Here is a 115343-nt window from a genome sequence, read left to right as displayed (position 1 = left end):
AGCGCACGCGTGTGGTCGTAGGCCTCGAGCGCCTCGGTCGCCCGCTCGACGACCTCGGCCAGGCCCCCGAGCATGGCGCGGTCGAGCGGCTCGGTGACGGCGTCGGGGTCGAGCGCGGGCGCCGCGCCGTCCTCCGCCCCGAAGGAGAGCGCGAACTTGCTCGCGTTGAGCACCTTGATCGCCAGGCGGCGGCCGATCTTCATCTGGCCGACCTCGAAGGCCGCGTCGGTGCCCAGGCGGGCCGACGCGGCCCAGTACCGGACGGCGTCCGAGCCGTGCTCCTCGAGCAGCCCCATGGGCGTCACGACGTTGCCCTTGGACTTCGACATCTTCTTGCGGTCCGGGTCGAGGATCCAGCCGGAGATCGCCGCGTGCGCCCAGGGGAGCGAGCCGTGCTCGAGGTGGGAGCGCACGACCGTCGAGAACAGCCACGTGCGGATGATGTCCTGGCCCTGGGGGCGCAGGTCCATGGGGAAGACGCGCGCGAACAGGTCGTCGTCCCACTCCCAGCCGCCCGCGATCTGCGGCGTGAGCGACGACGTGGCCCACGTGTCCATGATGTCGGCGTCGCCGACGAAGCCGCCCGGCACGCCGCGCTGGTCCGCCGTGTAGCCCGGCGGCACGTCGCTGCTCGGGTCGATCGGCAGGCTCGCCTCGTCCGGGGCGATGGGGTGCTCGTGGTCGACCTCGCCGTCCGCGGTCACGGGGTACCACAGCGGGATCGCGACGCCGAAGAAGCGCTGGCGCGAGATGAGCCAGTCGCCGTTGAGGCCGCCGACCCAGTTCTCGTAGCGCACGCGCATGAAGTCGGGGTGGAACTCGAGCTCCTGGCCGCGTCCGAGCAGCTCGGTGCGCAGGTCGCGGCCGTCCCACTCACGGCCGCCGTTGCGGATGTACCACTGGCGCGAGGTGACGATCTCGAGCGGCTTGTCGCCCTTCTCGTAGAAGTTCGCCTTGCGCTGGGTCGCGACGGGCTCGCCGTCGAGGTCGCCGTGCGCGCGCAGCGCGTCGACGACGGCGGTCCGCGCCGAGAACGTCGTCTTCCCGGCGACGTCGGCCCACACCTCGCGGCCGGCGGCGTCGGTGATCCACTCGGGCGTCTCGCGCTGCAGCCGGCCGTCGCGCTGGACCACCGAGCGCGTGGGCAGCTGGAGCTCGCGCCACCACTGCACGTCGGTGAGGTCGCCGAAGGTGCAGCACATCGCGATGCCCGCGCCCTTGTCGGGCTCGGCCGCGGGGTGCGCGAGCACGGGGACCTCGACGCCGAACAGGGGCGAGCGCACCGTCGTGCCGAAGAGGTGCTGGTAGCGCTCGTCGTCCGGGTGGGCGATGAGCGCGACGACGGCGGGGATGAGCTCGGGCCGCGTGGTCTCGATGTGGACGGGCGTCCCGTCGTCGGTGCGGTGGAACGCGACGCGGTGGAAGTGCCCCGGGTAGTCGCGCGCCTCGAGCTCGGCCTGCGCGACGGCGGTCTGGAAGGTCACGTCCCACAGCCCGGGTGCCTCGGCCTGGTAGGCCTCGCCGCGCGCGAGGTTGCGCAGGAAGGCGCGCTGCGCGACGGCGCGCGAGCGCGCGTCGATGGTCTGGTAGCCGTGCGACCAGTCGACCGAGAGGCCCAGCCGGCGCCACAGGGCCTCGAACTGGCGCTCGTCCTCGACCGTGAGGCGCTCGCACAGCTCGACGAAGTTGCGGCGCGAGATCGGAACCTGGTCCGAGAGCTTCGGGCTCTTGCCCGCTGCGTCGTGGATGCCCTCGTGCGGGGGCTCGAAGCCGGCGTCGTAGGGCAGCGACGGGTCGCAGCGCACGCCGTAGTAGTTCTGCACCCGGCGTTCGGTGGGCAGGCCGTTGTCGTCCCAGCCCATGGGGTAGAAGACCTTCTTGCCGCGCATGCGCCGGAACCGCGCGACGACGTCGGTGTGGGTGTACGAGAACACGTGCCCGACGTGCAGCGAGCCCGAGACCGTGGGCGGCGGGGTGTCGATCGAGTAGACCTCGTCGCGCGTGGCCGTCCGGTCGAACGCGTACGTGCCCTGCTCGGTCCAGGCCGCGTCCCAGCGCTCCTCGAGACCGTCGAGGCTCACCTTGTCCGGTACGCGCGACGGCGCGGTGGCCGGCGTGGCGGGGGACGAGGTGGGGTAGGCGTCGCTCATGGTCGCGATTCTCCCAGAACCGGACGGGTGCCACGTGCGCCCATCGCCACCCACGCCTTCGCGACGAGGTCGCCGGTCCGCGCGGGCGGGACCGGCGACCTCGGCACCCGCGCGGCGCGGTGGACGGGTCGGCGGGGGTCAGGCGCGGGAGGCGGAGCCGGCGCCGACGAGGTGCGCGACGTCCGCGACCGCGCCCGGGCGGGTCGGGGCCCACCCGAGCGCGGCCCGGGTGCGCGGGGCGTCGACCGCCTGGCTCAGCCCGAGCGCCTCCGCGAACGGCGCGCCGACGACGTCGGCCGCGTCCGCCCAGGGCTCGGCGGCCGCCGGCAGGCCCGCGGCGACGGCGGCCGCGGCCGCCACGTCGCGCGCGGGCACGGCCGGCTCGGCGATCCCGTGGAGCAGCGCCCCGGCCTCGGCCCGCTCGACCGCCAGCACGTAGAGGTCGGCCAGGTCGTCGACGTGGACCATCGGCCACGTGACGTCGTCGGCGCCGACGTGGCGTCCGACGCGGTCCGCGCGGGCGCGCTCGACGAGCATCGCGGGGATGCCGCCGCCGCGCCCGTGCACGACTCCCGGGCGCACCACCACGGCGCGCACCTGCGGCGCGGTGGCGAGCACGTGCCGCTCGACGTCGGCGCGGTCGCGGACGAGGGCGATGGGCGCGGCGGGCGCGTCCTCGTCGACGGGCGCCGGGCCGGTCGCGCCGAGGACCCACACCCCGGTCGTCCACAGCAGCAGCCCGCGGCGGGGACGCAGCGCGTCGGCGAAGGCTGTCGCGGCGGCGCGGTCCGCCGCCCCGCCGCCCGACGGGGCGAGGTGCACCACGCCGTCGAGGGGACCGGCCTCGGCGAGCGCGGCGCGCAGGCCGACGGCGTCGGCGGCGTCACCCGTGACGACGCGGGTCCCGTGCGGGAGCCGCGACGCCGACGAGCCGGCGCGCACGAGCGCGAGCGGCTCGTGGCCCGCCTCGGCCAAACGCGCGACGACGACCGACCCGATGTACCCGGTGGCTCCGGTGACCAGCAGCTTCATGGACGTACCTCTCCTCGGTGGACGGCGAAACGGACTAGAGTCCGCCTCATGGACGAGGAACGTAGCGGACTAGAGTCCGCTTTCCAAGGGGCGATGGCGCGGCGTGAGACGGTCGTGCCGGTCGAGGCCGTCGTGGCGCCGCAGCCGCCGCGACGGGTCGACGCCGCACGCAACCGGCAGCGGGTGCTCGACGCGGCGGCCCGGCTCTACGCGGAGCGCGGGGTCGAGCAGGTGACGATGGACGACATCGCCGCGGCCGCCGGCGTCGGCAAGGGCACGCTCTACCGGGGCTTCGCGGACCGGTCGGGGCTCGCGATGGCGCTCCTCGACGACCGCGCGCGGGCGCTCCAGGAGGCGGTGATCGGGGGCGCGGCGCCCCTCGGGCCGGGTGCGCCGGCGCGGGACCGCCTCGCGGCCTTCGTCGCCGCCTACCTCGCGTTCCAGGTCGAGAACCTCGACCTGGTGCTCCTCTCCGAGTCGGGCCGCGGGCCGGGAGCGCGCCTGGTCAAGGGCTCGTACGCGCTCTGGCGCCAGCACCTCGCGTGGCTGCTCCAGGAGGGCGGCGCGCCGGACCCCCGGACCCGGGCCGAGGTCCTCCTGGGTGCGCTCGCCGCCGAGCAGGTGCGGCACTGGGTCGTCGTCGAGGGCTCGGCGCCGGCCGACGTGGAGCGGCGCCTCGTCGCCGTCGGGACCGCGCTGCTCGTCGCGTGACCGCGAGGCGTCCCGCACCGGGTTCTCAGGGTCCGCTCAGGGATCTCAGGGGAGGATGAGGGCGTTCACCCATCGATGCCTCGCGCGTCCAGCGTCATGATCGACACAACCACTCGGAGAACGGACGGACGCATGCGTGCACCAGCGGACGGGGCCATCGCCTCGGCCAGGGACCTGGTCAAGATCTACGGCAAGGGCGAGACGGCGGTGCGCGCGCTCGACGGCGTCGACGTCGACTTCTCCCGCGGCGAGCTCACCGCGATCATGGGGCCGTCGGGCTCGGGCAAGTCGACCCTCATGCACTGCATGGCCGGCCTCGACACGCCGACGTCCGGCACGGTGCTCGTCGACGGGGCCGACGTCGGCCGGATGAACCAGCGCAACCTCACGCGCCTGCGCCGCACGCGCCTGGGCTTCGTCTTCCAGGCCTTCAACCTCATCCCGACCCTCACCGCCGAGGAGAACATCACCCTCCCGCTGGACATCGCGCGCCAGCCGGTGGACCGGGCGTGGTTCGACACGGTCGTCGACGCGGTCGGCCTCCGGGACCGGCTCGACCACCGGCCGAGCGAGCTCTCGGGCGGGCAGCAGCAGCGCGTCGCGTGCGCGCGCGCCCTCGTCTCGCGGCCGGCGGTGGTGTTCGCGGACGAGCCGACGGGCAACCTCGACTCGCGGTCGTCGGGCGAGGTCCTCGGCTTCCTGCGCCGGTCCGTCGACGAGCTCGAGCAGGCCGTCGTCATGGTGACCCACGACCCGACCGCGGCCTCGTACGCGCACCGCGTGCTCTTCCTCGCGGACGGCCGCCTGGTCGGCGAGCTCGAGCAGCCCACCGCGGAGTCGGTGCTCGACGCCCTGCGCGAGCTCGGGGTCGGCCGCCGCACGGGCGCCCACACCGCGTCCGGCCCGGTCGACGCCGGCGCCCTGGCGCTCGACGGGCCGCACGACGGTCGGCACGACGGCGCCCTGGTGCGGGACCGGGCATGACCCGCGTCGCGCTGCGGGGGATCCGCAGCCACCTCGGTCGCTTCCTCCTGTCCATCCTCGCGGTCCTGCTCGGCGTCGCCTTCGTCGCCGGCACGTTCTCGCTCCGCACGATGATGTCCTCGACCTTCAACGACATCGTCGACTCGGGCGTCGCGGGCGACGTCTACGTGCGCGGCCTCGAGGTCGCGGAGGGTGCGGGCGGCCCCGACGGCTTCGCCACCCTCGGCCGCATCCCCCTGACGATCGCCGAGGACGTCGAGCGCGTCGACGGCGTCGCCGCCGTCGTGCCCGAGGTCACGGGCCCGATCGTCCTCGTCGGCGCGGACGGGACGGCCGTGATGACGTCCGGCCCGCCCAGCTTCGGCCTCGGCCTGCACGACGACGACCCGACCGCCGAGGTGGTCGACGGGCGGGAGCCCACGGGTGCGGGCGAGGTCGCGCTCGAGTCCTCGACCCTGGAGACGTCCGGCCTCGCCGTGGGGGACACGACGTCCGTCGTCCTCGGCGGCGAGGTCCTGCCCGTCGAGGTCGTCGGCGAGGTCGGCTTCGGTGCGCCCGTGGCCGGCGCGACCATCGTCTTCCTCGACATGGCGACGGCGACGGCGGTCTACGCGCCCGACGGCGCCGTCACGTCGATCGGCGCGTACGCGGAGGACGGCGCGACCCAGGAGGCGCTGCGCGACCGCGTCGCGGACGCCGTCGCGGGCCTGCCGGGCCTCGACGACGCCGAGGTCGTCACGGGCGAGGACGTGCGCGCGGACAGCCGTGAGCAGATCGAGTCGGCCCTCGGCTTCATCTCGACGTTCCTCCTGGTCTTCGCCGGGATCGCGCTGTTCGTCGGCGCGTTCATCATCGCCAACACGTTCCAGATGACGGTGCGCCAGCGGCAGCGCGAGTTCGCCATGCTGCGGGCGATCGGGGCCTCGCCCACGCAGGTGTTCGTGTCGATCCTCGTCCAGGCCGTCGTCGTCGGCGTGCTCGGCTCCGCCCTCGGCGTCGCGGCCGGGGTCGGGCTCGTCTCGGTCCTGCGCCAGGTGTTCGGACGCTTCGGCATGGAGATGTCGGGGTCCATCCCGCTCGACGGCTTCACCGTGCTCGTCTCGATCGTCACCGGCACCGTGGTCAGCGTGGTCGCCGCCGCCGTGCCGGCGCGGCGCGCCGCCCTCACGCCGCCCGTCGAGGCCATGCGCGACGACGTCGCGACGCACGACCGCGCGTCGCGCGTGCGTGCGGCGGTGGGCGCGGTGCTGCTCGCCGGGGGCCTCGCCGCCGTCGTGGCCGCGACCGCCGGCACGGTCGACGACCGGGGGACCGTGCTGGGCGTCGGGGCCGCGGCCGTCCTCGTCTCGGTGCTCGTCCTCGCGCCGTCCGTGGTGCCCGTGGCCCTCGGCGGGCTCGCGGCACCCGCCGTGGCGCTCCTGCGGCCGCTCGGCGGCCTCGCGCGCGGCAACGTCACGCGCAACCCGAGGCGCACCGCGAGCACCGCGGGCGCTCTCATGATCGGCATGGCGCTCGTCGGGGCCGCGGCCGTCATCGCGTCGTCGACGCAGGCGTCCACCCGCTCCGTGGTCGAGAACGAGTCCGTGGCCGACTACCTGCTCCAGTCCGCGACCCGCGACGTGCCCGCGGCGGTCGTCGACCAGGCCGCCGCCGTCGACGGCGTGGCCGTGGTGGACCCGCTGCGCGTCGCGGGCCTGCGGGCCGACGACGAGGACGAGATGGTCGTGGGCGTGCCGGCCGCGATGTTCGGGCGGTCGCTCGACGTGCTGGTGGTCGACGGGTCGCTCGCCTCCCTCGCGGACGGCGCCATCGCCGTCCAGCAGGAGGCCGCCGAGGACCGGGGCTGGGCCGTGGGCGACGTCGTCGCCCTGTCCTCGCCGCTGGGCGAGCGCGACGTGACCGTCGGCGCCGTCGTCGACTCGAGCGCGCTCGGCGTGCCCGTGGTGCTGCCCGAGGACGTCTTCGCGGAGCTGGTCCCGCCGACAGCCGCGACGCTCAACACGGTGTTCGTCGTCGCGGAGGAGGGCGCCGACCTCGAGGCGGTGCGCGACGGCCTGACCGACGTCGCGGCGCCCTACGTCGTCGTGTCCGTCATGGACAACGAGGAGTTCGCCGACCAGCTCGCGGGCCAGGTCAACCAGATCCTCGTCATCCTCTACGCGCTGCTCGGCCTCTCGGTCGTCATCGCCGTGCTGGGCATCGTCAACACGCTCGCGCTCTCGGTCGCCGAGCGCACGCGCGAGATCGGGCTGCTGCGCGCCGTCGGGCTCGGGCGGCTCCAGCTCGCGTCGGTCGTCACGATCGAGTCGGTCCTCACCGCGGTGTTCGGCACGGTCCTCGGGCTGGGGGTCGGTGCGGGGCTCGCCGCGACGCTGCCCACGGTGTTCGCCGACGAGGGGCTCAGCACCCTCGCGGTGCCGTGGGACCAGCTGGGCGTCGGGCTCGGCCTCGCCGTCGTCATCGGCGTGGTCGCCGCGGTGTGGCCGGCCGTCCGCGCCGCCCGCATGGACGTGCTCGACGCCGTCTCCTACGAGTGAGCCGTAGGGTCGTCCTGCGGGTGCGGACGTGCGCGCCGCGGGAGAGCGCAGGACGACGGAGGACGCATGGGTGACGGCCTGACCATCGGGTACGCGGCGATGCTGGAGCAGTTCCACCCGACCAAGGTGGTCGAGCTGTCGGTGCTGGCCGAGCAGCACGGCTTCTCGGGCGTCATGGCGGCGGACCACTTCCAGCCGTGGGTGCCGCAGCAGGGTCAGAGCGCCTTCGTGTGGAACGTGCTCGCCGCGCTCGGCGAGCGGACGCAGGGCGACATCGGGCCGGGCGTCACGGCGCCCACCTTCCGCTGGCACCCTGCGATGGTCGCCCAGGCCTCGGCGACCCTGGCGGCGATGTACCCGGGGCGCCACTGGCTCGGGCTCGGCTCGGGCGAGGCGCTCAACGAGCACATCATCGCGGGCTACTGGCCCGAGGCGCCCGAGCGGATCAACCGCATGTTCGAGGCGATCGACCTCATCTCCAAGCTCTTCACCGCGTCGCTGGCGGGCAAGGACGTCAAGCACTCGGGCACGTTCTACAAGATGGAGTCCACGCGCCTGTGGACGATGCCCGAGACGCCGCCCGAGATCCTCGTCGCCACCGCGGGTCCCGTGACGGCCAAGCGCGCCGGGCGGCACGCCGACGGCCTCATCACCGTCGGGGCGCCGCTCGAGAAGATCTCGGGCCTGTTCGCCAGGTTCGAGGACGGCGCGCGCGAGGCGGGCAAGGACCCGTCGACCATGCCGCGCGTCCTGCAGGTGCACCTGTCCTGGGCGGAGACCGACGAGGAGGCCATGGCGAACGCGCTGCGCGAGTGGCCGAACGGCGGCATGAAGTTCCCCAAGGGCGACATCCGCTCGCCGTTCGACTTCGAGCAGATGGCCAAGCTCGTGCGGCCCGAGGACTTCGAGGGGCGCATGGTCGTCTCGGCCGACCCGGACGTGCACCGGGCGGCGATCCAGAGGTACGTGGACCTGGGCTTCGACCGCGTCTACCTGCACAACGTCGGGCGCAACCAGCGCGAGTGGATCGAGGTCTTCGGCCGCGACGTCCTCCCGCAGCTGTCGCGCTGAGCGCCGCGTGAGCGAGCGTCCCCGCACGCCCGGTCCGGGCGCGCCGTCCGCGGCGGCGCTCCAGGCCCTCTCGCCCGACGGCGTGCCCGAGGTCCGGCCGGGCGACGACCTCGCGGCCCTGCTGCACGACGCCGTCGCCGGTGCGGTCTGGCCGGACGGCACCACCGGCCTGCGCGACGGCGACGTCGTGGTCGTGACGAGCAAGGTCGTGTCCAAGGCGGAGGGCCGGGTGGTCGCGGCGGACGACCGCGAGGACGCGATCACGGCCGAGACGGTGCGGGTCGTCGCGACGCGCGCGCACCCCGGCGGCGTGCTCCGGATCGTCGAGAACCGGCTCGGTCTGGTCATGGCCGCGGCCGGCGTCGACGCGAGCAACACGGCGCTCGGCACGGTGCTGCTGCTGCCCGAGGACCCGGACGCCTCGGCGCGTGCGCTCCGGGCGCGGCTGCAGGCGGCGACCGGCGCCCGGCTCGGCGTCGTCGTCACGGACACCGCGGGGCGCGCGTGGCGCCGCGGGCTCGTCGACCTCGCGATCGGCGCCGCGGGCGTCGCGGTGCTCGAGGACCTGCGCGGCCACGACGACCACCACGGCCGCCGGCTCGACGTGACCGTCACCGCCGTCGCCGACGAGATCGCGAGCGTCGCGGAGCTCCTCGCGGGCAAGACGTCGCAGCGGCCGGTGACCGTGGTGCGCGGGCTCGGGCGGCACGTGCTCGCGGCGGACGACGACGGCGACGGAGCGCACGAGCTCGTCCGCGGCGCGGCCGAGGACATGTTCCGCGAGGGCAGCGCGGAGGCCTACGCGCGCGGCTACGCCGCCGGGCGGGCTGCGGGCCCGGCGGACGGGTGAGCGCGCCTCAGGCCGTCGTCGTGCCGGCCTTGGCGGCGGCCTTCGCGGCCTTCTTGTAGGCGCGCACGCTCTGCAGCTCGTCGGGCCCGGTGACGTCGGCGACGGAGCGGTGGCCGGGCAGCGCGTAGTCGCCTGCCGTGGTCTCCCAGCCGTCGGGCCGCACGCCGCGCTGCTTCGCCAGGAGCGCGACGAAGATCTTCGCCTTCTGCTCGCCGAAGCCCGGGAGGGCCTTGACGCGGCGGAGCAGCTCGCCGCCCGACGCCGCCGTCGTCCACAGGCGCGACGCGTCGCCGTCGTACGTGTCGACGACGACGCGGGCGAGCTCCTGGACCCGGCCGGCCATCGCGCGCCCGTACCGGTGGATCGCCGGCGGGGTCGTGGCGAGCGCGACGAACTCCTCCGGGTCGGTGCCGGCGATCACGCCCGGGTCGAGGGTCCCGAGCCGCTGGGCGATCTTCCACGGACCGCGGAACGCGTGCTCCATCGGGTACTGCTGGTCGAGCAGCATGCCCACGAGCAGCGCGAACGGGTCGTCGGAGAGGAGCCGGTCCGCCTCGGGTTCGCCGGTGAGCCACAGGGTCGTCATGCCCCCATCGTGCCCCGCCCGCGAGATGGAGCGAAGGGGCCGCGACACGCGGACGTGTCGGGCCGCTTCGCTCCAGTCTGCGACGGGGCGTGGGGGCGGGCGGCGCCCGGCGCTCAGCGGGACGGGGCGAAGGTGAGGACCGGGCGCCCCGTCTCGGGGTGCGTGAGGACGACGCAGCGCACCCCGTAGACCGGCTCGAGCACCTCGGGGCGCAGGACGTCGGCGACGTCTCCCGCCGCGACGACGCGACCACGGGCGAGCAGCACGACGTGGTCGCAGGCCTGGGCGGCGAGGTTGAGGTCGTGCAGCGCGGCGACCACGGTCACCCCGCGCGCGGTGAGCCCGCGCACGACGTCGAGCGTGTCGAGCTGGGCGTGCACGTCGAGGTGGTTCGTCGGCTCGTCGAGCAGCAGCAGCGCAGGCTCCTGCGCCAGGGCGCGCGCCAGGTGGACGCGCTGGCGCTCGCCGCCCGAGAGCGTCGCGAGCAGCCGCGGCGCGAACGCCGCGACGCCGGCCTCGTGCAGCGCCCGGTCGGCCACCTCGTGGTCGCGCTCGGTGAGCCCGCCCCAGCGCGAGCCGTGCGGCGTGCGGCCCAGCAGGACGGCGTCGCGCACGGTGAGGGGTGCCGCGGCGACCGCGTCCTGCTCGACGAGCGCGACGCGCCGCGCGCGCTCGCGGCGCCCGAGAGCGAGGAGGTCGACGTCGTCGAGGCGCGCGGTGCCGGCATCGGGCGCGGTCACGCCCGCGACGAGGCGCAGCAGGCTCGACTTGCCCGCGCCGTTGGGGCCCAGCAGGCCCGTGAGCGCGCCGCGGGGCGGCGTGCAGTCGACCCCGTCGACGATGAGCGCGCCACCGACGGACCACGCGAGGCGGTCGAGCTCGAGGCTCATCCGAGCTCCTGCGCCGCGGAGCGCCGGCGCCACAGCAGCAGCGCGAAGACAGGGGCGCCGAGGAAGGCCGTGACGATGCCGACGGGCAGCTCGCGCGGCTCGAACAGGGCGCGCGCGGCGGTGTCCGCCCAGACGAGGAACGTCGCGCCGGCGAGCGCCGCGACCGGGAGGAGGCGCCGGTGCGCCGCGCCGACGAGCAGCCGCACGCCGTGGGGCAGGATCAGCCCGACGAAGCCGATCGACCCGCTCACCGCGACGAGCGCGCCCGTGAGCAGCGCGACGACGGTGAGCAGCGTCCAGCGCGTGCGCGCGACGTGGACGCCGAGCGCGGCCGCCGCCGTGTCGCCGAAGGCGAACGCGTCGAGGGTGCGGCCCGCGGCCACCAGCACCGCGCCGAGCACGAGCACGGCCACGCCCGCGATGGCGACCGACGACCAGCCCGCGCCCGCGAGCGACCCCAGGAGCCAGGCGAGGATCTCGCGGTAGGAGTCGCCCGTCGCGGACCAGAAGATGACGAAGGACGTCCCCGCGGAGCAGAGCTGCGCGACGGCGAGGCCGGCGAGCACCGTCCGTGCGGGCGTCAGGGTGCCGAGAGAGCCCGCGAGCCCGAGCGCCGCGGCGAGCGCGACGACGGCGCCGACGAAGGCCGCGACCGGGAGCAGGATGCCGACCCCCAGCACGAGGACCGCGACGGCGCCGAGCGAGGCGCCCGACGAGAGCCCGAGCAGGTAGGGGTCCGCGAGGGGGTTGCGGGTCAGGCTCTGCATGACCGCGCCCGCGATCGCGAGCCCTGCGCCGACGGCGGCCGACGTGAGGACGCGCGGCAGGCGCAGGTCCCACACGATCCCGTCGAGCAGCGCGCCGAGCGGGGGCTCCGTGGTGGTGCCCGTGAGCAGCGCGTCGACGTGGTGGGCGACGGACCCCCACACGTCGCCCGCGGCGATCCCCGCGGGCCCGACCGTCACCGCGGCCGTGACCGACGCGAGCAGCACGGCGAGAGCCACGAGCGTGACCACCGCCGTCGGGGCGGCGCCGCGCGCGTCGCGCGTCGCCCGGGTGGGGCGGCGCGCCGGCGTCGTCGTCCCGACCGGTGCCGGTCCGGTCATCCGACCTCGAGCGCCGCGAGCTGCTCGGCGAGCGACGCGGCGGCCTCGACGTTGCGCACGCCGGCCTCGGACGCGGCGAACGGCACGACGAGGTAGCGCTCCTCGCGGACCGCCGTGAGGTTCGCGGTCGCGGGGCTGGTCGCGAGCAGCTCGCGCTTCTTGTCGGCGCTGTTCCACGCCGAGTCGACCAGGACGATGACGTCGGGGTCGTCCTGGGCCACCTGCTCCCAGCTGAAGGACGCCCAGGTGTCCTCGACGCCCGCCGCGATGTTGGTGAGACCCACCGCGTCCAGCAGCATCTGCGGCGCGCCGATGCCGGCGCCGACGTAGGGGACGTCGGTCCCCGACGAGTACCAGAGCGCCGTGAGCCCGCGGTCGTCGGCCTCGACGTCGGCGAGCCGCGCCTCCTGCTCCGCGACGAGGTCGGCGCCGGCGTCCGGCACGCCCAGCAGCGCGGCCGCCTCGGTGATCTCGGCGAAGACGTCGTCGAACGTCAGGCGCGCGGGGCGGTACGCCGGGTCCTTGCACGCGGAGGGTGCGACGTACGTCGCGACGCCGAGGCCGGCGAGCGTCGCGCGGTCGCCCGCGCCCTCGGCCGTGAGGTTGGACTCCCAGCCCGCGTAGACGAGGTCGGGCTGCGCCTCGAGCACGACCTCGGCGGCGGGGACCTTGTCGGAGAGCAGCGGCAGGTCGGCCGCCGCGTCGGCGAGGTCGGCGGGCGGCGGGCCGTCGGGGAAGGCCGTGCCGACGAGCCGGTCACCCGCGCCCAGCGCGAGCACCGTCTCGGTCGCGCTCGACTTGATCGTCACGACGCGCTCGGGAGCGGCGTCGAGCGTGACCTCGACGCCGCAGTTGTCGAGGGTGAGGGGGAAGCCGGCGTCCGCGGACGACGTCGGTGCAGGGCTCGCGCTGGTCGCGACGGGCGCCGAGCCGGCGTCGGCGGACCCGGCGCAGCCCGCGAGCGCGAGCGCGGCGACGAGGGCGGGCGCGACGGCGGCGGCACGGCGACGGGCGGGGGGCACTGGGGTGAGGCGCACGGGTGCTCCAGGTCGGTGGAGAGGGGGCGGCCGACCATCTGCCGGCGGGGACCACGACCCAGTGCCAGGCCGGGGACGGGGCCAGATCGGGGGCCCCGGGTCCGCCTCCATCCTAGGCCGGGCGCGCTCCGTCCCGGACCGTCACGGCCTCGCGGACGGCGGCGGGGGTGCGAACGGCGGGGGTGCGAACTGCGGCGGCGCGTCCTGGAGCGGCTGGGCCGGCGTCGCGCCCCCCGCGGGCTGCGCGTAGGGCTGCGACGCCGCGGCGGCGAAGTGCGCCGACTGGTCGGTGGACCCCGGCTCGCCGGCCGGGATCGGCTCGACGACGACGGCCGTGCCGTACGCGCACACCTCGGTGAACGCCTGCCCGATCGAGCCGTTGTCGAACCGCATCGCGACGATGGCGTTCGCGCCGCGGCGTCGGCCCTCCTCGACCATGCGGTGCATGACCTCCTGGCGGCTCTGGTAGACGAGCTGGGTGTACTCGGTGATCTCGCCGCCACCCATCGCGCGGAAGCTCGCCGTGAAGTTGGCGCCCATGTTGGCGCTGCGCACGGTGAGGCCCATGACCTCGCCCAGCACCGCCTCGACGCGGTAGCCGGGGATGTCGTTCGTCGTCACCACGATCATGGGCGCGATGCTCCCACACGCCTAGGATCGGCGCGTCCGCCTGCACGGCGGCCCCGAGGAGGAGGCGCGATGCCCGAGCTGCCCCACGACCCCGACGCCGGGCGCCGCGCGCTCGAGCTCGACCGGGCCCACGTCTTCCGCTCCTGGTCCGCGCAGGGCGGGCCGGCACCGCTCGCGGTCGCGGGCGGCGCGGGCTGCGAGGTGTGGGACCACGAGGGCCGCCGCTACCTCGACTTCTCGAGCCAGCTCGTCAACACGAACGTCGGGCACTCGCACCCCGCCGTCGTCGCGGCGATCCAGGAGCAGGCCGCCGTGCTCGCGACGGTGTCCCCGGCGCACACGTCGCTCGTGCGCGGCGAGGCCGCGGCCGCCGTCGCGCGGCGTGCGCCGGACGGCATGTCCAAGGTGTTCTTCACCAACGGCGGCGCGGACGCGGTCGAGAACGCGCTGCGCATGGCGCGCCTGCACACGGGGCGCGACACGGTGGTCTCGACCTACCGCTCGTACCACGGCAACACGGGCGCGGCCGTGGTCGCGACGGGCGACTGGCGCCGCATCCCCAACCGGTACGCGCGCGGCCACGTGCACGTGTTCGGCCCGTACCTGTACCGCACCGAGTTCTGGGCGACCACCCCCGAGGAGGAGGCCGAGCGCGCGCTGCACCACCTCGAGCGCGTCATCCAGGCCGAGGGCCCGGAGACGGTCGCGGCGATCCTGCTCGAGACGGTCCCCGGCACCGCGGGCGTCCTGGTGCCGCCGCCCGGGTACCTCGCGGGGGTGCGCGCGGTGGCGGACCGGTACGGCATCGTCCTCGTGCTCGACGAGGTGATGGCGGGCTTCGGGCGCACGGGCCACTGGTTCGCCCTCGACGCGTTCGACGTCCGGCCCGACCTCATCGCCTTCGCCAAGGGCGTCAACTCCGGGTACGTGCCCGTGGGCGGGGTCGTCCTCTCGGACGACATCGCCGCGACGTTCGAGGACCGGGTGTTCCCCGGGGGCCTGACGTACTCGGGCCACCCGCTCGGCATGGCCTCGGTGGTCGCGACCCTCGACGCGATGGAGCGCGAGGGGATCGTGGCGAACGCCGCGCGCATCGGGTCGGACGTGCTCGGGCCGGGCCTGCGGGCGCTCGCCGCGGACCACCCCGTCGTCGGGGAGGTGCGCGGGCTCGGCGTCTTCTGGGCGCTCGAGCTGGTCGCCGACCACGTCTCGCGCGAGCCGGTCGCGGGCGCGGTCATGGGGCGGCTCAAGGCCGCCCTGCTCGAGCGCGGGCTGATGCCGTTCGTGGTCGACAACCGCGTCCACGTGGTGCCGCCGTGCGTCGTGACGGACGACGAGGTGGCCCGCGCGCTCGCGATCTACGACGAGGCGTTGACCGAGATCGAGGCGGAGGGGGTCCGATGAGCGCGCTGCGCGCAGTGGTCACGGGGGCGTCGTCGGGCATCGGGGCCGCCACGGTCCGGCGCCTGCGGGCCGAGGGCTGGGACGTGGTCGCGGTCGCCCGCCGGGCCGACCGGCTCGCCGCGCTCGCGGCCGAGACGGGCGCGGTCCCGCTCGCGTGCGACGTGACGTCCGACGCCGACGTCGAGACCCTGGTCGACGAGGTGACGTCCGCGGGGCCGGTGCACGCGCTGGTCAACAACGCGGGCGGCGCGCTCGGCGCCGACAGGGTCGAGGCCGGCGCCGTCGCCGACTGGCAGGCGATGTTCGACGTCAACGTGCTCGGGACGCTGCGCGTGACGCAGGGGCTGCTGCCCGCGCTGCGCGCGAGCGGGCGCGGCGACGTCGTCGTGCTCACGTCGACGGCGGCGCACGGCACCTACCCGGGTGGCGGCGGGTATGTCGCCGCCAAGCACGCCGAGCGGCAGATCGCGACGACGCTGCGGCTCGAGCTGGTGGGGGAGCCCGTGCGCGTCATCGAGGTCGCGCCCGGCATGGTGCGCACCGACGAGTTCTCGCTCACGCGCTTCCGCGGCGACCAGACCAAGGCCGACGCCGTCTACGCGGGGGTCGACGAGCCGCTCCTCGCCGAGGACGTCGCCGACGCGATCGTGTGGACGCTGACCCGCCCGCACCACGTCAACGTCGACACCCTCGTGATCCGCCCGCGCGCGCAGGTGTCGAACACGCAGGTCGCGCGGCGCTGAGCTCGCGCGCGCGGCGCGGCTCGGGGCATGTCGTCGGACGACTCGTCCGGATGACAAGACGCGGGTTCCACCCGTCGGTCACAACTGTCATCGTCGTCGCATGACCTCCGTCGGACTGCAGACCGTGCCGCGCGACCTCGCCGCTGCACGAATGTGCATGCCCGCGGGGCTCGTCGCCGGCTGCTGTCGCTGACCGCCGGCCCTCGCGCCCGGCCCGCCTGACCCTCCGGTCCCTCGGGACGCCCAGGCCCCGCCGCCGCCCCTGACCGCCCCTCGGCCGCCCCGCCGTCGAGCGCCCGGTCCTCGTCGCACGACTGCGCCCGCGCGGTCGTGCGACGCACCCTCACCGTCACGGTTGCCGCCGTGCCCGGCCGACGACGTCGTCGTCGGCGCCTCCCGCACCTCACGCCCCTGCCCGACGCGCCGCGTCGCCCGATCGAAGGACCTCCGATGGCCTCCATCCTCATCCTCACCGGCAGCCCGTCCGCCCGCTCCCGCACCTCCGCCCTCGCGCAGCACGTCGGGGACGAGCTCGCGCTCGACGGCCACGACGTCACGGTGCTGGCGCTGCGCGACCTGCCCGCCCAGGCCCTGCTCTCCGCCGACACGGCGGACCCGCAGATCGCGGCGGCCGTGCGCCAGGTGATCGCGGCCGACGCGCTCGTCGTCGCGACCCCCATCTACAAGGCCTCGTACTCGGGCCTGCTCAAGGTCTTCCTCGACCTCCTGCCGCAGTCCGCGCTGCAGGGCAAGGTCGTGCTCCCGCTCGCGACGGGCGGCACGGTCGCGCACCTGCTCGCGATCGACTACTCGCTGCGCCCCGTGCTCGTCTCGCTGGGCGCGCGCCACATCACGACCGGCCGGTTCGTGCTCGACACGCACATCGACCACGTGTCGGGCGGGCCCGTGGTCGTGGACGAGGCGACGCTCGAGTGCATCGCCAGGACCGCGGCCGGCTTCCGGCTCGCGCTCGGGGAGGCGCGCCTCACGCCCGCGCTCGCCTCCTGAGCGGCGTCGCCGCTCCCCGTCTCCCGCCGCGGTGATCGCGGGGCGGGGCCGCTCGCCCGGGGACCGCTCTCCCGGGCGGCGGGAACGGCGCCGGACGGACCTGCCAGTCCGTCCGGCGCCTACCCACCGGTTGCCGCCGGTGGGTACGCCGCACCCCGTCCGAGGACGAGGTGCTCTCCATCACGCAAGGAGAAGTATGTCCATCACCGCAAGCGAGGCGCTGCACGCCTCCCCGTGGGCCGGATCCGCCGACCCGACGACGCCCGAGGGCTGGGTCCGCCGGGCCGAGGAGGTCGCCGCGATCCTCGAGGTCGACGCCGTCGAGCGCGACCGCGCGCTGGCCACGCCGTACGACGAGGTGCGGCTGCTCAAGCAGGCCGGCCTGGTCACCCTGCTCGGCCCGACGGCGCAGGGGGGCGCCGGGCAGACGTGGGAGACCGCCTACCAGGTGATCCGCCGGGTCGCCGAGGGCGACGGGTCGATCGGCCAGCTGCTCGGCTACCACTACCTGTGGTCACAGCTGCCGGCGTTCTTCGGCACGCCGGGGCAGGCCGAGCAGATCATCGCCCAGGCGACGCGCGAACGCTGGTTCTTCGGCGGCGCGGTCAACCCCCGCGACGCGGACCTCGTCGCCGTCGACCTCGGCGGGGACCTGTCCTTCTCGGGGCACAAGACGTTCTCGACGGGTTCGAAGGTCTCGGACGTCACGTGGCTCGAGGCGGCGATCGACGGGCACGAGGAGCACATCTTCGCGCTCGCGCCGTCCGACCACGCCGGGATCACCTTCCACGACGGGTGGGACGCGCTGGGCCAGCGGCTCACCGAGTCCGGGAGCGTCACCGTGGCCGACGTCGTGCTGCCGTGGTCCGCGGCGCTCGGCTGGGTCGACAAGCGGTTCGTGGCCCGGACCTACAACACCCTCACCCTCGTCGCGATCCAGCTCGTCTTCACGAACTTCTACCTGGGGATCGCGCAGGGCGGGCTGCGCACGGCGCTCGGCTACACCCGGGAGCGGACGCGGCCGTGGCCGTACGGCGGCGACGACCGCGAGAGCGCGCTCGACGAGCCCTACATCCTCGACACCTACGGGGACCTGCAGTCCAAGCTCTGGGCCGCCCAGGCCCTGGGCGACCGGGCCGGCCGGGCGCTCCAGGCGCTGCACGCCGACCCCGACGGGCTCCAGCCGCGCACGCGCGGCGAGGTCGCGGTGCTGGTCGCGGCGGCCAAGCAGCGCGCGGTCGACGTCGGCCTCGAGATCGGCACGCGCGTGTACGAGGTCACGGGCGCGCGGGCGACGGCGAGCGCGGTCGGCCTCGACCGGTTCTGGCGCAACGTGCGGACGCACTCGCTGCACGACCCGATCGCCTACAAGCGGCGCGAGGTCGGCGTCTTCGCCCTGCGCGACGAGGTCCCGGAGCCCACCTGGTACACGTGACCCCAGCGCACCCCTGACGCCGAGGTCGCTGGTCTCGCCCGAGGTCGCGGGGTGCAACCCGCGGCCACCGCGCGAACCCCCGACCACCGCCGGGGCGCGCTGGGTGGGTGTTCTCGCCCGTGGCCTCTGGTTGCACCCTGCGACCTCGGCGCGAACCAGCGACCTCGGCGGTGGTGTCACGACCGCCACGGCGGTCAGAGGCGGGAGGCGTAGACCTTCAGGGCGTCGCGGACGAACGTCGCGCCCGAGGTGCCGCCGTAGCTCTTCGCGAACCGGTCGTCGGCGACGTACATCTCGCCGAGCCCGACGAGGTACTCCGGGTCCGGCCGGCCGGTGCCGTGCCCGGGCGTGCCCGGGATCCCGGCGAGCCAGTCGGCGTGGCGCTGCGCGAGCGCCTGCGCCTCGTCCGACGCCGGGTCGACGCCGCGCTCGGCCGCGTCGGCCCAGTCGGCGCCGAGCCGCGCGGCCCGCTCCTTCCAGACCCCCTGCTCCGCGGACGACATGCCCCGCCACCACCGGTCGCCCGACGCGTACGCGTCCTCGCCCCAGCGCTCGGTGACCTCGTCCTTGTACTGCGTGTGGTCGAAACCGTCGAACATCTCCTCGGCCACGAGCCGTCCTCCTTCTTCCAGCGTGGTGATCGTCCGCGCGACCGACGCCGCCTGGCGGGTCACGCGCTCCTGCTCGGTGCGGAGCCGGGAGAGGTGCTCGCGCAGGGCGGCGAGCGTGTCCTGCTCGTCGTCCAGCGCGCGCGCGATCGCGGGCAGCGGGAGCCCGAACCCGCGCAGCACGAGCACGCGCTGAAGGCGGACGAGCGTCTGCCCGTCGTACCAGCGGTACCCGTTGTCTCCCACGCGGCTCGGTCGCAGCAGCCCGATGGCGTGGTAGTGCCGCAGGGTGCGGCTCGTGACGCCCGTGAGCCGGGCGATCTCCTGGATCGACCACTCGCTGCGGGTCCTCGTCGGCATGGGCCCCTCTCCTTCGTACGACGACGACGCTAGGAGTTGACGTTACGTCAAGGTCAAGCGACGCCGACGGCGATCGCCGAGAAGTTGCCGACCGCTAGCGTGCTGACCATGGGATGCCGCGCGCGCATCGCCCTGCTCATCGACGCGGACAACGCCTCGCCGGGTCGGATCGACCTCATCCTCAACGAGCTGTCGGTGCTCGGGGAGACGAGCATCCGGCGCGCGTACGGCAACTGGGCGAAGCCGGCGCTCCGCGGGTGGGCGGACCTGCTCCTCGAGCACGCCATCCGACCGGTGCAGCAGTACGACTACAGCACCGGCAAGAACGCGAGCGACATGGCCCTCGTGGTCGACGCGCTGGCCCTGCACTACACCGACCGGCCGGATGCGGTCGCCATCGTGTCGTCCGACGGCGACTTCACCCCGCTGGTCATGCACCTGCGCGAGCGCGGTGCGGCGGTGTACGGCTTCGGCGACGACAAGACGCCCGTGGCCTTCCGGAGCGCGTGCTCCCGATTCCTCGTCCTCGACCGGCTCGAGGCGGACGACGGCGCCGGGGGGTCCGGGGCCGGGACCGTCGCGAAGCCGGGCGGACCCGCGCGGGTGCCGACCACCAAGCTCCGGCAGGACACCAAGCTCGTGGCGCTGCTGCGGCGCGCGGTGCAGGGCGCGGCCGACGAGAGCGGCTGGGCGCGCGTGTCGACCGTGGGTCAGCACATCGCGAACCAGTCGTCGATCGACGCGCGGAACTACGGCTACGCCAGGCTCTCGGCGCTCCTCGTCGCGACGGACCTGTTCCTCGTGCGCGACGAGGGGAAGCCGACGCTCGCTGTCCGCGACAAGCGTCCGACGCCCGCCACGCGGGCCAGCGGGTAGCATCGCCCCACAGGCGTCGACCCGGACATCACCGGCGAGCCTCCGGAAGAACAGGCGCCGGCCACCACCGGCCGCCCCAGTAGAACCGGACGGGTGGGCCCGTCACAGCCTCGACGAGCGGTCGCCGTCGCCCTGAGCGGGACGACGGCGGCAAGCGGGGTGGTACCGCGGTGACCGGCAGGTGCGCAGGGCGCGCCACCGGGAGTCGTCCTCGCACGAAGTGGCAGCACGACCAGCTCGACCTGCCAGCCGTGACGACGACCGCACCACCGACCAGCCTGGAGCACCGCGATGGCCTACCCCCTGCACCGCCCGGACGGCACGCCCGTCCCCGCGTCCCCGGACCTGCCGGCCCTCGAGAAGGACGTCCTGGCCCACTGGGCGCAGGACGGCACGTTCCAGGCGTCGATCGACCAGCGCGAGGCCGGCGAGCACGGCGCGAACGAGTTCGTCTTCTACGACGGCCCGCCCTTCGCCAACGGCCTGCCCCACTACGGCCACCTGCTCACGGGCTACGCCAAGGACATCGTCGGGCGCTACCAGACCCAGCGCGGGCACCGCGTCGAGCGCCGCTTCGGCTGGGACACCCACGGCCTGCCGGCCGAGCTCGAGGCCGAGCGCGTGCTCGGCATCACGGACAAGTCCCAGATCGACGACATGGGCATCGAGGCGTTCAACAAGGTCTGCCGCGAGTCGGTGCTGCGCTACACCGACGAGTGGCAGGACTACGTCACGCGCCAGGCCCGCTGGGTGGACTTCGAGAACGACTACAAGACCCTCGACACCTCCTACATGGAGTCGGTGATCTGGGCGTTCAAGCAGCTCCACGACAAGGGCCTCGCCTACGAGGGCTACCGCGTGCTGCCCTACTGCTGGCGCGACGAGACGCCCTTGTCCAACCACGAGCTGCGCATGGACGACGACGTCTACGCCTCGCGCCAGGACCCGGCGCTCACCGTCGGCGTGCGCCTCGAGACGGGCGACCTCGCGCTCCTGTGGACGACGACGCCGTGGACCCTGCCGTCCAACCTCGCGCTCGCCGTGGGCCCGGACATCGACTACGTCCGCGTGGCGCCGTCCGAGAACTCGCGCCTGCATGGAGAGGTTGTCGTGCTCGCGGCCAGCCGGTTGAGCGCTTATGAGCGCGAGCTCGGATTCGTCGCGGCGACGGCCGCCGATCCCAGGGACCAGGCGCGGCTTCTCGGTGACCTGAAGGGGGCCGAGCTCGTCGGGCGCCGCTACACGCCGCCCTTCGGCTACTTCACGCGGCACGCGAACGCCCACCAGGTGCTCGCGGGCGAGTTCGTCACGACCGAGGACGGCACGGGCATCGTCCACCTCGCCCCCGCGTTCGGCGAGGACGACATGCTGGTGTGCGACGCCGCCGGCATCGCGCCGGTCGTGCCCGTCGACAGCAAGGGCCGGTTCACGCCGGAGGTCCGCGACTACGCGGGCCTGCAGGTGTTCGACGCGAACCCGCAGATCATCGCGGACCTCAAGGCGGGCACCGGCCCGCTCGAGCACGTGGCCGAGGCCCAGCGCGCCGTCGTCGTGCGGCACGAGACGTACGACCACTCCTACCCGCACTGCTGGCGGTGCCGGAACCCGCTCATCTACAAGGCGGTGTCGAGCTGGTTCGTCCGCGTGACGCAGTTCCGGGACCGGATGGTCGAGCTCAACCAGGAGATCACCTGGGTCCCCGAGCACATCCGCGACGGGCAGTTCGGCAAGTGGCTCGCGGGTGCGCGGGACTGGTCGATCTCGCGCAACCGGTACTGGGGCACGCCCATCCCGGTGTGGGTGAGCGACGACCCCGCGTTCCCGCGCACGGACGTGTACGGCTCGATCGCCGAGCTCGAGGCCGACTTCGGCGTCGAGGTCCACGACCTCCACCGGCCGTTCATCGACGAGCTCACGCGCCCCAACCCGGACGACCCGTCGGGCCGCTCGACCATGCGCCGCATCCCCGACGTGCTCGACGTGTGGTTCGACTCGGGCTCGATGCCGTTCGCCCAGGTGCACTACCCGTTCGAGAACGCGGACTGGTTCGAGCACCACTACCCGGGCGACTTCATCACCGAGTACATCGGCCAGACGCGCGGCTGGTTCTACACGCTGCACGTGCTCGCGACCGCGCTCTTCGACCGGCCCGCGTTCCGCACGTCCGTCTCGCACGGCATCGTGCTGGGCTCCGACGGCCGCAAGATGAGCAAGTCGCTGCGCAACTACCCGGACGTCACCGAGGTCTTCGAGCGCGACGGCTCGGACGCGATGCGCTGGTTCCTCATGGCGTCGCCGATCCTGCGCGGCGGCAACCTCGTCGTCACCGAGGAGGGCATCCGCGAGGGCGTGCGTCAGGTCCTGCTGCCCCTGTGGAGCACCTGGTACTTCTTCACGCTCTACGCGGGCGCGGCCGACGGCGGCCGGGGCCTCGTCGCCCGGCCGCTCACGCCCGAGCGCGTCGCCGACCTGCCGGTCATGGACCGCTACGTCCTCGCGCGGACGCGCGCGCTCGTCGAGCAGGTCACCGCGCAGCTCGACGCCTACGACGTCCCGGGGGCGTGCGAGGCCGTGCGCGAGCACCTCGACCTCCTGACCAACTGGTACGTGCGGACGTCGCGCCAGCGGTTCTGGGACGAGGACCCGGCGGCGTTCTCCACGCTCGCGACGGCGCTCGAGGTGCTCACGCGCGTCATGGCGCCGCTCGCACCCCTGACCACCGAGGAGATCTGGCGCGGCCTCACGGGCGGGCGCAGCGTGCACCTCACCGACTGGCCCGTGCTCGACGACGCGTCGGGGGCGACGGACCTCGGCCGCGTCCTCGCCGCCGACGACGCGCTCGTCACCGCCATGGACCAGGTGCGCGAGATCGTGTCCGTGACGCTGGGCCTGCGCAAGGCCAACGGCCTGCGCGTGCGTCAGCCGCTGCGCGAGCTGGGGGTGGCGCTCACGGACCCGGCCGCGGTCGAGCCGTACGTCGCGCTGGTGCGCTCGGAGCTCAACGTCAAGCACGTGACGCTGGTCGACCTCGCGGAGGTGGGCCCGGCCGACCTCGGCGTCACGTCGCGGCTCGCGGTCAACGCGCGCGCCGCCGGCCCGCGCCTCGGGCGCGGCGTGCAGGACGTCATCAAGGCCGCGCGGGCGGGGGAGTGGGCGCAGGCCGACGGCACGGTCGTGGTCCGCACGCCGGCCGGCGACGTGCCGCTCGTCGCGGGTGAGTACGAGCTCACGACGGTCGTCGCGGAGGGGGCGGGCGAGGACCGCGTCGCCGCGGTGCTCGCCGACGGCGGCGTCGTGCTCCTGGACACCGCCCTCGACGGCGCCCTGCGCGCGGAGGGCTTCGCGCGCGACGTCGTGCGCGTGGTGCAGGACGAGCGCAAGGCACGGGACCTGCAGGTCACGGACCGGATCCGTCTCGTCCTCACGGTCGCCGACGAGCACCGTGCCGCGGTCGAGACCCACCGCGACATGATCGCGCGCGAGACGCTCGCGACCTCCCTCGAGGTCGAGGTCGGCAGCCCGCAGGGCCAGGTCGGCGTCGAGCTGGCCGTCGCGGGCGGTGCCGCGTGAGCGGGGCCGGCAGCGACGAGCTGCGCGAGGTCTACGCGGGCATCCTCGAGCGGACGCCCGAGCACGACTTCGAGTACACGCTCGACCGGATCGTCGAGGTGTGCGACCTCCTCGGGAGCCCGCAGCGCGCGTACCGGGTCGTGCACGTCACCGGGACCAACGGCAAGACGTCGACCAGCCGCATGGTCGAGCGCCTGCTGCGCGAGCACGGGCTCCGCACGGGCCGCTTCACGAGCCCGCACCTGACCACGGTCACCGAGCGCATCGCGATCGACGGCGAGCCCGTGAGCGACGAGCGCTTCGTCGAGCTCTGGCAGGACGTCGCGCCGTACGTGCACCTGGTCGACCAGCGCTCGCTCGAGCGCGGCGGGCCGCGCCTCAGCTTCTTCGAGGTGCTCACCGTCATGGCGTTCGCCGCGTTCGCGGACGCGCCGGTCGACGTCGCGGTCATCGAGGTCGGGCTCGGCGGGCGGACCGACGCGACCAACGTCGTCGAGGCCGACGTCGCGGTCATCACGCCGATCTCCTACGACCACGAGCGCTGGCTGGGGCACGAGCTCGTCGACATCGCGGGCGAGAAGGCCGGCATCGTCAAGGACGGCTCGACACTCGTGCTCGCGCAGCAGCGCGAGGACGCCGAGGGCGTCGTGCTCGCGGCCGCCGCCGAGCACGGCGTCCGCGTGCTGCGCGAGGGCGTCGAGCTCGAGGTCGTCGAGCGTCAGGTCGCCGTCGGGGGCCAGCTCGTGGTCCTCCGCACGCAGGGTGCCGTCTACGCGGACCTCTTCCTGCCGCTGCACGGCGCCCACCAGGCGCACAACGCGCTCCTGGCCCTCGCCGCGGTCGAGGTGCTGCTGCGCGACGGCGGCGCGCTCGCGGGCCCGACCGTCGAGGCGGCGTTCGCCGGGATGGACTCGCCGGGCCGGCTCGAGGTCGTCCGGCGGTCCCCGACCGTCCTCGTCGACGCCGCGCACAACCCCGCCGGCGTCGAGGCCCTCGCCCTCGCGCTCGAGGAGGCGTTCACCTTCGAGCGCCTCGTGGGGGTCGTGGGCATCCTGCAGGACAAGGACGCCGAGCAGATCCTGTCCGGGCTCGAGCCCCTGCTCGACGAGGTCGTGGTGACGCGGTCGAGCAGCGCGCGCGCGTACGAGGTCGAGGACCTCGCCGAGATCGCGCGCGACGTGTTCGGCGAGGACCGCGTGCACGTGGCCGAGCGGCTCGACGAGGCCGTGTCGCTCGCGGTCAACCTCTCCGAGGCCAGCACCGAGGGCTCGCTCACCGGCGCGGGCGTGCTCGTCACGGGCTCGGTGACCATGGCCGCCGAGGCCCGCATCCTCCTCGGCCGCCCCTGAAGCACCCCGCCCCGCCGAGGTCGCTGGTTCGAGCGACGCGAACCAGCGACCTCGGCGTCGTCGTGCACGGATGTGCACCGCTCGTGCACGGCTTCCCCTTGACCCTCGCTCCGCGACCGGCGAATGCTGACCATGGGCCCGAGCCCCCTCGGGAACGCGAGCACCGGTGACGCGCGGCAGGGTGGCCGCCGCGCCACCGGCCGGCTGATGGGAGCAGCGGTGAAGAAGCTGATCAACGACCCGGCACGCGTGGTCGACGAGTCCGTCGAGGGGTTCGGGCAGGCGCACGCGGACCTCGTCCGGGTGCACACCGACCCGCTGTACGTGGTCCGCGCGGACGCGCCGGTCCAGGGCAAGGTCGGCCTGGTCAGCGGCGGCGGGAGCGGGCACGAGCCCCTGCACGCGGGCTTCGTCGGGGCGGGCATGCTCGACGCAGCCGTCCCGGGCGCCATGTTCACCTCGCCGACGCCGGACGCGATCGCCCCCGCGACGGCCGCCGTGAACGGCGGCGCGGGCGTGCTCCACATCGTGAAGAACTACACGGGCGACGTGCTCAACTTCGAGACCGCGGCCGAGCTCGCGGACGCCGACGGCATCGAGGTGCGAGCCGTGGTCGTCAACGACGACGTCGCGGTCGAGGACTCGCTCTACACGGCCGGGCGCCGCGGCGTCGCCGGCACGCTCGCGGTCGAGAAGATCGCCGGGGCCGCGGCCGAGCGCGGCGACGACCTCGCGGGCGTGGCCGCGATCGCCGAGCGCGTCATCGGCTCCGTGCGCTCGATGGGCGTCGCCCTCGCCGCCGGAACGGTGCCGCACGCGGGCACCCCCAGCTTCGAGCTCACGGACCAGGAGATCGAGATCGGCATCGGCATCCACGGGGAGCCGGGTCGCCGCCGGATCCCGATGGCGGGCGCGGACGAGATCACCGAGCTGCTCACCACGCCGGTCATGGACGACCTGCAGATCACCGGCTCGGACCAGGTGCTCCTCCTCGTCAACGGCATGGGCGGCACGCCGCTGTCCGAGCTCTACGTCGTCTACCGCGCGGCGCGCCGGCTGCTCGAGGGCCGCGGCGCCCAGGTGACCCGGTCGCTCGTCGGCAACTACGTGACCTCGCTCGAGATGCAGGGCGCCTCGGTCACGGTGCTCCGCCTGGACGACGAGCTCACGGCGCTCTGGGACGCTCCCGTGCGCACGGCGGCGCTGCGCTGGTGAGTGGTCGGGGCCCGCGCGTGGCAGGCTGACGGCACGTCCGCGACCCCGGGTCGCAGACGAGGGGGCCGACGGATCGGGCCGCGGGCCGGTGGGCGCGGCGGACACGGAGGAGGAGCATGGGTCTGGACGTGGCCTGGGCGCAGGCGTGGGTGCGCCGCACGGCGGAGGTGGTCGCCGAGCACCGGCTCGAGCTCAGCGAGCTCGACCGCCAGATCGGCGACGGCGACCACGGCGAGAACCTCAACCGCGGCTTCACGGCCGTCGTCCAGCGGCTCGACGCGCTGGAGACCCCGCCCGCACAGGTCGGCGACGTGCTCAAGCTCGTGGCGACGACCCTGATGTCGACCGTGGGCGGCGCGGCCGGCCCGCTCTACGGCACCGCCTACCTGCGCGCGGCCAAGGTCACCGGGCTCGACGAGCTCGATGCGTCCGCGGTCGTGGCGATGGTCGAGGCGGGCCTCGAGGGCATCGTGGCGCGCGGCAAGGCGACCACCGGCGAGAAGACGATGGTCGACGCGTGGAGCCCGGCGGCCGCCGCGGCGCAGTCGGCGGCGGCGTCGGGTGCGGGGGCGGTCGAGGTGCTCGCCGCGGCCGCCGGTGCGGCGGAGGAGGGCGCCGTCGCGACCGACCCCATGGTCGCGACCAAGGGTCGCGCGAGCTACCTCGGCGAGCGCAGCGCGGGCCACCGCGACCCGGGTGCGGCGTCGTCGGCGCTCCTGCTGCGCGCCGCGGCGGAGACGGCCGGGGGCTCGGACCCGGCATGACGCGCGTCGCCCTCGTCCTCGTGTCGCACTCGGCGCTCGTCGCCCGGGGGACGGCCGAGCTCGCCGCGCAGATGGCGCCGGACGTGCGGCTCGTCCCCGCGGGCGGCCTGCCGGTCGGGGGCGGCGAGGAGATCGGCACGAGCCTCGACCGCGTGCTCGAGGCGGTCACGGGCGCGCTCGCCGACGGCGACGTCGTCGTGCTCACCGACCTCGGGTCGGCGGTCCTCACCTCGGAGACCGCGCTCGAGATGCTCGACGACGACGACGCCGCGCGCGTGCGCCTGCCGGACGCGCCGTTCGTCGAGGGCGCGGTGGCGGCCGCGGTCGCGGCGCAGCAGGGCGGTGACGCCGACGCCGTCGCGCGCGCCGCCGAGGGCGCAGCCGGCCGCGCGGCGGACGCGCCGCCGTCTCCGGCGTCCGCGCCCGGGGTGACCGCCCCTCCCGCGGCGGACGGGCCCGGCGACGCCGGGGGTCCGGCCGTGCGCCGGACCGCCGTCGTGCGCAACCCGCTCGGCCTGCACGCCCGCCCCGCCGCGCTCCTGGCCCGGCACGTGGCGGGCACGGGCGTGCCCGTCCGCGTGCAGGGCGTCGACGGCGCGAGCGTGCTCGCGCTCATGGCGCTCGGCTCGACGGCGGGCGACGAGCTGACGGTCGAGGCGAGCGGTCCGGACGCCGAGCAGGCCGTCGCGTCGGTGGTGGAGCTCATCGAGGGCGGGTTCGGCGAGGCCGGGTGATCCTCCGTCCCGGGAGGCGTCCTGCATTGACTGCAAGATTGCATCGAGCGTAACCTTGCACTCGTGCAGATCGACCTGGTGGCGCCCGAGGCGCCCGGTGCCCCCGGCCCCGCGGCCGACGTCGGCCAGGGGCTGCGCGAGCGCCAGAAGCGGGCCCGCCGCGAGGCCCTCATCGACGCGGCGCACGTGCTCGTGGAGGCCCACGGCCTCGACGGCGTGACCGTCGAGGGCATCTGCAGCCACGCGGGCGTCTCGCCGCGCACGTTCTTCAACTACTTCGAGTCGAAGGACGACGCCGTCCTGGCGTTCGAGCCCTTCGCGATCGACCCGGCGGTCGCGGCCGAGTTCGCCGCCGGCGGGCCCACCGGCGCGCTCCGGGCGGACCTCGAGCGGCTCGTCGTGGCGCTGGTCGACCGCCCGCACCCCAGCCGCGAGCGCATCGCGTGCGCGATGGAGCTCGCGCGCCGCGAGCCGCGCCTCGTCGCGCGCCAGGTGCTCGCCTTCGAGCGGCACCACGCCGAGATCGCCGGGCTCGTCGCGGCCCGCCTGGGCCTGGACGCCCGCGCGCCGCGCGTCGAGCTGGTGACCCTGCTCGTCATGGCCCTCACGCGCGCCACGTTCGCGACGTGGGAGGCGGACGGCCAGTCCGGACCCGTGCAGGACGCCGTCCCGCGCGTCGTGGGGGAGCTGCACGACCTCCTGCGCGACGTCCCGGGCTGACCCCGCCGCCACCCCGACCCGGGCCGTGCGCCCACGCCGCGCGACCCTCACGACCGACAGCGCCGTCGCCCCTCCCGCCCGCACCACCCCAGCACCGAGGACCTCCATGGCCAGCGCACCACCCGCCACCAGCGACGCCCCACTCGTCGTGCTCGACCGCCGGACGATCTGGCTGATCTTCGGCGCCCTCATGGCGAGCATGTTCCTGTCGTCGCTCGACCAGTCCATCTTCGGCACCGCGCTGCCGACGATCGTCGGCGAGCTCGACGGCGTCGAGCACCAGGGCTGGGTCATGACGGCCTACATCCTGGCGATCGCGGTCGTCATGCCGCTCTACGGCAAGTTCGGCGACCTGTGGGGCCGGCGCTGGCCGTTCCTCGTCGCGATCGGCCTGTTCACGCTCGCCTCGATCGGCGGCGCGCTGGCCTCGAACTTCGCCGAGCTCGTGACGTGGCGCGCCATCCAGGGCCTCGGCGGCGGCGGGCTGATGATCCTGTCGCAGGCGATCATCGCCGACGTCGTGCCGGCCAAGGAGCGCGGCAAGTACATGGGCCCCATGGGCGCCCTGTTCGGCATCGCGGCGGTGATCGGACCTCTCCTCGGCGGCTTCTTCACCGACCAGCTCACGTGGCGCTGGGCGTTCTGGCTCAACGTGCCCATCGGCATCGGGGCGTTCGTCGTGGCGTGGTTCGCCCTCAAGCTCCCGACGCACCGCGCCGGCCGCCGGATCGACGTCGCCGGCATCGTGCTCATGGTCGTCGGCACGTCCGGCATCGTGCTCCTGACCAGCTGGAACAGCTTCTCGGGCGACGCGGGCTACGACTGGGCGGACTGGCGCCTCCAGAGCCTGCTCGCCGTGACGCTCCTGGCGGTCGCCGCGTTCGTGTGGGTCGAGAGCCGGGCCGAGGAGCCGCTGCTCCCGCTGCACCTGTTCCGCAACCCGACGTTCGCGATCGCGACCTCGGTCGGCCTCATCATCGGCATGGGCATGTTCGCGGCCCTGACCTTCCTGCCGACGTTCCTGCAGATGGCGACCGGCGCGGGCGTGACCGAGTCCGGCTTCCTCATGCTGCCGATGATGGTGGGCGTCATGGCCACCGCGATCGGCTCGGGCGTCGCGATCACGCGGACCGGCCGCTACCGGATGTACCCGATCGCGGGCATGGCGATCTCGACCCTCGGCCTCATCTGGATGACGCGCCTCACGGGCGACATCTCGATGCTGCTCTTCGGCACGATGATCTTCGTGCTCGGCGCGGGCCTCGGCCTCGTCATGCAGACCATCGTCCTCGCGGTCCAGAACTCGGTGGACCCGCACGAGCTCGGCACGGCGACCAGCGCGAACAACTTCTTCCGCGAGATCGGTGCGGCCGTCGGCGTCGCCCTGTTCAGCACGGTCTTCACCGGGCGCCTCAGTGACCGCCTCGAGCCGCTCTTCGCGGGCGCTCCCGCGGGCGGTGCGGCCGGAGGCGACCCGGCCGCGTCGCTCACGCCAGCCGTGCTCGACGCGCTGCCCGAGCAGCTGCGGCAGGGCGTCGTCGACGCCTTCGCGGACGCGCTCGCGCCCGCGTTCTGGTACCTCGTCCCGATCCTCGCGCTGGGCTTCGTCCTCACGCTCTTCCTGCGCGAGGTGGCGCTGTCCGACGTCGCCGGCATGGTCGCGCGCGGCGAGGCCGTCGCGGGCGACGACGTGCGCGCGGGCCACGCCGCGGCGCCGGCCGACGTCGCTGGTGCCGCCACGGACGAGGTCGTGGTCGTCGAGGGCTCCGCCCCCGCCGACGAGCACGACCGCACCCACGCGTCGAGCGACGCCCGCGACTGAGCGCCACCCGGCGCGGCGCCCGACCAGGTCACGGGTGACGTCACGGGGGACGGCGGGGCCAGGTCGGGCCCACGGCGTCCGCGCAGGTAGCGTGGACGCCGTGCCCGACGACGACGCCTCCGACGCCGCCCCCGACGCCGGCCCCGACGCACCCGCGCCGAGGACCCGCTCCGCGCGCCGCCAGTTCGCGGCGACGATCCTCGTGCTCGAGGCGTTCCTCGTCGGCTTCGCGGCGCTCGTCGCCTTCGGGCTCCGCCTCGCGCCGCCGTCCGTCGTCTGGGGTGTCGCCGGGGCGCTGGCGCTCTCGCTCGTCCTGTCTGCCGGCCTCCTGCGCAGCACGGCCGGGTACGTCGCGGGATCGGTGCTCCAGGTCGCGGTCCTCGCCGCGGGCCTCGCCGTGCCGATGATGTTCGTCGTCGGGGGCATCTTCGTCGTGCTGTGGGTCGTCGCGCTGCGCCTCGGCGGGCGGATCGACCGCGAGCGCGCCGAGCGCGCCGCCGCCCCGCCGCCCGCGCCGGCCTGAGCGTCCGGGGCCCCGGAGCCCCGCTAGGGTTGCGGCCATGAGCCAGGCCGAGCGCACCCTCGTCATCGTCAAGCCGGACGGCGTCCGCCGTGGCCTCGTCGGCGAGGTCCTGCGCCGCGTCGAGGCCAAGGGCTACACGCTCGTCGCCGCCGAGCTGCGCACGGCCGACGCGGCGCTCCTCGGCGCCCACTACGCCGAGCACGAGGGCAAGCCGTTCTTCGGGCCGCTCGTCGACTTCATGGGCTCCGGCCCGGTGCTCGCCGCCGTGGTCGAGGGCCATCGCGTCATCGAGGGCTTCCGCGTGCTCGCGGGCACGACCGACCCGACGACCGCCGCACCCGGCACGATCCGCGGCGACCTGGGCCGCGACTGGGGCCTCCCGGTCACCGAGAACCTCGTGCACGGCTCGGACTCGCCCGAGTCCGCCGAGCGTGAGATCGGGCTGTGGTTCCCGTCCCTGTGACGCCGGACCGCACCGCCCGCCCGCCCCGCCTCGCCGAGCTCGCGCCGCCGCGCCCGTAGGCTCGCCCCGTGCACCTCAAGACCCTGACCCTGCGCGGGTTCAAGTCGTTCGCGTCCGCGACGACCCTGCGCTTCGAGCCGGGGGTCACGTGCGTCGTCGGGCCCAACGGCTCGGGCAAGTCGAACGTCGTCGACGCGCTCGCCTGGGTCATGGGGGAGCAGGGAGCCAAGTCCCTGCGCGGCGGCAAGATGGAGGACGTCATCTTCGCCGGGACCTCCGGCCGCCCCCCGCTCGGCCGGGCCGAGGTCAGCCTGACGATCGACAACGCCGACGGCGCCCTCCCGATCGACTACACCGAGGTGACGATCTCCCGCGCGCTGTTCCGCAGCGGCGGCTCGGAGTACGCGATCAACGGCTCGCCGTGCCGGCTCCTCGACATCCAGGACCTGCTGTCCGACTCCGGGCTCGGCCGCGAGATGCACGTCATCGTCGGCCAGGGGCAGCTCGACGCCGTCCTGCGCGCGACGCCCGAGGAGCGCCGCGGCTTCATCGAGGAGGCCGCGGGCGTCCTCAAGCACCGCAAGCGCAAGGAGAAGGCGCTCCGCAAGCTCGAGGCGATGCAGGCGAACCTCACGCGCCTGGGCGACCTCACGGCCGAGATCCGCCGACAGCTCGGCCCGCTGGGTCGCCAGGCCGAGGTCGCACGCCGCGCCCAGACGGTCCAGCAGGACCTGCGCGACGCTCGTGCCCGCCTGCTCGCCGACGACCTCGCCCAGCTCAGCGCGACGCTCGAGCAGGAGATCGCGGACGAGAGCGCGCTGCTCGCGCGCAAGGCCGAGGTCGAGGCCGGGCTCGCGCAGGCACGGTCCGCGCTGAGCGCGCTCGAGACGGCCGCGGCCGCCGCGGCGCCCGAGCTCTCGGAGGCGAGCGAGGTCTGGTACCGCCTCTCGTCCGTCCGGGAGCGGCTGCGCGGCACCCAGACGCTCGCGGCCGAGCGGCTGCGACTGCTCGGGAGCGCCGAGCGCGACGCCGAGCCCGGCGGCCGGGACCCGGACGACCTCGAGGCGCAGGCGCAGCGCGCCCGCGCCGCCGAGGCCGAGCTCGCGACCGAGGTCGAGCTGGCCCGCGTCGCGGTCGAGGCGGCGACCGCCCACCGCACCGAGGTCGAGACGCAGGCGCACGACGCCGAGCGGCAGGTGGCCACGCTGCAGCGCGCGGTCGCCGACCGTCGGGAAGGCCTCGCACGCCTCGCGGGCCAGGTCGCGGCGCGCCGGAGCAGGCTCGAGGCGACCGAGGCCGAGATCGGACGGCTGCGGGAGTCCCTCACGGCGGCCGAGCGGCGCGGCCAGGAGGCCACGGTCGAGTTCACCGCGCTCGAGTCCCAGGTCGCCGGTGTCGAGGAGGGCGAGGAGGGGCTCGACGCCGAGCACGAGGCCGCGGTGGAGGCGCTCGAGTCCGCCACCGAGGCCCTCGCCGCCCTCCGCGAGGCGGAGCAGACCGCGGAGCGGGAGCGCGCGACGTGGACCGCGCGCGTCGAGGCGCTGGAGATGAGCCTGGTCCGCAAGGACGGCGCGGGGGCGCTGCTCGCCGCGGACGACCTGCCCGGCACGCTCGGTTCGGTCGCCGCGCTCCTGGGCGTCGAGCCGGGGTACGAGGACGCGCTCACGGCCGCCCTCGGTGCCGCCGCCGACGCGGTCGCGGTCGAGTCGGTCGACGCCGCCGTCGACGCGCTGCGCCGGCTGCGGACCGACGACGCGGGTCGCGCGACGCTCGTCGTCGCGGGACCCGCCGGCGCCGGCGACCCGGCGCCCCCGACGGGCCTGCCCGAGGGCGCCACGGCCGCGCTCGACCTCGTCACGGCCCCGGCGCACGTCGCGGGCGCCGTCCGGACGCTCCTCGCCGACGTCGTCGTCGTCGAGGACCTGGCCCGTGCGCGCGCCGTCGTCGCGGCGCGGCCCGACCTCGTGGCCGTCACCCGCGCGGGCGACCTGCTCGGCGCCGTCCGGGCCGCGGGCGGCTCCGCGAGCGCGCCGAGCGCGCTCGAGCTGCAGGCCGCGCTCGACGACGCGCGCGACCGCGTGGCCGAGGCGGTCGCGCGCGGGGAGCGCACGCGGTTCGAGACCGTCACCGCGCAGCGCACCCTCGACGAGGCGCGCACGCGCCACGAGGCGACGCTCGAGCGCCTGCACGAGTCCGACGCGGCCCTGGCCGCGGTCGCCGAGCAGCTCGGCCACCTGGGCTCGGTCGCGCGGGCCGCGCGTGCGGAGGCCGAGCGTGCGCAGACGGCGCTCGCCGCGGCGGAGGTGCGGCTGGCCGAGGACCAGGCCGAGCTCACCGGCCTCGCCGAGCGCCTCGCGCACGCGGAGACGGACCCCGCCGAGTCCGACGACCAGATCGAGGCCGCGACGCGCGCCCGCGACGAGGCGGCGGCGCAGGCCACGGCGGCCCGGGCGCGCGAGACCGAGTCCCGCCTCACGCTGCGGACGAGCGAGGAGCGGGCGCGGGCGCTCGCCGGACGCGCCCAGTCGCTCGAGCGGGCCGCGGCGGCCGAGCGCGAGGCGCGCGCACGGGCCGCGCAGCGCGCCGCCCAGCGCGCGGCGCAGGCGCGTCGTGCCGACGCCGTCCGGGCGGGGGCCACCGCGGCGCTCGCCGAGCTGGAGCGCTCGCTGCGGCTCGCGACCGAGGCGCGCGAGGCCGCCGAGGCGGCGCGCGCCGAGCGGGACGCGCGCCTGGTCACCGTCCGCGCCGACGTCGACCGCTGGACGTCCGAGCTGCGCGAGCTGACCGACGTCGCCCACCGCGACGAGGTCGCGCGCGCGCAGCAGGCGCTGCGCATCGAGCAGCTCCAGACCCGCAGCGTCGAGGACCTGGGCCTCGACCCGCAGGTGCTCCTCGAGGAGTTCGGGCCGGACCGCCCCGTCCCCGTCGCGGGCGAGGACGGCGAGCCGACGTCGGTCCCGTACGTGCGCGCCGAGCAGGAGAAGCGGCTGCGTGCGGCCGAACGCGCGCTGTCGCTGCTCGGCCGCGTCAACCCGCTGGCCCTCGAGGAGTTCGCCGCGCTCGAGGAGCGCCACACCTTCCTGTCGACGCAGCTCGCCGACCTCAAGAAGAGCCGCGCGGACCTCCTGCAGATCGTCAAGGAGATCGACGAGCGCGTGGAGCAGGTCTTCACGGAGGCGTACCGGGACACCGAGGTGCAGTTCGAGCGCGTGTTCTCCCGGCTGTTCCCCGGCGGGGAGGGCCGGCTCGTGCTCACGGAGCCCGAGAACATGCTGACGACCGGCATCGACGTCGAGGCCCGCCCCGCGGGCAAGAAGGTCAAGCGGCTGTCGCTGCTCTCGGGCGGGGAGCGGTCGCTCACCGCGGTCGCGCTGCTCGTGGCCATCTTCAAGGCGCGGCCGAGCCCGTTCTACGTCATGGACGAGGTCGAGGCCGCGCTCGACGACGTCAACCTCGGCCGGCTGCTGGAGATCTTCACCGAGCTCCAGGAGGACAGCCAGCTCATCGTCGTCACCCACCAGAAGCGCACGATGGAGATCGCCGACGCCCTCTACGGCGTGACGATGCGCGGGGACGGCGTGACGACCGTGATCAGCCAGCGGATGCGCGAGGACGCCACCGCCTGAGGCGTGTGGAGATCTCGTGGCGATGCCGCCTGCGCCCGCCCGCGCTCCCGGCGGTCGTCCCATGTCCGGGTGATACTGGCCGCATGGCACCTGTCGTCGTCGGGATCCTCGTCGCCCTCCTCACCGCCCTCCTCGTGCTCGTCGTGGCGGCCCGCGTCTCGAGCACCCGGTCGGGCGGGACGCGGGAGTTCCTCGCCGACCTGCGGGGCGGCCTGCGTCGCGACCGGCGCCGCGGGATGCTCTCCGGCCTGCGGCAGGAGATGGCGGAGGTCGCGGAGGTCGAGAGCGGGTCGGTCGACGACCTCTTCGCCGTCGGTCGCCCCGACGACCGGGACTACGTCCAGGCCGACGAGCTGGTGCAGACGCTCGGCCGCGCGACGGGCAGGGCGCGGCGCGCGCCCGAGCTCACGCGGCGCTGAGCGGCGTCGGCCACGCCCGTCCCGGACGCCTGAGAGACTGACGACGTGAACGAGCTCTCCGACTACCTCCTCGTCGCCCTCCCCGTGCTCGCCGTGCTCGGCCTGGGCGCGGTCGGCCTCCGCCGGCGCGGCCGCGGCGGGGGCACCGGCCCGGCCGACACGCGGCCCGCCGGACCCTCCGCGACGACCCGTCCCGGGGCGCCGGCGGCGGGCTCGGGGACCGACGTCCTCGAGCGGCCCGCGCCCGAGGAGGCCGAGACCCTCGAGGTCCCCGAGGCCGTCCCGGCGCTCGAGCGGCCCGAGCCCGTCGCCGGCCGGCTCGTCCGGCTGCGCGAGCGCCTCGCCCGCTCCGGCTCGCCGCTCGGCACCCGACTGCTCGCGGTGCTCTCGCGCGACCACCTCACCGAGGACGACTGGGACGAGATCGAGGAGACCCTGCTCCTGGCCGACGTCGGCGCCGGGCCGACCGGCGAGCTCGTCGACCGGCTTCGCGAGCGCGTGCGCGTCCTGGGCGTCCGCGAGCCCGCCGCGGTGCGCGAGCTCCTGCGCGAGCAGCTGCTCGAGCTCGTCGACCCGGCCCTGGACCGCTCGCTCGACCTCACGGCGGTCGACCTGCCCGACGGCGACGGGCGCCACCCGGCCGTCGTCCTCGTCGTAGGCGTCAACGGCACGGGCAAGACGACGACCGTCGGCAAGCTCGCCCGCGTGCTCGTGGCCGAGGGCCGCTCGGTCGTCCTCGGCGCCGCCGACACGTTCCGCGCCGCGGCGGCCGACCAGCTCCAGACGTGGGGCGCGCGCGTGGGCGTCCCCACCGTCCGCTCGGACCGTGACGGCGGCGACCCGGCCGCGGTCGCGTTCGACGCGGTGCGCCGCGGGATCACCGACGGCGCCGACGTCGTGCTCGTCGACACCGCGGGCCGCCTGCAGAACAAGGCCGGCCTCATGGACGAGCTGGGCAAGATCTCGCGCGTGATCTCGCGCGGCGCGCCCGTGCGCGAGGTGCTCCTGGTCCTCGACGCCACCACCGGCCAGAACGGCCTCAACCAGGCGCGCGTGTTCGGGGAGGTCGCGGGCGTCACCGGCATCGTGCTCACCAAGCTCGACGGCACCGCGAAGGGCGGCATCGTCGTCGCCGTCCAGCGGGAGCTGGGCGTCCCGGTCAAGCTCGTCGGCCTGGGCGAGGGGCCCGACGACCTCGCGCCGTTCGAGCCCGAGGCCTTCGTCGACGGGCTGCTCCAGGGCTGAGACGGCACGCCGCCGCGGTCGGGGCCTGATCGGCGTCTGCACGATCGCGACGCGCCGGAAACACGACGTTCACACGCCCGCAGGTCTTGTCACCGCGCCGTAACGCGGGGCGTCGGAGGCAGAAACAGCGCTCCAGGACTCTGGTCCCGGACCAGCCGCCCGGCTGGCGAGGGAGAGGCGATCTGATGGAAGAGTTCGTTCTGGACTCAGGCAACACTGCCTGGATCATCACGGCGTCCGCGCTCGTGCTGCTCATGACGCCGGGCCTGGCGTTCTTCTACGGCGGCATGGTGCGCGGCAAGTCCGTGCTCAACATGATGATGATGAGCTTCGGGGCCCTCGGCCTCGTCAGCGTCATCTGGGTGCTCTACGGGTACTCGGCGACGTTCGGCTCCGACATCGGCGGCATCATCGGCAACCCGGCCGAGTACTTCGGCGTCAACGCGATCACGGACGAGCAGAGCCTCATGGCCGCCGCCGGCGTCCCGGCCCTCGTGGCCGTCGGCTTCCAGGCCACCTTCGCGATCATCACGGTCGCGCTCATCTCGGGTGCGGTCGCCGACCGCATGAAGTTCGGCGCGTGGATGGTGTTCGCGGGCCTGTGGGTCACGTTCGTGTACATCCCCGTCGCGCACATGGTCTGGGGCGGCGGCCTGCTGGGCGCCGACGGCATCACCGCCGGGCTCTCGGTCCCCATCGACTTCGCCGGCGGCACGGTCGTCCACATCAACGCCGGTGTCGCGGGCCTCGTGCTCGCGATCGTCCTCGGCAAGCGCCGCGGCTTCGGCAAGGAGCCCATGCGGCCCCACAACCTGCCGTTCGTCATGCTCGGCGCCGCGCTCCTGTGGTTCGGCTGGTTCGGCTTCAACGCGGGCTCGGAGTTCGCGGCCGACGGCACGGCGGGCCGCGCGTGGCTCAACACGCTCGTCGCCACGGGCCTCGCGATGCTCGGCTGGCTGGTCACGGAGAAGGTGCGCGACGGTCACGCGACGTCGCTCGGCGCCGCGTCCGGCGTCGTCGCGGGCCTCGTCGCGATCACCCCGGCCGCCGCGGCGGTCGACACCTTCGGCGCCCTCGCCATCGGCCTCGTGGCCGGCGTGCTCTGCGCCCTGGCCGTCGGCCTCAAGTACCGGTTCGGCTACGACGACTCGCTCGACGTCGTCGGCGTGCACCTCGTCGGCGGCCTCACGGGCACCGTGCTCATCGGCCTCTTCGCGAACGTCGGCGAGGGCGTCAACGGCACCTGGTACCCCGACGGCGCCCTCAACGGCCTCTTCTACGGGGGCGGCGTCACGCAGCTCGTCACGCAGGTCGTCGTCGCGCTCGCGGCGGTCGTGTTCTCCGCGGTCCTCACGGCGGTCATCGCGCTCGCGCTCAAGGCGACCATCGGGATCCGCGTGCCCGACGAGCAGGAGGTCGGTGGGCTCGACCTGGCCGTGCACGGCGAGGCGGCGTACGAGACCCTCGGCGGTGCCCGGATCGGCTCGGGCAGCGGCGAGTACACGACGGCGGCGGGCGCGGCCCGTCCCACGACGGAGGTGAACGCATGAAGCTCGTCACGGGAGTCATCCAGCCCCACCGGCTCGACGACGTGAAGTCGGCGCTCGAGGCGGCCGGGATCCGCGGGATGACGGTGAGCGAGGCCAGCGGCTACGGCCGGCAGCGGGGACACACCGAGGTCTACCGCGGCGCCGAGTACACCGTGGACCTCATCCCCAAGGTCCGGGTCGAGGTGCTCGTCGACGACGAGGACGCGACCGCCGTGACGAACGCGATCATCATGGCGGCCCAGACCGGCAAGATCGGCGACGGCAAGGTCTGGACCGTGCCCGTGGACGACGTGGCGCGGGTGCGCACCGGCGAGCACGGCGTGGACGCGCTGTAGCGCGATGAACGGACGACCGCCCGTCGACGAGACGGACGCCGCGGTCGGCAGCCCTTCCCTCGAGGTCCCGCATCCCCCCGCGGACCCGGCCGACCAGGCCGCGTCCGTGGGGGTGCGGGACCTCAAGGCCGACCGGCTGCGGCTCGCGGCACGGATGACCGGCCCCGGCGCCGACGGCGCCGTGCGGCGGGGCGCCCTCGCCCAGCTCGCCGTCGCGCGCCTGGCCGAGCTGTGGGACGAGGTCGTCGGCGACCTGGGCCCCGAGGGGATCGCGCTCGGCGCCGTCGGGAGCCTGGGCCGCGGGGACGCGAGCCCGGCGAGCGACCTCGACCTGCTCCTGGTGCACGACGGCCGGAGCCACGGCGCGGCGCAGGTCGCGGCGCTCGCGGAGCGCCTCTGGTACCCCGTGTGGGACGCGGGGCTCGACCTCGACCACTCGGTGCGCTCGCTCGCGCAGTGCCGCCAGGTCGCGTCCGCGGACCTGCCGGCCGCCGTCGGGCTGCTGGACCTGCGGCACGTCGCGGGGGACCGGACGGTCGTCGCGCGCGCCCGCACCGCCCTGCTCGAGGACTGGCGCTCGGCCGCGCGACGCCGCCTGCCCGAGCTGCTCGCGACGACGCGCACGCGCGCCGAGCGCTCGGGCGAGCTGGCCTACCTCGTCGAGCCCGACCTCAAGGAGGCGCGCGGGGGGATCCGCGACGCCGTCGTGGTGTTCGCGCTCGCGGCGACCTGGCTGACCGACCGCCCGCACGGCGCGGTGGACGACGCCTACGCCCACCTGCTCGACGTGCGCGACGCGCTGCACCTCGTGACGCGCCGAGCGACGAACCGTCTCGGACGGGCCGACCAGGACGAGGTCGCGGCGCTCCTCGGCGCGGACGACGCCGACGACCTGCTCGCGGGCCTCGCCGAGGCGGGCCGCACCGTCTCCCACGCGCTCGACACGACGGTCCGCCACGCCCGCCAGGCGCTCGCCAGGCCGTCGCTGCGCCGCCCGGTGCTCGTCCGCGGCCGCCGCGCCGCGCCGCGCCTGCGGTCGGTCGGGGACGGCCTCGTCGAGCACGACGGCGAGCTGGTCCTCGCGGCGGGCGTGCAGCCCGAGGAGGACGCGCTGCTCGGCCTGCGCGCCGCGGCGACGGCGGCGCGCACGGGGCTGCCCCTGTCGCCGGTCACGGTCGCGAGCATCGCCCGGACGCCGGCGCTGCCGGAGCCGTGGCCCGCGGTCGCGCGCGGGCACCTGCTCGCGCTCCTCGCGAGCGGGCCCGCGCAGGTCCCGGTGTGGGAGACGCTCGACCTCGCGGGCGTCGTCACGTCGTGGATCCCCGAGTGGGCGCAGGTGCGCAACCGCCCGCAGCGCTCGGCGATCCACCGCCACACCGTGGACCGCCACCTCGTGGAGACGGCCGTCCGGGCGGCCCGCAGCCGCCGCTCCGTGGCCGACGGCGACCTCCTGCTGGTCGCCGCGCTGCTCCACGACATCGGCAAGCGGCCCGGCGCCCAGGACCACAGCGTCGAGGGCGCGGCGCTGGTGCCCACGATCCTGGGCCGCATGGGGTTCGAGCCGGACCGCGGGACCGACGTCGCGCGGCTCGTGCGGCACCACCTCACGCTCGCGCAGCTCGCGACCCAGCGGGACCCGGACGACCCGGCGACCGTCGACGAGCTCCTCGCGGCCGTCGACGGGCGCGCGGACCTCCTCGAGGTCCTGCGGGCGCTGACCGAGGCGGACGCGTCCGCGGCCGGCCCCGCGACCTGGACCCCGTGGCGCGCCCGCCTCGTCGACGACCTCACGGGCCGTGCCCGGGCGCGCCTCGGCGCGGGGCCGGGCGGCGTGCTCCGGGTACCCTGAGGGTCCGCCGTCCGCGGGCCGCCGGCCCGCTCGTCACCAGCCCGCGAGGTCCCATCCCGTGTTCGCCACGCTGTCCGACCGCCTGACGTCGACCTTCAAGAACCTGCGCACCAAGGGCAGGCTGTCGGAGGCCGACATCGACGCGACCGTGCGGGAGATCCGCCGGGCCCTGCTCGACGCCGACGTCGCCGTGCCCGTCGTCCGGGCGTTCACCGGGCGGGTGCGCGAGCGCGCGCTGTCCGAGGAGGTCTCGGGCGCGCTCAACCCGGCGCAGCAGGTCGTCAAGATCGTCAACGACGAGCTCGTCGGCGTCCTCGGCGGCGAGCAGCGCCCGCTGCGGTTCGCGAAGAACCCGCCCACGGTCATCCTCCTCGCGGGCCTCCAGGGCGCGGGCAAGACGACGCTCGCGGGCAAGCTCGCGCTGCACCTGCGCGAGCAGGGGCACACGCCCGTCCTCGTCGCGGCGGACCTCCAGCGGCCCAACGCCGTCACCCAGCTCCAGGTCGTCGGCGAGCGCGCGGGCGTGCCCGTGCACGCGCCCCACCCGGGCGCGCAGGAGGGCCACGAGCTGCTCGCGCCCGCGGGCGACCCCGTCGCCGTCGCGCGCGAGGGCGTGGCGCTCGCCCGCAGCCGCCAGCACGACGTCGTGATCGTCGACACCGCGGGCCGCCTCGGCGTCGACGCCGACATGATGCAGCAGGCCGCGGACATCCGGGACGCGGTGCAGCCCGACGAGATCCTCTTCGTCATCGACGCGATGATCGGCCAGGACGCCGTGACGACGGCGCAGGCCTTCGCCGACGGCGTCGGGTTCACGGGCGTCGTCCTGTCCAAGCTCGACGGCGACGCGCGCGGCGGCGCCGCGCTGTCGGTCGCGAGCGTCACCGGCCGGCCCATCCTCTTCGCCTCGACCGGTGAGAAGCTCACCGACTTCGAGGTGTTCCACCCCGACCGCATGGCGTCGCGCATCCTCGACATGGGCGACGTCCTCAGCCTCATCGAGCAGGCCGAGCGCGCGTTCGACGCCGAGCAGGCCGAGGCGATGGCCGGCAAGCTCGCGAGCGGCGACGACTTCACGCTCGAGGACTTCCTCGTGCAGATGCAGGGCCTGCGCCAGATGGGCTCGATGAAGAAGATGCTCGGGATGCTCCCCGGCATGGGCCAGATGCGCGAGGCGATCGAGAACTTCGACGAGCGCGAGGTCGACCGGATCGAGGCGATCGTCCGCTCGATGACCCCGGCCGAGCGGCGCGCGCCGAAGATCATCAACGGCTCGCGCCGCGCCCGGATCGCGCGCGGCTCGGGCACGACGACGACCGACGTCAACCAGCTGCTCGAGCGCTTCGCCGGCGCGCAGAAGATGATGAAGCAGATGGCGCGCGGCGGCGGCATGCCCGTCCCGGGCATGGGCAACCTCCCGGGCATGGGCGGCAAGAAGGCCCGGGGCCGGACCGTCGCCCCCGCGCGCAAGGGCAAGGCGAAGTCGGGCAACCCGGCCAAGCGCGCGCAGCAGGAGCGCGAGGCCGCGGCACGCGCCGCGGGGCTCGCCCCGAAGGCGCCGTCGGGCTCGGCGTTCGGCCTGGGGCGGCAGGAGGCGCCGGCCGAGCCGGACCCGGCCTCGCTGCAGCTGCCGCCGGGCCTCGAGAAGTTCCTGGGCCGCTGAGGCCTGTGCCGGTGCTCCTCGACACCACCCTGCCGTCCGTGGCCGAGCGACCCGCCCGGGCGGCCTGACGTGCTGCACCTGCGTGGCCGCGTGCTGGTCGACGACGCGACCGAGCTCGACGAGGTCTGGGTCGTCGACGGCCGGCTGACCCTCGAGCGGCCGCGCGGCCGCCGCGTGGCCGACGCGACGACGACCCTCGAGGGCTGGGTCCTGCCGGGCCTCGTCGACGTGCACTGCCACGTCGGCCTGGGCGCGGACGGCGCCGTGAGCGCGGAGGTCGCCGAGGCGCAGGCGGTCGCCGATCGCGACGCCGGGACGCTGCTCATCCGCGACGCCGGCTCGCCCGCCGACACGCGCTGGGTCGACGCGCGCCCGGACCTGCCGCGGATCCTGCGCGCGGGCCACCACCTCGCGCGGCCCAAGCGGTACCTGCGGCACTACGGCCGCGAGCTCGCCGACGTCGCGGACCTGCCCGCCGCCGTGGCGGAGGAGGTCGCGCGGTCGGACGGGTGGGTCAAGCTCGTCGCCGACTGGATCGACCGCGACCTGGGCGCCGAGGGCGACCTCCGCCCGCTGTGGCCCGACGACGTCCTGGCCCGCGCGGTCGACGTCGCGCACGCCCGCGGTGCGCGGGTCACGGCGCACACGTTCTCCACCGAGGCGCTGCCCGGGCTCCTCGCGGCCGGGATCGACTGCATCGAGCACGGCACCGGGCTCACGCCCGAGCTCATCGACGAGGTCGCGCGGCGGGGCATCCCGGTCGTGCCGACGCTGCTGCAGGTGGGCCAGTTCGAGGCGATCGCCGCCCAGGCGGGGCGGTACCCGGTCTTCGCGGCGCGCATGCGCCGCATGCACGCGCGGCGGCACGAGCACGTGCGCGACCTGCACGACGCGGGAGTGCCCCTCCTGCTCGGCACCGACGCGGGCGGCACGCTCGAGCACGGCCGCCTCGCGGACGAGGCCGCCGAGCTCGTCCACGCGGGCGTCCCGGCCGCCGACGTCGTCGCGGCGGCGTCGTGGCGCACGCGCCGCTGGCTCGGCGCGCCGGGCATCGCCGAGGGTGCGCCGGCCGACGTCGTCGTCTACCCGCAGGACCCGCGCGAGGAGATCGCGGTGCTCGCCGCGCCGCGCGCCGTCGTCCTGCGCGGCGCCGTCGTCGCCGGCGGCTGACCCGCGGTGACGCAGGAGGGGTCCGCCGGGCCCGCGGCGGACCGGGCAGCGCAGGCGCGCGCAGCACGCCAGACTGCCCCCATGCAGGACGTCGCGACCCCCACCCGTCCGCAACGGCTCGACCGGCTGCCCTTCACGCGCCGCCACGGCAGGCTCGTGGTCGGCTCCGGGGTGGGCTGGGCGCTCGACGCGATGGACGTCGGGCTCATCTCGTTCGTCATCGCCGCGCTGCGGGTGCAGTGGGAGCTGAGCCCGACGCAGATGTCGTGGATCGCGTCGGTCGGCTTCGTGGGTATGGCGCTCGGCGCGAGCGTCGGCGGGCTGCTGGCCGACCGGATCGGCCGGCGCCAGGTCTTCGCGCTCACGCTGCTCGTCTACGGCCTGGCGACCGGGGCCTCGGCCCTCGCGTGGTCCGTCGCGTCGCTCATGGTGCTGCGCTTCCTCGTCGGGGTCGGGCTCGGGGCCGAGCTGCCCGTCGCGTCGACGCTGGTGAGCGAGTTCGCGCCCGCCCGGATCCGCGGACGCCTCGTCGTGCTGCTCGAGGCGTTCTGGGCCGTGGGGTGGATCCTCGCCGCCGTCATCGGCTGGACGGTCGTGCAGGCGTCCGACGACGGCTGGCGCTGGGGCCTGGTCATCGGCGCGGTGCCCGCGCTCTACGCGATCGTCGTGCGGCGCGGCCTGCCCGAGTCGGTCCGGTTCCTCGAGCGCGCGGGACGCACCGCCGAGGCCGAGGAGGTCGTGCGGACCTTCGAGGCGTCGCCGCCGCTGCGCCGGGGCGCGCGCCCGGCGGACGTGCCGGCACCCGGTCCCACGGCCGCCGCGGTCGACGACGCGGGGGCCGGGGCCGCACCGGACGCCGCGCCGGGGACGCCGGGCCCGTCGGGCCCCGGCGCGCTGTGGTCGCGCGCGATGCGGCGGCGCACCGCGGCCCTGTGGCTCGTGTGGTTCGGCGTGAACTTCGCCTACTACGGCGCGTTCATCTGGCTGCCGTCGATCCTCGTCGCGTCCGGCTACTCGCTCGTGCAGTCGTTCGGCTACACGCTCGTCATCACGCTCGCGCAGCTGCCCGGGTACGCCGTGGCCGCGGTGCTCATCGAGACGTGGGGACGCCGTGCGACGCTCGCCTCGTTCCTCGTCGGCTCGGCGGTCGCGGCCGGCCTCTTCGGCTGGGCGGGCAGCACCACGGCGGTCCTCGTCGCGGGCATGCTCCTGTCCTTCTTCAACCTCGGCGCGTGGGGGGCGCTCTACGCCGTCACGCCCGAGATCTACCCGACCGCGCTCCGCGGCACCGGCTCGGGCTGGGCGGCCGGCTTCGGGCGGATCGCCTCGATCATCGCCCCGCTGACCGTCCCGCCCCTGCTCGTGGCGGGCGGCACGGAGGTGACGTTCGCGGTCTTCGCGGCCGCGTTCGTGCTGGCCGCGGCCGGGGCGCTGGCGCTCCCCGAGCTGCGCGGCAGGGCCCTGCAGGAGCAGCTGCCCGCGGTCCCGGGGCGCTCCGCCTGACCGTCGCGCGCCGCGCGTGGGCGCCGCGCGCCGACGGCCCCGTGCGTCTGGCAGAATGGCCCGCTGTACCCGGCACGGACGGCCCCTCTACCCGCACGTCGCCGCGTCCCTCGGTCACCTCGCCCACCTACCCCACAGGCCCGGCGCGCGGAGACCACCCGCAGCAGAACCAGGAGAGACCACCACAGTGGCCGTCAAGATCCGTCTGAAGCGCCTCGGCAAGATCCGGGCGCCGTACTACCGCATCGTCGTCGCCGACTCCCGCGCCAAGCGCGACGGGGCCGTCATCGAGGAGATCGGCAAGTACCACCCCACCGAGGAGCCCTCGCTCATCGAGGTCACCTCGGAGCGTGCGCAGTACTGGCTCGGCGTCGGCGCGCAGCCGACCGAGCAGGTGCTCGCCATCCTCAAGATCACCGGTGACTGGCAGAAGTTCAAGGGCCTGCCGGGCACCGAGGGCACCCTGCGCGTCAAGGACAAGGCCGCGGGCTCCGACGCGAGCGCCGCGATCGCGGCCGCCGCCGACGCCGCCGAGAAGGCCAAGGCGCAGGCCGCCGAGAAGGAGGCGGCTGCGAAGGCCGCCGCCGCGTCGGCCCCGGCCGCCGACGAGGCCACGTCCGACGAGGCCGCCACCGAGGACCAGGCCTGATGCTCGCCGACTCCCTGGAGCACCTGGTCCGCGGCATCGTGGACCACCCGGACGACGTCCGGGTCACGGCGCGCTCGCTGCGCCGCGGTGAGCTCCTCGAGGTCCGGGTGCACCCCGAGGACCTCGGTCGCGTGATCGGGCGCAGCGGTCGCACCGCGCGCGCCCTGCGCACGGTGGTCAGCGCCCTCTCGGCGGACGGCTCCGTGCGGGTCGACGTCGTGGACGTCGACCGCCGCTGAACGACCCGGCCAGGCCCGGTCCCCTACCCTGGGGGCCGGGCCTGACCTGTGCCTGCGGCGACCGGCGAGGACCGGGCCCCGCCGCACCCGCACGCCGCCGGCCGCTCCACCGAGCTGCCGGTCACCCGCACGAAGGGACCCCCCATGCAGCTCACCGTCGCGACCGTCGGTCGCGCCCACGGCCTGCGCGGCGAGGTGGGTGTCGACGTGCGGACGGACGCGCCGCGGGACCGCTTCGCGGTCGGCACGGTGCTCACGACGGTGCCCGCGAGCGCGGGGCCGCTGACCGTGACCCGGACGCGCGAGCAGAACGGGCGGTGGTACCTCACGTTCGCCGAGGCGTCGGACCGGACCGCCGCCGAGGGGCTCCGCGGCGTCGAGCTGGTCGTCGACGTGACCGCGTCCGACGAGGACGACGCCTGGTACCCCTACGAGCTGCAGGGCCTGCGCGCCGAGCTCGCGGACGGCACGGTGGTGGGCGAGGTCGTCGGCCTCGAGCACCTGCCCGCCCAGGACGCCCTCGTGCTGCGCGAGCCCGACGGCGCGCGCACGCTCGTGCCGTTCGTGCGCGCGATCGTGCCCGTGGTCGACGTCGCGGGGGGCCGCGTGGTCCTCGACCCGCCCCGCGGGCTGCTCGCGTCGGACCCCGTCGACGAGGACGAGCCGGCCGGGGACGAGGGCTGACGTGCGGGTCGACGTCGTCACCATCTTCCCCGAGTACCTCGCCGCGCTGGACCTCTCGCTCGTGGGCAAGGCGCGCGCGTCCGGGCTGCTCGACCTGCGCGTGCACGACCTGCGCGCGTGGACGACCGACCGGCACCGCACCGTCGACGACTCGCCGCTCGGCGGCGGCGCCGGCATGGTCATGCGGCCCGACGTGTGGGGGCTGGCGGTCGACGAGGTCCTCGCGGGTGCCGCCGGCGCCGGCGCCGGCGCGGGGGACGTCGAGCTCGTCGTCCCCACACCGTCGGGCGAGGTCTTCACCCAGCGCACCGCCGAGCGGCTCGCGGGCGTGCCTCACGTCGTCGTCGCGTGCGGTCGCTACGAGGGCATCGACGCCCGCGTCGTCGAGCACTACCGCGCGTCCGGCGTCCGCGTGACCGAGCTGTCGCTGGGCGACTACGTGCTCAACGGCGGCGAGGTGGCCGCGCTGGTCGTCGTCGAGGCCGTCGCCCGCCTGCTCCCCGGGGTGGTGGGCAACCCGCACTCGCTCGTCGAGGAGTCGCACGGCGTGGCGGGGCTGCTCGAGTACCCGGTCTACACGCGCCCGCCGTCGTGGCGGGGCCACGACGTGCCCGACGTGCTGCTCTCGGGGCACCACGCGCGGATCGAGCGGTGGCGCCGGGACCGCGCGATCGAGCGGACCGCGGAGCGACGCCCCGACCTGCTGCGACGCCTCGCGCCCGAGGCGCTCGACCGCGCCGACCGGGCCGCGCTCGAGGCCGTCGGGTGGACGGTCGGCCCGGACGGCCCCGTCCCCGCGGACCCGCGCGGGTCGTGACCGCGCGGAGCCGTGTGGCAGACTTGGCCCGGTACGTCGGCTGCGCCTCTGCCACAGGGGAGGCGGCCACACAGCACCGCCGCGTCAGCGCGGCGTCGCAGACGTGCCCACCACCTGATCCGTCCAGGCAGCCCGGCTGCCCAGCATCACGCGCCTGACCTGTGGCAGCGCGGGGGAGTGACACCATGCACATTCTCGACTCGGTCGACGCAGCGTCGCTGCGCTCCGACATCCCGGACTTCCGCCCGGGTGACACGCTCAAGGTCAACGTCAAGGTCGTCGAGGGCAACCGCTCGCGCATCCAGGCGTTCCAGGGCGTCGTCATCGCCCGCCAGGGCGGCGGCGTCCGCGAGACGTTCACCGTCCGCAAGGTGAGCTTCGGCGTCGGCGTCGAGCGCACCTTCCCGGTGCACTCCCCGACGCTCGACTCCGTCGAGGTCGTGACGCGCGGTGACGTGCGCCGCGCGAAGCTGTACTACCTGCGCAAGCTGCGCGGCAAGAAGGCGAAGATCAAGGAGAAGCGCGAGACGCCGGCCCCGCGCTGAGCGATCCGACTCCCACGACGGGCGGTCACCCCACGGGTGGCCGCCCGTCGGCGTCCCCGGTGGCCGCCGGGCCCCGGCAGGCATGGCACCCTGGTGGGGTGACGTCGCCCGCCTCGCCCGCCCGCCGCTCCGGTCCCGCCGACGGCGACGCGACGACGACGCCCGTGGCGTCCGAGGCCACCCGGACGCGCGGGGCGGAGGCCGTGCGCGAGGCCGGGACGCCCGAGCCGGGCACGACGGAGGCGCCACGCCGCCGCGGCGGGGCGCTGGCCGCGTGGCTCAAGGAGACGGCGATCATCGTCGTCAGCGCGCTCGTCCTCTCGCTGGTCATCAAGACGTTCCTCGTCCAGGCGTTCTTCATCCCCTCGGGCTCGATGGAGCAGACGCTGCTCGTCGGCGACCGCGTCCTGGTCACCAAGCTCGCGCCCGGGCCGCTCGACGTGCACCGGGGCGACATCGTCGTGTTCAAGGACCCGGGCGGCTGGCTGCCGGCGCAGGAGCCCGGGCCCACGGGCTGGCGCGCGACCGTGGCGTCGGTCCTCACCTACGTCGGGCTCCTGCCGCAGGACTCGGGCGAGCACCTCATCAAGCGGGTCGTCGGGCTCCCCGGTGACACGGTCGAGTGCTGCGACGAGCAGGGCCGGGTCCTCGTCAACGGCGTGCCGGTCGACGAGCCGTACCTCGCCGCCGGCGCGTCGCCGAGCGAGATCGAGTTCAGCGTCGTCGTGCCGGACGACCGGCTGTGGGTCATGGGCGACAACCGGCAGAACTCGCAGGACTCGCGCTACAACCAGGGCTCGCCGGGCGGCGGCAGCATCCCCGCGGAGAACGTCGTGGGCGTCGCGTTCGTGACGGTCTGGCCCGTCGACCGCTGGGGCGCGCTTCGCAACCCCGGCGCCACGTTCGCGGACGTCCCGGCGGCGACGGCCGAGTGAGCCCCGTGGGCCGTCCGGACCTGCGCCAGGAGCGTCAGCTGCTGCGCGCGGGCCACCGCGTCGTCGTCGGCATGGACGAGGTCGGTCGCGGCGCGCTCGCCGGGCCCGTGAGCGTGGGCGCCGTCGCCGTCGACCTCTCGACGCGCGCGTGCCCCCAGGGCGTCACGGACTCCAAGCTCCTCACGCCCGCCGCGCGGCAGCGGCTCCTGCCCGCGCTCGGGCGCTGGGGCACGGCGCGCGCCGTCGGCCACGCGTCGCCCGAGGAGATCGACGCCTTCGGCATCATCGCGGCGCTGCGCCTCGCGGGCCGACGCGCGCTCGCGGCGCTCGCGCTCCCCGTCGACCTCGTCCTGCTCGACGGCAAGCACGACTGGCTCACGGCGCCGGCGGCGGCGCACGCGCAGCCCTCCCTGTTCGACGACGTGACGCCCGAGCCCCGGGTCGACGGCGAGCCGCCGACGCCCGTGGTGCGCACGCGCATCAAGGCGGACCGGACGTGCGCCTCCGTCGCGGCGGCGAGCGTGCTCGCCAAGTGCGCGCGCGACGCGATGATGGTCGAGCTCGCGCGCCGCCACCCCGAGTACGGCTGGGACGAGAACAAGGGCTACGGCTCGCCCGAGCACGTCCGGTCGCTGCGCCTGCTCGGCCCGACGCCCGCGCACCGCTGCAGCTGGCGCCTGCCCGAGACGCGCGAGCCGCTCGTCGTGCCCGTGGGTGCCGTCGCGCTCCTCGACGAGCCGGTCGCCGTGCCGACGGCGGCCGTGGCCGCCGGACCCGTCCTCGACGACGTCGTCGCCGGCGGCTCCGCGGGGGACGACCTCGGCACGCTGCTGCTCGACGACGCGCTCGAGGACGCGCTGGGTCCCGGCCGGGGGACGGGGGACCGCGCGCGATGGTCCATGATGGACGCGTGAGCGCGGAGGACCTGGAGAACTACGAGACCGACATGGAGCTCGCGCTCTACCGCGAGTACCGCGACGTCGTCGGCGTCTTCTCCTACGTGGTCGAGACCGAGCGGCGCTTCTACCTCGCGAACCAGGTGGACCTCCAGGTGCGGTCGGCCGCGGGCGAGGTCTACTTCGAGCTGACGCTCAACGACGCCTGGGTGTGGGACGTCTACCGCTCGGCGCGCTTCGTGAAGTCCGTGCGCGTCGTGACGTTCAAGGACGTCAACGTCGAGGAGCTCGCGAAGAACGAGCTCGAGCTGCCCGACGGCGGTCCCTTCCGCCGCTGAGGTCGTCCCCAGGCCGGCGCTCGTCCCCAGGCCCCGCGGTCCCTGCGACCGCGGCCCGCCCCCCGCTGCCAGCGTCTGGCGCCGGGAGGTGGTCGCCATGCGGGCGAAGGACGCGGTGGGCCGGTACGGGGAGAACGTGGCGGCGTCGTACCTGGCCGCCGCCGGGTGGCAGGTGGTCGACCGCAACTGGCGCGGCCGGGCCGGCGAGCTCGACATCGTCGCGCTGCAGGGCGACGAGCTCGTCGTCGTCGAGGTGAAGACGCGGTCGGGCGACGGCTACGGGCACCCGGCCGAGGCGGTCACGCACGCCAAGCTCGCGCGGCTGCGCCGGCTCGCCGCGGAGTGGCTCGCCGGGCACGACCTGCACCCGCGCAGCGTCCGGGTCGACGTCATCGCGGTCCGCACCGCGCGGCGCGGTCCCGCGACCGTCGAGCACCTCACGGGGGTGCTCTGATGGGCCTCGGACGCACGCGAGCCGTCTCGCTCGTCGGGCTCACGGGCCACGTCGTCGAGGTCGAGGCCCACCTCGCGGCGTCGGTGCCGGGCTTCGTGCTGGTCGGGCTGCCCGACGCGGCCCTGGCCGAGGCGCGGGACCGCGTCCGCGCGGCCGTGACGTCCTCGGGCCTCGGCTGGCCGCAGCGCCGCATCACGGTCAACCTCTCGCCCGCGTCGCTGCCCAAGGCGGGCGCGTCGTTCGACCTCGCGATCGCGGTCGCGACCCTCGCCGGGGCAGGGGTGTGCGACCCCGTCCGCGTCGCGGACTGGGTGCACGTCGGCGAGCTCGGGCTCGACGGGCGACTGCGGCCGGTGCGCGGCGTGCTGCCCGCCGTGGCCACGGCGGTGGCCGCCGGGCACCCGCGCGTCGTGGTGCCCGCGGCGAACGCCGACGAGGCACGGCTGGTCCCCGGTGCGGTCGTGCGCGCCGCGGCGAGCCTCGCCGAGGTGGCCGTCGAGCACGGCGCCGAGCTGGACGACGTGCCGGACGTCGAGGTCGCGCTCGCGGAGGAGGTGCCCGTGCCGCCGCGCCGCGCGCCGGACCTCACCGACGTCGTCGGGCAGCGCGCGGCGCGCTGGGCGCTGGAGGTCGCGGCCGCGGGCGGTCACCACGTGCTCATGGTCGGCCCGCCGGGCGCGGGCAAGACGATGCTGGCCGAGCGCCTGCCCGGCCTCCTGCCCGACCTCGACGAGGGCGAGGCCGTCGAGGTCACGGCCGTGCACTCGGTCGCGGGCACGTTCCGTCCGCAGGACGGCCTGCTGCGGCGCCCGCCGTTCGAGAACCCCCACCACACCGCCACGCCCGCGTCGGTGGTCGGTGGCGGCTCGGGGATGCCGCGGCCGGGTGCGGCGTCGCGCGCGCACCGCGGCGTGCTGTTCATGGACGAGGCCCCGGAGTTCTCGCCCCGCGTGCTGCAGACCCTCCGCCAGCCGCTCGAGGACGGCGAGCTGGTCATCCACCGCGCGGGCGGGAGCGCGCGCTTCCCCGCGCGGTTCCAGCTCGTTCTCGCCGCCAACCCCTGCCCGTGCGGGCGGGCCGTGGGCAAGGGCCTCGGCTGCGACTGCACCGCGCTCGCGCGGCGCCGGTACTTCTCGCGGCTCTCGGGGCCGCTGCTCGACCGGGTGGACCTCCAGCTCGAGGTGCTGCCGGTGACCCGCGCGGACCGCGCGGCGCGCGCGGCGCCCGAGGCGACCGCACCCGTCGCCGCCCGGGTCGCCGGTGCCCGTGCCGCCGCCCGCAGGCGCCTGGCGGGGACGCCGTGGCGCACCAACGGCGAGGTGCCCGGGGCGTGGCTCCGCTCGCACGGACCGGGTCCGGGGGCCCACCGGGACCTCGACCGCGCGCTCGACCGCGGGCTCCTGAGCCTGCGCGGCGCCGACCGGGTGCTGCGCGTCGCGTGGACGCTCGCGGACCTCGGCGGGCTCGAGCGGCCGGGCCCCGCCGAGGTCGGCCAGGCGCTCCTCCTGCGCACCCGCGGGCAGGGCGCGGCATGACGCCCGACGCGCTCGCGCGGGCCGCCTGGAGCCGGCTCACGGAGCCCGGGGACGTCGTCGCGGGGGCCCTCGTCGCCTCGCTCGGCGCGGACGAGGCCCTCGGCTGGCTGCGGGACGCGCGCGCGACGCTCGCGGCCGGGGGGACGGTCGCGCCGGAGGGCAGCGGGGACGCCGGCCGCCGGCTCGGCGCGGCGGCAGCTCGCTGGGTGACCCGGCTCGGGTCGTGCGACCCCCGGCGCGACCTCGACCACCTCGCGCGGCTCGGCGGCATCCTGCTCGTACCCGGCGACCCTGGGTGGCCCGCGGGCCTCGCCGACCTCGGCCCGGCCGCGCCGGCGTGCCTGTGGGTGCGCGGGACGGCAGGGCTCGGCGGGCTGACCGGCGGGGGCGTCGCGCTCATCGGCGCACGCGCCTGCACGCCGTACGGCGAGCACGTGACGGGCGAGCTCGCGAGCGGGCTCGCGGACGCGGGCCGGACCGTCGTCTCGGGCGGCGCCTACGGGATCGACGCCGTCGCCCACCGCGTCGCGCTCGCGAGCGGCGGACGGACGGTCGCGTTCCTCGCGGGCGGGGTGGACCGCCCCTACCCGGCGGGCAACGCCCGGCTCCTCGCGGCGATCGCCGACGGCGGTGGTGCCTGCGTGAGCGAGGTGCCGCCGGGCTCCGTGCCGAGCCGCACGCGGTTCCTCCAGCGCAACCGCCTCATCGCGGCCGCGGCGTGCGCCACCGTCGTCGTCGAGGCCGCGTGGCGCTCGGGCGCGCTGAGCACCGCGGGTCACGCCGCGGGCCTGCTCCGGCCGGTCGGCGCGGTCCCCGGCCCGGTGACGTCCGCGGCGTCCGCCGGGTGCCACCGGCTGCTCCGCGAGGGCGCCGCGGTCTGCGTCACCGACGTGGGCGAGGTGCTCGAGCTCGTGGACGCGCCGGGTGCGCCGGCCCCGACGGCCCCGGCGGGAAGAGCGCACCGGGACGCGGACGACCGGCCGGACCTCGGCGGGCTCGACGACGCGGCGCGGCGCACGTTCGACGCGCTGCCGGCGCGCGGCGCCACCACGGTCGACGCCCTGGTACGGGTGGCCGGGCTGCCCCTCGCCGAGGTCGCCGCCGCTCTCGGCGCCCTGGAGCTCGCGGGGCTCGCGGGTCACGGTTCGGGGCGTTGGCGCCGGATTCGTCCGGCTCCGGAACCGGGACCCACCCGGGCGAACCGGACACCGGCCGGCCCGGAAGCGCCCGGGAGCGGGTGAAGTCTGGCGGGTCCACCTTGTGAGCGCTCGCCCGACGGGCCACGGTAGGGCCATGCAGCCCGCCAGCGACGCGCTCGTCGCGCCGACCGACGACGCCGTCGTGGCCGAGTTCGGGCTGCACCTGTCGGCCGCGCGCGGGCTCTCGCCGCACACGGTGCGCGCGTACTGCGGCGACGTCCGGCACGTCGTCGGCTTCGCGCGTCGCCGCGGCGTCGCGTGGCGCGACGTCGACCTCCCGCTGCTGCGCGCCTGGCTCGCGTCGATGGTCACCGGACGGCTGGCCCGCGCGACGATCGCCCGCCGGGGAGCCGCGGTGCGCGCCTTCTACGCCTGGGCCGCGCACGAGGGCCTGGTCACGACCGACCCGGCCGTCCGCCTGGTCACGGCCCAGCCGGGGGACAGCCTGCCGACAGCGCTCGGCGTCGCGCCGGCGGCGCACCTGCTCGACGCGGCCCGCGAGGCGGCCGCCGAGGGCGCGCCGGTCGCGCTGCGCGACTGGGCGCTGCTCGAGCTGCTCTACGCCACCGGCGTGCGCGTCGGCGAGCTCGTCGGCGCGGACGTCGACGACGTCGACCTCGGGGGCCGGCTGCTGCGTGTCCTGGGCAAGGGCGCCAAGGAGCGCGTCGTGCCCTTCGGGTCGCCCGCCGGCCGTGCCGTGTCGGCCTGGCTCGACCGGGGCCGCCCGGCGCTCGCGACCTCGACCTCCGGCCCCGCGCTCCTCCTGGGCACCCGCGGGCAGCGGATGGACCAGCGGCAGGTCCGCACGGTCGTCCACCGCGCCGCGGCCGCCGCGGGCGTCGAGGACATCGCGCCGCACGCGCTGCGCCACACCGCGGCGACGCACCTGGTGCAGGGTGGCTCGGACCTGCGTAGCGTTCAGGAGATGCTGGGCCACGCGACGCTCGCCACCACGCAGCGCTACACGCACGTCAGCCCCGACCGCCTGCGGTCGTCCTACCTCCAAGCCCACCCACGAGCCTGAGAGGGACCGCGATGCCAGCACAGTCCCGCGCCCAGTCCGCCGAGAGCGCCACGCGCACCTCCGGCGAGGTCGTCCCGCGCCCCCACACCGAGGGGAGCGCCGAGGACGCGCTGCACGTCTCGTCCGTGTGGTCGGTGTTCAAGGAGACCGGCGACCGCGGTGCCCGCGAGCGGCTGATCCTGCACTACGCGCCGCTCGTCACCATGGTCGCGGGGCGCGTGGGCGCCGGTCTGCCGAGCACGGTCGAGCAGGCGGACCTCGTGTCCTACGGCATGTTCGGGCTCATCGACGCGATCGAGAAGTACGAGACCGACCGGGCCGTGAAGTTCGAGACCTACGCGAGCTCGCGCATCCGCGGCGCCATCATCGACGAGCTGCGCGCGATCGACTGGATCCCGCGCTCGGTGCGCACCAAGGCCCGTGCGGTCGACCGCGCGTTCGCCGAGCTCGAGGGCGAGCTGCGGCGCGCACCCTCCGAGCAGGAGGTCGCCGCGCGCCTGGAGATCGGCGTCACCGAGCTGCGCGCCGTGTTCACCCAGCTCTCCACCGTCAACGTGGCGGCCCTGGACGAGCTGCTGGGCGGCGGCTCGGAGCGTGGCGACTCCCTCTCGCTCCTCGACACGCTCGAGGACCCCGCCGCGACGGACCCCGCGGGCAACGTCGAGGCGCAGGAGATGAAGATCGTCCTCGCCCGCGCGATCGAGCGCCTCGGCGAGCGCGAGAAGCTCGTCCTGGTCCTCTACTACTACGAGGGCATGACCCTCGCGGAGATCGGCCGCATCCTCGGCGTCACCGAGTCGCGGATCTCCCAGATGCACACGGCCGCGATGCTCCGCCTGCGCACGACGCTGCAGGAGCACGACCGGGTCTGACGGCCCACCCGCGGCCCGCCCGCGGCCGGCGGCGCCTCCGGCGTCACCGCCCGTGCGACCCGGCGACCGGGAGCAGCACCACCGGTCCGGCGCCGGGCAGCAGCGCGAGCGGGTCGACGTAGCGTTCGCCCTCACGCACGCCCCAGTGCAGGCACCGCGGCGCGCAGTGGGTCGCGGCGGGGGGAGGCTCGACGGAGCCCACGACCGCGCCCGCCTCCACGCGCGCCCCCACCGCCACGGCCGCGACGACGGGCTCGAGGCTCGAGCGACGGCCGTCGTCGTGGAGCAGGGTGAGGACGTGCCGGTCCACGACCGGCCCGGCCACCACGACGGTCCCCGCCGCGGGGGCCACGACCGTGGTCCCCGCCGGCGCGTCGAGGTCGACCCCGCGGTGCCCGGCCGCCCAGCGCTGCGCGGGCGGGTCGAACCGTGACCGCACCGCGCCTCCCGGGACGGGCAGGCCGTAGCTGCCCGCGTCGTCGAGACCCGCGGCGCGGGCCACGGCCTCGAGCGCGCTGCGGGGCGCCGTCGGCGCGCCGGCGGCGGCACCAGCGGTGCCCGCCGCACGCGCCGGCCCCGGTGCCGCCGCGGTGGTCGCCGACCCGGGGCCCGGCAGCACCACCAGACCAGCGGCGAGCGCGACCGCGGCGACCGTGCCCCCGCGGGCACGGACACGCCCCAGGGCCGCGCCCCGCCCCGTCGCGGCAGGTCCCCGGACCGGACGACGGCGCGGCACCGGGCCGGGGCGCGGGGCGGGAGGACGGGTGCGTCGCGGGCTCATGCCGCCACGGTGGCGGGCCGTGGCGGGCCGCGGGCGCAGGGACCGCCGGGCCTGGGGACGAGCCGCGCGGCCGGTCCGGCGGGGGACGGGCGGACCCGGCCGGTCGGGTACGATGAGCGTCGCACCCGGTCCGCCGGGTGACATCGCGCGCCATCCTCCCCCGTCCCCGGACCCGTCCGGTGGGGGAACGTGTGCCGGCGACGGTCCGGGTCGGCCCTTCGGGGACGCCCGGCGTCGGCACCGTGTGGCGCCAGGGGCGTCCGGTCACCCGACCGCCGCCGACAACCGGATGCGGACCGCCCTCGTGGCGGGCCGCCTGCACTCGCGCGGCCCCGTCGGGCCGCGCCGGAAGGACGTGCCATGGCCGTCGTGACCATGCGCCAGATGCTCGAGAGCGGTGTCCACTTCGGGCACCAGACCCGTCGCTGGAACCCGAAGATGAAGCGGTTCATCCTCACGGAGCGCAACGGGATCTACATCGTCGACCTCCAGCAGTCGCTGTCGTACATCGACCGCGCCTACGAGTTCGTCAAGGAGACGGTCGCCCACGGCGGCACGATCCTCTTCGTCGGCACCAAGAAGCAGGCGCAGGAGCCCGTGGCCGAGCAGGCCGCGCGCGTGGGGATGCCCTACGTCAACCAGCGCTGGCTCGGTGGCATGCTCACCAACTTCACGACGGTCAACAAGCGTCTCCAGCGCCTCAAGGAGCTCGAGGAGATCGACTTCGACGACGTCGCCGGCAGTGCCTTCACGAAGAAGGAGCTGCTCATCATGCGCCGCGAGAAGGACAAGCTCTCGAAGACGCTCGGCGGCATCCGCGACATGGCGAAGGTCCCCTCCGCCGTGTGGATCGTCGACACGAACAAGGAGCACCTCGCGGTCGACGAGGCGCGCAAGCTCGGCATCCCGGTCGTCGCGATCCTCGACACCAACTGCGACCCGGACGTCGTCGACTACCAGATCCCGGGCAACGACGACGCGATCCGCGCCGTCACGCTGCTGACCCGCGTCATCGCGGACGCGGCCGCCGAGGGCCTCATCGCCCGCCACTCGAGCCGCACCGGGAGCACCGAGGGCGCGGCCGAGGTCGAGGCCGAGCCGCTCGCCGAGTGGGAGCGGGAGCTCCTCGCCGGTGCGGGTGACGCCGCCGTCCAGACGGAGCCGAAGGTCGCCGCGCGCGGCGACCAGGCCGACGCCGCCCCCGTCGTCAGCGACGACCTGCCGGCCGACGCCGCGGCCGCCGAGGCCGAGGTCGAGAGCCCCGTCGAGGCGATCGGCTCGACCGAGCAGGGTGCGCCCACCGGCCAGGACGCGGCCCCCGCGGCCGAGGCCGAGGGTGCCGCCACCCCCGCCGAGGGCGACTCCGCCGCCAACTGACCTCGTCCCGGGGCGCCCCCGCGGGGCGCCCCGGGCCACGACCGACAGACAAGGACTCCCCATGGCGAACTACACCGCCGCTGACATCAAGGCCCTGCGCGAGCGCACGGGCGCAGGCATGCTCGACGTCAAGAAGGCGCTCGACGAGGCCGACGGCGACGCCGAGAAGGCGCTCGAGATCATCCGCGTCAAGGGCCTCAAGGGCGTGAGCAAGCGCGAGGGCCGGGCCGCGTCCGACGGTCTCGTCGCCGCCGAGGTCGTCGACGGCCCCGAGGGCCAGACCGGCGTGCTCATCGAGCTCAACTCCGAGACCGACTTCGTCGCGAAGAACACGACGTTCATCGCGCTCGCCGAGAAGGTCCTCGCCGCCACGGTCGCCGCGAACACCGACGACGTCGCCGCGGTCCTCGCGTCCGAGGTCGACGGCCGCACGGTGCAGGAGACGATCGACGAGACGGCCGCGACGCTGGGCGAGAAGGTCGTCCTGCGCCGCATCGCGCGTGTCACCGCGCCGTCGGTCAGCGTGTACCTGCACAAGGTCAACAAGGACCTCCCGCCCCAGGTCGGCGTCCTGCTCGGCACGGACGAGGCGGGCGCCTCGGTGGCCCGCGACGTCGCGATGCACATCGCCGCGTTCTCGCCCACCTTCCTCACGCGCGACGAGGTCCCGGCCGAGACGGTCGAGGCTGAGCGCCGCATCTCCGAGGAGACGGCGCGCAACGAGGGCAAGCCCGAGGCCGCCCTCGCCAAGATCGTCGAGGGTCGTCTCAACGGCTTCTTCAAGGAGAACGTCCTGGTCGACCAGGCGTACGCCAAGGAGAACAAGAAGTCGGTCGGCCAGGTCCTCACCGAGGCCGGCGGCACGGCCACGGGCTTCGCGCGCTTCCGCGTCGGAGCCTGAGCCCGACCCCGCCCGCGCGCACGCCCCCGCGGGGCGCGCCGCGCGGGCGGGGCGGCTCGACCGCCCGGCCCCGGCTCCGCCGCGGCTCCCGGGCGCGCACGACCCCGGCGCGCACGACGCCGGGCCGGGACGCGACGACGGAGGCCCTGTGAACCCCACGACCGCTCCCGGGCCGACGCCCGGCACGACGACGGACGCGGCGCCCGCACGCCGGGTGCTCCTCAAGCTCTCGGGCGAGACGTTCGGCGGCGGCACCATCGGCCTCGCGCCGGACGTCGTCCGTCGCGTGGCCGTGGAGATCGCCGAGGCCGTCCGGGCGGGCGTCGAGGTCGCGATCGTCGTCGGCGGCGGCAACTTCTTCCGCGGCGCCGAGCTCTCCCAGAGCGGGCTCGACCGCGCGCGGGCCGACTACATGGGCATGCTCGGCACGGTCCTCAACTGCCTCGCGCTGCAGGACTTCCTCGAGCAGGCCGGCGTGAGCACGCGAGTCCAGACCGCGATCGCGATGGGCCAGGTGGCCGAGCCCTACATCCCGCTGCGCGCGATCCGCCACCTCGAGAAGGGCCGCGTCGTCATCTTCGGCGCCGGCGCCGGCATGCCCTACTTCTCGACGGACACCGTCGCCGTGCAGCGCGCCCTGGAGACGCACTGCCAGGAGGTGCTCATGGGCAAGAACGGCGTCGACGGCGTCTACACGGCCGACCCGCGCAGCGATCCGACGGCCGCGAAGCTGGACACCCTGACGTACACCGAGGCCCTCGTCGAGGGCCTCGAGGTCATGGACGCGACCGCCCTCAGCCTCTGCCGCGACAACGACGTGCGCATGCGCGTGTTCGGCATGGGGGAGCCGGGGAACGTCACGCGAGCCCTCCGGGGTGAGAGGATCGGCACGCTGCTCACGGCGGGCTGACCGACCGGCCCAGGGCCGGGGCGCCCACCCGCCGCGCACGACCCCCCGCACGACGACGACGAAGGAGCACCGGTGATCGACGACACCCTCCTCGAGGCCGAGGAGAAGATGGACAAGGCCGTCGAGGTCGCGAAGGAGGACTTCGCGACGATCCGGACGGGCCGCGCCAACGCGGCCATGTTCACCAAGATCGTCGTGGACTACTACGGCGCGCCGACGCCCCTGCAGCAGCTCGCGTCCTTCACGACGCCCGAGGCGCGCACCATCCTCATCTCGCCGTTCGACCAGTCCTCGCTGGGCAACATCGAGCGCGCGCTGCGCGACTCGGACCTGGGCGTCAACCCGAGCAACGACGGCAAGATCATCCGCATCGTGCTGCCGCAGCTCACGCAGGAGCGCCGCCGCGACTACGTCAAGCTCGCCAAGAACAAGGCGGAGGAGGCGCGCGTCTCGGTGCGCAACATCCGTCGTCGTGCGAAGGAGGAGCTCGACCGCATCGCCCGCGACGGCGAGGCGGGCGAGGACGAGGTCGCGCGCGCCGAGAAGGAGCTCGAGGCCCTGACCAAGCGCCACACGGACCTGGTGGACCAGGTCCTGGCGGCCAAGGAGAGCGAGCTGCTCGAGGTCTGATGAGCGAGCTGGGGATCAGGGTGCAGGCAGAGCGCGCCGTGGCGGGGACGCCGCGCGCGGGCCGCGACCTGCCCATCGCCATCGGCGTGGGGCTCGCGCTCCTCGCCGTCGTGGCGGGCTCCCTGGTCTTCCGCAAGGAGGGCTTCATCCTCGTCGCCGCCGCGGCGTGCGGGGTCGCGCTCTGGGAGCTCGCGCACGCCTTCGTGCGGCGCGGCATCCACATCCCGCTCCTGCCCCTGCTGGTCGGCCTCGTCGGCATCATGGTCTCGGCGTACACGTCGGGTCCCGAGGCCCTGCTCGTCGCGTTCATGCTCACCGCGGGTGGCGTCGTCGTCTGGCGGGTGCTCGACGGGACGGGCCCCGCGGCCCTGCGCGACGCCGCGGCGGGCACCTTCGCGACGGCGTACATCCCGTTCATGGCGGGCTTCGTCATGCTCATGCTCGCCCAGCCGGACGGCGCCGGCCGGGTCGCACTCTTCGTCCTGCTCGCCGTCGCGAACGACACGGGCGGCTACGTCGCGGGGGTGCTCGCCGGGCGCCACCCGCTCGCCCCGTCGGTCAGCCCCAAGAAGTCCTGGGAGGGGCTCGGCGGCTCGTTCCTGCTCGCCGGGGCCGTGGGCGGCGTCGGGGCCGCGGTGCTCCTCGACGCGTCGCCCGTGTTCGGCGTCCTCCTCGGCGCCGCGTCGGTGCTCACCGCGACCCTCGGCGACCTCGCGGAGTCGCTGCTCAAGCGCGACCTCGAGCTCAAGGACATGGGCCGCATCCTCCCGGGGCACGGCGGCGTGCTCGACCGGCTCGACTCGATGCTGCTCACCGCCCCCCTCGTCCACCTCCTCCTCCTCGTCGCGCTGCCCGCCGCGGCGGCGTGACAGACTGCTGGCTGACATGACCGAGGTACGCCCGGGCGCCGAGGGACGCGCGCCGCTCACGCTGACGATGGCCCCGCGCCGTCGCGGGAAGCCGCCGCAGCACTTCGCCGACCTCGCACCGGAGGAGCGCGGCCCCGCGGTGGCCGCCCTCGGCGCCAAGGCCTTCCGCGCCAAGCAGCTGTCGACGCACTACTACACGCACCTCACGAGCGACCCCGCGGAGATGACCGACCTCCCGCAGGCGGACCGCGAGGGCTTCGTCGCCGAGCTCTTCCCGCCGCTGCTGCGGTCGATCCGCACGCTCGAGGCGGACGGCGGCACGACCGTGAAGACGCTCTGGCGCCTCTACGACGACGTCAAGGTCGAGTCCGTCCTCATGCGCTACCCCGGGCGCTCGACGCTGTGCGTCTCGAGCCAGGCGGGCTGCGGCATGGCGTGCCCCTTCTGCGCGACCGGGCAGCAGGGCCTCACCCGCAACCTGTCGACCGCCGAGATCGTCGAGCAGGTGCGCCACGCGGCGCGCGCGCTCGACCGGGGCGAGGTGGCGGGCGGGCCCGGTCGGCTGTCGAACATCGTCTTCATGGGCATGGGGGAGCCGCTCGCGAACTACCGGGTCGTCGTCGACGCGGTGCGACGCTTCGTCGCGCCCGCTCCCGACGGCTTCGGCCTCTCCGCGCGCAACGTCACCGTGTCGACCGTGGGCCTCGTGCCCGCGATCGACAAGCTCGCGAAGGAGGGCATCCCGGTGACCCTCGCGCTGTCGCTGCACGCGCCCGACGACGACCTGCGCAGCGAGCTGGTGCCGATCAACACGCGGTGGACGGTCGACGAGGCGCTCGACGCGGCGCGCCGCTACTTCGACGCGACCGGGCGCCGCGTGAGCATCGAGTACGCGCTCATCAAGGACATGAACGACCACGCCTGGCGCGCGGACCTCCTGGGCGAGAAGCTCACGGCCCGCGGCAAGGGCTGGGTCCACATCAACCCCATCCCGCTCAACCCCACCCCGGGCTCGATCTGGACAGCGAGCGAGCGGCCGGTCGAGGCCGAGTTCGTCGCGCGGCTGCGCCGGCACGGCATCCCCACGACGGTCCGGGACACGCGCGGGAGCGACATCGACGGGGCGTGCGGGCAGCTCGCCGCCGAGGAGGTCTCATGACGGCCATGTTCCGGACCGCGGGGCGGCTGCGCTCGGGCTACGACACCGACCAGGTGGACGAGTTCTTCACGCACGCCCGGCGGGTGTACGAGGGCGAGATCCGCGAGCCGCTCGCGGGCGCGGACGTGCGCCGGGCCGCCTTCGACCTCGTGCGCGGCGGCTACGCGACGTCGTCGGTGGACGCCGCGCTCGACCGCCTCGAGCGCGCGTTCGTCGCGCGCCAGCGCCAGGAGTTCGTCGCGGCGCACGGTCAGCAGGCGTGGATGGAGCACCTGGCCGCGCAGGCGCGCACGCTCTACGGTCGCCTCTCCCGGCCCGACGGCGAGCGCTTCGCCCCGCCGGCGCGCGGCGAGCAGGGGTACGACCCGGACGACGTCGACGACCTGTGCCACCGCCTCGTCGACTACTTCGACCACGGTCAGTCGCTCACGTCGGACGAGGTACGGACCGCGACCTTCGGCCGGGCCAAGGGCCGGTCGGCCTACGCCGAGGCGCCCGTGGACGCGTTCTGCGACCGTGCGATCGAGGTGCTGCTCGGCGTCGAGTGAGCCGCGCGGCCGGCCTCAGACGGCGCGGTCGCCGCGCCACCCGTCGGCACCCTCGGCGGGGATGTCCTCGTCGAGCATGACCTCCTGCATCTGGAGGATGCGCCGCTCGATCCGGGCGACGTCGAACAGCTCGACGTCGCTGTCGGCGCCGGCCGTCTGCACGACGAGCGTGCCGCAGCCGAGCACCCGGTCGAGCAGCGACTGGCGGTAGCTCACGGAGTGCACGCGGTCGATCGGGATGTCCTTGCCCTCGCGCGCGAGGACGCCGCGGCGGCTGATGAGGCGCCGCGTCGTGAGCGTGTCGGTCGAGGTGACCCAGGCGAGGAACGGCCGCAGCCCGAACCACAGGACGAGCAGCCCGGCGAGCGCGACGACGGACCAGCGCAGCCACGCCTGCGCGTCGGGGTCGGGTGCGAGCACCAGGAGGGTCACCGCCACCGCGCCCCCGGCGAGCAGCGTGACGAGCGCGGGCCCCACGAGGTTCTTCCAGTGCGAGTGCGCGGTGAACACGACCGACTCGCCCGCGGCGAGCATCGACTCCTTGACCATGGCCGGATCATCGCACCACCGGACCGCGGCTGTCCGGCGCCTGCGTCGTCGCCACGTCCCGGGGGCTGGGAGACTGGTGCGGTGACGCGCACCGTGGCCCTGCTCGGCTCGACCGGATCCATCGGCACCCAGGCCGTCGACGTCGTCCTGCGGCACCCGGACCGGTTCCGCGTCGTGGGCCTCAGCGCGGGCGGGTCGGACCCGCGCCTGCTCGCCGACCAGGTGCTGCGGCTCGGCGTCCAGACCGTCGCCGTCGCGGACCCCGACGCGGGCTTCCGCGTGCTCGAGGAGGTCACGCGCCTCGCCGCGGAGCGCGGCGTCGGCGCCGTGGGCGTCGAGCTCCTCGTCGGGCCGGACGCCGCGACCACGCTCGCGGGGCGCGGCGCCGACGTCGTGCTCAACGGGATCACCGGGTCCGTGGGCCTGGGTCCGACGCTCGCGGCGCTCGAGGCCGGCTCGACGCTCGCGCTCGCCAACAAGGAGTCGCTCGTCGTGGGGGGTGCGCTCGTCCGCGCGGCGCAGCGGCGGCCCGACCAGATCGTGCCCGTCGACTCCGAGCACTCCGCCATCGCGCAGTGCCTGCGGTCCGGGGGGCGCGCGGAGGTGCGCCGGCTCGTGCTCACGGCGTCCGGCGGGCCGTTCCGCGGGCGCACGCGCGACGAGCTCAAGCCCGTCTCGCCCGACGAGGCCCTCGCGCACCCGACGTGGAGCATGGGGCCGGTCGTGACCATCAACTCCGCGACGCTGATGAACAAGGGCCTCGAGCTCATCGAGGCGCACCTGCTCTTCGACGTGCCCGTGGCGGACATCGCGGTGGTCGTCCACCCGCAGTCGGTCGTGCACTCGATGGTCGAGTTCGTGGACGGGTCGACGATCGCGCAGGCCTCGCCGCCCGACATGCGCCTGCCGATCGCGCTCGGCCTGTCGTGGCCGGAGCGGCTCGACCCGGTGACGCCGCCGTGCGACTGGACGCGCGCGACGTCCTGGACGTTCGAGCCGCTCGACGACGAGGTCTTCCCCGCGCTGCGGCTCGCGCGCGAGGCGGTGGCGGCCTCGCCCACCCACCCCGCGGTCCTCAACGCGGCCAACGAGGAGTGCGTCGCCGCGTTCCTCGCCGGCCGGATCGGTTTCCTCGACATCGTCGACACGGTCGAGCGCGTCCTGGGGGAGCACGGGGGCTCCGCCGCCGACGTCACGCTCGACGACGTCCTCGAGGCCGAGCGCTGGGCGCGCGCCCGCGCGCACGAGGTGCTCGACCGCCGCTGACCCCGCCGTGTGCACCGGCCGGCCCGGTGCCGCGGCCGAGCCCTCAGTGGCCGAGCAGCGGTGCCATGAGGTGCGCGACGACGCTCTGCCGCCGGGTGGCGCGCTCCTCGGCGTCGGCGAGCACCGTCGCAGCCAGTCCGGCCCGGATCCCCAGCCAGCGCAGGGGCTCGGGCTCCCACCGTGGGCCCCGGTGCCCGACCCACGGCAGCCGTGTGAGCGCGGTGTCGCGCCCGGTGAGGAGGTCGGCGAGCGTGCGGCCCGCGAGGTGCGTGGTCGCGACGCCGTCCCCGACGTACCCGCCCGCCCACGCCAGCCCCGAGGGGTCGAGCCCGACGGTGGGCGACCAGTCGCGGCGCACGCCCAGCGGCCCGCCCCAGCGGTGGGTCACGGCGGCGCCGCGGACCTGCGGGAGGAGCTCGTGCATCGCCTCGACGAGGTGGGCGTGGACGGCGTCGTCCCGGTCGAGCGCGGGCCGCACCGCCGAGCGCCAGTGGTACGGGGCGCCGCGGCCGCCGAACGCGAGGCGGTCGTCGGCGGTGCGCTGGCCGTACACGAGCAGGTGGCGGAAGTCGGAGAAGGTCTCGGCCCGGCGCAGCCCGATCGCGTCCCAGACCGCTGCGGGCAGCGGCTCGGTCGCGACCATGAGCGAGTAGACGGGCGCGACGCCCCTGCCGGTGAGCGGCGTGCGCGGCCGCACGGGCACGTGCGCACCCCACGCCTCGGTCGCGAGGACGACGTGGCGGGCGCGGACCACGTGGCCGTTCGCCAGCACGCGGCGCGGCCCGACCCGCGTCACCGCGGTCCGCTCGTGGAGCCGCACGCCGCGCGCCTCGACCGCCCGCGCGAGGCCCCGGACGAGCCGTGCCGGCTGGACCCGCAGGCAGTCGGGGTCGAACGTCGCGCCGAGGACGTCGGTCGCGTCGAGCACCGCCCGCGCCGCACGCGCGTCGAGCAGCTCGACCTCGTCGCCCCACGCGCGGGCCGACGCGGCGTGCGCCCGCGCGCGCTCGAGCTGCGGCCGGGTGCGCGCGAGGACGACCGTGCCTCCGACGGCGACGTCGCAGTCGATGCCCTCCGCCGCGGCGGTCGCGGCGACCTCCACGACCGTGTCGCGCATCGCGGCCCGCAGCGCGCGCGCCGCCGGCTCGCCGTGCCGGCGCGCGAGGGCGTCGGCCGACACGGGGAACAGCGCCGAGCACCAGCCGCCGTTGCGCCCGCTCGCGCCGTAGCCCGCGACCTCCTGGTCGACGACGACGACGTCGAGCGACGGGTCGGCCTCGGTGAGGTGGTACGCGGTCCACAGCCCCGTGAGCCCGGCCCCCACGACGACGACGTCGGCCTCGGTGGGGGCGTCGAGGGCGGGGCGGGGCGCGAGGTCGTCCGGCGCGCCGTCCGGCCCGCGCTCGGCGAGCTGGTCGAACCACAGGGACAGCCCGCGGTAGGGCCGCCCGCTGCGGTCGCGCGGCTCGTCGTCCGCGCTCAGAGCTGGGCCCACGCCTCGGTGAGCACGCCGCGCAGGATCTGCTCGATCTCGGCGAACTCGGCGGGGCCGCAGGTCAACGGGGGCGCGAGCTGGATGACCGGGTCGCCGCGGTCGTCCGCGCGGCAGTAGAGCCCCGCGTCCAGCAGAGCGTGCGAGAGGAAGCCGCGAAGCAGGCGCTCGCTCTCGTCGTCGTCGAACGTCTCGCGCGTGGCCGCGTCCTTGACGAGCTCGATGCCGTAGAAGTACCCGTCCCCGCGGACGTCGCCGACGATCGGCAGGTCGAGCAGGCCCTCCAGCGTGCGGCGGAAGACGGGCGCGTTCTCCCGGACCCGCGCGTTGAGGCCCTCCCGCTCGAAGATGTCCAGGTTCGCCATGGCGACGGCCGCCGACACCGGGTGACCGCCGAACGTGTACCCGTGGTAGAAGGTCGTCGTCCCGGTGCGGAACGGCTCGAACAGCCGGTCGGACGCGATGAGGGCGCCGATGGGGGAGTACCCGCTCGTCATGCCCTTCGCACACGTGATCATGTCGGGGACGTAGCCGTAGTCGTTGCACGCGAACATGTCGCCGATCCGCCCGAAGGCGCAGATGACCTCGTCCGACACGAGTAGGACGTCGTGCGCGTCGCAGATCTCGCGGACGCGCTCGAAGTACCCCGGCGGGGGCGGGAAGCACCCGCCCGAGTTCTGCACGGGCTCGAGCACGACGGCCGCGACGGTCTCGGCGCCCTCGAAGAGGATGGCCTCCTCGATCCGGTCCGCGGCCCACCGGCCGAACGCCTTGGGGTCGTCGCGCAGCTCCTCGGGGCCGCGGTAGATGTTGGTGTTGGGCACCTTGTGCGCGCCCGGCACGAGCGGCTCGAAGGGTGCCTTCATCCCGGGGATGCCCGTGATGGACAGGGCGCCCTGCGGGGTGCCGTGGTAGGCGACCGCGCGCGAGATGACCTTGTACTTGGTCGGCTTGCCGACGAGCTTCCAGTACTGCTTGGCGAGCTTCCAGGCGGTCTCCACCGCCTCGCCGCCGCCCGTGGTGAAGAAGACGCGGTTGAGGTCGCCGGGGGCGTGGTGGGCGAGCCGCTCGGCGAGGTCGACGGCCTGGGGGTGCGCATAGGACCACAGGGGGAAGAACGCGAGCTGCGAGGCCTGCTCGCGCGCGCGCTCCGCGAGCTCGGCGCGGCCGTGCCCGACCTGGACCACGAACAGCCCCGAGAGACCGTCGATGTAGCGCCGGCCCTCGGTGTCCCAGACGTGGTGGCCCTCGCCGCGCACCATGACCGGCACGGGGCCCTGCTCCCACGTCGACTGGCGCGTGAAGTGGCCCCAGAGGTGGTCGCGCGCGGCCTGGGAGCGGTCGGTGCCCCGGGGCGTCGTCGTGCCGGTCGACGGCGTGCCCGTCGACGGCGTGCGCCGGGCGGTCACGTCCTGCGGAGTGGTGGTCACCGGGTCCCCCAGTTGTAGAGCTGCTTGCGCAGCTTGAGGTAGACGAACGTCTCGGTCGTGCGCACGCCGTCGAGCGTGCGCATCTGCTGGTTGAGCACCTCGAGCAGGTGCTCGTCGTCCTCGCACACGACCTCGACGAGGATGTCGAACGCGCCGGCCGTGATGACCACGTAGTCGACCTCGGGGATCTCGGCGAGGGCGTCGGCGAGCACCTGCAGGTCGCCCTCGGCCTTGATGCCGATCATGGCCTGGCGCGTGAAGCCGACCTGGAGCGGGTCGGTCACGGCGACGATCTGCACGACGCCGGACTCGACGAGCCGCTGCACGCGCTGGCGCACCGCCGCCTCGGAGAGGCCGACCGCCTTCCCGATGGCCGCGTAGGGTCGCCGACCGTCGGCCTGGAGCTGCTCGATGATCGCCTTGGAGATGGCGTCGAGCGCGACGGGGGCGGGCTTGGGCGTGGCCATGGCGCGATGGTCCCGTCTCGCGGGGCGATTCTGCAAGCGAATCCGTCGTCCTTCCCGCTCCGTGACACTGATTCGCGCGTTCGGACCCGCTGGCGCACCGGATATCGATGACGCGCACGAGCGGCTGCGCTACCGTGCCCCGAGGTCCAGACCGGTCCCACGACACCCCGGAGGCTCCCGTGAGCGCGCCCACAGCCACCCTCACCACGCTGCAGAACTTCGTCGGCGGGGCGCCCGCCCCGACCGTCGACGGCCGCACGAGCGAGGTGGTCGACCCGACCACCGGGGAGGCCTACGCGACCGCCCCGGTCTCCGGCGCGGCCGACGTCGACGCGGCCTTCCGGGCGGCTGCGGACGCGTTCGAGGGCTGGCGCGACGCGACGCCGGCCGAGCGCCAGCTGGCGCTCCTGCGGGTCGCCGACGCGATGGAGCGGCGCGCGGACGAGTTCGTGCGCACCGAGTCGCGCAACACCGGCAAGCCGCTCGCCCTCACGGCCGCGGACGAGGTGCCGCCCTGCGTCGACGAGCTGCGCTTCTTCGCGGGCGCGGCGCGCATCCTCGAAGGCGCGAGCGCGGGCGAGTACATGAAGGGCCACACGTCGTGGGTCCGCCGCGAGCCGATCGGCGTGGTCGGCCAGGTCACGCCGTGGAACTACCCGCTCATGATGGCGATCTGGAAGGTCGCGCCCGCGCTCGCGGCGGGCAACACCGTGGTGCTCAAGCCGTCGGACACGACGCCCGCGAGCACCCTCCTGCTCGCCGAGGTCGCCGCGGAGTTCCTCCCGCCCGGCGTGCTCAACGTCGTGTGCGGCGACCGGGACACGGGCCGGGCGATCGTCGAGCACCCCGTGCCGGCCATGGTGTCGATCACGGGCTCGGTGCGCGCGGGCATGGAGGTCGCGGGCTCGGCCGCGCGCGACGTCAAGCGCGTCCACCTCGAGCTCGGCGGCAAGGCGCCGGTCGTCGTCTTCGGGGACGCCGACGTCGCCGCGGCGGCCGAGGGCATCGCGGGGGCGGGCTACTACAACGCAGGTCAGGACTGCACCGCGGCGACGCGCGTGCTGGTCCACGAGTCCGTGCACGCCGACTTCGTCGCGGCGCTCGCCGAGCAGGCGCGCGGCACGCGCACCGGCCGTCCGGACGAGGACGTCGCCTACGGCCCGGTCAACAACCCGAACCAGCTCGCGCGCGTGCAGGGCTTCCTCGAGCGGCTGCCGGACCACGCGTCCGTCGTGGCCGGCGGCCGCCGCCAGGGCGACGTCGGCTGGTTCCACGAGGCGACGGTGGTCGACGGGCTGCGTCAGGACGACGAGGCCGTCCAGGACGAGATCTTCGGGCCCGTCATCACGGTGCAGACCTTCCGCGACGAGTCCGAGGCGCTGCGCCTGGCCAACGGCGTGCGGTACGGCCTCGCGAGCTCCGTGTGGACGGCGGACCACGGGACCGCGCTGCGGATGTCGCGCGGGCTCGACTTCGGCGTCGTGTGGATCAACACGCACATCCCGTTCGTCGCCGAGATGCCGCACGGCGGCTTCAAGCACTCCGGCTACGGCAAGGACCTGTCCATGTACGGGTTCGAGGACTACACGCGGATCAAGCACGTGATGAGCGCGTTCGAGGGCTGAGCGCGCGTGCGTGCGTGCCGTGAGGCGGCCGCGAGCGGCGGTAACCGTCGTCGGTGTTGCGGTCCGGCAACAATTCCGTTGCCGACAGCGAACTTGACGATGGATTCCCTTGTGCGGGCGGGGCCCGTCCTGCCACGATCCGTTGCACCGGCCGACCCCCCGAGCCTGAGGAGCCCACGGTGACCCTGCGACCGCCCCGACGACCTCCCGCGGACCCCGTCGTGGCGGCGCTGGTCCGCGCTCAGAGCGCCCGGGTCTCCCGGCGCTCGGTGCTCGCGGCCGGCGCGGGCTCCGCGGGTCTCGCGGCGCTGCTCGCGGCCTGCGGCACCGGCGGGACGCCGAGCGGGCAGGCGAGCGGCCCGGTGGAGGACCGCTCGGAGCAGGAGAAGCTCGTGCGCTGGGCCAACTGGACGCTCTACCTCGACTACGACGAGGAGGCGCAGAGCTACCCGACGCTCGAGCGGTTCACCGAGGAGACCGGCATCGAGGTCGACTACGCCGAGGACATCGAGGACAACGACGCCTACTACGGCAAGATCCAGGGCCAGCTGGCGAACGGGCAGGACATCGGCCAGGACCTCATCACGCTCACCGACTGGATGGCCGCCCGGCTCATCCGGCTCGGGTACACCCAGGAGCTCGACAAGGCGAACATCCCGAACGCGGCCAACCTCCTCGCGAGCCTTCAGGACGTGTCCTTCGACCCGGGTCGCGCGCACTCGCTCACGTGGCAGTCCGGCCTCGGCGGGCTGGCCTGGAACAAGGCGCAGGTGCCGAACGGCGTCCGGACCGTCTCGGACCTGTGGGCGCCCGAGCTCAAGGGCCGGGTCGAGGTCCTGTCCGAGATGCGCGACACGGTCGGCCTGATCATGCTCGACCAGGGCGTCGACGTCGCGGGGGACTGGGGCGACGACGAGTTCTTCGCGGCCCTCGACGTGCTCGAGCAGCAGATCGCCTCGGGCCAGATCCGTCAGGTCAAGGGCAACTCCTACGCGGAGGACCTGGTCTCGGGCGACGCCCTCGCCGTCATCGGCTGGTCCGGCGACATCACGGTGCTGAACTTCGAGAACGGCGAGAACTGGGAGTTCGCGCTGCCCGAGGCCGGCGGCACGCTGTGGAGCGACAACCTCATGATCCCGGTGGGCAGCCCGCACAAGGCGAACGCCGAGGCGCTCATGGACTACTACTACGACCCCGAGGTGGCCGCCGAGGTCGCGGCGTACGTCAACTACATCTGCCCGGTCGAGGGCGCGCGCGAGGCGATGGAGGCGTTCGACCCGTCGCTCGTCGACAACCCCCTCATCTTCCCGGACGACGCCACCCTGAGCCGCGCCAAGGTGTTCCGGGCGCTGAGCCCGGACGAGGAGACGACGTACAACGACGCGTTCCAGTCGGTGATCGGCAACTGATGGCGCAGCCCCTCGTGGCCGGCGCGCACGCCGACGCCGCCGGGCGTGCCGGGCCCGCCGCGTCCGGCTCGGGCGCGGACCTCGTGCTCGAGCGCGTGACCAAGGACTTCGGCGGCGTCGCGGCCGTCGACGACCTCAGCCTCACGGTGCCCGCGGGCTCGTTCTTCGCGCTGCTCGGGCCGTCGGGCTGCGGCAAGACGACGACCCTGCGCATGGTCGCGGGCCTCGAGCGGCCCACCGCGGGCCGCATCCTCATCGGGGGTGAGGACGTGACGGCCACGCGCGCGCACCAGCGGCCGGTGAACACGGTCTTCCAGTCCTACGCGCTCTTCCCGCACCTCACCGTGCTGGAGAACGTCGCGTTCGGCCTGCGGCGCCGGCGGGACGCCGACCCGGCCGGCCGCGCGCGGCAGGCCCTCGAGCTGGTCGAGCTCCCGCACCTCGCGGACCGCCGGCCGTCGCAGCTCTCGGGCGGCCAGCAGCAGCGCGTGGCGCTCGCCCGGGCGGTCGTCAACAACCCGGCCGTCCTGCTGCTCGACGAGCCGCTCGGCGCGCTCGACCTCAAGCTCCGCCGCCAGATGCAGGTGGAGCTCAAGCGCATCCAGACCGAGGTGGGCCTCACCTTCGTCCACGTCACGCACGACCAGGAGGAGGCCATGACCATGGCCGACACGGTCGCCGTGATGAACGCCGGCCGGATCGAGCAGCTGGGCAGCCCGGCCGAGCTCTACGAGATGCCGCGCACGGCCTTCGTGGCCAACTTCCTCGGCCAGTCCAACCTGCTGCGCGGCACGGTCGTCGAGGCGGGCGACGTCGTCCTCGGCGTCGACGTCGGCGGGGTGCGGGTGCGTGTCCCGGTCGAGCGCGCCGTGAGCACGTCCGGTGAGGTGCTCGTGGGCGTCCGGCCCGAGAAGCTGCACCTGCTCCGCCCCGGGGAGCCCGTGCCGGACGACTGCAACGTCGTCGGCCCCGGCCGCGTCACCGACGTGTCGTTCAGCGGCGTGAGCACCCAGTACCAGGTGCTCGTGCCCGGCCTGGGAACCCTCGGCGTCTTCGTCCAGAACCTGCTCGGCGGAGCCGCCGTCGCGCTGGGGGACGAGGTGAGCCTCGCGTGCGCGGTGCGGCACACGTTCGCGCTCGACGGCGCGCAGGACGTCGCGTCGGGCGTCGTCGACCTCGACGGCGAGCCCGCGTGAGCATCGTCAGCGCGATCGGCCACGGGCCTGGCAACGGCCCGGCCGTCGCGCCGCGCCGGCGCGCCCGCGGCGGCGCCTACCTGCTGCTCGCCCCGGGCATCGCCTACCTCGGCCTGTTCTTCGTCGTCCCCGTGCTCGCCCTCCTCGTCACGTCGCTCTACGTCCCCGTCCCCGGCGGCGAGGTCGGGCAGTTCGCGCCCGCGTTCGAGTGGCGCAACTACACCGCGGCGCTCGGCACGTACTGGCCGCAGCTCGTCCGCTCGTTCGGGTACGCGCTCGTCGCGACCCTGGCGGCGCTCGCCATCGGCTACCCCATGGCCTACGTCATCGCCGTGCGCGCCCGCGGCCGGCCGTTCCTCCAGGGCATGCTGCTCGTGCTCGTCATCGCCCCGTTCTTCACGAGCTTCATCCTCCGCACGATCGCGTGGAAGCAGATCCTCGCCGACGAGTCGTTCGTCGTCGCCGCGATCCGCGCCGTCGGCCTGCTGCCGCCGGACGGGCGCCTCACGGCGACGTCGTTCGCCGTCGTCGCGGGCCTGACCTACAACTTCCTGCCGTTCATGACCCTGCCGATCTACGCGAACCTCGAGCGGCTCGACCCGCGCATGCTCGAGGCCGGCGCGGACCTGTACGCGAACGGCCCGACGACGTTCCGCCGCGTCACCCTGCCGCTGTCGATGCCGGGCGTCGTCTCCGGCACGCTGCTGACCTTCATCCCGGCCTCGGGCGACTTCGTCAACTCGGTGCTGCTCGGCAACACGTCGACGACGATGATCGGCCAGGTCGTCGACTCGCGGTTCTTCAAGGTGAGCGACTACCCGACGGCCGCTGCGCTCTCCGTCGTGCTCATGCTCGCGATCCTCGCCCTCGTCGTCGCCTACGTGCGTCGGGCCGGCACCGAGGACCTCCTGTGAGCCGCTGGCGCCTCGGTGACGCGCTCGTCCCCGTGTTCGCCGGCGTCGCGTTCCTCTACCTGCTCGTGCCGATCGCCTACACGGTCGCGTTCTCCTTCAACGACGCCGGCCGCACCAACCTCGTCTGGCGCGGCTTCACCCTCGACAACTGGGCCAACCCCTGCGGCGCGCCCGCGGTGTGCGAGGCGTTCGTCAACTCGCTCCAGGTGGGCGCGATCGCGACGGCGGTCTCGACCGTCCTCGGCACGCTCGTGGCGATCGCCCTGGTCCGGTACCGGTTCCGCGGGCGGACGCTCGCCAACCTCCTGATCTTCCTGCCGATGTCGACGCCGGAGGTCGTGCTCGGCGCCGCGCTGCTCGCCCAGTTCCTCAGCCTGCGGGTCAACCCCGGGTTCGGCACGGTCGTCGCCGCGCACGTCATGTTCTGCATCAGCTTCGTGGTCGTCACCGTCAAGGCGCGCGTCGCGAGCCTGGACCCCCGCCTCGAGGAGGCCGCCGCCGACCTGTACGCCTCGCCGTGGCAGGCGTTCTGGCGCGTGACGTTCCCGCTGCTCGTCCCGGGCATCCTCGCCGCGGCGCTGCTCGCGTTCTCGCTGAGCTTCGACGACTTCATCATCACCAACTTCAACTCGGGCAGCTTCACGACGTTCCCCAAGTTCGTCTACGTCTCGGCGACGCGCGGCATCCCGCCGCAGGCGAACGTCATCGGCTCGGCCATGTTCGCGCTCGCGCTCGCGCTGGTCGTCGTCGTGCAGCTCGTGTCGGTCGCCCGGCGGCGCCGGCGCGCGTAGGCCCGTCCCGTCACCGCCCGGCCCGTCGGGCCGGCGTCCCCCCGGAGTGGAGCACACGTGAGCACAGCGAGCATGCGGGTCCTGGTCGTGGGCAGCGGCGGCGTCGGCGACGCGGTCGCGCGCACCGCGGCGGGGCGCGCGTTCTTCGACCGGATGGTCATGACCGACCACGACGTCGCCCGGGCCGAGCGCAGCGTCGCGGCCGCGCGCGAGCGGTCGGCCACGCCCGAGCTCGCGGACCGCTTCGTCGCGGCCCGGGTCGACGCGTCCGACGCCGACGCCGTGGCCGCGCTCGCGCGCGAGCACCGGGTCACGCACGTCCTCAACGCCGTCGACCCGCGCTTCGTCCTGCCCGTCTTCCGCGGCGCGTTCGCGGCCGGCGCGGACTACCTCGACATGGCGATGTCCCTCTCGCGGCCCCACCCGGACGAGCCCTACGCCCGCACAGGGGTCAAGCTCGGCGACGAGCAGTTCGCCGACGCCGCCCGGTGGGCCGACGCGGGACGGCTCGCGCTCGTGGGCATGGGCGTGGAGCCCGGCCTGTCCGACGTGTTCGCGCGCTACGCGTCGGACCACCTGTTCTCCTCGATCGACGAGCTCGGCACGCGGGACGGGTCGAACCTCGTGGTGCTCGACGAGGACGGGCGGCCGATGTTCGCGCCGTCGTTCTCCATCTGGACGACCATCGAGGAGTGCCTCAACCCGCCCGTGATCTGGGACGCGGCGCGGGCCGAGGCGGGCGGCGGCGTCGAGCACGGCTGGTACACCGTGCCGCCCTTCCACGAGCCCGAGGTGTTCGACTTCCCCGGCGGCATCGGACCCGTCGAGTGCGTGCACGTCGAGCACGAGGAGGTGCTGCTCATGCCGCGCTTCCTCGACGCGCGCCGCGTCACCTTCAAGTACGGGCTGGGCGAGGAGTTCATCTCCGTCCTGCGCACCCTGCACACCGTCGGCCTCGACCGGACCGCGCCGGTGACCGTCCGCGGGACGGCCCCCGACGGGACGGTCGGGCCCGTGCGCGTGAGCCCGCGCGACGTCGTCGCGGCGTGCCTGCCCGACCCCGCGACGCTCGGCGACCGCATGCGGGGGTCGACGTGCGCGGGCCTCCTCGTCACCGGTACGGGCGTCGACGGGGCCCCGCGCGAGGTCTACCTTCACCACGTGGTGGACAACGACTGGTCGATGCAGCGCTACGGCGCGCAGTGCGTCGTCTGGCAGACCGCCGTCAACCCCCTGGTCGCGCTCGAGCTGCTCGCGGACGGGCGCTGGTCCGGCGCGGGCGTCCTCGGGCCGGAGGCGTTCGACGCCGCGCCGTTCCTCGAGCTGCTCTCCGCCCCGGAGCCCGTCGGGTACGGCTCGCCCTGGGGTCTGCAGGAGAGGCCGCCGCGCCCATGAGGCCGGCGGCGCGGGAGCACAGCGACGGCACGTACCAGGTGGCCCTCAGCGACCTCGTGCGCCGCGTGCACGTCGTCGCGCTCGCCGTCGGGCTGCCGGCGCTCGTCGTGATGTTCCTGGTCCTGGGCCCGCGCGACCCCATGGTCCGCTGGGGCTACCCGCCGATCGTCGTCCTCCTCGCGACGTACGCGTGGGTGCTGCTCCGCCGCCCCGCGCGCGCGGTGACGTTCTCGCGCCTGACGCTCGTCGCGCTCGAGGCCGTGTGGGTCGCGGGGATCGCCGTCCGGGTGGGCACCGCCGACGACGTCGACGCGACGTGGCTCAGCCTGTTCCCGACGTACTTCATGGTCGTCGTGCTGTTCCTCGTGCTCGGGTTCCTCTTCTTCGGGTCGCGTGGCGCGCTCGCGAACGCGGCCGGGCTCACGGTGGGTGTCGTCGCCGCGGGCGTCGTGGCCCTGCTCGTGACCGACGGCGGCGAGCCGTACGTCCTCCCGCTGGTGCGGTTCGGCGTCGCGCTCGCGATCCTCGCCGTCTTCCTGCACGTCCTGGCGCGGGCCCAGGGCCGCCTGGCGCTCGCGATGCTCGCCGCGCAGCGGGCCGCGGAGGAGGCGCTCCAGATGCGGGACATGGCCTACCTCGACGCGCTCACCGGCATCGCCAACCGCCGTCGGCTCGTGGAGGAGCTCTCCCACCAGTCCACCCGGACGGGTCCCGCCCACCCGGTCGCCGTCGTGTACTTCGACCTCGACCGCTTCAAGCAGGTCAACGACCGCCTCGGCCACGCGGTGGGGGACGAGGTGCTGTGCCGCGTCGCGACGCTCGCCGCGAGCCTGGTCCGGCGTGACGACGTCGTCGGGCGGCTGGGCGGGGAGGAGTTCGTGGTCGTGGCTCCCGGGTCCTCGTACGAGAGCGGGCTGGGGCTCGCCGAGCGGCTGCGCGCCGCGCTGCCCGCCGAGGTCGGCCCCGACCTGGGCGTGAGCGTGACCGCGAGCTTCGGGGTGACCATGCTCCAGCCCGGCGAGACGGCGTCGTCGGTGCTCGACCGCGTCGACGGCCTCATGTACGAGGCCAAGGCCGCCGGGCGGGACCGGGTCACGGGCGCTGCGAGCTGACGCGACCGGGCCGCGGGCTCGCGCCGGTCAGACCGGGACCGGCAGCCCGAGGAGCGCGCGCTCCAGCACGTCGAGCCCGTCCCGCAGCAGGTCCTCGCCGATGACGAGCGGCGGGAGCAGGCGCACGACGTTGCCGTACGTGCCGCACGTGAGGACGAGCACGCCCTCCTGCGCGCACGCCCGCGCGACGCGCGCCGCCTCGGCCGGGTCGGGCTCGAGGGTCCCGGGGCGGACGAGCTCGATCGCGAGCATCGCGCCGCGCCCGCGGACCTCGCCGACCTGGCGCGCCCGGGTCGCGACGTCGCGGAGCCGGGACGTGACGAGCTCCTCGATCCGCCGGGCGGCCGCCGCGAGGTCGTCACGCTCGTAGGCCTCGACGGCGGCGAGCGCGGCGGCGCACGCGAGCGGGTTGCCGCCGAAGGTGCCGCCGAGCCCGCCGAGGTGGACGGCGTCCATGAGCTCGGCCCGGCCGGTGACGGCACCGAGCGGCAGGCCGCCCGCGATCCCCTTGGCCATCGCGACGAGGTCCGGGACGACGCCCTCGTGGTCGCACGCGAACATCGCGCCGGTCCGCGCGAAGCCGGTCTGGACCTCGTCGGCGACGAGGAGGACCCCGTGCTCGCGGCACCACCGCTCGAGCGCGGGCAGGAAGCCGGGCGCGGGCACGACGAACCCGCCCTCGCCCAGCACGGGCTCGACGACGACGCACGCGACCTGGTCGGCCCCGACCTGCTTCTCGAGCACGGCGACGGCGCGCGCGGCCGCCTGCTCACCCGTGATCGGGACGGGCTCGCGCAGGGGGTACGACGCCGGCACGCGGTAGACCTCGCCCGCGAACGGGCCGAAGCCCGTCTTGTAGGGCATCGCCTTCGCGGTCATGGCCATCGTGAGGTTCGTGCGCCCGTGGTACGCGTGGTCGAGCACGACGACGGCGTCGCGCCCGGTCGCGCGCCGCGCGACCTTGACCGCGTTCTCGACCGCCTCGGCACCCGAGTTGACGAGCACCGTGCGCTTGGCGTGGTCACCCGGGGTCAGCCGCGCGAGCGCCTCGCACACTGCCACGTACTCCTCGTACGGCGCGACCATGAAGCACGTGTGCGTGAAGTCGGCGGCCTGCGCGGCGACCGCGTCGACGACGCCCGGGGCGGCGTTGCCCACCGAGGTCACCGCGATGCCCGACGCGAGGTCGACGAAGCTGTTGCCGTCGACGTCGACGATCACGCCGCCGCCCGCGCGCGCGACGTAGACGGGGAGCGTGCTCGCGACGCCGGCCGCGACGGACCGCGCGCGCCGCTCGGCGAGCGCCTGCGACGCCGGTCCGGGCACCGGTCCGACCACGCGGCGCTCCTGCGGCAGGTCGGACGGGCGCAGGTGCGAGAGGTCCGGCCAGGCGGACACGGCCTGCGGCGCTGCGGATCGCGTGCTCATGGCGTGATGGTAGTGGCCACCTGCGTCGCCGCCGAGGGGCCGCGGCGACGGAAACCGTCGTCGTCCGGGCTGCTCGCGTGCGGTCGGGGGGTCGTCGGCGCGTGTCCGCCGGGGGCGCGCGGGAAGGCATGATGGGTGCGCACCACCGACGGAAGGCGTCCCATGGAGTTCGTGATCGGCCTGCTCGTGCTGCTGCTCGGGCTCCTCGTGTCGATCGCCCTGCACGAGGTGGGGCACATGGTGCCCGCCAAGCGCTTCGGCGTGCGCGTGAGCCGGTACATGGTCGGCTTCGGCCCGACGCTGTGGTCGCGCACCCGGGGCGAGACGGAGTACGGGATCAAGGCGATCCCGCTCGGCGGGTACGTCCGGCTCATCGGCATGTTCCCGCCCGCCGACGTCGTGGGTGCGCGCCCGCGGGCCGGGCGCATCGGCGAGCTCGTGACCGCGGTGCGGGAGCAGAGCGCGGAGGAGGTGCTGCCCGGCGAGGAGCACCGTGCGTTCTACCGGCTCAGCGCGCCCAAGAAGCTCGTCGTGATGCTCGGCGGGCCGTTCATGAACCTGCTCATCGCCGTGGTCCTCATGGCCGTGGTCCTCGTCGGCGTGGGCGTCCCCGGGCTCTCGACGACCGTCGGCGTCGTGGGCGACTGCGTCCGGCCGGTCACCCAGGAGGAGTGCGAGCCGGGCGACCCGCCGGTGCCCGCGCGGGCCGCGGGGCTCCAGGAGGGCGACGTGCTCGTGTCGCTCGACGGCCGGTCGATCGGCACGTGGCAGGAGTTCCAGGAGGCCGTCGCGACGTCCGACGGCTCGGCCGTGCCGCTCGTGGTGGAGCGCGACGGCGAGGAGCTCACGCTCGAGCTCGCGCCCGTGCTGGCCGACCGTCCGGTGTTCGACGACGCGACGGGCGAGATGCAGGTCGCCGACGACGGCTCCGTCGTGACGCGTGAGACGCGCTACGTCGGGCTGAGCCCGACGTCGGAGCTGCTCCGCCAGCCGTGGACGTCCGTCCCCGAGCAGGTCGGCACGCTCTTCACCTCGACCGCCCAGATCGTGCTCACGCTCCCGGCGCGGCTCTGGGACGTCGTCCAGGCCGTGCTCGGGCTCGAGGAGCGCGACGCGACGTCGGTCATCGGCGTCGTGGGCGTGGGCCGGGTCGCGGGGGAGATCGCGGCAGCCGACGCGGACCTCACGTGGCGGGTCGTGGGCATGCTCCAGGTGCTCGCCTCGCTCAACATGGCGCTCTTCGTCTTCAACCTCATCCCGCTGCTCCCGCTGGACGGCGGCCACGTCGTCGGCGCGCTGTGGGAGGGCGCCAAGCGGCAGGTCGCGCGGCTGCGCGGGCTGCCGCGGCCCGCGCCGGCCGACGTCGCGCGGATGATGCCGCTCGCGTACGGCGTGTTCGCGGTGCTCGCGGTCATGGGCGTCCTGCTGATCTACGCCGACCTCGTGGTCCCGGTGACGCTTCGCTGAGGGCGTGAGCCCGGGGCCGACGTCGCCGCCCTGGCGGGGGATACTGGGCGCGTGAGCATCCCCATCAGCCTCGGCATGCCCGAGGCACCGCCGCCCGTCCTCGCCCCGCGCCGCCCGACCCGCAAGATCAAGGTCGGGTCGCTGTACGTCGGCGGGGACGCCCCGGTGTCGGTGCAGTCGATGACGACGACGCGGACCTCGGACATCAACGCGACGCTCCAGCAGATCGCCGAGCTCACCGCGTCGGGCTGCGACATCGTCCGCGTCGCGTGCCCGACGGAGGACGACGCGGAGGCGCTGCCGATCATCGCGCGGAAGTCGCAGATCCCCGTGATCGCCGACATCCACTTCCAGCCGAAGTACGTGTTCGCGGCGATCGACGCCGGCTGCGCCGCGGTGCGCGTGAACCCGGGCAACATCCGCAAGTTCGACGACCAGGTCGGCGCGATCGCCCAGGCCGCCAAGGACGCGGGCACCTCGATCCGGATCGGCGTCAACGCCGGCTCGCTCGACAAGCGGCTGCTCGAGAAGTACGGCAAGGCGACGCCCGAGGCGCTCGTGGAGTCCGCGGTGTGGGAGGCGTCGCTCTTCGAGGAGCACGACTTCCACGAGTTCAAGATCTCCGTGAAGCACAACGACCCGGTCGTCATGGTGCGCGCCTACGAGCTGCTGTCCGAGCGGGGCGACTGGCCGCTGCACCTCGGGGTGACCGAGGCGGGCCCGGCGTTCCAGGGCACGATCAAGTCCGCGACCGCGTTCGGCGCGCTGCTGAGCAAGGGGATCGGCGACACCATCCGCGTGTCCCTCTCCGCGCCGCCCGTCGAGGAGGTCAAGGTCGGGATCCAGATCCTCCAGGCGCTCAACCTGCGGCCCCGCAAGCTCGAGATCGTCTCGTGCCCGTCGTGCGGCCGCGCGCAGGTCGACGTGTACACGCTCGCCGAGCGCGTCACCGCGGGTCTCGAGGGCCTCGAGGTCCCGCTGCGCGTCGCCGTCATGGGCTGCGTCGTCAACGGGCCCGGCGAGGCGCGCGAGGCGGACCTGGGCGTCGCCTCGGGCAACGGCAAGGGCCAGATCTTCGTCAAGGGCGAGGTGGTCAAGACCGTCCCCGAGTCGATGATCGTCGAGACGCTCATCGAGGAGGCCATGCGGATCGCGGAGACCATGGAGCCCGCCGAGGGCGGCGCGCCGGTCGTCTCCGTCTCCTGATCCGGTCGCGGCGTCGGGCCGGCGAGGACGACGCGGGCGGCGAGGGGCTCGGCGGAGGTGAGGCGTCGATGGTGCAGAATCGCGGGATGGGTCGATGGCGCACCGGGACGACGACGACGCGCGTCGTGACCGACGTCGACCTCCGGGCGGCCGCTGCGCTGTGCGCGCAGGACCCGGTCGGCTCCGTGCTCGCCGCCTCGCGCATCGAGGCCGCGCTCGCCTCCGGGAGCACGCGCGGCGGCTCCGCGGTGTGGGGCCACGAGACCGGTGGCCGGCTCACCGCGCTGTGCTGGGCCGGCGCGAACCTCGTCCCGGTGTGCGCCCCGGACGACACGGCTGCGCTGGACGCCTTCGCCGAGACGGCCCTGCGCCAGGGGCGGCGCTGCTCGTCGATCGTGGGGCCGGCCTCGGCGGTGCTCCCGCTGTGGGAGCGCCTCGAGCCCTCGTGGGGAGCCCCGCGCGAGGTCCGCGCCGAGCAGCCGTCCATGGTCATCGACCACCCCCCGCGCGTCGCGCCGGACCCGGCGGTGCGCGCGGGACGGCCGGGTGAGCTCGCCCTCCTGCTGCCCGCGTGCGTGCAGATGTTCGTCGAGGAGGTCGGCTACTCGCCGCTGCTCGGCAGCCCCGGCGCGTACGAGTCGCGCGTGCGCAGCCTGCTCGAGGAGGGGCGGTCCTTCGTCCGGGTCGACGAGGGCGCGCGGGGCCCGGAGATCGTCTTCAAGGCCGAGCTCGGGGCGGTGAGCTCGACGGTCGCGCAGGTCCAGGGCGTGTGGGTGCCCCCCGACCGCCGGCGTCAGGGCCTCGCAGCGCACGGGATGGCCGCCGTCGTCGCGCGCACGCTCGGCGCCGTGGCGCCGCTCGTCTCGCTCTACGTCAACGACTACAACACCGGCGCCCTCGCGACGTACGAGCGCGTGGGCTTCCGCCGCATCGGCACGTACGCCACGGTCCTCTTCTGACCCGCGCCCCCCGCCGCGCCCAGCCCCCGCCCCCCGCGCCCCCACCCCACCCACGCCACCGCGCCCGCCCCTGTCCAGATGCTCGGATCCGCGCGTCCGTGCAACCCGACCCGTACTCGACGTCGCCAGCTGCACGGATGCTCGAACGCTGTGCCGTGGGACGTCGGGCCCCGTGGGTGCCGGCTGCCGCGCGACCCGGGCCTGTGCGGGCTCGTGCCGTCCACAGCCCCGGGGGACCCTGGCGCCACGCGCGCGGGCGCCGCCTCAGGCTCGCCCCATGGACGTCGCACGGCTGGACCTCGACCACCTCTGCCAGGTCGCTGCGTCGACGGACGGTGTGCTGCGTCGTGCGCACCTGACGCGCTCCGGGCTGAGCACGCGCGACATCACGTGGCTCGTACGGCGGGGCGTCCTCGTGCGGCTGCAGCGGGACACGTACCGGATCCCCTCACCGGACGACCCACCTCAGGCGGACTTCCACGCCACGGTGCGTGCGGTGCGCCGCCGCAACCCGACGCGGATCCTCACGGGCGCCGCCGCGGTCGCCGAGCTGGGACTGCCCGTCTTCGGGCGCCCGTCGCGCGTCGACGTGGTGCACGACCCGCGCGGCGGCGCGTCGACGCGGAGCGTCCTGCGCACCGTCGCGCGGCCACCCGACGGGCAGCTCACCCTGTCCCGCCACGGTCCGGTGGCGACTCCCGCCCGGGCCGTGCTCGATGCTGCGCGCCTGGAGGGCGTCGTCGCGGGGGTGGTCGCCGCGGACGCCGCCCTCCGCGCGGGGGCGACCTCGCTCGACGAGCTGTCGGCCGTGGCCGCGACGATGGCGGGCCTGCGTGGCGCTGATCGCGCCCGACGGTGCGCGCTCCTCGCGCACCCCGGATCGCAGAGCCCGGGGGAGTCGTGGAGCGCCGTCGTGCTCGACGACCACCTCATCCCCGCGCCCGACCGTCAGGTCGAGGTGCGCGACGACGCCGGGCGCATCGGCGTCGTCGACTTCTCCTGGCGCGCAGCCGGCGTGGTCGGGGAGTTCGACGGTCGCGTGAAGTACGGCCGGGTGAATCCGGCGGGCCAGCCCCCCGAGGAGGTGGTCTGGCGCGAGAAGCTCCGCGAGGACCGCCTCCGGGCGACAGGTCTCGCGGTCGTGCGCTGGACGACGTCGGACCTGCGGACGCCCGGCGAGTGGGTGCGCCGGACGCGGCGCGCGCTCGGGATCTGAGCCAGGCGCCGCCCGTGCGAGCGTCTGTGCGGACCGGCGCGTCGTGTTCGGGGCGATCTGCACGGACGTGCGGATCCGAGCATCTGGACCGGGGTGGGGCTCGGTGCGGCGGGGGCGGGCGCCGCGGCGGGGGCGCGCCGGGGGGGGGGGGCAGGGGCGCGGCGGGGGCCGGCCGGGGTGAGTCAGCGGAGAAGGCGGCTCATGCGGCGGTCGGCCAGGGGCTTGCCGCCCGTCTGGCACGTGGCGCAGTACTGGAGCGACGAGTCGGCGAACGAGACCTCGCGCACGAGGTCGCCGCACACGGGGCAGGTCTCGCCGGTGCGGCCGTGCACCTGCATGCCCCGGCGCTTGGAGTCCTTGAGCTCGGCCGCGGGCCTGCCGCTGGACGCCTCGAGCGCACCGGCGAGCACCTCCCGGATCGTCGCGTGCAGCAGCGCGACGGCGTCGGCGTCGAGGGACCGGCTGAGCGCGAACGGGCTCATCCGCGCGGCGTGCAGGATCTCGTCGGAGTAGGCGTTGCCGATCCCCGCGATCTGCCGCTGGTCGCGCAGCAGGCCCTTGAGCTGCTGGTTGCGGCCGGCGAGCAGGGCCGCCAGCCGCTCGACGGTGAACTCCTCCGACATGGGCTCGACGCCGAGCGTCGCGACCATCTCGACCTGCGCCGGGTCCTCGACGACGTGCACGGCGAGGCGTTTGCGCGTGCCCGCCTCGGTGAGGTCGAAGCCCGCGCCGTCGTCGAGCCGGACGCGCAGCGCGATCGGGGACTTGCCGGGCCGCAGCGTGGTCGCGGGGACGGCGTCGTACCAGCGCACCCAGCCGGCACGGGACAGGTGCCAGAGCAGGTGCGGCCCGCCCTCGGTCGCGAGGTCGAGCCACTTGCCGTGCCGCCCGACGCCGGCCACGGTGCGCCCCACGAGGTCGGACGGTGCGGGGGAGAACGTCTTGAGCGCGCTGATCGCCCCGACCTCGACGCCCGCGACCGTGCGCCCCTGCGCGCGCGACGTCAGGAAGCGGGCGAGGGACTCGACCTCGGGCAGCTCCGGCACAAGGTCATCGTGCCGTGTCCCTGGCCTGGACCGCAGCCCCCCGGCGGTCGGCCACCCGGCCGGACGCCGCGCCGCCCGCCACTAGGCTGGCCCGCATGCTGCTGCGGATGTCGACCCTGTTCGTGCGCACCCTGCGGGAGGACCCGGCCGACGCCGAGGTGCCGAGCCACCGCCTCCTGGTGCGGGCCGGCTACATCCGCCGCGCGGCCCCCGGCATCTACACGTGGCTGCCGCTCGGCCTGCGCGTGCTGCGCAAGGTCGAGCGCGTGGTGCGCGAGGAGATGGACGCGATCGGCGCGCAGGAGGTCCACTTCCCGGCGCTGCTGCCGCGCGAGCCCTACGAGGCGACGGGGCGGTGGACCGAGTACGGCCCGAACGTCTTCCGCCTCCAGGACCGCAAGGAGGCCGAGTACATGCTCGCGCCGACGCACGAGGAGGTCTTCACGCTCCTCGTCAAGGACCTGTACTCCTCGTACAAGGACCTGCCGCTCGCGCTCTACCAGATCCAGACCAAGTACCGCGACGAGGCCCGTCCGCGGGCAGGCATCCTGCGCGGGCGCGAGTTCGTCATGAAGGACGCGTACTCGTTCGACGTCGACGACGCCGGACTCGAGGCGTCCTACCAGCGCCAGCGCGAGGCCTACCAGCGGATCTTCGCGCGCCTCGGCATGGAGGTCGTCATCGTCTCGGCGATGTCGGGCGCCATGGGCGGGTCGCGCTCCGAGGAGTTCCTCATGCCGACGCCGATCGGCGAGGACACCTTCGTCCGCTCGGCCGGCGGCTACGCGGCGAACGTCGAGGCCGTGACGACCCCGGCGCCCGACGCGCTGCCGTACGACGGCGTCCCCGCCGCGCACGTCGAGGACACCCCGGGCACGCCCACCATCGCGACGCTGGTCGACCACGCGAACGCGCACCTGCCGCGCGCGGACCGGCCGTGGACGGCCGCCGACACCCTGAAGAACGTCGTCGTCGTGCTCGAGCACCCGGACGGGGAGCGCGAGGTCGTCGCGATCGGCCTGCCCGGCGACCGGGAGGTCGACCTCAAGCGCCTCGAGGCCGCCGTCTCGCCCGCGACCGTCGCGACCGCCGCCGACGCCGACTTCGCGCGCCACCCCGAGCTCGTCAAGGGCTACATCGGCCCGGCCGTGCTGGGCCGCGCGAACACCGGCCGCGAGGACGCCGTGCGGTACCTGCTCGACCCGCGCGTCGTCGAGGGCACGCGCTGGATCACCGGCGCGAACGCCGAGGGCCGGCACGTGTTCGACCTGGTCGCGGGCCGGGACTTCACGGGTGACGGCACCGTCGAGTCGGCCGAGGTCCGCGCGGGCGACCCGGCGCCGGACGGCTCAGGCCCGCTCGAGCTCGCGCGCGGGATCGAGATGGGCCACATCTTCGCGCTCGGCCGCAAGTACGCCGACGCGCTGGGCCTCAAGGTCCTCGACGTCAACGGCAAGGCCGTCACCGTGACCATGGGCTCGTACGGCATCGGCGTCTCGCGCGCCGTCGCCGCCCTCGCGGAGACCAACCACGACGACGCCGGCCTGGCCTGGCCCGCGTCGGTCGCGCCGGCCCACGTGCACGTCGTCGCGACGGGCAAGGACGCGGCCGTGTTCGCCGCGTGCGAGGAGCTCGCCGCCGAGCTGCACGGGCGTGGCGTGGAGGTCCTCTACGACGACCGTCCGAAGGTCTCGCCCGGCGTGAAGTTCGCGGACGCCGAGCTGCTCGGCCTGCCCGTGCTCGTCGTCGTCGGGCGCGGCCTCGCCGAGGGGACGGTCGAGGTGCGGCTGCGCCGCGGCGTCGACGCGGGCCTGCCCGCGGGTGAGCGCCCGGCGGCCGAGGCGGTGCCGGTGGCCCAGGCGGCCGACCGCGTCGCGGACCTCGTCTCTGGTCTGCTGGACGACTGACCGCACGGGCACGGTGGCGCCCAGGCGCCGCGCGCGCCCGGCGCCGCGGGTCAGCCCGCGTGCTCCGGGAGGCCCGGGAAGGCCGGGGTCTGCCCCGTGAGCGCGGTCGCGGACCGGGCCGCCGTGAGCATGGCGTCGACCAGGGGGGTGCGCTCGCCGGCGTCCGCCTGCGCGACGAGCCCGGCGTAGGAGGCGACGAGCGACACCTCGAGGGCCGCGAGCTCGGCGGCGGTCGCGGCGGGGTCGGCCGCGGCGTCGAGCACGGTCGGGGGCAGCGCGTACGCGACGCGCCGCGGGTCGCTGTCGGTGGCCGCGACCTCGGCGGCGACCGCCCACGTCTCGGCGTGCTCCCGGTGCGACCGCGCGCGGGCCGCGGCGGCGGAGCGCTCGTCGCCCACCCGCCGGGCAGCGACGACCTCCCAGGCGAACCCCAGCGCGTCCTCGGACTGGACGACGTCGGCGACGTCGGCGGGGTCCACGCCCGCGGGCAGACCCGCGAGCGGCGCGGGCTCGAGCGCGGGGCGCGACGCCGGGTCGAGGGCCGCGAGCGCCGCCACGGAGTCGGCGAGCTGCGTGCGCGCGACGGTGACCGACGCGAGCAGCCGCGCGAGGTCCCCGTCCTCGACCGCGGCCGCGTCCGCGCGCGCGCTCGCCGCGGACGAGTCGAGGAGCGCGACCAGGGCGTCCGGGGTCACCGGCGACGGCACGGTGGTCGCGGTCGGGCCGGGGGAGGCGGCGGGGTCGGGGTCGACGGTCGCGTCGGACGCGTCGGACGCGTCGGGGGCGGCTGTCGCGTCGGGGAACGCCACGTAGAGACCGCCGAGGGCGTCGAGGTGGGCGGTGCTCGCGGCGGCCACGGTGCCCGCGGCGGCCGCCAGCCCGGCCTCGGCGCCGGAGGCCGCGAGCGAGTCCGCGAGGACCTGGAGCGCGAGCGCGTCCGCGGTCGCGCGCTGGCGGACCGTCTCCACGGCGTCCGGCTCGGGCGCCTGCGGCGCGGGCGTCTCCAGCCGCAGCCCGCACCCGGCGAGGAGCACGGCGAGCCCGAGGAGCGCGACCAGCACCGACGCGGGGCGACGGGCAGGGTGGGGAGGGGCAGGACGGGGACGCATCGCGGCCGATCCTGCCACGCGCGACCCCCGCTCCGGGGCCGCCGGCGCCACCCCGGGCCGGCGAGTCGATAGGCTGGCCGCGACAAGTCCAGAGGGTCGTATCCACGTCGGGTGGCCCGCCACGACCCACGGGAGGCGAACATGGTCACGCCCACGAGCTCTGGGGCCGCACCGGCGCAGCGCGTCAGGGAGGTCGTCGAGCCGGTCGTCCGGGCGGCCGGCCTCCACCTCGAGGACGTCGTCGTCGCCCCCGCGGGCCGACGCACGGTCGTGCGCGTGGTGGTCGACCTCGACGAGGACGCCGTCGGCAGCCTCGACCTGGACACGGTCGGCGAGGTCTCGCGCGACATCTCGGCGGCCCTCGACGCCGCCGACCCGGTGCGCGGCGTCTACGTCCTGGAGGTCTCGACCCCGGGGACGGACCGCCCGCTCACCGAGCTCCGCCACGTCCGTCGTGCCCGGACGCGGGTCGTCCGGCTCACGCTGCACGACGGCTCGACGGTGCGGGGTCGCGTCGTGACGGCCGACCCGGACGGGTACGTGCTGGACCCGGTGCCCGACGGCGTCGCGGAGCGGACGACCGTCGCGCCCGCCGACGTCGCCCGCGGGCACGTCGAGGTCGAGCTGAACCGCCTGCCGGCCGAGGACACCGACGGCGCGTCCGACGCGCACGACGACGAGGAGGACGAGGACTGATGGACATCGACATGACCGCGCTGCGGCTCGTCGAGCACGAGCGGGACATCAGCCTCGACACGCTGGTCGCCGCGATCGAGCAGGCGCTGCTGTCCGCCTACCACCGGACGCCGGGCGCGCACGAGGACGCCCGCGTCGAGGTCGACCGCCGCACGGGGCACGTGACGGTCTGGGCGCGCGAGCGCCTCGAGGCCGCCGACGACGCCCCGGCCGAGCCCGACGCCGCGCCCGGCCACGAGCGCCGGTTCACGCTCGGGCCCGAGTTCGACCACACGCCGGAGGGGTTCGGCCGCGTGGCGACGTCGACGGCGCGCCAGGTGATCGTCCAGCGCCTGCGCGACGCCGAGGACGAGCAGGTGCTCGGCAGCTTCCGCGGCACCGAGGGCGAGGTGCTCGCCGGCGTCATCCAGCAGGGCCGCGACCCGCGGACGGTGCTCGTCGCGGTGCGCGGCACCGAGGCCGTCCTGCCGGCGCACGAGCAGGTGCCCACCGAGCGCTACGTGCACGGCGAGCGGCTCCGCGCGTACGTGCTCGACGTCTCGCGCGGGCTCAAGGGGCCGCAGATCACGCTCTCCCGCACCCACCCCAACCTCGTCCGCAAGCTCTTCGCGCTCGAGGTGCCCGAGGTCGCCGACGGCTCCGTCGAGATCACGGCCATCGCGCGTGAGGCCGGGCACCGCACCAAGATCGCCGTCCGGACCTCCGTGGCCGGGCTCAACGCCAAGGGCGCGTGCATCGGCCCCATGGGTGCCCGCGTGCGCGCGGTCATGGCCGAGCTGCACGGCGAGAAGATCGACATCGTCGACCACAGCGACGACCCGGCGACCTTCGTGGGCAACGCGCTGTCGCCGGCGCGCGTCGCGTCGGTCGAGGTCGTCGACCTCGCTGCCCGGTCCGCGCGCGTCGTCGTGCCGGACTACCAGCTCTCGCTGGCCATCGGCAAGGAGGGGCAGAACGCGCGGCTCGCGGCCAAGCTCACGGGGTGGCGGATCGACATCCGGTCCGACGAGGGCGGCCAGGCGGCGCCGGGCGAGGAGCCCTCGGGTCCCGGTTCGTGACCGATCGCGCTAGACTGGGCGAGGCCGGGCCACGCGACCGGCATCCCGTTCGTGCTCCAGGTCCCGACGAGGGGCCGGTGCGCACGTGCGTGGGGTGTCGGCAGCGGGGACTCCGGTCCGTCCTCCTGAGGGTGGTCCGGGACGAGGACGGCGTGCGCGCCGTGCCCGACCCGGGACGCCGCAGGCCTGGTCGGGGTGCTTGGTTGCACGCCGACCTCGCATGCCTCGACCTCGCCGAACGGCGTCGCGCTCTCCCGCGTGCCCTGCACGCCGGGCCGCTCGACACCGGTGCGGTGCGCGAGCACCTCGAGGCGCTGGCAGGCCCGTGAGCACCGCCCCGGTGGTCGCACGAGCAGGCTGCACGACCGCTGCGACGCACCACGAGCAGCACCAGAACCACGTCCGTCGTTCATCGAGAAGGAAAGCGGGTTGGAAGCCGATGGGCACCCGATGAGTACCCGGCGATGAGTACCCAGCACTAACGACGGTCCACCCTGTCCGGGCGGGCCGAGACAGGAGAGTTGTGGCAAAGGTCCGCGTCTACGAGCTCGCCAAGGAGCTCGGCGTCGAGAGCAAGGCCATCATGGCCAAGCTCAACGAGCTCGGTGAGTTCGTCCGGTCGGCTTCGTCGACCATCGAGCCGCCCGTCGTGCGCAAGCTGCGCGACGCCTACCCTGCGGGATCGCAGGAGCAGGCCCCCCGCAGGCCCGCCGCGCGCCCCGCGCCGGCGGCCCCCGCCGCCCCGTCGGCACCCGCCGCACCCGCGGCTCCGGCACCTGCCGCCTCCGCGCCGTCGGCGCCGGCGGCACCCCAGCAGCCCGCGGCCCCGGCCGTGGAGCGTCCGGCCCCCGCCGCCCCCGCGGCGCCGTCCGCCCCGGCGGCCGAGCGTCCGGCGGCGTCGGCACCGGCCCCCGGCCCGCGTCCCGCCCCGGCCGCGCCCGCCGCCCCCAGCGCACCGGCCGCCGGCCCGCGCCCCGGTGGTGCCGCGCGTCCCGGTGGCCCGCGTCCCGGGAACAACCCCTTCGCCCCGAGCCAGGGCATGCCCCGCCAGGGCGGTCGCCCCGGTGCCGGCGCGCCGCGCCCGGGCAACAACCCCTTCGCCCCGAGCCAGGGCATGCCCCGTCCCGGCGGCACCCGCGGTGAGGGCGCGGGCGAGCGTCCCGGCGGTCCCCGCCCGGCCCCGGCCGGTCCCGGCGGTCCCCGTCCCAACCCGGGCATGATGCCCGGCCGCAGCACCGTCGGCCGTCCCGGCGCCGGTGCGGGCGGCGCGGGTCGTCCGGGTGGCGGCGGTCGTCCCGGCGGCGGCGGCTTCGCCGGTCGTCCCGGCGGTCCCGGTGGCGGTGGCGCCCCCGGCGCCGGCGGCGGCTTCGCCGGTCGTCCCGGCGGTGGTGGCCGTGGCGCCGGTCGTGGCAGCACGCAGGGTGCCTTCGGGCGCGCCGGCGGGCGGCCCGTGCGCGGACGGAAGTCGAAGCGCGCGAAGCGGCAGGAGTTCGAGCAGATGCAGGCCCCCTCGCTGGGCGGCGTGCAGGTGCCCCGCGGCGACGGCAGCACGGTCGTGCGCCTGCGTCACGGCTCCTCGCTCAACGACTTCGCCGACAAGATCGACGCGAACCCCGCGAGCCTCGTCACGGTGCTGTTCCACCTCGGTGAGATGGCGACCGCGACGCAGTCGCTCGACGAGGACACGTTCGGCACGCTCGCGGCCGAGCTCGGCTACCGCATCGAGATGGTGTCGGCGGAGGAGGAGGACCGCGAGCTGCTCGGGTCCTTCGACATCGACCTCGAGGCCGAGCTGGCCGACGAGGACGACTCGCAGCTCAGCGCGCGTCCGCCGGTCGTCACCGTCATGGGCCACGTCGACCACGGAAAGACCAAGCTCCTCGACGCGATCCGCTCCGCGGACGTCGTCGCGGGCGAGGCCGGCGGCATCACCCAGCACATCGGCGCCTACCAGATCCACACCGAGCACGAGGGCGTGGACCGGGCGATCACCTTCATCGACACCCCGGGCCACGAGGCGTTCACCGCCATGCGTGCCCGTGGTGCGCAGGTCACGGACATCGCGATCCTCGTGGTCGCGGCGGACGACGGCGTGATGCCGCAGACCATCGAGGCGCTCAACCACGCGCAGGCGGCCGGCGTGCCGATCGTCGTCGCGGTCAACAAGGTGGACAAGGAGGGGGCCAACCCCGCCAAGATCCGCCAGCAGCTCACCGAGTACAACCTCGTGGCCGAGGAGTACGGCGGCGACACGATGTTCGTCGACATCTCGGCGCTGCGCCGCATGGGCATCGACGACCTCCTCGAGGCCGTCCTGCTCACGGCCGACGCCGCGCTCGACCTGCGCGCGAACGCCGACAAGGACGCACGCGGCGTGGCCGTCGAGGCCAACCTCGACAAGGGCCGCGGCGCCGTGGCGACCGTCCTCGTCCAGTCCGGCACGCTGCACGTCGGTGACGCGATCGTCGCCGGCACGGCGTACGGCCGCGTCCGGGCCATGTTCGACGAGCACGGCGAGACGCTCACCGAGGCCACGCCGGCGCGTCCGGTCATGGTCCTCGGCCTCACCTCGGTGCCCCGCGCCGGCGACACCTTCCTGGTGGCGCCGGACGACCGCACCGCGCGCCAGATCGCCGAGAAGCGCGAGGCCGCCGAGCGTGCCGCCCTCCTGGCCAAGCGCCGCAAGCGCATCAGCCTCGAGGACTTCACGCAGGCGCTCCAGCAGGGCAAGGTCGAGACCCTCAACCTCGTCCTCAAGGGCGACGTCTCGGGTGCCGTCGAGGCCCTCGAGGACGCGCTGCTCAAGATCGACGTCGGCGACGAGGTCGACCTGCGCGTCATCCACCGCGGTGTGGGTGCGGTCACGCAGAACGACGTCAACCTGGCGACGGTCGACAACGCGATCATCCTCGGCTTCAACGTCAAGTACGCCGAGCGCGTCGAGGACCTGGCCGACCGCGAGGGCGTCGACGTGCGCTTCTACTCGGTCATCTACCAGGCGATCGAGGACGTCGAGGCGGCCCTCAAGGGCATGCTCAAGCCGGAGTACGAGGAGGCCCAGCTCGGCACCGCCGAGGTGCGCGAGGTCTTCCGCTCGAGCAAGTTCGGCAACATCGCCGGCTCGCTCGTGCGCTCGGGCACGATCCGCCGCAACTCCAAGGCGCGGGTCCTGCGCGGTGGCAACGTCATCGCGGAGAACCTGTCCATCGAGTCGCTCAAGCGGTTCAAGGACGACGCGACCGAGGTCCGCGAGGGCTACGAGTGCGGTATCGGCCTCGGGTCGTTCAACGACCTCCAGGTCGACGACGTCGTCGAGACGTACGAGATGCGGGAGAAGCCGCGCTCGTAGTGGTGTCTCGTCGGGTGGGCCGCGCACCGAGGTGGTGGTGCGCGGCCTCCCGGACGGCCTCCTTCGTCGGCCGTCCCTGCCAGGCCCACCACGGTCCCCGCACCACCACCTCGGTGCGCTCCGTCGCGTCACCAGGGGCACTCGCGCGGGTCCCGGGTGACGGCTCGTGGCGCTCGGCGCCACATCGCTCCTGCGGCTCTGCCGCCTCGCTCCACCGGAGGAACTCATGGTCGACCACCCGCGGGCTCGCAAGCTCGCCGAGCGGATCCAGAAGATCGTCGCGCAGATGCTCGACACGCGCGTCAAGGACCCGCGGCTCGGGTTCGTCACCGTGACCGACGTGCGCGTCACGGGGGACCTCCAGCACGCCTCGGTGTTCTACACCGTGCTCGGCGACGAGGAGGCGCGGGCCGGGTCCGCCGCGGCGCTCGAGAGCGCCAAGGGGCTCATCCGGTCCGAGGTCGGCAAGCAGACCGGGATCCGGCTGACGCCGACGCTCGAGTTCATCGCCGACGCCGTCCCCGAGACGGCCGCGCACCTCGAGCAGGCGCTGCGCGAGGCCGCGGCCCGTGACGCCGAGGTCGCCGCGCTCGCCGCGTCCGCGCAGTACGCGGGCGACACCGACCCGTACCGCCGTCCCGCCGACGACGACGCGGCCGACGCCGACCGCGCGTCCCTCGAGGACGGCGACGAGGACGACCAGCCGGTCCGGGCCTGACGTGGCGACCGACGGCCTCGTCGTCGTCGACAAGCCCGCGGGCTGGACGAGCCACGACGTCGTCGCACGCGTGCGGCGGCTCGCGGGCACGCGCAAGGTCGGCCACGCGGGCACCCTCGACCCCATGGCCACGGGCGTGCTCGTGCTCGGCGTCGAGAAGGCCACGCGGCTGCTGACGTACGTCGTCGGGGCCGACAAGGAGTACCTCGCGACGGTCCGGCTCGGTGTCAGCACGACGACGGACGACGCCGAGGGCGAGGTCCTCACGGTCGCGGACGCCTCGGGCGTCCCGCGCGAGCGGCTCGACGCCGAGGTCGCGGCGCTCACCGGCCCGATCGAGCAGCGCCCGAGCGCCGTGAGCGCGATCAAGGTCGACGGTCAGCGCGCCTACGCGCGCGTCCGCGCGGGGGAGCAGGTCGAGCTCGCGGCGCGTCCCGTCACCGTCCACCGGTTCGACGTGCTCGACGTGCGCACGGCCGACGGCGCCGGCGTGCCCGCACTCGACGTCGACGTCCTCGTCCTGTGCTCGTCCGGCACCTACGTCCGCGCCCTCGCGCGCGACCTCGGCGCGGCACTCGGCGTCGGCGGCCACCTCACCGCGCTGCGGCGCACGCGCGTGGGCGGGTACGGGCTCGACGTCGCCCGCACCCTCGACGAGCTCGAGGGCGGCTTCGACGTCCTGCCGATGGCCGACGCCGCCCGCGCCACCTTCGCGGCACGCGAGCTCACGCCCGAGGAGACGAGCGAGCTGTCCTTCGGCCGCCGCATCGCGGCCGACCCCGCGCAGCCCGCGACGGCCGCGGCGCCCGTGGCCGCGTTCGCACCCGACGGGGGGCTCGTCGCGCTCCTGGCCGACGAGCCGTCCGGGCGCGCCCGCCCCGTCCTCGTGGTCAGGCCCGCCTGACGCGAGACCCGCGATCGCGAGCGCGGCGTCGGCCACCCGGCACGAGGGCGACGCACGCCCGGCCGGCCACCGCGCGGTCGGGCGACCCCTGCCGTCGTGGCAGGCTGTGGGCGTGCATCGCTGGACCGCCCTGAGCCAGGTACCCGCGGACTTCGGTCCCTCCGTCGTGACGATCGGCAACTTCGACGGCGTGCACCGCGGTCACCGCGGCGTGCTCGTGCGCATGGTCGCGGACGCCACGGCCACGGGCCACCACGCCGTGGCCGTGACCTTCCACCCCCATCCGGCCCAGGTGCACCGGCCGGACGAGGCGCCCGAGCTCATCACCGGGCTCGCCGACCGTCTGGAGCTGCTCGCCGAGACAGGCCTGCACGCCGTGCTCGTCGTCGAGTACACCCCCGAGTTCGCGCGCCAGACGCCCGACGACTTCGTGCGCACCTACCTCGTCGAGGGCCTGCGGGCGGGCACCGTCGTCGTCGGCCGCGACGTGCGGTTCGGGCTCGACAACTCCGGCGACCTCGCGACCATGCGCGCGCTGGGGGAGCGGTACGGGTTCGCCGTCGAGGTCATCGAGGACGTCCACGGCGTCGTCGCGCCCGACGGCGACGGGGCGCGCCGCTGGTCCTCCACCTGGGTCCGCGAGCTCCTCGCCGTCGGCGACGTCGTCGGCGCGGCCCGGATCCTCGGGCGCCCGCACCGTGTGCGCGGCACCGTGGTGCACGGGGACGCGCGCGGCCGCGAGCTCGGCTACCCGACCGCGAACCTCGCCCAGGACGCCACGGGCATGGTCCCGGCCGACGGCGTCTACGCGGGGTGGCTGCGCCGGGTCGGCTACCCCGCGGACCGGCCCGACGGCTACCTGCCCGTCGCGATCTCGGTCGGGACCAACCCGACGTTCGACGGCGTGCAGCGCCGCGTGGAGGCGCACGTCCCGGACCGCACCGACCTCGACCTCTACGACGAGGAGGTCGTCGTCGAGTTCGTGGAGCGGCTGCGCGCGACCGTGCGCTTCGACTCCGTCGAGGCGCTCGTCGTGCAGATGGAGGACGACGTCGAGCGCACGCGGCAGCGCCTGGGCGGCGGGCCGCTCGCGTCCGTGCTCGCGTCCGCGCCGGGCGCGGGTGAGCAGACGGGCGAGCAGGCAGGGCAGCGGGCAGGGGAGCGGGCCCAGGAGCCGGCGGGGCAGCGGTCGGTCGAGCGCACGGCGGACGAGGGCGTGGGCGGCTGATACCCTGGTCGGTGCCGTCAGATCGGCCGCGGACCCAGAGCGCCCGGGTGGACATGCCCCGGAGCACCGCGCAGCGAGTACACCCAGGAGAGCACGTGCCCCTCGACGCCGCCACCAAGCAGCGCATCATGACCGAGTACGCCACCACCGAGAACGACACGGGCTCCCCCGAGGTCCAGATCGCGCTCCTCACGCAGCGCATCAAGGACCTCACCGAGCACCTCAAGGAGCACAAGCACGACCACCACTCGCGTCGTGGCCTGCTGCTCCTCGTCGGCCAGCGTCGCCGTCTCCTCGGCTACCTGCAGAAGGTCGACATCAACCGCTACCGCAGCCTCATCGAGCGGCTCGGCCTGCGCCGCTGAACGTCCCGGACCAGCCCGGACCCCTCCCGGGTCCGGGCTGGTCCGGTGTCAGGCGCCGCGACCGTGCGGCGCGTGCCCCACGGCACGACCGCACCGCGCGCGCCACGGCCCTCCCGCCCTGGTGGCGGACGGGCCACGGCACCCCGCCGGGGTGACCGACAACTGAACCAGCACCGCCCGGAACCGGCGTCCGGTCCTCGGTAGTGGCTCGCGGAACCGCCCAACGGCCGTCCGCGGACCACGGTCGAAGACCGTCGCGCGAAGCCGGGATCTTCGACGAAGGAGGGCATCCCGTGGAGGGACCCGAGATCCAGTTCGCCGAGGCCGTCATCGACAACGGCCGCTTCGGCACCCGCACCGTCCGCTTCGAGACCGGCCGCCTGGCCAAGCAGGCCGCCGGCTCCGCCGTCGCCTACCTCGACGGCGACACCATGCTCCTGTCGGCCACGACGGCCGGGAAGCACCCCAAGGAGCAGTTCGACTTCTTCCCCCTGACGGTCGACGTCGAGGAGCGCCAGTACGCCGCCGGCAAGATCCCCGGCTCGTTCTTCCGTCGCGAGGGCCGCCCGTCCACCGACGCGATCCTGGCCTGCCGCCTCATCGACCGCCCGCTGCGCCCCCTGTTCGTCAAGGGCCTGCGCAACGAGGTCCAGGTCGTCGTCACGGTCATGGCGATCCACCCGGACGACTCGTACGACGTCCTCGCGATCAACGCCGCGTCGATCTCGACGCAGCTCTCCGGCCTGCCGTTCTCCGGCCCGGTCGGCGCCGTGCGCATCGCGCTCGTCGACGGCCAGTGGGTCGCCTTCCCGCGCTACTCCGAGCGCGAGCGCGCGACGTTCGACATGGTCGTCGCCGGTCGGGTCGTCGGTGACGATGTGGCCATCGCCATGATCGAGGCCGAGGCGCCCGAGAAGAGCTGGAACCTCATCAAGGACGAGGGCGGCACGGCCCCGTCGGAGGACGTCGTCGCGCAGGGCCTCGAGGCGGCGAAGCCGTTCCTCAAGGCGCTCGTCGTCGCGCAGCAGGAGCTCGCGTCGAAGGCGGCCAAGGAGGTCCAGCAGTTCCCGACGTTCCCGGACTACCAGGACGACGCCTACGCCGCCGTCGAGCAGGCCGCCGAGGCCCGCGTCTCCGAGGCGCTGACGATCGCCGACAAGCAGACCCGCGAGGGCCGCCTGGACGAGATCAAGGCCGAGGTCCTCGCCGAGCTCGGCGGGCAGTTCGAGGGTCGCGAGAAGGAGCTCTCCGCCGCGGTCCGCTCGGTGACCAAGAAGGTCATCCGCCGCCGCATCCTCACGGACGGCTTCCGCATCGACGGTCGAGGCCTGCGGGACATCCGCACGCTCTCGGCCGAGGTCGAGGTCCTGCCCCGCGTGCACGGCTCGGCGATCTTCGAGCGCGGCGAGACGCAGATCCTCGGCGTGACGACGCTCAACATGCTCCGCATGGAGCAGCAGCTCGACACGCTCTCGCCGGAGACGCGCAAGCGCTACATGCACAACTACAACTTCCCGCCGTACTCGACCGGTGAGACGGGCCGCGTGGGCTCGCCGAAGCGGCGCGAGATCGGTCACGGCGCGCTCGCCGAGCGGGCGCTCATGCCCGTGCTGCCGAGCCGCGAGGAGTTCCCCTACGCGATCCGCCAGGTCTCCGAGGCGCTGGGCTCGAACGGCTCGACGTCGATGGGCTCGGTCTGCGCCTCGACGCTGTCGCTCCTCAACGCGGGCGTCCCGCTGCGCGCGGCGGTCGCCGGCATCGCGATGGGCCTCGTGTCCGACACGGTCGACGGCGAGACCCGCTACGCGGCGCTCACCGACATCCTGGGCGCCGAGGACGCGTTCGGCGACATGGACTTCAAGGTCGCCGGCACGCGCGAGTTCGTCACCGCCATCCAGCTCGACACCAAGCTCGACGGCATCCCGGCCGACGTGCTCATCGGCGCGCTGAGCCAGGCCCGCGACGCGCGCCTGTACATCCTCGACGTCATGAACGAGGCGATCGACGCCCCGGACGAGATGTCGCCGAACGCCCCGCGCGTCATCACGGTGAAGGTCCCGGTCGACAAGATCGGCGAGGTCATCGGCCCGAAGGGCAAGATGATCAACCAGATCCAGGAGGAGACCGGCGCCGACATCTCGATCGAGGACGACGGCACGGTCTACATCGGCGCCACCGACGGTCCGTCGGCGGAGGCCGCGCGGGCGGCGATCAACGCGATCGCCAACCCGCACATGCCCGAGATCGGGGAGCGCTTCGTCGGCACGGTCGTCAAGACCACGACGTTCGGCGCGTTCATCTCGCTCTCGCCGGGCAAGGACGGGCTGCTGCACATCTCGCAGATCCGCAAGCTCGTGGGCGGCCGTCGCGTGGAGAACGTCGAGGACGTCCTCGGGGTGGGCCAGAAGGTCCAGGTCGAGATCGGCGAGATCGACCCGCGCGGCAAGCTCTCGCTCCACGCGGTGATCGAGGAGGGTGCCGGCGACGGCGCCGCCCCGGCCGCCGAGGGCGCGCAGGCCGAAGGCGCCCAGGCCTGAGGTGTCCCTCGACCTCCCGCTGACCCGCCCGGGCCTCCCGGGCAGCGACGTGACCGCCGGGCAGGACGGCGGCGCCCTCGTGCGCCGTACCGTCCTGCCCGGCGGGGTCCGGGTCCTCACCGAGTCGATGCCCGGCCTGCGCTCCGCCACGGTGGGCGCGTGGATCGGGGTCGGCTCGCGCGACGAGACGGACGGGCACCACGGCTCGACGCACTTCCTCGAGCACCTGCTCTTCAAGGGCACGGGGCGCCGGTCGGCGATGGACATCGCCGAGGCGTTCGACGCCGTCGGCGGCGAGGCGAACGCCGCCACCGGCAAGGAGCACACGTGCTACTACGCGCGCGTGCTCGACGCCGACGTGCCGATGGCCGTCGACGTCATCGCGGACATGGTCACCTCCGCGCGGATCGACCCCGAGGAGCTCGAGACCGAGCGCGGGGTGATCCTCGAGGAGCTCGCGATGAACGACGACGACCCGTCGGACGTCGTCCACGAGCAGTTCGCGGCCACCGTGCTCGGCGCGCACCCGCTGGGCCGGCCCATCGGCGGCACGCCCGGCACGATCCGCGCGGTCCCGCGCGACGCCGTGTGGGAGCACTACCGCGAGCACTACCTGCCCAGCACGCTGGTCGTCACCGCCGCGGGGGGCGTCGACCACGACGCGCTGTGCGCGCAGGTCTCGGCCGCGCTCGAGAGCGGCGGCTGGTCGCTCGACCCCGCCGCGGGCCCCGGCGCGCGCCGCGGCGCCACGGGCACGGCGGGCCTGCCGGCCGCCGGCGCGGAGCTCGTCGTGCACCGCACGACCGAGCAGGCCAACGTCATCCTCGGCACGACGAGCCTCACCGCGACCGACGACCGCCGCTTCACGCTCTCCGTGCTCAGCGCCGTGCTCGGCGGAGGCATGTCCTCGCGGCTGTTCCAGGAGATCCGGGAGCGGCGCGGGCTCGCGTACTCGGTCTACTGCTTCTCGTCGGGCCACGCGGACACGGGCGTCTTCGGCCTCTACGCGGGCTGCGCGCCCGGCAAGGTCGACGAGGTCCTCGGCCTGCTGGCCGAGGGCTGGGAGCGCCTCGCCCAGGACGGCATCACCGGCCCCGAGCTCGAGCGCAGCATCGGGCAGCTCTCGGGTGGCCTCGTCCTCGGCCTCGAGGACACGGGCTCGCGCATGAGCCGGCTCGGCAAGGCCGAGCTCGTGCACGGCGAGCTGCTCAGCCAGGAGGAGTCGCTCGAGCGCATCCGCGCGGTGACGGCCGAGGACGTGCGCGAGCTCGCCGCCGACCTCGCGTTGCGTCCCCGCTCGGTCGTCCGGGTCGGTCCGTTCGGCGCCTGAGACCCGGATAGGGTCGGCGTCGTGAGCCCTGCCGACGCCGCCGACCGTCCTGCCCTGCGCGTCGCCGTCCTCGGCGCGTCCGGCCGGATGGGCCGGGCCGCGTGCGCGGCCGTCACCGACGCCGCCGACCTCGAGCTCGTGGCGGCCCTGCACCGCTCGGACGACGTCGCCTCGCTCGTGGGTGCGCGCGCCCAGGTCGCGGTGGACTTCACGGTGCCCGCCGTCACCGAGGCGAACGTGCACGCGCTGGTCGACGCCGGCGTCCACGCGGTGGTCGGGACGACGGGGTGGGACGACGCCGCGCTCGACCGGGTGCGCGAGCACCTCGCCGAGGTCCCGGGCGTCGGCGTGCTCGTCGCGCCGAACTTCGCGCTGGGCGCCGTGCTCGCGATGGCGTTCGCGGCGCGCGCTGCCCGCTGGTTCGAGTCCGCCGAGGTCGTCGAGCTGCACCACCCGGACAAGCTGGACGCGCCCAGCGGCACCGCGGTCCACACCGCGCGCGGGATCGCCGCCGCGCGCCGCGCGGCCGGCCTCGGGCCCGTGCCGGACGCGACCGCCACGGCGCTCGACGGCGCGCGCGGGGCCGACGTCGACGGCATCCGGGTCCACGCGGTGCGCCTGCGCGGGCTCGTCGCGCACGAGGAGATCCTCCTCGGCAACCCGGGCGAGCAGCTGACCATCCGCACCGACTCGTTCGACCGGTCGTCGTTCATGCCCGGGGTGCTGCACGCCGTGCGGACCGTGCCCGGGCGACCGGGGCTGACCGTGGGCCTCGACCAGTACCTCGACCTCGGCTGATGCGCCGCTCGCTGCTCGGGGCGGTCCTCATGACCGCGCTGCTCGGGGTGTTCATGGTCGCGGTCGCCTGGCGCGGGGTCGCGCTCGTGCGCACGGGCGAGCCCGTGGCGATCGCGCTCGGCGCCGCCGTGCTCGTCCTCCCGCTGCTGGGCGCCTGGCTGCTCGTGCGCGAGTGGCGGCTCGCGGCAGCCGTCCAGCGCATGGCCGACCGCCTCGCGGCCGAGGGCCGCCTGCCCGTCGACGACCTGCCGCGCACGCCTGGTGGGCGCGTGGTGCGCGAGGCGGCCGACGCCGCGTTCGCGGGGTTCCGCGCCGAGACGGAGCGCGACCCGGACGACTGGGCGGCGTGGTTCCGGCTCGGCTTCGCCTACGACGCCGCGGGCGACCGTCGACGGGCCCGCGAGGCGCTGCGCCGGGCCGCGGCCCTCGACCGCGCGGCGTCGCGCGGCTGACCGACCGCGCCGCCCTCGTCGCGTGCCGTCAGATCTCGGCGACCCAGCGGCGCTCGACCACCGCGCGCGCCCCGCCGTCGGGGCGCACCCCGAGCTCGCGCTCCGCGCCGTCGGGGCCGAGCCCCGCCCCGCGCAGGAACTGCTCGCGGGCGTCGTCGCCGTCGAGCACCCACGTCTGCAGGTGCGTCGCGCCCGCGTCGCGCGCGATGTCGACGCACGCGGCGAGCAGCCGCGAGCCGTGCCCGCCCTGGCGCGCGTCCGGGTCGACCTCGAGCGCCACGACCTCGACGCCGCCAGAGGCGTCGGGGCCCCCGGTGGCGGCGTCGGCGGTGTCCTCGTGCGCGGCCGGGAGCGGCGCGGACGCGGCGAAGCCGACGACGCGGGGACCGTCGCACGCGACGAGCACGTGGTGCGCGCGCGAGGGGGGCGAGCTGATCGCCGCCGCCCACTGCTGCCGGACGGCCATGACGTCGAGCTGCTCGAGCACGTCGGCGCCGAGGAGGTCCGCGTGGGTCGAGCGCCACGCGCGCAGCTGGACCCGTGCGACGGCGGCCTCGTCGTCGGGCGTCGCCGGGCGCACCGACACGTCGGCCTGCTCGCGGAAGAGTGCCATCAGCGGGTCCCGGGGGCGTCGAGGTGCATCCCGGCAGCATGACCCGCCGTCGCCACGGTGTCGAACCGCGGGGACCTCGGCCGGCGGACCGCCCGGGTCCACGGCGGCGAGCCGGGGTGGGACCGCCTCACAGCGCCCGCAGGACGGCCGCGACGACCGCCGCGAGCACGACGACGACCACGAACGGCGCCCGCAGCGCGAGCGCGACGGCAGCGACGGCCAGGGCCACGAGCCGCGCGTCCACGACCACGTCCCGCCCCGAGGTGAAGGTCTGCACGGCGACGAGGGCAGCGAGCAGCGCGACCGTGACGAGGCCCGCGACGCGCGCGACCCGCGGGTCCTCGAGCCAGCGCGCGGGGAGCCGGTGCCCGAGCAGCTTGGTGGCGAAGCACACGGCGGCGGCGGCGAGGACCGCGAGCCACGTCGCGGCATGGGCGCTCACCGTGCGGCCCCCGCGCCGGTGCCCTGCTCGCGGCCGTCCGCGGCGCGGACCGGGCCGTGCAGGCGCGGACCGGGGTCGCGCCAGCCGAGCGCGACGGCGACCACCGCCGCCGCGAGCACCGGGACCCCCGCGGGCGCGACGGGCGTGAGGGCGAGCGCGACCACCGCGGCCGCGCCGGCGACCACCCGCGCCGGCCGCGTCGCGAGCCGCGGCCACACCAGCCCGAGGAACGCCGCCGCGGCCGCCGCGTCGAGCCCCCACCGCGCCGGGTCGCCCAGCACGCCCCCGACCAGCGCGCCCACGGCCGTGAAGACGTTCCAGAGCACGAAGACCCCGACCCCCGTCCACCAGAAGCCCACGCGCGCGACGTCGGGCGTGCTCTGCGCGGTCGCCACGGCGGTCGACTCGTCGATGGTCAGGTGCGCGGCGGCCGCGCGGCGCAGCCCGCGGTACCGCAGCAGCGGCGAGAGGACCGCGCCGTAGAGGGCGTTCCGGGCGCCGAGCATCGCCGCGGTCGCGACGGCCGCCCCGCCGGCCCCGCCGGCGCCGAGCACGCCGACGAAGGCGAACTGCGACCCGCCGGTGAACATGAGGACGCTCAGCGCGCACGTCTGCCAGACGTCGAGGCCGGCGGCGACGGCGAGCGCGCCGAACGAGACGCCGTAGACGCCCGTCGCGGCGGCGACCGAGAGTGCCTGGCGCACCGCGGCCCGTCGGGCGGCGTCGGCCGCGTGCGGGCCCGACCCCGCGGGGCCCGACCCTGCGGGGTCCGGGTGCGCGCCGTGCCCGTGCGCGTCGCCGTCGGGTCGTGCCGGCGTCACAGCGCGACGTACACGCTCTCGAGGTACTCCTCGATGCCCGCCTCGCCGCCCTCGCGCCCCAGGCCCGACTGCTTGACGCCCCCGAAGGGCGCGCTCGCGTCCGACACCATGCCGCGGTTGACGCCGAGCATGCCGGACTCGATGCCCTCGGCGACGCGCATGACGCGGCCGACGTCGCGCGTGTACGCGTAGGCGACGAGCCCGAACTCGGTGCTGTTCGCGAGCGCGAGCCCCTCGTCCTCGGACGCGAAGGTCACGACGGGCGCGACCGGGCCGAAGATCTCCTCGCGCACCGCGCGGGCCGCCGGGTCGACGCCCGTGAGGACGGTCGGGGCGTAGAAGTGCCCCGGCAGCGCGGTGCGGTCGGGGCGGCCGCCGCCGACCGCGACGCGCGCGCCGCCGTCGACGGCCTGGGCCACGACCTCCTCGACGCGGTCGACCGCGCGCGCCTCGATGAGCGGTCCGACGGTCGTGCCCGGACGGCTGCCCGGGCCCACGACGAGCTTCTCGAACGCGGCGGCGAGGCCCGCGCTGAACTCCTCGGCGACCGCCTCGTGGACGAGGAACCGGTTGGCGGCGACGCACGTCTGGCCCGCGTTGCGCATCTTGGCCGCGACCGCGCCCTCGACGGCCGCGGCGACGTCGGCGTCGTCGAACACGAGGAACGGCGCGTTGCCGCCCAGCTCCATCGAGGTGCGCAGGACGCCCTCGGCCGCGCCGCGCAGCAGGACCCGGCCCACCTCGGTCGAGCCCGTGAAGGACAGCTTGCGCAGCCGCGGGTCGGCCAGGAGCGGCTCGACGAGGGCCGACGACGACGACGTCGGGACGACGTTGACGACGCCCGTCGGCAGCCCGCGCTCGGCGAGGACCTCCCGGACCACCTCGGCGAACAGCGAGGTCGTCAGCGGCGTGAGGCCGGCCGGCTTGACCACGACCGTGCAGCCCGCGGCGAGGGCGGGCGCGATCTTGCGCGTCGCCATGGCGAGCGGGAAGTTCCACGGCGTGATGAGCAGCGCGGGGCCGACGCCGCGCCGGAGCACCATCTGGTGGTTCGCGCCGCTGGGTGCCGTCCGCACGACGCCGCCCACGCGCACGGCCTGCTCGGAGTACCAGCGCACGTACTCGGCGCCGTAGGCGACCTCGGCGGCCGCCTCGGCGAGCGGCTTGCCGCCCTCGGCCGTGATGACGGCCGCGAACTCGTCGGTGCGCGCGATCACGCGGTCGAAGACCGTGCGGAGCACCTCGGCGCGCTCGCGCGGGGCCGTCGCACGCCAGGCGGGGAGCGCGTCGTCCGCGGCGGCGAGCGCCGCGAGGCCGTCGTCGGGCGTGCCGTCGGCGACCTCGATCAGGACGTCGCCGGTGGCGGGGTCGTGGACCTCGAACGTCCCGCCGCCCGAGGCGGGGGACCAGTCACCGCCCACGAGCACGCCGGTGGGGACGTCCACCGGGAGGGTCTGCGACCGAGCTGCCAGGTGCACCGTCGTCATGGTCGTCAGTATGGACCCGCGCGCCGCCTACGATGACGCCATGCCGACCGTGCCGTCCGCACCGCCCGCCCAGACGTCCGTCGCCACCCCGTACGAGGACCTCCTGCGTCACGTGCTCGCGCACGGCACCCCCAAGGCGGACCGCACCGGCACGGGCACGCGCAGCGTGTTCGGCCACCAGCTGCGCTACGACCTGCGCGAGGGGTTCCCGCTGGTCACGACGAAGCGCGTGCACCTGCGCTCGGTGGTCGTCGAGCTGCTGTGGTTCCTGCGCGGCGAGTCGAACGTCGCCTGGCTGCGTGAGAACGGCGTGACGATCTGGGACGAGTGGGCGGGCGCCGACGGCGAGCTCGGGCCGGTCTACGGCGTCCAGTGGCGGTCGTGGCCCACGCCGGACGGCGGCCACGTCGACCAGGTCGCGCAGGTCGTCGAGGGCATCCGACGGGACCCCGACTCCCGGCGCCACCTCGTCTCCGCCTGGAACGTCGCGGCGATCCCCGACATGGCGCTCGCGCCGTGCCACGCGTTCTTCCAGCTGTACGTCGCCGACGGCCGCCTGTCGTGCCAGGTCTACCAGCGCAGCGCCGACCTGTTCCTGGGGGTGCCGTTCAACCTCGCGTCGTACGCGCTGCTCACCCACATGATCGCCCAGCAGACGGACCTCGAGGTGGGGGACCTCGTCTGGACCGGCGGCGACTGCCACATCTACGACAACCACGTCGAGCAGGTGACCGAGCAGCTGACGCGCGCGCCCTTCGCGCCGCCGCGCCTCGAGCTCCGGCGCGCGCCGTCGATCTTCGACTACGCCTACGACGACGTGCAGGTGGTCGGCTACCAGCACCACCCCGCCATCAAGGCCCCGGTCGCCGTCTGATGCGGGGCACGTGCTGATGGCGGCCGACCGCCGGCCGGCGTCGATCGGCCTCGTCTGGGCGCAGTCCGTCGACGGCGTCATCGGCCGCGACGGCGACATGCCGTGGTACCTGCCCGAGGACCAGGCGCACTTCCGCGAGGTCACGACCGGGAGCCCGGTGATCATGGGCCGGCGGACGTGGGACTCGCTGCCGGAGCGCTTCCGGCCGCTGCCCGGGCGGGCCAACGTCGTCCTGAGCCGGCGTACGGACCTGCGCCTCGACGGGGCCGACGTCGTGCCCGACGTCGGCTCGGCGCTCGAGCACGCCGCGGCGGCGTCGTCGCGGGTCGCGTGGGTGATCGGCGGCGAGCAGGTCTACGCCGCGTTCCTGGCGCTCGCGGACCGCGCGGAGGTCACCGAGGTGGACGTCCGCATCGAGGGGGACACGGCCGCGCCCGTGCTCGGCCCGGGCTGGCACGTCGTGTCCCGCTCGCCCGACGACGGGTGGCACGTCTCGCGCACCGGCCTGCGGTACCGCTTCTCGTCGCTCGCGCGTACCACCGAGGCGGCGCGGGACCATGGGACCGCGGAGCGGCCCACCGGCGCCGCGCTGTAGTTTGCTGCCATGGCGCCCACCCCCTCCGACCGTCCCGGGACGCCCGGGGTGACCCGGCAGCCGGAGCGGGTCGGGTCGACCGACCGGCCGTTCGGCGCCCTCCTCACCGCGATGGTGACGCCCATGACCGCCGACGGGGCCGTCGACCTCGACGCGGCGGCTCGGCTCGCGGTGCACCTCGTCGACCACGGCCACGACGGCCTCGTGCTCAACGGCACCACGGGCGAGGCGCCCACCACGCACGCACCCGAGAAGGCCGACCTGGTGCGTGCGGTCGTCGACGCGGTCGGCGACCGCGCGGTCGTCGTCGCCGGGGCGGGCTCGAACGACACCGCGCACGCCGTGCGCATGGCGGAGCAGGCCGCCGAGGCCGGTGCGCACGGCCTGCTCGTGGTCTCCCCGTACTACTCGCGCCCCTCCCAGGAGGGGGTCTACCAGCACACGGTCGCCGTCGCGGACGCCACCGACCTGCCCGTCATGCTCTACGACGTCCCGGCACGGACCGTCGTGCGGTACAGCCTCGCGACGCTCGAGCGGCTCGCGGCGCACGACCGGGTCGTGGCGGTCAAGGACGCCACGGGCGACGTCGTCGGGGCGATGCGGGCGATCGAGGCGACCGGCCTCGCGTACTACGCGGGCGACGACGCGCTCCTCCTGCCGTTCCTCGCGGTGGGTGGCGTCGGGCTCGTGAGCATGGCGGCGCACCTCGTGGGCGACGAGCTCGCCGCGGTCATCCGCGCGGCCGACGCGGGCGACCTCGCGACCGCCCGCGCGACGTTCCTCGAGGCGATGCCGATGATCGACCTCGTCTGCGGCAGCGGCAACGGCGCGCTGCGGTCCAAGCTCACGCTGGCGCTGCTCGGGCTCATCCCGACCGCGACCATGCGCCTTCCCCAGGCCGCGGCCGACGCCGAGGAGGTCGCCCAGGTCCGGACGGCCCTCGTCGCGGCCGGCCGACTCGACTGACCCGGAGGTCCGATGTCCCACCCCCACCCCGAGCTCGGCGCACCGCCCGCCCTGCCCGACGGCGCGCTGCGCATCGTCGCCCTCGGCGGCCTCGGCGAGATCGGCCGCAACATGGCGGTGCTCGAGTACGGCGGTCGGCTGCTCGTCATCGACTGCGGCGTGCTGTTCCCCGAGGACCACCAGCCGGGCGTCGACCTCATCCTCCCGGACTTCGACTACATCGCGGACCGGCTCGCGGACATCGACGCCGTGGTGCTCACGCACGGGCACGAGGACCACATCGGAGCGGTGCCGTACCTCCTGCGCCTGCGGCCCGACATCCCGCTGGTCGGCTCGCAGCTCACGCTCGCGTTCGTCGAGGCGAAGCTCAAGGAGCACCGCATCACGCCCGTGACGCTCGCGGTCAAGGAAGGCCAGGTCGAGCAGCTCGGCGCGTTCGAGTGCGAGTTCGTCGCGGTGAACCACTCCATCCCCGACGCGCTCGCGGTCGCGGTGCGCACGGGCGCCGGCCTCGTGCTCCACACCGGCGACTTCAAGATGGACCAGCTGCCGCTCGACGGGCGGATCACCGACCTGCGCGCCTTCGCGCGGCTCGGCGAGGAGGGCGTCGACCTCTTCATGGTCGACTCGACCAACGCCGAGGTGCCGGGCTTCACGACGCACGAGCGGGACATCGGCCCGGTGCTCGACCAGGTGTTCGCGGGCGCCGAGCAGCGCGTCATCGTGGCGTCGTTCGCGTCGCACGTGCACCGCGTCCAGCAGGTGCTCGACGCGGCCCACGCGCACGGCCGCAAGGTCGCGCTCGTCGGGCGCTCGATGGTGCGCAACATGGGCATCGCGGCGGACCTGGGCTACCTCACGGTGCCGCCGGACACGCTCGTCGACGTCAAGGCGGTCGACGACCTGCCGCCGGACGAGGTCGTGCTCATGTGCACCGGGTCGCAGGGCGAGCCGATGGCGGCCCTGTCGCGCATGGCGAACCGTGACCACCGCGTCCTCGTCGGTCACGGCGACACCGTGGTGCTCGCGTCCTCGCTCATCCCGGGCAACGAGAACGCGGTCTTCCGCGTCATCAACGGGCTCATGCGGCTCGGGGCGAAGGTCGTGCACCAGGGCAACGCTCGCGTGCACGTCTCGGGCCACGCGAGCGCCGGCGAGCTCATGTACTGCTACAACGTGCTGCGACCGCGCAACGTCATGCCGGTGCACGGCGAGGTCCGCCACCTCGTCGCCAACGCGTCGATCGCGGTCCGGACCGGCGTGCCGGCGGACCGGGTGGTCCTCGCCGAGGACGGCGTGGTCGTCGACCTCGTCGACGGGCGGGCGAGCGTCGTCGGCGCCGTCCCGTGCGGGTACGTCTACGTCGACGGCTCGAGCGTCGGGACGATCACGGACGCCGAGCTCAAGGACCGGCGCATCCTCGGCGAGGAGGGCTTCATCTCGATCTTCGCGGTGGTCGACTCGGCGACCGGCAAGGTCATCGCGGGGCCGCAGATCCACGCGCGGGGCTTCGCCGAGGACGACGCGGTCTTCCAGACGATCCAGCCCGAGGTCGCCAAGGCGCTCGAGGACGCGACCTCGAGCGGCACGATCGACACGCACCAGCTCCAGCAGGTGGTGCGGCGGGTCGTCGGTCGGTGGGTGTCGGGCCGGCTGCGCCGCCGCCCCATGATCATCCCGGTGGTCGTCGAGGCGTGACGCCGTCGCTCGCCGGCCCGGGACCCGGGTCGGTGAGCGCGAGCTCGCCGGGCGCGACCGCGCCCTCGCCCGGTGCCGCGGCGTTCACGGGCGCGGGCGCCGCGTCGGCGCGCGGGCGGACCGACCTGCGCCGCACCGAGGCCGCCGCCGAGCCGCCGACGATGAGCAGCGTCGCGAGCCCGACCGTCGCGTCGAGCCGCTCGTCGAGCACGAGCGCGCCGAGCGAGACGGCGACGAGCGGGTTGAGGTAGGCCACCAGGGTCGAGCGCGGGCCGCCCACCTCCGAGATGAGGCGGAAGAACAGCAGGAACGCGACGGCCGTGCAGACGAGCCCGAGCGCCGCGAGGGAGCCGACCGCGGCGGGGCTCGGGAGGGGCTGCGGCCCCTCGAGCAGGACGACCGGCGCGTAGACGAGGGCCGCGAGGCCGAGGCACGCCGTCGTGAGGACCGTCGCGGGGACGCCCTGGAGGCTCCGCTCCGCGACGACCGGCGCGATCGCGTACCCGAGGGCGCCCAGCACGACCTCGGTCACGGGCCACGCGTGTCCCGACGCGAGGCCGGGGCCCGTGAGGACGCCGACGCCCGCGAGGCCGACGAGCAGGCCGGCCCAGCGGACGCCCGCGACGGGCGCACGGTCCCCGGCGACGCGCCCCACGACGACCGCGAGGACCGGCACCGTCGCGACGAGCAGCCCCGTCGTCGAGCTGTCGAGCGTGCGTTCGGCGTCCGAGAAGAGCATCCACGGGCCGACGACCTCGAGGGCCGCGAAGAGCGCGAGCGCGCGCCAGCGTCCCCGGAGCGCGCCGAACCCCGCACCCCGCAGGGCGAACGGGAGGAGCACCAGGGCTCCGACCGTCGTGCGGGCGAGCACGACGGTCGCGGGGGAGACCTCGGCCACGGCCACCTTGATGAGCAGGTACGGCACGCCCCAGATGACGCCGAGGAGGCCGAGCAGCAGCCAGCCGCGCCGCGTCATGCGGCCCGCCCGCCGAGCTCGACGCCCCGGAAGGCCGCGAGGCGCTCGGCCTCGGTGTCCACGGCGCGCTCGACCTTCGCGGTCCAGGGCACCCACGGCGTCACCTGCACCCGCAGGCGACGGCCCGCGGCGCGCGGGCGCCAGAGGCCGACGACCTCGCCGTCGAGCACGACGGCGCCCGGACGACCCAGCACGGGCCACAGCGCCGACCGGGCGGCCGGGTCCGGGACGACGAGCTCGCGGTCCCGGCCCTGGAGCAGCAGGTCGAACGGACCGAGCAGCCGGACCGTGCCCGAGGAGCCCGAGGAGCCTGAGGAGCCCGAGGCCTCCGCGAGCGAGGCGTCGTCCTCGGCGAGCGCCCACCGGCGCTCGCCCTCGACCTCGACCTCGACGAGCTCGTCGGCGAGGTCGGACCAGCGCCGCGCGACGTCCGCGGCGGGCGCGTCGAGGTACGCGGCGACGTCGCCGGGCCGGGCGGGGCCGAGGAGGCGCAGGTACGCCCGCACCACGTCGAGGTGGACGGGGACGTCGCGCTCCGCGGGCGGCGTGGCGACCGTCGCCGCGAACGCGTCGAGGTGGTCGGCGGGCCACGACGGCACGGGCACGAGCACGGGGGGAGAGGTCCCGGGCTCGAGCTCGAGCCCGGCGTGGAGCGCCGCGAGCCGGAACGGCATCTCGTACACGTGCGTCGCCCGGCAGGCCCCGCACCAGCGCACGTACGGCTCGTCGACGGCCGCGGTGAGCCGGCCCGACATGTCTCCCTTGACCGTCGGCCCCACGACGATCTGCCGCATCGCCCGCGCGACGACGACGATCGCCGTGGTCACGTCGATGCCCGCGGCGACGAGCGGCTTGGCGGCGTCGTGCACCCGGCGGCGCGCGTCCGCCTCGGACAGGGGCGCGGTGGCCCGCGCGACCGCCGCGAGCTCCTCGCGGCGGTAGAGGTGGGGCGCGCCGCGCACGGTCCACGCGAGCGCGAGGCCGGGCGCGGCCGTCGTCGCGTCGACGGGCGCCCCGCGGAGCGCGAGCGCCCACAGCGCGCCGTCGGGTCCCGTGTCCTGGACGCCGAGGTCGAGCACGGGCACCTGGGTGGGCCACGTGGCGCCGTCGAGGCTCCCGGGCGCCCGGTCCAGGCCCTGCGCGGTGAAGCGCCACCGCAGCACGTCCCTCCGCGTCAGCGTCCGGGCCGCCGGGCCGCGCGCACCCCTGCCGCGAGCGCCCGTCTCCCGGGTGCCGGCCCGTGCGCTCGTCGCGCTGCGTGTGCTCGTCGCAGCGGTGCTGCGCGTGCTCGTCGCCGCGTCGCTCCGTGTGCTCGTGGTCCGTGCGCTCGTGGTCCCTGTGCTTCGCATGCTCCGGTGCCCCCACCCTGTCTCGGCGCTGTCTCGGCGCTGTCTCGGCGCGCCGACGTCGCCCAGGAGCAGCGTGCCACCGCCCACCGACACGAGGCGGTGTCAGGCGGACGGCGTCCGGCCCGCGAGAGTGGCGGCCGGCCCCGCGGGGCCGAGGACCGCCGCGCCCGAGGCGCGGAGCGCGGCCACGTAGCGCCGCTCGCGCTCGGCCGGGCCGCCGGGCAGCAGGCCGGCCAGCTCGAGCGCGACGAGCCCGTGGACGTGTCCCCACAGCACGAGCGCCGCCTCCGTCGCGTCCGCGGCGGGCCGTTGCGGACGGGGGTCCCGGAGCACCCGGTCGACCGCGGCGCGCAGCACGCCGAAGGTGGCGCGGCCGGCCGGCGCCACCGCTCCGTCGTCGTCCCCGTCCTCGGTCCCGACAGCGCCCGCGGGGCCGACCGGGACTGCCGGGCCCGTCACGGGCCGGTCGAACATCACGCGGTAGAAGTGCGGGTCCGCGAGCGCGCTGCTCCGGTACGCGACGCCGAGCGTGAGCAGGTCCGCGGCCGCGTCGTCCGACGTGGCGGCCCGCGCGAGGTGGTCGGCGAACCGGCGGAACGCCTCGGCGACCACCGCCTCGAGCAGGTCGTCTCGGCTGCCGAACAGCGCGTAGACCGCCGACGGCGAGGTCCCTGCCCGGCGGGCGACGTCGCGCAGCGTGACGGCGCCCGCCCCGCCGGTCGAGATCACCTCCGAGGTGACCTCGAGCAGCCGGACGCGCAGGGCGTCGTCGTGGGTCCGGGGGCGGGGCACGCGCCGATCCTACGCACTTGACCGGCACTCAGGAACGCTGTTCTATAACAACGTTCGCATTCGACCCGAGGAGACCCGATGCTCGAGCTCAGCGCCGCCGCCGCGACCACCGCAGGGGTCGTCCTGCTCAGCGTCGTCGCCATCGAGTCCGGCGGCGCCTTCCTGGTGCGCGTGGTCACCGGGGGAGTGCCCGTCACGCCGTTCCAGACGAGCTTCTTCCGGGCCGGCCACGCCCACGCGGGCGTCCTCGTCACGCTCGGCCTCGTCTGCCTGATCCTGGGCGAGGCCACGGACCTCGCGGGCCTCTGGCGCTGGCTGGGGCAGACGGGGGTGCTCCTCGCGGCGGTCGTCATGCCCGCCGGGTTCTTCTTCTCGGCCATGGGGGTCGGACGCGAGCGGCCGAGCCGCTGGGTCGTGCTGCTGCCCGTGGGCGCCGTGCTGCTCGCGGCGGGCGTGGTGACCCTCGGGGTCGGGCTCCTGGCGCTCTGACGGGAGGTGCCCGGACGCCCGGCGACACCGGCGCCAGCCTCCCGGGCCGGGTCGGGGGCGGGAGGTACGTTGGGGATCATGGCCACCCGCACGTCCGCGCCCCGCACCACGCCCAGCCGCTCCGGCCGGGCGTCGGTGGACGGCGGCGGCGGACGCCAGGGGTCCGGCCAGGGACGCTCCGGCCGGACGCCCCCGCCCGCCCCGAGGCCGCGCTCGCTGCCGGTCCGCATGGTGCGTGGCGCGTGGATGGGCAGCGCCCACCTCGTCGGCGGGACCGCGCGCCGGATCGGCCAGGGCGCGCGCGACCTCGACCCGGCGCACCGCCGCGACGGCCTCGCCTTCGCGCTCGTCGGCCTCGCGGTCGTCGTCGCCGCGCGGGAGTGGTGGGGCCTGGCCGGCGCCGCGGGCGACGGCGTGCACGCGGTCGTGGCGGGCACGTTCGGCGTCGTCGGCGTCGCGGTCCCGGTGCTGCTGCTCGCCGCCGCCGTCCGGCTCATGCGGCACCCCGAGCGCGTCGAGGCGAACGGTCGGATGGGGATCGGCCTCGGCGCGATCCTCCTCACCGTGTGCGGCCTCGTGCACCTCGCGAACGACCTGCCGTCCCCGCGCGACGGCTTCGGGCCCGTGCGGGACGCGGGCGGCGTGATCGGCTACCTCGTCGCGACGCCCCTCGAGCACCTCGTGACGGCGTGGGTCACCGTCCCGCTCCTGCTCCTCCTCGGCTTCTTCGGGCTGCTCGTGCTCACGGCGACGCCGGTCCACCTCATCGGCACGCGGCTCCGCGCCGCGTACACCTGGCTCACGGGCGGCCACCGGCACGACGAGGACACCGACGAGGACCTCGCGCAGATGCCGACGCTCGCCGAGCAGCAGGAGGCGGCGGCGCCGAAGCGGCGTCGCCTCGGGCGCTCGCGCACGCCGCGGGCGGACCACGCCGAGACGCCCGAGATCGGCGCGTACGCGGGCGACGAGGCGTTCGAGTCCGCGGCGCTCACCGAGGCCGCACGGGTCGAGGCCGAGGCCGAGGCCGCCGCGCTCGCCCTGGGCGCGTCCGACGACGTCGCGACGACGGCCCTCCCGGTGGGCGCGGGTGTCGCAGCGAGCGCGTCGACCGAGCTCGTCGCCCCGCCGACCTCGGCCCTGCCGCGCGGCGAGCAGCCCATGCTCGAGGGCGACGTGGTCTACACGCTCCCGTCCGAGGAGATCCTCGCGCGCGGCATGCCGCACAAGGTCCGGTCGGCCGCGAACGACCGCGTCGTCGAGGCGCTCACGACCGTGCTCGAGCAGTTCGACGTCGACGCGCAGGTCAGCGGCTTCAGCCGCGGGCCCACCGTCACGCGGTACGAGCTCGAGCTGGGCCCGGGCGTCAAGGTCGAGCGGGTCACGGCGCTGAGCCGCAACATCTCCTACGCGGTCGCCAGCGCGGACGTGCGCATCCTCTCGCCCATCCCCGGCAAGTCGGCGATCGGCATCGAGATCCCCAACGCCGACCGCGAGACCGTGTCGCTCGGCGACGTGCTGCGCTCGTCCGCCGCGCGACGCAGCGAGCACCCCATGGTCATCGGCGTCGGCAAGGACGTCGAGGGCGGGTACGTCGTCGCCAACCTCGCGAAGATGCCCCACCTGCTCGTCGCCGGCGCCACCGGCGCGGGCAAGTCGTCGTTCGTCAACTCGATGATCACGTCGGTGCTCATGCGCTCGACGCCCGACGAGGTCCGGATGATCCTCGTCGACCCCAAGCGGGTCGAGCTCACCCTGTACGAGAACATCCCGCACCTCATCACGCCGATCATCACCAACCCGAAGAAGGCGGCCGAGGCGCTCGAGTGGGTGGTCCGCGAGATGGAGTCGCGCTACGACGACCTCGCGATGTTCGGCTACAAGCACATCGACGACTTCAACGCGGGCGTGCGCTCGGGCAAGGTCAAGCCTCTGCCGGGCAGCGAGCGCAAGATCGCGCCCTACCCCTACCTGCTCGTCGTCGTCGACGAGCTCGCCGACCTCATGATGGTCGCGCCGCGGGACGTCGAGGCGTCGATCCAGCGCATCACGCAGCTCGCCCGCGCGGCGGGCATCCACCTCGTCCTCGCGACGCAGCGGCCCAGCGTCGACGTCGTCACCGGGCTCATCAAGGCCAACGTGCCGTCGCGGCTCGCCTTCGCGACGTCGTCGCTCACGGACTCGCGCGTCGTGCTCGACCAGCCGGGCGCCGAGAAGCTCATCGGCCAGGGCGACGCGCTCTTCCTGCCCATGGGCGCGGCCAAGCCGATGCGCGTCCAGGGGGCCTGGGTCTCCGAGAGCGAGATCCACGCCGTCGTCGAGCACGTCAAGACCCAGCTCAAGCCCGTCTACCGCGAGGACGTCGCCGTCACCGTGGCGAAGAAGCAGGTGGACGAGGACATCGGCGACGACCTCGACCTCCTCCTGCAGGCGGCCGAGCTCGTGGTCACCACGCAGTTCGGGTCGACGTCGATGCTCCAGCGCAAGCTGCGCGTCGGCTTCGCGAAGGCCGGGCGGCTCATGGACCTGCTCGAGTCGCGCGAGGTCGTCGGGCCGTCCGAGGGGTCGAAGGCCCGCGAGGTGCTGGTCCAGCCGGACGACCTGCCCGCGACGCTCGCGCTGCTGCGCGGGGAGCCCGCGGACGAGGCCGGCGACGTCTACGACCAGACCGAGGGCGACGACGACGACGAGGACGCCTGGAGCCTCACCGACCGCGCCTGACCGCCCGCCGCGGCACCGGCCGCGGCCCCCCGGCCCCGCCCGTCAGGGGGTCGGCGCCGGCCGCATGACGACGACGGGCGCGGGGCCGGTCGGCGTCGGCGCGACGGTGCGCTCCGGGGCCTCCGCCCCGACCACCTCGACGACGCGCGCACGCCGGGTCGCGAGAGTGGCCGCGTCGAGCGTCCCCGCACCCTGGCCGGCGGCCACCGCGGCCGACGCCGGCAGCACCCGGTGCCCGCCGAAGCGGTCGACCGTCACGGCCGTCCAGTCCACGCCGACGACGCTCGCCGGCCCGTCGGCGGGCTGGCGGACGGTCGCGGTGAGCAGCAGGCCCGAGTCGGTCCGGGGGGTGCAGCAGTCGCCGTCCTGGTTGGAGACGAGGTTGCCGAGGCCGTACGCGACCCACATGCCCTCGCCGCGCGGACCGCCGGGCAGCCGGGCGATCGTCTGGGGCACGTGGGCGTGGTGCCCGATGACGAGGTCGACGACCCCCGACGCGGCGAGCTCGGCGGCGAGAGCCGTCTGCTCGGGCGTCGGCTCGGAGACGTACTCGACGCAGCAGTGGATGCTCGCGAGCACGAGGTCGGCACCCGCGGCCCGCGCGGCGCTCGCCTGGGCGACGATCGACGCCGTGTCGAGGAGCGTCACCGTCCAGGGCGCGTCGGCCGGGACCGGGACGCCGTTGGTGCCGTAGGTCGCCGCGAGGTGGGCGACGCGGACGGTCCGGCCCTCGCGCACGACGTCGTACAGCTGCGGCGCCGCGGCCTCCTCGGGCGTCCGTGCGGTGCCGACGTGGCCGAGCCCCGCGGCGTCCAGCGCCTCGAGGGTCGCCGCGACGCCCGCCACGCCGCGGTCGACGCTGTGGTTCGAGGCGGTCGAGCACCCGTCCCAGCCTCCCGCCGCGAGGGACGCGGCGATCTGCGGGGGAGCGCCGAAGAGGGGGTAACCCGAGGGCGTCGCGCCGGCCGGGTGCACGGGGACCTCGAGGTGGCACAGGGCCAGGTCGGCGCCGGCGACCCACGGCTCGACCGGTGCCAGCAGCGGCCGGAAGTCGTAGCCGTCCGGCGTGCGGGCGGACGCCATGACGGGCTCGTGCAGCAGGACGTCGCCCGCGGCGAGGACGGTGAAGGACACGTCCGGGGGCGGCGTGGGCGTCGGGCTCGGCGTGGGCGTCGGGCGGGGCGTCGGGTCCTCCGCGGCCGAGGGCGACGGCGCGGCGCCGGGGGTCCCCCCGGGGCGCTCCGCGAGCCCGGCGAGCGCGGGGACGGGCACGACGCCGGTCACGGCGAGCCCGAGGGCGAGGACCGCGGCGACGCCGAGAGCGGCCAGCACGGCCCGCGCGGGCCCGGCCGCCCGGCCGGCCGGTCGGTGGCGGCGCGGCGGGCGGTCCGGGGGCGTCACGGGCCCTCACGGTAGTGCCCGGCGCGGGCGCACGGGACCGGTTCCCGCGCGCACGTCCGGCGGCGGTCCTCGGCACGCCGACCGCGCGCCTGCCGCCGCGCGGGGGCGCCGCCCGCCGTAGGGTGAGGGCGTGGTTCGAGCGCGCGGGGGCATCAACCTGGCCAACGGGGTGACCGTCGCCAGGATCCTCCTCGCCCCCCTCGTGCTCGTCGCCCTGCTGCTGGACTCCGGCGGCGGGGGCTGGCGCTGGGTCGCGGCCGGCCTGTTCGCGCTCGCCGCGGGCACGGACCGGCTCGACGGGTGGCTCGCGCGCCGCCTCGACCAGGTGACCGACTGGGGCAAGCTCATGGACCCCATCGCGGACAAGCTGCTCATCGGCGGGGCGCTCGTGACCCTCTCCGCGCTCGGCGACCTGCCCTGGTGGGTGACCGTGGTCGTCCTCGTGCGGGAGCTGGGCATCACCGCGATGCGCATGGCCGTGCTGCGCTACGTCGTCATCCCCGCCTCGGCGGGCGGCAAGCTCAAGACGGTGCTCCAGTCCGTCGGCATCGGCCTGTTCGTGCTGCCCCTCGACCAGCTCCCCGACGCGGTGCGCGTCGTCGCCTGGGTCGTGCTCCTGGCCGCCGTCGTCGTCACCGTCGTGACCGGCGTGGACTACCTGCGGCGCGGCTGGGAGATCCGCCGGGCCGCAGCATGAGCGCCGGCGTCGACGGGTCCCCGGCGGCCGCGCTGGTCGCGCGGCTCACCGCGACGGGGGCGACGCTCGCCGTCGCCGAGTCGCTCACGGGCGGTGCCCTCGC

General features: G+C 75.3%; 105 protein-coding genes (2 of these 105 running past the window's edge). 81 read left to right on the top strand and 24 right to left on the bottom strand.

The genetic code is table 11. The features are described 5' to 3' along the window. A protein-coding gene (valS, locus tag JIG38_RS11135) for a valine--tRNA ligase (RefSeq protein ID WP_199423877.1) crosses the window boundary here: on the bottom strand, nt 1-2150 show its 5' portion. Its footprint begins 535 nt before the window's first position; 2150 of the gene's 2685 nt are visible here — the first part of the coding sequence; its start codon is at nt 2148-2150; the stop codon falls past the left edge of the window. Between the two features lie 138 nt (nt 2151-2288). Beyond that, on the bottom strand, nt 2289-3182 hold the full coding sequence (locus JIG38_RS11130; RefSeq protein WP_199423876.1) for an NAD-dependent epimerase/dehydratase family protein: 894 nt from the start codon (nt 3180-3182) through the stop codon (nt 2289-2291). A 93-nt stretch (nt 3183-3275) separates the two neighbouring features. On the opposite strand from JIG38_RS11130, the gene JIG38_RS11125 reads away from it, so the two are divergent. From JIG38_RS11125 to cofE, 5 genes are all read left to right on the top strand, one after another. Beyond that, nucleotides 3276-3893, top strand: coding sequence for a TetR/AcrR family transcriptional regulator (locus JIG38_RS11125; protein WP_199423875.1), 618 nt, complete (start codon nt 3276-3278; stop codon nt 3891-3893). Between the two features lie 132 nt (nt 3894-4025). After that, nucleotides 4026-4877, top strand: coding sequence for an ABC transporter ATP-binding protein (locus JIG38_RS11120; RefSeq protein ID WP_199423874.1), 852 nt, complete (start codon nt 4026-4028; stop codon nt 4875-4877). Then, on the top strand, nt 4874-7414 hold the full coding sequence (locus JIG38_RS11115; protein WP_199423873.1) for an ABC transporter permease: 2541 nt from the start codon (nt 4874-4876) through the stop codon (nt 7412-7414). Before JIG38_RS11120 ends, JIG38_RS11115 begins: the two co-directional genes overlap by 4 nt. A 66-nt stretch (nt 7415-7480) precedes the next feature. Then, nucleotides 7481-8485, top strand: coding sequence for a TIGR03557 family F420-dependent LLM class oxidoreductase (locus tag JIG38_RS11110; RefSeq protein WP_199423872.1), 1005 nt, complete (start codon nt 7481-7483; stop codon nt 8483-8485). A gap of 7 nt (nt 8486-8492) precedes the next feature. Further along, nucleotides 8493-9335 (top strand): coenzyme F420-0:L-glutamate ligase, encoded by an 843-nt coding sequence (cofE, locus tag JIG38_RS11105; protein ID WP_199423871.1) that lies wholly within the window; start codon nt 8493-8495, stop codon nt 9333-9335. Between the two features lie 7 nt (nt 9336-9342). Here the strand turns inward: cofE and JIG38_RS11100 are convergent, their stop codons facing one another. The 5 genes from JIG38_RS11100 to JIG38_RS11080 form a co-directional block, all read right to left on the bottom strand. After that, complete coding sequence (locus JIG38_RS11100; protein ID WP_199423870.1) at nt 9343-9921, bottom strand: HhH-GPD-type base excision DNA repair protein; 579 nt, start codon at nt 9919-9921, stop codon at nt 9343-9345. Nucleotides 9922-10034: 113 nt separating this feature from the next. Further along, nucleotides 10035-10811 carry a putative F420-0 ABC transporter ATP-binding protein gene (locus JIG38_RS11095; RefSeq protein ID WP_199423869.1) on the bottom strand — a complete coding sequence of 259 codons (777 nt, stop codon included), beginning with the start codon at nt 10809-10811 and terminating at the stop codon, nt 10035-10037. Further along, nucleotides 10808-11917: a putative F420-0 ABC transporter permease subunit gene (locus JIG38_RS11090; RefSeq protein ID WP_199423868.1), complete on the bottom strand. Its 1110-nt coding sequence runs from the start codon at nt 11915-11917 to the stop codon at nt 10808-10810. Before JIG38_RS11090 ends, JIG38_RS11095 begins: the two co-directional genes overlap by 4 nt. Next, nucleotides 11914-12954 carry a putative F420-0 ABC transporter substrate-binding protein gene (locus JIG38_RS11085; protein WP_307844818.1) on the bottom strand — a complete coding sequence of 347 codons (1041 nt, stop codon included), beginning with the start codon at nt 12952-12954 and terminating at the stop codon, nt 11914-11916. The genes JIG38_RS11090 and JIG38_RS11085 overlap by 4 nt, the downstream gene beginning before the upstream one ends. A 141-nt stretch (nt 12955-13095) precedes the next feature. After that, nucleotides 13096-13584 (bottom strand): YbjQ family protein, encoded by a 489-nt coding sequence (locus JIG38_RS11080; protein ID WP_199423866.1) that lies wholly within the window; start codon nt 13582-13584, stop codon nt 13096-13098. Nucleotides 13585-13653: 69 nt separating this feature from the next. Between JIG38_RS11080 and JIG38_RS11075 the strand changes: the two genes are divergently transcribed. The 4 genes from JIG38_RS11075 (at nt 13654) to JIG38_RS11060 (ending at nt 18174) form a co-directional block, all read left to right on the top strand. Further along, nucleotides 13654-14988, top strand: a complete 1335-nt coding sequence (locus JIG38_RS11075; RefSeq protein WP_199423865.1) for an aspartate aminotransferase family protein — start codon at nt 13654-13656, stop codon at nt 14986-14988. Continuing rightward, a complete protein-coding gene (locus JIG38_RS11070) occupies nt 14985-15731 on the top strand; it encodes an SDR family NAD(P)-dependent oxidoreductase (protein ID WP_199423864.1) in 747 nt (248 codons plus the stop codon). The genes JIG38_RS11075 and JIG38_RS11070 overlap by 4 nt, the downstream gene beginning before the upstream one ends. A gap of 450 nt (nt 15732-16181) precedes the next feature. Continuing rightward, nucleotides 16182-16739: an NADPH-dependent FMN reductase gene (gene ssuE / locus JIG38_RS11065; protein ID WP_199423863.1), complete on the top strand. Its 558-nt coding sequence runs from the start codon at nt 16182-16184 to the stop codon at nt 16737-16739. A 196-nt stretch (nt 16740-16935) separates the two neighbouring features. Then, on the top strand, nt 16936-18174 hold the full coding sequence (locus JIG38_RS11060; RefSeq protein ID WP_199423862.1) for an acyl-CoA dehydrogenase family protein: 1239 nt from the start codon (nt 16936-16938) through the stop codon (nt 18172-18174). Nucleotides 18175-18368: 194 nt separating this feature from the next. Here the strand turns inward: JIG38_RS11060 and JIG38_RS11055 are convergent, their stop codons facing one another. Continuing rightward, nucleotides 18369-19142: a MerR family transcriptional regulator gene (locus tag JIG38_RS11055; RefSeq protein WP_199423861.1), complete on the bottom strand. Its 774-nt coding sequence runs from the start codon at nt 19140-19142 to the stop codon at nt 18369-18371. Between the two features lie 108 nt (nt 19143-19250). On the opposite strand from JIG38_RS11055, the gene JIG38_RS11050 reads away from it, so the two are divergent. From JIG38_RS11050 to whiG, 32 genes are all read left to right on the top strand, one after another. After that, complete coding sequence (locus tag JIG38_RS11050; protein ID WP_199423860.1) at nt 19251-20018, top strand: NYN domain-containing protein; 768 nt, start codon at nt 19251-19253, stop codon at nt 20016-20018. Between the two features lie 291 nt (nt 20019-20309). Then, nucleotides 20310-23588, top strand: coding sequence for an isoleucine--tRNA ligase (gene ileS / locus JIG38_RS11045; protein ID WP_199423859.1), 3279 nt, complete (start codon nt 20310-20312; stop codon nt 23586-23588). Beyond that, the gene (locus JIG38_RS11040) at nt 23585-24937 is read left to right on the top strand and encodes a bifunctional folylpolyglutamate synthase/dihydrofolate synthase (protein ID WP_199423858.1); all 1353 of its coding nucleotides are present in this window, start codon (nt 23585-23587) and stop codon (nt 24935-24937) included. Before ileS ends, JIG38_RS11040 begins: the two co-directional genes overlap by 4 nt. Before the next feature lie 219 nt (nt 24938-25156). Further along, complete coding sequence (gene dhaK, locus JIG38_RS11035) at nt 25157-26152, top strand: dihydroxyacetone kinase subunit DhaK (protein ID WP_199423857.1); 996 nt, start codon at nt 25157-25159, stop codon at nt 26150-26152. Nucleotides 26153-26268: 116 nt separating this feature from the next. Next, on the top strand, nt 26269-26916 hold the full coding sequence (gene dhaL, locus JIG38_RS11030) for a dihydroxyacetone kinase subunit DhaL (RefSeq protein ID WP_199423856.1): 648 nt from the start codon (nt 26269-26271) through the stop codon (nt 26914-26916). Further along, on the top strand, nt 26913-27650 hold the full coding sequence (gene dhaM, locus JIG38_RS11025; protein ID WP_199423855.1) for a dihydroxyacetone kinase phosphoryl donor subunit DhaM: 738 nt from the start codon (nt 26913-26915) through the stop codon (nt 27648-27650). Before dhaL ends, dhaM begins: the two co-directional genes overlap by 4 nt. A gap of 63 nt (nt 27651-27713) precedes the next feature. Beyond that, nucleotides 27714-28370: a TetR/AcrR family transcriptional regulator gene (locus JIG38_RS11020; RefSeq protein WP_307844817.1), complete on the top strand. Its 657-nt coding sequence runs from the start codon at nt 27714-27716 to the stop codon at nt 28368-28370. 106 nt (nt 28371-28476) lie between these two features. After that, the gene (locus JIG38_RS11015) at nt 28477-30192 is read left to right on the top strand and encodes an MDR family MFS transporter (protein ID WP_199423854.1); all 1716 of its coding nucleotides are present in this window, start codon (nt 28477-28479) and stop codon (nt 30190-30192) included. 100 nt (nt 30193-30292) lie between these two features. Next, nucleotides 30293-30715, top strand: a complete 423-nt coding sequence (locus tag JIG38_RS11010; RefSeq protein ID WP_199423853.1) for a DUF4233 domain-containing protein — start codon at nt 30293-30295, stop codon at nt 30713-30715. 37 nt (nt 30716-30752) lie between these two features. After that, entirely contained in the window at nt 30753-31178 is a 426-nt protein-coding gene (gene ndk / locus JIG38_RS11005) for a nucleoside-diphosphate kinase (protein WP_199423852.1), read from the top strand. Nucleotides 31179-31246: 68 nt separating this feature from the next. Continuing rightward, the gene (gene smc, locus JIG38_RS11000; RefSeq protein ID WP_199423851.1) at nt 31247-34804 is read left to right on the top strand and encodes a chromosome segregation protein SMC; all 3558 of its coding nucleotides are present in this window, start codon (nt 31247-31249) and stop codon (nt 34802-34804) included. Nucleotides 34805-34887: 83 nt separating this feature from the next. Further along, on the top strand, nt 34888-35223 hold the full coding sequence (locus tag JIG38_RS10995) for a hypothetical protein (protein ID WP_199423850.1): 336 nt from the start codon (nt 34888-34890) through the stop codon (nt 35221-35223). A 45-nt stretch (nt 35224-35268) separates the two neighbouring features. Beyond that, nucleotides 35269-36468: a signal recognition particle-docking protein FtsY gene (gene ftsY, locus JIG38_RS10990; protein WP_199423849.1), complete on the top strand. Its 1200-nt coding sequence runs from the start codon at nt 35269-35271 to the stop codon at nt 36466-36468. Nucleotides 36469-36653: 185 nt separating this feature from the next. Then, on the top strand, nt 36654-38018 hold the full coding sequence (locus JIG38_RS10985; RefSeq protein WP_199423848.1) for an ammonium transporter: 1365 nt from the start codon (nt 36654-36656) through the stop codon (nt 38016-38018). Then, nucleotides 38015-38353, top strand: coding sequence for a P-II family nitrogen regulator (locus tag JIG38_RS10980; RefSeq protein ID WP_199423847.1), 339 nt, complete (start codon nt 38015-38017; stop codon nt 38351-38353). Before JIG38_RS10985 ends, JIG38_RS10980 begins: the two co-directional genes overlap by 4 nt. Nucleotides 38354-38357: 4 nt before the next feature. Next, nucleotides 38358-40202: a [protein-PII] uridylyltransferase gene (locus JIG38_RS10975; protein WP_199423846.1), complete on the top strand. Its 1845-nt coding sequence runs from the start codon at nt 38358-38360 to the stop codon at nt 40200-40202. 58 nt (nt 40203-40260) lie between these two features. Further along, the gene (gene ffh / locus JIG38_RS10970) at nt 40261-41865 is read left to right on the top strand and encodes a signal recognition particle protein (RefSeq protein WP_199423845.1); all 1605 of its coding nucleotides are present in this window, start codon (nt 40261-40263) and stop codon (nt 41863-41865) included. A gap of 69 nt (nt 41866-41934) precedes the next feature. Then, entirely contained in the window at nt 41935-43035 is a 1101-nt protein-coding gene (locus JIG38_RS10965; protein ID WP_307844815.1) for an amidohydrolase family protein, read from the top strand. Nucleotides 43036-43116: 81 nt separating this feature from the next. Further along, entirely contained in the window at nt 43117-44538 is a 1422-nt protein-coding gene (locus tag JIG38_RS10960; RefSeq protein WP_199423844.1) for an MFS transporter, read from the top strand. Between the two features lie 187 nt (nt 44539-44725). Then, nucleotides 44726-45187, top strand: coding sequence for a 30S ribosomal protein S16 (rpsP, locus tag JIG38_RS10955; RefSeq protein ID WP_199423843.1), 462 nt, complete (start codon nt 44726-44728; stop codon nt 45185-45187). Beyond that, nucleotides 45187-45426: an RNA-binding protein gene (locus tag JIG38_RS10950; protein ID WP_199423842.1), complete on the top strand. Its 240-nt coding sequence runs from the start codon at nt 45187-45189 to the stop codon at nt 45424-45426. Before rpsP ends, JIG38_RS10950 begins: the two co-directional genes overlap by 1 nt. 144 nt (nt 45427-45570) lie before the next feature. Then, nucleotides 45571-46110, top strand: a complete 540-nt coding sequence (rimM, locus tag JIG38_RS10945) for a ribosome maturation factor RimM (RefSeq protein ID WP_199423841.1) — start codon at nt 45571-45573, stop codon at nt 46108-46110. Nucleotide 46111: 1 nt separating this feature from the next. Beyond that, complete coding sequence (gene trmD, locus JIG38_RS10940) at nt 46112-46927, top strand: tRNA (guanosine(37)-N1)-methyltransferase TrmD (RefSeq protein WP_199423840.1); 816 nt, start codon at nt 46112-46114, stop codon at nt 46925-46927. A gap of 185 nt (nt 46928-47112) precedes the next feature. Continuing rightward, complete coding sequence (gene rplS / locus JIG38_RS10935; RefSeq protein WP_199423839.1) at nt 47113-47472, top strand: 50S ribosomal protein L19; 360 nt, start codon at nt 47113-47115, stop codon at nt 47470-47472. 98 nt (nt 47473-47570) lie between these two features. Continuing rightward, the gene (lepB, locus tag JIG38_RS10930; protein WP_372419888.1) at nt 47571-48407 is read left to right on the top strand and encodes a signal peptidase I; all 837 of its coding nucleotides are present in this window, start codon (nt 47571-47573) and stop codon (nt 48405-48407) included. Nucleotides 48408-48412: 5 nt separating this feature from the next. After that, complete coding sequence (gene rnhB / locus JIG38_RS10925; protein ID WP_307844814.1) at nt 48413-49321, top strand: ribonuclease HII; 909 nt, start codon at nt 48413-48415, stop codon at nt 49319-49321. Continuing rightward, nucleotides 49318-49641 carry a DUF2469 domain-containing protein gene (locus tag JIG38_RS10920; RefSeq protein ID WP_199423838.1) on the top strand — a complete coding sequence of 108 codons (324 nt, stop codon included), beginning with the start codon at nt 49318-49320 and terminating at the stop codon, nt 49639-49641. Before rnhB ends, JIG38_RS10920 begins: the two co-directional genes overlap by 4 nt. Before the next feature lie 97 nt (nt 49642-49738). Further along, a complete protein-coding gene (locus JIG38_RS10915) occupies nt 49739-50095 on the top strand; it encodes a YraN family protein (protein WP_199423837.1) in 357 nt (118 codons plus the stop codon). Continuing rightward, on the top strand, nt 50095-51630 hold the full coding sequence (locus JIG38_RS10910) for a YifB family Mg chelatase-like AAA ATPase (RefSeq protein WP_199423836.1): 1536 nt from the start codon (nt 50095-50097) through the stop codon (nt 51628-51630). Before JIG38_RS10915 ends, JIG38_RS10910 begins: the two co-directional genes overlap by 1 nt. Further along, on the top strand, nt 51627-52871 hold the full coding sequence (dprA, locus tag JIG38_RS10905; RefSeq protein ID WP_199423835.1) for a DNA-processing protein DprA: 1245 nt from the start codon (nt 51627-51629) through the stop codon (nt 52869-52871). Before JIG38_RS10910 ends, dprA begins: the two co-directional genes overlap by 4 nt. A gap of 52 nt (nt 52872-52923) precedes the next feature. Further along, a complete protein-coding gene (locus JIG38_RS10900) occupies nt 52924-53853 on the top strand; it encodes a tyrosine recombinase XerC (RefSeq protein ID WP_199423834.1) in 930 nt (309 codons plus the stop codon). A gap of 11 nt (nt 53854-53864) precedes the next feature. Next, the gene (gene whiG, locus JIG38_RS10895) at nt 53865-54725 is read left to right on the top strand and encodes an RNA polymerase sigma factor WhiG (protein ID WP_199423833.1); all 861 of its coding nucleotides are present in this window, start codon (nt 53865-53867) and stop codon (nt 54723-54725) included. A 43-nt stretch (nt 54726-54768) separates the two neighbouring features. Here the strand turns inward: whiG and JIG38_RS10890 are convergent, their stop codons facing one another. Beyond that, on the bottom strand, nt 54769-55347 hold the full coding sequence (locus JIG38_RS10890; RefSeq protein ID WP_307844812.1) for a M23 family metallopeptidase: 579 nt from the start codon (nt 55345-55347) through the stop codon (nt 54769-54771). A gap of 519 nt (nt 55348-55866) precedes the next feature. On the opposite strand from JIG38_RS10890, the gene rpsB reads away from it, so the two are divergent. The 7 genes from rpsB (at nt 55867) to JIG38_RS10855 (ending at nt 61900) form a co-directional block, all read left to right on the top strand. Beyond that, nucleotides 55867-56883: a 30S ribosomal protein S2 gene (gene rpsB / locus JIG38_RS10885; protein WP_199423831.1), complete on the top strand. Its 1017-nt coding sequence runs from the start codon at nt 55867-55869 to the stop codon at nt 56881-56883. A 61-nt stretch (nt 56884-56944) separates the two neighbouring features. Continuing rightward, the gene (gene tsf, locus JIG38_RS10880; protein ID WP_199423830.1) at nt 56945-57784 is read left to right on the top strand and encodes a translation elongation factor Ts; all 840 of its coding nucleotides are present in this window, start codon (nt 56945-56947) and stop codon (nt 57782-57784) included. 148 nt (nt 57785-57932) lie between these two features. Next, complete coding sequence (gene pyrH / locus JIG38_RS10875) at nt 57933-58694, top strand: UMP kinase (RefSeq protein ID WP_199423829.1); 762 nt, start codon at nt 57933-57935, stop codon at nt 58692-58694. A gap of 72 nt (nt 58695-58766) precedes the next feature. Beyond that, nucleotides 58767-59324, top strand: a complete 558-nt coding sequence (gene frr / locus JIG38_RS10870) for a ribosome recycling factor (protein ID WP_199423828.1) — start codon at nt 58767-58769, stop codon at nt 59322-59324. After that, nucleotides 59324-60193, top strand: a complete 870-nt coding sequence (locus tag JIG38_RS10865; RefSeq protein WP_199423827.1) for a phosphatidate cytidylyltransferase — start codon at nt 59324-59326, stop codon at nt 60191-60193. Before frr ends, JIG38_RS10865 begins: the two co-directional genes overlap by 1 nt. 16 nt (nt 60194-60209) lie before the next feature. Next, nucleotides 60210-61352 carry a dual-specificity RNA methyltransferase RlmN gene (gene rlmN / locus JIG38_RS10860; RefSeq protein ID WP_199423826.1) on the top strand — a complete coding sequence of 381 codons (1143 nt, stop codon included), beginning with the start codon at nt 60210-60212 and terminating at the stop codon, nt 61350-61352. Beyond that, the gene (locus JIG38_RS10855; RefSeq protein ID WP_199423825.1) at nt 61349-61900 is read left to right on the top strand and encodes a DivIVA domain-containing protein; all 552 of its coding nucleotides are present in this window, start codon (nt 61349-61351) and stop codon (nt 61898-61900) included. The genes rlmN and JIG38_RS10855 overlap by 4 nt, the downstream gene beginning before the upstream one ends. A gap of 15 nt (nt 61901-61915) precedes the next feature. Here the strand turns inward: JIG38_RS10855 and JIG38_RS10850 are convergent, their stop codons facing one another. Beyond that, the gene (locus JIG38_RS10850) at nt 61916-62449 is read right to left on the bottom strand and encodes a PH domain-containing protein (protein WP_199423824.1); all 534 of its coding nucleotides are present in this window, start codon (nt 62447-62449) and stop codon (nt 61916-61918) included. Between the two features lie 81 nt (nt 62450-62530). Between JIG38_RS10850 and dxr the strand changes: the two genes are divergently transcribed. Then, a complete protein-coding gene (gene dxr / locus JIG38_RS10845; protein ID WP_199423823.1) occupies nt 62531-63715 on the top strand; it encodes a 1-deoxy-D-xylulose-5-phosphate reductoisomerase in 1185 nt (394 codons plus the stop codon). Nucleotides 63716-63758: 43 nt separating this feature from the next. Here the strand turns inward: dxr and JIG38_RS10840 are convergent, their stop codons facing one another. The 3 genes from JIG38_RS10840 to JIG38_RS10830 are packed head-to-tail and all read right to left on the bottom strand — an operon-like array spanning nt 63759 to nt 67104. Beyond that, nucleotides 63759-65210 carry an NAD(P)/FAD-dependent oxidoreductase gene (locus JIG38_RS10840; protein ID WP_307844811.1) on the bottom strand — a complete coding sequence of 484 codons (1452 nt, stop codon included), beginning with the start codon at nt 65208-65210 and terminating at the stop codon, nt 63759-63761. Next, entirely contained in the window at nt 65195-66616 is a 1422-nt protein-coding gene (locus JIG38_RS10835) for an aspartate aminotransferase family protein (RefSeq protein ID WP_199423976.1), read from the bottom strand. The genes JIG38_RS10840 and JIG38_RS10835 overlap by 16 nt, the downstream gene beginning before the upstream one ends. 17 nt (nt 66617-66633) lie before the next feature. Beyond that, complete coding sequence (locus JIG38_RS10830; RefSeq protein ID WP_199423822.1) at nt 66634-67104, bottom strand: Lrp/AsnC family transcriptional regulator; 471 nt, start codon at nt 67102-67104, stop codon at nt 66634-66636. A gap of 179 nt (nt 67105-67283) precedes the next feature. On the opposite strand from JIG38_RS10830, the gene JIG38_RS10825 reads away from it, so the two are divergent. The 7 genes from JIG38_RS10825 (at nt 67284) to JIG38_RS10795 (ending at nt 75546) form a co-directional block, all read left to right on the top strand. Beyond that, nucleotides 67284-68729, top strand: coding sequence for a gamma-aminobutyraldehyde dehydrogenase (locus JIG38_RS10825; protein WP_372419887.1), 1446 nt, complete (start codon nt 67284-67286; stop codon nt 68727-68729). Nucleotides 68730-68914: 185 nt separating this feature from the next. After that, complete coding sequence (locus JIG38_RS10820; protein WP_199423975.1) at nt 68915-70138, top strand: polyamine ABC transporter substrate-binding protein; 1224 nt, start codon at nt 68915-68917, stop codon at nt 70136-70138. Then, nucleotides 70138-71334, top strand: coding sequence for an ABC transporter ATP-binding protein (locus JIG38_RS10815; RefSeq protein WP_199423820.1), 1197 nt, complete (start codon nt 70138-70140; stop codon nt 71332-71334). Before JIG38_RS10820 ends, JIG38_RS10815 begins: the two co-directional genes overlap by 1 nt. Continuing rightward, nucleotides 71331-72248 carry an ABC transporter permease gene (locus JIG38_RS10810; protein WP_199423819.1) on the top strand — a complete coding sequence of 306 codons (918 nt, stop codon included), beginning with the start codon at nt 71331-71333 and terminating at the stop codon, nt 72246-72248. Before JIG38_RS10815 ends, JIG38_RS10810 begins: the two co-directional genes overlap by 4 nt. Continuing rightward, on the top strand, nt 72245-73039 hold the full coding sequence (locus JIG38_RS10805) for an ABC transporter permease (RefSeq protein WP_199423818.1): 795 nt from the start codon (nt 72245-72247) through the stop codon (nt 73037-73039). Before JIG38_RS10810 ends, JIG38_RS10805 begins: the two co-directional genes overlap by 4 nt. A 72-nt stretch (nt 73040-73111) precedes the next feature. After that, nucleotides 73112-74434, top strand: a complete 1323-nt coding sequence (locus tag JIG38_RS10800; protein WP_199423974.1) for a saccharopine dehydrogenase family protein — start codon at nt 73112-73114, stop codon at nt 74432-74434. Further along, a complete protein-coding gene (locus tag JIG38_RS10795; protein WP_199423817.1) occupies nt 74431-75546 on the top strand; it encodes a GGDEF domain-containing protein in 1116 nt (371 codons plus the stop codon). The genes JIG38_RS10800 and JIG38_RS10795 overlap by 4 nt, the downstream gene beginning before the upstream one ends. Nucleotides 75547-75573: 27 nt before the next feature. Here JIG38_RS10795 and gabT read toward each other — a convergent pair whose 3' ends face one another. Further along, nucleotides 75574-76974, bottom strand: coding sequence for a 4-aminobutyrate--2-oxoglutarate transaminase (gene gabT, locus JIG38_RS10790; RefSeq protein ID WP_199423816.1), 1401 nt, complete (start codon nt 76972-76974; stop codon nt 75574-75576). Nucleotides 76975-77136: 162 nt separating this feature from the next. Here gabT and JIG38_RS10785 point away from each other — a divergent pair, with 162 nt between their 5' ends. From JIG38_RS10785 to JIG38_RS10770, 4 genes are all read left to right on the top strand, one after another. Further along, entirely contained in the window at nt 77137-78441 is a 1305-nt protein-coding gene (locus tag JIG38_RS10785) for a M50 family metallopeptidase (protein ID WP_199423815.1), read from the top strand. Between the two features lie 75 nt (nt 78442-78516). Continuing rightward, on the top strand, nt 78517-79647 hold the full coding sequence (gene ispG / locus JIG38_RS10780; protein ID WP_199423973.1) for a flavodoxin-dependent (E)-4-hydroxy-3-methylbut-2-enyl-diphosphate synthase: 1131 nt from the start codon (nt 78517-78519) through the stop codon (nt 79645-79647). 86 nt (nt 79648-79733) lie between these two features. Then, nucleotides 79734-80606, top strand: a complete 873-nt coding sequence (locus JIG38_RS10775; RefSeq protein ID WP_199423814.1) for a GNAT family N-acetyltransferase — start codon at nt 79734-79736, stop codon at nt 80604-80606. Nucleotides 80607-80883: 277 nt separating this feature from the next. Continuing rightward, a complete protein-coding gene (locus JIG38_RS10770; RefSeq protein ID WP_199423813.1) occupies nt 80884-81822 on the top strand; it encodes a type IV toxin-antitoxin system AbiEi family antitoxin domain-containing protein in 939 nt (312 codons plus the stop codon). A gap of 182 nt (nt 81823-82004) precedes the next feature. On the opposite strand, the gene JIG38_RS10765 is transcribed toward JIG38_RS10770, so the two are convergent. Then, nucleotides 82005-82868 (bottom strand): Fpg/Nei family DNA glycosylase, encoded by an 864-nt coding sequence (locus JIG38_RS10765; protein WP_199423812.1) that lies wholly within the window; start codon nt 82866-82868, stop codon nt 82005-82007. 95 nt (nt 82869-82963) lie between these two features. On the opposite strand from JIG38_RS10765, the gene JIG38_RS10760 reads away from it, so the two are divergent. Next, nucleotides 82964-84775, top strand: a complete 1812-nt coding sequence (locus JIG38_RS10760) for a proline--tRNA ligase (RefSeq protein WP_199423811.1) — start codon at nt 82964-82966, stop codon at nt 84773-84775. A 50-nt stretch (nt 84776-84825) separates the two neighbouring features. Here the strand turns inward: JIG38_RS10760 and JIG38_RS10755 are convergent, their stop codons facing one another. Next, nucleotides 84826-85884: a DUF4439 domain-containing protein gene (locus JIG38_RS10755; protein WP_199423810.1), complete on the bottom strand. Its 1059-nt coding sequence runs from the start codon at nt 85882-85884 to the stop codon at nt 84826-84828. 141 nt (nt 85885-86025) lie between these two features. Between JIG38_RS10755 and rimP the strand changes: the two genes are divergently transcribed. The 12 genes from rimP (at nt 86026) to JIG38_RS10695 (ending at nt 99319) form a co-directional block, all read left to right on the top strand. Next, nucleotides 86026-86580 carry a ribosome maturation factor RimP gene (gene rimP / locus JIG38_RS10750; RefSeq protein WP_199423809.1) on the top strand — a complete coding sequence of 185 codons (555 nt, stop codon included), beginning with the start codon at nt 86026-86028 and terminating at the stop codon, nt 86578-86580. Then, the gene (gene nusA / locus JIG38_RS10745) at nt 86580-87638 is read left to right on the top strand and encodes a transcription termination factor NusA (protein WP_199423808.1); all 1059 of its coding nucleotides are present in this window, start codon (nt 86580-86582) and stop codon (nt 87636-87638) included. Before rimP ends, nusA begins: the two co-directional genes overlap by 1 nt. Next, nucleotides 87563-87967: a YlxR family protein gene (locus tag JIG38_RS20710; protein ID WP_307844809.1), complete on the top strand. Its 405-nt coding sequence runs from the start codon at nt 87563-87565 to the stop codon at nt 87965-87967. The genes nusA and JIG38_RS20710 overlap by 76 nt, the downstream gene beginning before the upstream one ends. Before the next feature lie 194 nt (nt 87968-88161). After that, nucleotides 88162-90987, top strand: coding sequence for a translation initiation factor IF-2 (gene infB / locus JIG38_RS10735; RefSeq protein ID WP_199423806.1), 2826 nt, complete (start codon nt 88162-88164; stop codon nt 90985-90987). A gap of 226 nt (nt 90988-91213) precedes the next feature. After that, nucleotides 91214-91705 (top strand): 30S ribosome-binding factor RbfA, encoded by a 492-nt coding sequence (gene rbfA / locus JIG38_RS10730; RefSeq protein ID WP_199423805.1) that lies wholly within the window; start codon nt 91214-91216, stop codon nt 91703-91705. Nucleotide 91706: 1 nt separating this feature from the next. Continuing rightward, a complete protein-coding gene (truB, locus tag JIG38_RS10725; protein ID WP_199423804.1) occupies nt 91707-92609 on the top strand; it encodes a tRNA pseudouridine(55) synthase TruB in 903 nt (300 codons plus the stop codon). A gap of 112 nt (nt 92610-92721) precedes the next feature. Further along, the gene (locus JIG38_RS10720; RefSeq protein ID WP_199423803.1) at nt 92722-93837 is read left to right on the top strand and encodes a bifunctional riboflavin kinase/FAD synthetase; all 1116 of its coding nucleotides are present in this window, start codon (nt 92722-92724) and stop codon (nt 93835-93837) included. A 95-nt stretch (nt 93838-93932) separates the two neighbouring features. Next, on the top strand, nt 93933-94202 hold the full coding sequence (rpsO, locus tag JIG38_RS10715) for a 30S ribosomal protein S15 (RefSeq protein ID WP_149204771.1): 270 nt from the start codon (nt 93933-93935) through the stop codon (nt 94200-94202). Nucleotides 94203-94495: 293 nt separating this feature from the next. Further along, the gene (locus JIG38_RS10710) at nt 94496-96739 is read left to right on the top strand and encodes a polyribonucleotide nucleotidyltransferase (protein ID WP_199423802.1); all 2244 of its coding nucleotides are present in this window, start codon (nt 94496-94498) and stop codon (nt 96737-96739) included. A gap of 1 nt (nt 96740) precedes the next feature. Continuing rightward, nucleotides 96741-98069 carry a M16 family metallopeptidase gene (locus JIG38_RS10705; protein WP_199423801.1) on the top strand — a complete coding sequence of 443 codons (1329 nt, stop codon included), beginning with the start codon at nt 96741-96743 and terminating at the stop codon, nt 98067-98069. A 21-nt stretch (nt 98070-98090) separates the two neighbouring features. Continuing rightward, nucleotides 98091-98867 carry a 4-hydroxy-tetrahydrodipicolinate reductase gene (gene dapB, locus JIG38_RS10700; protein ID WP_307844807.1) on the top strand — a complete coding sequence of 259 codons (777 nt, stop codon included), beginning with the start codon at nt 98091-98093 and terminating at the stop codon, nt 98865-98867. Further along, nucleotides 98867-99319: a hypothetical protein gene (locus JIG38_RS10695; protein ID WP_199423800.1), complete on the top strand. Its 453-nt coding sequence runs from the start codon at nt 98867-98869 to the stop codon at nt 99317-99319. Before dapB ends, JIG38_RS10695 begins: the two co-directional genes overlap by 1 nt. Nucleotides 99320-99347: 28 nt before the next feature. Here the strand turns inward: JIG38_RS10695 and JIG38_RS10690 are convergent, their stop codons facing one another. The 4 genes from JIG38_RS10690 to JIG38_RS10675 all read right to left on the bottom strand — a co-directional run bounded on the left by JIG38_RS10690 (nt 99348) and on the right by JIG38_RS10675 (nt 102682). Continuing rightward, complete coding sequence (locus JIG38_RS10690) at nt 99348-99932, bottom strand: GNAT family N-acetyltransferase (protein WP_199423799.1); 585 nt, start codon at nt 99930-99932, stop codon at nt 99348-99350. 127 nt (nt 99933-100059) lie between these two features. Further along, nucleotides 100060-100374, bottom strand: coding sequence for an AzlD domain-containing protein (locus JIG38_RS10685; RefSeq protein ID WP_199423798.1), 315 nt, complete (start codon nt 100372-100374; stop codon nt 100060-100062). After that, entirely contained in the window at nt 100371-101078 is a 708-nt protein-coding gene (locus JIG38_RS10680) for an AzlC family ABC transporter permease (protein WP_307844806.1), read from the bottom strand. The genes JIG38_RS10685 and JIG38_RS10680 overlap by 4 nt, the downstream gene beginning before the upstream one ends. A 113-nt stretch (nt 101079-101191) precedes the next feature. Further along, the gene (locus tag JIG38_RS10675) at nt 101192-102682 is read right to left on the bottom strand and encodes an NAD-dependent succinate-semialdehyde dehydrogenase (protein WP_199423796.1); all 1491 of its coding nucleotides are present in this window, start codon (nt 102680-102682) and stop codon (nt 101192-101194) included. A 40-nt stretch (nt 102683-102722) separates the two neighbouring features. Between JIG38_RS10675 and JIG38_RS10670 the strand changes: the two genes are divergently transcribed. The 4 genes from JIG38_RS10670 to JIG38_RS10655 are packed head-to-tail and all read left to right on the top strand — an operon-like array spanning nt 102723 to nt 106815. Continuing rightward, nucleotides 102723-103556 (top strand): thymidylate synthase, encoded by an 834-nt coding sequence (locus JIG38_RS10670; RefSeq protein WP_199423795.1) that lies wholly within the window; start codon nt 102723-102725, stop codon nt 103554-103556. A gap of 16 nt (nt 103557-103572) precedes the next feature. After that, the gene (locus JIG38_RS10665) at nt 103573-104151 is read left to right on the top strand and encodes a dihydrofolate reductase (RefSeq protein ID WP_199423794.1); all 579 of its coding nucleotides are present in this window, start codon (nt 103573-103575) and stop codon (nt 104149-104151) included. Nucleotides 104152-104160: 9 nt separating this feature from the next. Further along, entirely contained in the window at nt 104161-105117 is a 957-nt protein-coding gene (gene dapA, locus JIG38_RS10660; RefSeq protein ID WP_199423793.1) for a 4-hydroxy-tetrahydrodipicolinate synthase, read from the top strand. A gap of 12 nt (nt 105118-105129) precedes the next feature. Next, nucleotides 105130-106815 (top strand): ribonuclease J, encoded by a 1686-nt coding sequence (locus JIG38_RS10655; protein ID WP_199423792.1) that lies wholly within the window; start codon nt 105130-105132, stop codon nt 106813-106815. On the opposite strand, the gene JIG38_RS10650 is transcribed toward JIG38_RS10655, so the two are convergent. The 3 genes from JIG38_RS10650 to JIG38_RS10640 all read right to left on the bottom strand — a co-directional run bounded on the left by JIG38_RS10650 (nt 106790) and on the right by JIG38_RS10640 (nt 109932). Next, nucleotides 106790-107791 (bottom strand): DMT family transporter, encoded by a 1002-nt coding sequence (locus JIG38_RS10650; RefSeq protein WP_199423791.1) that lies wholly within the window; start codon nt 107789-107791, stop codon nt 106790-106792. The two genes, JIG38_RS10655 and JIG38_RS10650, sit on opposite strands and share 26 nt — an antisense overlap. Continuing rightward, nucleotides 107788-108954, bottom strand: a complete 1167-nt coding sequence (locus JIG38_RS10645) for a DNA glycosylase AlkZ-like family protein (protein WP_307844805.1) — start codon at nt 108952-108954, stop codon at nt 107788-107790. Before JIG38_RS10645 ends, JIG38_RS10650 begins: the two co-directional genes overlap by 4 nt. A gap of 288 nt (nt 108955-109242) precedes the next feature. Beyond that, nucleotides 109243-109932, bottom strand: coding sequence for a TetR/AcrR family transcriptional regulator (locus tag JIG38_RS10640; RefSeq protein ID WP_199423789.1), 690 nt, complete (start codon nt 109930-109932; stop codon nt 109243-109245). 78 nt (nt 109933-110010) lie between these two features. Between JIG38_RS10640 and JIG38_RS10635 the strand changes: the two genes are divergently transcribed. Then, nucleotides 110011-110421 carry a hypothetical protein gene (locus JIG38_RS10635; RefSeq protein WP_199423788.1) on the top strand — a complete coding sequence of 137 codons (411 nt, stop codon included), beginning with the start codon at nt 110011-110013 and terminating at the stop codon, nt 110419-110421. A 78-nt stretch (nt 110422-110499) separates the two neighbouring features. Then, nucleotides 110500-113142: an FtsK/SpoIIIE family DNA translocase gene (locus JIG38_RS10630; RefSeq protein WP_199423787.1), complete on the top strand. Its 2643-nt coding sequence runs from the start codon at nt 110500-110502 to the stop codon at nt 113140-113142. A 42-nt stretch (nt 113143-113184) separates the two neighbouring features. Here the strand turns inward: JIG38_RS10630 and JIG38_RS10625 are convergent, their stop codons facing one another. Further along, nucleotides 113185-114543: a CapA family protein gene (locus JIG38_RS10625; protein WP_307844803.1), complete on the bottom strand. Its 1359-nt coding sequence runs from the start codon at nt 114541-114543 to the stop codon at nt 113185-113187. Between the two features lie 130 nt (nt 114544-114673). On the opposite strand from JIG38_RS10625, the gene pgsA reads away from it, so the two are divergent. Together pgsA and JIG38_RS10615 are read left to right on the top strand one after the other, a co-directional pair. Then, nucleotides 114674-115240 (top strand): CDP-diacylglycerol--glycerol-3-phosphate 3-phosphatidyltransferase, encoded by a 567-nt coding sequence (pgsA, locus tag JIG38_RS10620; RefSeq protein WP_199423786.1) that lies wholly within the window; start codon nt 114674-114676, stop codon nt 115238-115240. Beyond that, on the top strand, nt 115237-115343 hold the start of the coding sequence (locus JIG38_RS10615) for a CinA family protein (protein ID WP_199423785.1). It continues 403 nt past the right edge of the window; 107 of the gene's 510 nt are visible here — the first part of the coding sequence; the start codon lies at nt 115237-115239; its stop codon lies beyond the right edge, outside the window. Before pgsA ends, JIG38_RS10615 begins: the two co-directional genes overlap by 4 nt.

The organism is Actinotalea solisilvae, assembly GCF_016464425.1.
GTDB classification, from domain to species: Bacteria; Actinomycetota; Actinomycetes; order Actinomycetales; family Cellulomonadaceae; genus Actinotalea; species Actinotalea solisilvae.
This window is presented reverse-complemented; position numbering and strand designations above follow the sequence as displayed.

Bases quoted from the DNA above. Each gene is read 5' to 3' on its own strand.
- JIG38_RS11075 (WP_199423865.1), top strand. From the start codon at position 13,654: ATGCCCGAGCTGCCCCACGACCCCGACGCCGGGCGCCGCGCGCTCGAG.
- JIG38_RS10795 (WP_199423817.1), top strand. From the start codon at position 74,431: ATGAGGCCGGCGGCGCGGGAGCACAGCGACGGCACGTACCAGGTGGCC.
- JIG38_RS10995 (WP_199423850.1), top strand. From the start codon at position 34,888: ATGGCACCTGTCGTCGTCGGGATCCTCGTCGCCCTCCTCACCGCCCTC.
- JIG38_RS11080 (WP_199423866.1), bottom strand. From the start codon at position 13,584: ATGATCGTGGTGACGACGAACGACATCCCCGGCTACCGCGTCGAGGCG.
- JIG38_RS11070 (WP_199423864.1), top strand. From the start codon at position 14,985: ATGAGCGCGCTGCGCGCAGTGGTCACGGGGGCGTCGTCGGGCATCGGG.
- JIG38_RS11060 (WP_199423862.1), top strand. From the start codon at position 16,936: ATGTCCATCACCGCAAGCGAGGCGCTGCACGCCTCCCCGTGGGCCGGA.
- dhaL (WP_199423856.1), top strand. From the start codon at position 26,269: ATGGGTCTGGACGTGGCCTGGGCGCAGGCGTGGGTGCGCCGCACGGCG.
- JIG38_RS10760 (WP_199423811.1), top strand. From the start codon at position 82,964: ATGCTGCTGCGGATGTCGACCCTGTTCGTGCGCACCCTGCGGGAGGAC.
- JIG38_RS10815 (WP_199423820.1), top strand. From the start codon at position 70,138: ATGGCGCAGCCCCTCGTGGCCGGCGCGCACGCCGACGCCGCCGGGCGT.
- JIG38_RS10800 (WP_199423974.1), top strand. From the start codon at position 73,112: ATGCGGGTCCTGGTCGTGGGCAGCGGCGGCGTCGGCGACGCGGTCGCG.
- JIG38_RS11130 (WP_199423876.1), bottom strand. From the start codon at position 3,182: ATGAAGCTGCTGGTCACCGGAGCCACCGGGTACATCGGGTCGGTCGTC.
- ileS (WP_199423859.1), top strand. From the start codon at position 20,310: ATGGCCTACCCCCTGCACCGCCCGGACGGCACGCCCGTCCCCGCGTCC.
- dapA (WP_199423793.1), top strand. From the start codon at position 104,161: ATGGCGCCCACCCCCTCCGACCGTCCCGGGACGCCCGGGGTGACCCGG.
- nusA (WP_199423808.1), top strand. From the start codon at position 86,580: ATGGACATCGACATGACCGCGCTGCGGCTCGTCGAGCACGAGCGGGAC.
- JIG38_RS10855 (WP_199423825.1), top strand. From the start codon at position 61,349: ATGACGGCCATGTTCCGGACCGCGGGGCGGCTGCGCTCGGGCTACGAC.
- rbfA (WP_199423805.1), top strand. From the start codon at position 91,214: ATGGTCGACCACCCGCGGGCTCGCAAGCTCGCCGAGCGGATCCAGAAG.
- JIG38_RS10910 (WP_199423836.1), top strand. From the start codon at position 50,095: ATGGGCCTCGGACGCACGCGAGCCGTCTCGCTCGTCGGGCTCACGGGC.
- JIG38_RS10650 (WP_199423791.1), bottom strand. From the start codon at position 107,791: ATGACGCGGCGCGGCTGGCTGCTGCTCGGCCTCCTCGGCGTCATCTGG.
- JIG38_RS10980 (WP_199423847.1), top strand. From the start codon at position 38,015: ATGAAGCTCGTCACGGGAGTCATCCAGCCCCACCGGCTCGACGACGTG.
- JIG38_RS10985 (WP_199423848.1), top strand. From the start codon at position 36,654: ATGGAAGAGTTCGTTCTGGACTCAGGCAACACTGCCTGGATCATCACG.
- rimM (WP_199423841.1), top strand. From the start codon at position 45,571: ATGCAGCTCACCGTCGCGACCGTCGGTCGCGCCCACGGCCTGCGCGGC.
- JIG38_RS10675 (WP_199423796.1), bottom strand. From the start codon at position 102,682: ATGACGACGGTGCACCTGGCAGCTCGGTCGCAGACCCTCCCGGTGGAC.
- JIG38_RS10960 (WP_199423844.1), top strand. From the start codon at position 43,117: ATGCAGGACGTCGCGACCCCCACCCGTCCGCAACGGCTCGACCGGCTG.
- JIG38_RS10770 (WP_199423813.1), top strand. From the start codon at position 80,884: ATGGACGTCGCACGGCTGGACCTCGACCACCTCTGCCAGGTCGCTGCG.
- JIG38_RS11050 (WP_199423860.1), top strand. From the start codon at position 19,251: ATGGGATGCCGCGCGCGCATCGCCCTGCTCATCGACGCGGACAACGCC.
- JIG38_RS10775 (WP_199423814.1), top strand. From the start codon at position 79,734: ATGGGTCGATGGCGCACCGGGACGACGACGACGCGCGTCGTGACCGAC.
- JIG38_RS11015 (WP_199423854.1), top strand. From the start codon at position 28,477: ATGGCCAGCGCACCACCCGCCACCAGCGACGCCCCACTCGTCGTGCTC.
- JIG38_RS10755 (WP_199423810.1), bottom strand. From the start codon at position 85,884: ATGCGTCCCCGTCCTGCCCCTCCCCACCCTGCCCGTCGCCCCGCGTCG.
- JIG38_RS10635 (WP_199423788.1), top strand. From the start codon at position 110,011: ATGCTCGAGCTCAGCGCCGCCGCCGCGACCACCGCAGGGGTCGTCCTG.
- JIG38_RS10655 (WP_199423792.1), top strand. From the start codon at position 105,130: ATGTCCCACCCCCACCCCGAGCTCGGCGCACCGCCCGCCCTGCCCGAC.
- whiG (WP_199423833.1), top strand. From the start codon at position 53,865: ATGCCAGCACAGTCCCGCGCCCAGTCCGCCGAGAGCGCCACGCGCACC.
- rplS (WP_199423839.1), top strand. From the start codon at position 47,113: ATGCACATTCTCGACTCGGTCGACGCAGCGTCGCTGCGCTCCGACATC.
- JIG38_RS11095 (WP_199423869.1), bottom strand. From the start codon at position 10,811: ATGAGCCTCGAGCTCGACCGCCTCGCGTGGTCCGTCGGTGGCGCGCTC.
- JIG38_RS11100 (WP_199423870.1), bottom strand. From the start codon at position 9,921: ATGACGACCCTGTGGCTCACCGGCGAACCCGAGGCGGACCGGCTCCTC.
- JIG38_RS10865 (WP_199423827.1), top strand. From the start codon at position 59,324: ATGAGCGAGCTGGGGATCAGGGTGCAGGCAGAGCGCGCCGTGGCGGGG.
- JIG38_RS10950 (WP_199423842.1), top strand. From the start codon at position 45,187: ATGCTCGCCGACTCCCTGGAGCACCTGGTCCGCGGCATCGTGGACCAC.
- JIG38_RS10690 (WP_199423799.1), bottom strand. From the start codon at position 99,932: ATGGCACTCTTCCGCGAGCAGGCCGACGTGTCGGTGCGCCCGGCGACG.
- JIG38_RS10850 (WP_199423824.1), bottom strand. From the start codon at position 62,449: ATGGTCAAGGAGTCGATGCTCGCCGCGGGCGAGTCGGTCGTGTTCACC.
- ssuE (WP_199423863.1), top strand. From the start codon at position 16,182: ATGGCCTCCATCCTCATCCTCACCGGCAGCCCGTCCGCCCGCTCCCGC.
- JIG38_RS11110 (WP_199423872.1), top strand. From the start codon at position 7,481: ATGGGTGACGGCCTGACCATCGGGTACGCGGCGATGCTGGAGCAGTTC.
- JIG38_RS11120 (WP_199423874.1), top strand. From the start codon at position 4,026: ATGCGTGCACCAGCGGACGGGGCCATCGCCTCGGCCAGGGACCTGGTC.
- JIG38_RS10975 (WP_199423846.1), top strand. From the start codon at position 38,358: ATGAACGGACGACCGCCCGTCGACGAGACGGACGCCGCGGTCGGCAGC.
- ispG (WP_199423973.1), top strand. From the start codon at position 78,517: ATGCCCGAGGCACCGCCGCCCGTCCTCGCCCCGCGCCGCCCGACCCGC.
- JIG38_RS11115 (WP_199423873.1), top strand. From the start codon at position 4,874: ATGACCCGCGTCGCGCTGCGGGGGATCCGCAGCCACCTCGGTCGCTTC.
- JIG38_RS10695 (WP_199423800.1), top strand. From the start codon at position 98,867: ATGCGCCGCTCGCTGCTCGGGGCGGTCCTCATGACCGCGCTGCTCGGG.
- JIG38_RS11055 (WP_199423861.1), bottom strand. From the start codon at position 19,142: ATGCCGACGAGGACCCGCAGCGAGTGGTCGATCCAGGAGATCGCCCGG.
- ndk (WP_199423852.1), top strand. From the start codon at position 30,753: ATGAGCCAGGCCGAGCGCACCCTCGTCATCGTCAAGCCGGACGGCGTC.
- JIG38_RS10665 (WP_199423794.1), top strand. From the start codon at position 103,573: ATGGCGGCCGACCGCCGGCCGGCGTCGATCGGCCTCGTCTGGGCGCAG.
- rimP (WP_199423809.1), top strand. From the start codon at position 86,026: ATGGTCACGCCCACGAGCTCTGGGGCCGCACCGGCGCAGCGCGTCAGG.
- JIG38_RS11090 (WP_199423868.1), bottom strand. From the start codon at position 11,917: ATGACCGGACCGGCACCGGTCGGGACGACGACGCCGGCGCGCCGCCCC.
- JIG38_RS10900 (WP_199423834.1), top strand. From the start codon at position 52,924: ATGCAGCCCGCCAGCGACGCGCTCGTCGCGCCGACCGACGACGCCGTC.
- JIG38_RS10630 (WP_199423787.1), top strand. From the start codon at position 110,500: ATGGCCACCCGCACGTCCGCGCCCCGCACCACGCCCAGCCGCTCCGGC.
- JIG38_RS10670 (WP_199423795.1), top strand. From the start codon at position 102,723: ATGCCGACCGTGCCGTCCGCACCGCCCGCCCAGACGTCCGTCGCCACC.
- JIG38_RS11125 (WP_199423875.1), top strand. From the start codon at position 3,276: ATGGCGCGGCGTGAGACGGTCGTGCCGGTCGAGGCCGTCGTGGCGCCG.
- rlmN (WP_199423826.1), top strand. From the start codon at position 60,210: ATGACCGAGGTACGCCCGGGCGCCGAGGGACGCGCGCCGCTCACGCTG.
- JIG38_RS10785 (WP_199423815.1), top strand. From the start codon at position 77,137: ATGGAGTTCGTGATCGGCCTGCTCGTGCTGCTGCTCGGGCTCCTCGTG.
- gabT (WP_199423816.1), bottom strand. From the start codon at position 76,974: ATGAGCACGCGATCCGCAGCGCCGCAGGCCGTGTCCGCCTGGCCGGAC.
- rpsB (WP_199423831.1), top strand. From the start codon at position 55,867: ATGGCCGTCGTGACCATGCGCCAGATGCTCGAGAGCGGTGTCCACTTC.
- dprA (WP_199423835.1), top strand. From the start codon at position 51,627: ATGACGCCCGACGCGCTCGCGCGGGCCGCCTGGAGCCGGCTCACGGAG.
- JIG38_RS10915 (WP_199423837.1), top strand. From the start codon at position 49,739: ATGCGGGCGAAGGACGCGGTGGGCCGGTACGGGGAGAACGTGGCGGCG.
- tsf (WP_199423830.1), top strand. From the start codon at position 56,945: ATGGCGAACTACACCGCCGCTGACATCAAGGCCCTGCGCGAGCGCACG.
- JIG38_RS10830 (WP_199423822.1), bottom strand. From the start codon at position 67,104: ATGGCCACGCCCAAGCCCGCCCCCGTCGCGCTCGACGCCATCTCCAAG.
- dhaM (WP_199423855.1), top strand. From the start codon at position 26,913: ATGACGCGCGTCGCCCTCGTCCTCGTGTCGCACTCGGCGCTCGTCGCC.